The sequence below is a fragment of the Lysobacter sp. Root667 genome (genome assembly GCF_001427715.1).
Lineage (GTDB): Bacteria > Pseudomonadota > Gammaproteobacteria > Xanthomonadales > Xanthomonadaceae > Lysobacter.
Window position 1 is genome coordinate 3,556 of sequence record NZ_LMHF01000015.1, and the last position, 113,943, is coordinate 117,498.

A 113,943-nucleotide genomic window follows, 5' to 3' on the forward strand; every position below is an offset into this window, starting at 1 on the left:
ATCTCGCACGGGAGGGTTGTCTAGGCAAGCCCTTCTCTTTGGTTACTTTCTCTTGGGCTAGCAAGAGAAAGTGACCCGCACGCGCAGCGGGCGGAAGCCTTTGGCTTAAGTAACGAAACCAACGCAGCAAACGGAATTCGCGATCGCGGCTTACGCCGCTCCCACAGAAAACAAAAAAGCAGAAAGCGAAGCCGATCCGCATCGAAACTCGCGCGACAGCCGGAGGTCGCGGTCGCGGCTTACGCCGCTCCTACCCCAAGGCGGGTGGCAAGAGAAAGTGGTCCGCTCGCGCAGCGGGCGGAAGCTGTTGCTTAAGAACGAAACCAACGCAGCAAACGGAATTAGCGATCGCGGCTTACGCCGCTCCCACAGAAAACAAAAAAGCAGAAAGCGAAGCCGATCCGCAGCGAAACTCGCGCGACAGCCGGAGGTCGTGGTCGCGGCTCACGCCGCTCCTACCCCAAGGCGGGTGGCAAGAGAAAGAGACCCGCACGCGCAGCGGCGGAAGCTGTTGCTTAAGAACGAAAGCAGCGCAGCAAACGGAATTCGCGATCGCGGCTCACGCCGCTCCCACAGAAAGCAGAAGGCAGAAGGCAGAAGGCAGAAGGCAGAAGGCAGAAGGCAGAAGGCAGAAGGCAGAAGGCAGAAGGCAGAAGGCAGAAGGCAGAAGGCAGAGGCAGAAGGCAGAAGGCAGAAGGCAGAAGGCAGAGACAATCTCACCCGCCCCCCACCTCCCTCAAACACTCCCCAAACAACCTGGCCGCCTCCCCGATCTCCGCCACCGACATCGCCCCGAACCCCATCAGCAGACCGGCACGATCCGGCGCATGCAGGTAATACGGCGCGATCGAGTACAAGCCCAGCGCGCGCGTCGCCGCATGCGCGATCAGCGCCTCGCCCTGGGCCGCGTCGCGCCCGCGCAGCCATACCAGCAAGTGCATGCCCGCATGCGAATCCTCGATCTCGATGTGCTCGCCGCAATGCGTGCGCAAGCCGTCGAGCAAAGCCGTGCGGCGCTGCTTCAAGGTCTTGCCGGTGCGGCGCAGGTGGCGCTCGAAACTGCCGTCGGCCATGAACTGCGCCAACGCCGCCTGTTCGATCCCGGGCGAGCCGAAATCGTCGACCCATTTGGCCGCGATGAAATCGTCGCGCAGGCTCGGCGGCACCACGATGTAGCCCAGCCGTAACGACGGAAACAGCACCTTGGAGAAGCTGCCGACGTAGACCACCCGCCCGCATTCGTCGAGCGAGCGCAGCGCCGCGTGCGGCTGCGCGTCGTAGCGGAATTCGCCGTCGTAGTCGTCCTCGAAGATCCAGCAGTCGTGGCGGCGGGCGTAGTCCAGCAAGGCCAGCCGTCGCGGCAGCGACATCAGCGCGCCGGTCGGGAACTGATGCGAGGGGGTCGCGCAGATCAGCCGCGGCGGTTCGTCGGGCAGATCGTCGGTGCGCAGGCCTTCGCGATCGATCGCGACCGGGACCAGGCGCGCGCCGTGGGTGTACAGCGCTTCGCGCGTGGCGAAGTATTGCGGCTCCTCGATCACCGCCGCATCGCCCGGATCGAGCAGTACGCGTGCGGTCAGGCTCATCGCCTGCTGGGTGCCGGCGACGATGATCACGTCCTCGGGCGAGCAGATCACGCCGCGCCGGTGCGCGATGTATTCGCTGGCCGCGGCGCGCAGGGCCGGGTTGCCGTGCGCGGTCGGATAGGTCGGCGGCGTATACAGCGCCGAGTGCGCCAGCGCGCGCGACCAGGCCGAAGTCAGCAGCGGATTGGTGAACGGCACGCCGTACTGGAAGCTGTAGCGCGCGCCCTCGACCCGGCGCCCGGGCATGTGCGCGTGATCGTGGCAGGCGCGCAGGCGGCGGATGTAGTCGGTCTGGGCCAGGCCGCGTTCGGCCGGCCGGGCCGCCGGCGCAGCCGGAGTGATCGGCGTGGCGACGTAACTGCCCGAACCGATCCGCCCCTGCATAAAACCCTCGGCGCGCAGCTGCTCATACGCCGCCAGCACGGTGTTGCGCGACACCTCCAGCTGTTGCGCGAGCGCGCGCGTGGGCGGAAAGCGCACGCCCTGGGCGACGCGCCCCGACAGCACGGCGTCCTTGAGCGCGCGCACCAGCTGGCCTTGCAGCGGGCCGCGTCCGTCTAGCTGCAGATGCATGGGAGGTCCCGATTGGCTCCATGGATGCGGGCGCGTCCGATCCGCCCGGCGACCAATCTATCGGGCGGGATGATGCCGGCACAACATGACCAATGGGAGCGTCAACACAAATCGCCACATCCGCGCAGTCACCGCACGAGTCCGGCATAGCTTTTCAGTCGCGGACCGCGCAACGCCGATAGTTAAGGATTCGTAATTTCACTGAGCCGGCCAACGCATGGCCCTTACTCAGCGGAGTTATCGCAATGCCCTCGCATACCCTCAGTCACGCCATCCGACGAGCGCTGTTCGCCAGCGCCGCCGTTTCCAGCGCGGCGCTGCCGCTGGCGGCCCACGCCCAGGCCGCGGAAGAAACCCAGGCGACCACCCTGGACCGGATCGAAGTGACCGGCTCGCGCATCAAGCGCACCGACATCGAAACCTCGCAGCCGATCTTCTCCTTGAGCCGCGAAGACATCAGCTCGCAGGGCCTGACCTCGATCGGCGACGTGATCCAGAACATCACCGCCAACGGATCGGCGATCAACAGCACCGTCAACAACGGCGGCGACGGCCAGACCCAGGTCGATCTGCGCAATCTCGGCGCCAACCGCACCCTGGTCCTGGTCAACGGCAAGCGCTGGGTCGGCGGCGCCGGCCTGGGCGGCGTGGTCGATCTCAACACCATCCCGACCGCCGCGGTCGAACGCATCGAAGTGCTGAAGGACGGCGCTTCGACCATCTACGGTTCCGACGCCATCGCCGGCGTGGTCAACGTGATCCTGCGCCAGAACTACGAAGGCGCCGAAGCCAACGCCTTCATCGGCACCTACGCCGACGGCGACGGTTACCGCGAGTCGTTCGATTTCACCGTCGGCGCCGCCTCCGACCGCTGGACCGCGATGCTCGGCCTGGCCTACGTCAAGGAAGAGCCGGTGCTGGCCGGCGACCGCGAGATTTCCAAGGAGCCGGTCCACGGCACCGGCAACGCCTTCGGCAGTTCGACCACGCCCAACGGCCGCTTCGCCCTGTGCACCGGCACCTTCGATCCGATCTTCGGCACCTGCTCGGTCCCCGAAACCCGTCCCAACGGCACCACCGGCCAGTTCACCTACAACGACGGCCAGTCGGGCACGAACTGGCGCAACCGCACCGGCGACGACCTCTACAACTTCGCGCCCAACAACTACCTGATCACCCCGCAGGAACGGCGCTCGGTGTTCGCCTCGGGTTCGCTCGACATCACCGACAACCTGCGCTTCCTGACCACCGTGACCTACAACAATCGCCGCTCCGAACAATTGCTGGCGGCGATGCCGATCGTGCTCGGCAGCGGCCCGGGTGCGGGCCTGCAGCCGCGGACGGTCACGATCAGCCCGGACAGCCTGTACAACCCGTTCGGCACCACCGTCTCGCGCATCCAGCGCCGCGCGATCGAGACCGGCGGGCGCTCGTTCCGCCAGGACATCGACACCTTCGCCACCAACCTGGGCTTCGAAGGCACGCTCAACTTCGCCGACAAGCCGTTCGACTGGGAGGCCGGCTACTTCTACGGCGAGAACAAGCAGAACACCGTCACCGACGGCCTGTTCAACCTGCTCGCGCTGAAGAACGCGCTGGGTCCGTCGATGATCGACACCGTCGCCGGCCGCGCCACCAGCGGCCGGCCGATCTGCGTCAGCAATCCCGGCGACGCGACCTCGATCATCCTGGGCTGCGTGCCGATGAACCTGCTCGGCGCGGTCGGCTCGATCACGCCCGAGATGCTGGCCTACTCGACCTTCGTCGCCCACGACGCGGTCGGTTTCAAGCAGAAGACCTACTACGCCAACATCGGCGGCGACCTGTTCAACCTGCCCGGCGGCCCGCTGGCGTTCTCGTTCGGCCTGGAGCATCGCGCCGAGAGCGGCTACTTCCAGCCCGACGCCCTGATCGCCTCCGGCAACACCACCGGCAACGCGGCCGCGCCGATCTCCGGCGGCTTCTCGCTGGACGAGGCCTACCTGGAACTGGCGGTACCGGTGCTGGCCGACATGCCGTTCGCCAAGCTCTTGGATTTCTCGATCGCGACCCGCTATTCGGATTACAGCAACGTCGGCGACACGCTCAACAGCAAGTTCGGTTTCCGCTGGAAGCCGACCGACGACCTGCTGATCCGCGGCAATTGGTCCGAGGGCTTCCGCGCTCCGGCGATCGTGGAGCTGTTCGCCGGCACCGCGGACTCGTTCCCGACCATCGCCGATCCCTGCAACCTGGCGCGCTTCCCCAACCTCTCGCCCGCCGCGCAGGCGCGCTGCCTCGCACAAGGCGTGACCCCGGGCGGCTACGACCAGGGCAATCCGCAGATTCGCATCAACGTCAGCGGCAACCCGCTGCTGGAACCGGAAAGCAGCGAATCGACCACCCTGGGCTTCGTCTACAGCCCGAGCTGGCTGGAAGGATTCGACGTCACCCTGGACTGGTGGAAGATCGACATCGACAACGCCCTGGTCGCGCCGACCGGCCAGTTCATCCTGGACGAATGCGTGGTCGGCAACGTCCAGCGCTTCTGCAACTACACCCGCGCGCCCGGCGGCGCGGTCGCCACCTTGCTGTCGCAGCCGGTCAACATCGGCGGCCTGCGCACGGAAGGCTTCGACATGACCGTCAACTACAAGCTGCCGGAAACCCGCTGGGGCAAGTTCAGCTTCAACTGGGACACCACCTATGTCGCCAAGTCCGAGAGCGATCTCGACGACGACGGCATCTTCGGCGAGCGCCTCAACGACGTGCCGCGCATCGGCCAGCGCGTGGAGGACTGGCCGATCGACGAATCCGCCAACGAACCCGGCGAATACATCACCGGCAGCAACAGCTGGCGCATCCGCTCCAACCTGATGGCGCGTTGGGAGAAGGGCGACTTCGGCGCGACCTGGAACGTGCGTTACTTCTCGCACCAGGACGAGCGCTGCCAGGCCATGGTCGACTACGGCTACAGCTTCCTGTGTTCGGACCCCGACCGCATCATTCCCATCCCGGTCGACCTCAACAACAACGGCGTCTGGGACGGCGAAGCCGGCGGCGACGCGATCCGCTCGATGGCCGAGGCCGAGAACAAGATCGGCGCGACCACCTACCACGACGCCAGCGTGTACTGGAACACGCCCTGGAACTCCAAGGTCACCATCGGCGTCAACAACGTGTTCGACAAGGACCCGCCGCGCTCGGTGCAGGCCTTCGCCAACAGTTTCGACGCGGCCTACGAGGTGCCCGGACGCTTCATCTACTTCCGCTACACCCAGAAGTTCTGAGCCCACGCAAAAACCCTGTGACACCGGCGGCCCCGCGAGGGGCCGCTTTTTTTCGCGTCTTCGGCACAGCCGAACGACAGCCCGCGTCGATCCGGGCGGGCGCCCGCGGGACAGCGCCGGGGTCGCGCCGGGACCACCATTTGCGGCGTCCGCGGTGCTCCCTCTCTCTCTCGAAGCAAGGTCGACGCTAGTCCGGCACGCACGAAACCACGGCACAGCGCAGCCACCGTCCGCAGGCATGCCCGGGAATATTTCCCGGGCTCTTTTTCGGATCCCGCAGCGGCTTCCGATTGGCTCCATCGCGTTCGCGACAATTGGTCCTCCAGCCCGCGCGCAACGCTGGGTAGGGTGATCGCAACGGCGCCGGAAGCGCCTTCGAATCGCGAGAGCCCCCCGTGAACCTGCGCTACCACCCCCTCCGCTTCGCCGAAAACCTCGACCTCAGCGCCGCCAGCGGCGACGCCCTGCACCTGCTGCGCGCCTCGGCACGCGGCGCGCAACTGGAACTGCCGGCGCAGTGGATTTCGTTCTGCCTGCCGCTGTCGGGCCGGCTGCGCTGCGAAGCCCAGGACAGCAGCTGGGAGATCGACGCGGGCCATGCCCAGGTCTGGCGCGAAGGCCTCCTGCGCTGCAGCGCGCGCCAGCCCTGCGGCTGGCTGGCCCTGGCCGGCTCGCAGGCGGCCTGGGCGCGCTACCTGCGCACGAATCGCCACGGCGAGGACGGCAATGCGGACAGCGGCGGCGCCGACCTGTTCCCCTGGGAAGGTGCGTCCAGTCGCGACCTGCGGCGCCTGACCGTGCGCCTGGCGCGACGCGCGCGCGACGTCGAGGACGACATCGAGCCCTTGCTCGAAGCCCTGTGCGCGGCCCTGATCGACCAGCAACGCGACCTGCACCAGCGCCTGCAGCGCTGCAGCGGCCGCACCCTGCGGCGGCGCCAGCAGACCCTGCTGCGCCTGTTGCGCGTGCAGCACCTGATCCGCCGTCATCCCGACGCGCGCCTGGACCTGGCACGGCTGGCGCGCAGCGCGAGCTACTCGCCCTGCCACCTGATCCGCATCTACCGCGACGTGTTCGACGAAACCCCGACCGAATACGCCGCGCGCCTGCGCTCCGACCGCGCCTGGCGCATGGTCCGCGAGACCCGCATGCCGGTGTGCGAGATCACCGAGGCCCTGGGCTTCGAAAGCCAGAGCGCGTTCTGCCGTGCCTTCAAGCATTCCTTCGGCCTGACCGCGACCGAAGCGCGGCGGATGGAATGCGCCGAACCGCAGGCCGCCTGAGCCCGCTCCCACGAACCATCGCACCGACCGCCGCAACCCCGACGAGGACCACCGCATGCCCCGCTCCGCTATGCCCACCACCCGCAGCCTGCTGCTGTGCGTGCTCGCCGCCGGCCTGGTCGCCGGCACCCTGGATATCGTCTACGCCACCACCTTCTGGGGACTGAAAGGCGTGCCCGCGCAGCGCATCGGCCAGAGCATCGCCGCCGGCGTGCTCGGCAAGGACGCGTTCGGCGGCGGCAACGCAACTGCCGCGCTGGGTCTGGTCCTGCACTACTTCATCGCCACGATGATGGCCGCGGCCTACGCCCTGGTCGCGCGCCGCTGGCCGGCGCTGGTCGCGCGTCCGGTGCGCTACGGCCTGCTGTACGGCCTGCTGCTGTACGCGTTGATGACCTACGTCGTGGTGCCGCTGTCGGCCCTGCCCGGCCCGGCCGCCGCCAATACCTTGTGGATCGCATGCAGCATCGTCGCCCACGCGCTGCTGGTCGGCCTGCCGATCGCGCTGATCGTGCGCCGCGGTTTCGCCGGCGGCGATCGCGCCCACGGCCAGGAGCTCGCCGCCGATGCGCGCTGATACCGCGGCACCGCGCCGCCGCACGGTGATCGCGCTGGCCTTGGTCGTGGCCGGCGCGCTCGGCTCGGGCCTGGCGATCTCGGCCGGCTACGCCGCGCCCGAACCTACCTCAGCCGACCTCACCTCAGCCGAAGCCGCCGCGCACGCGCCGATCGCCTTCCCGCAGGGCTATACGCGCTGGACCCATATCAAGAGCGGCCTGATCCCCGCCGGCCATCCAGCCTTCGCCAGCTACGGCGGCCTGCACCACATCTATGCCAACGAACTGGCCCTGGCCGGCTACCGCGACGGCCGGTTCGCCGACGGCGCGATGCTGGCCTACGACCTGTTCGAAACCCGCGTCACGCCCGACGGCAGCATCGACCAGGGCCCGCGCCGCCACGTCGACGTCATGGTCAAGGACGCACGCCGCTACGCCGCCACCGGCGGCTGGGGCTACGCCGAGTTCGCCGCCGGCGCGGACGCCGACCGCCTCAACAGCGGCCAGCGCGCCGGCTGCGCCGCCTGTCACGAACACCGCAAGGCCCAGGGCTACGTCTTCAGCGAACTGCAGGGCTGAGCGACCACGCATTCCCCGACGGTGGCCAGGGACGGCCGCCGCCCTTGTAGGACCAGCACTCGCCTCGGATTCGCATCGCCGACCGCCGTTCGACGCGCCCGGCGTCGAATCCAGCGCCCTGTCCGGCCCGAAAAGCCCGTCCCGGACCCGCCCGAAACTCGTCCAAGCCCGCCCGAAACCGGTCCGATACCCATTCCGGACCGATATCGGCGCGCCCGATCGCGCCCGAAATGCGAAAATCCCGTCTCGCGGACGTCCCGGCGCATGCCGGGCGCCGCGATGCACGCGAAGACGCAGCAGCCACCGGCGCCCTGGCCAGCGGGCACCGCAGACTTCATCTCCGGTAGCACCGGCCCGGCTCGGCAGGACAGGCAATGATCAGCAACGACGTACTACGCAGCATCCGTTACATGCTCGACCTCAGCGACAACAAGGTCGTCGAGCTGGTCCAGCTCGCGGACCCCGGCTACGCCATCGACAAGACCCAGGTCCAGGCCTTCCTCAAGAAGGACGAGGACGAAGGCTATGCCGAATGCAACGACGCGGTGCTCGCGCGTTTCCTCGACGGCCTGGTCTATCACTACCGCGGCCGCGACGAGAGCCTGCCGCCGCGCCCGTTCGAAAAGCGCGTCACCAACAACCTGGTGCTGAAAAAGCTGCGGGTCGCGTTCGAGCTGAAGGACATCGACATGCACCAGGCGTTCGCGGACGCCGGTTTCCCGGTCTCCAAGCCGGAGCTGAGCGCGCTGTTCCGCCAGAGCGACCACAAGAACTACCGCGCCTGCGGCGATCAGCTGCTGCGCAATTTCCTCAAGGGCCTGACCCTGCGCGTGCGCGGCGGCCAGTAAGCCCGATCGAGGTGCGCCGCGCTCGCGCCGGCGCAACCTCCAGGCCGGGCGGCTAGTGCCCGCCGTCCAGCGCCTTGAGCTCCGACACCAGCGCGCTGGCCATCTCGGCGCCGTCGCCGAACAGCATGCGGGTGTTGTCGGCGTAAAACAGCGCGTTCTCGATGCCGGCGAAACCGGTGCCCTTGCCGCGCTTGATGACGATGGTGTTCTTGGAATTGACCACGTCCAGGATCGGCATGCCGTAGATCGGCGAGGCCGGGTCGGTCTTGGCGACCGGGTTGACCACGTCGTTGGCGCCGATCACCAACGACACGTCGGTGTTGGGGAATTCCGGGTTGATGTCGTCCATGTCGACGATCATGTCGTAGGGCACGCCGGCCTCGGCTAGCAGCACGTTCATGTGGCCGGGCATGCGTCCGGCGACCGGATGGATCGCGAACTTCACCTTGACCCCGCGCTCGGTGAGCTTCTGGGTCAGCTCCCAGATCTTGTGCTGCGCCTGCGCCACCGCCAGGCCGTAGCCCGGCACGATCACCACGCGCTCGGCGAAGGCCATCATCGCGGCCACGTCGCCGGCCTCGATCGGCTTCTGGCTGCCGCTGATCTCCTGGGCCTGACCGCCGCCGCCGAAGTTGGAGAACAGCACGCCGGTGATCGGCCGGTTCATGGCCTTGGCCATCAGGCGCGTCAGCAGCATGCCGGCCGCGCCGACCATGGTGCCGGCGATGATCAGGGCCTCGTTGCCCAGCACATAACCTTCGAACGCCACCGCCAGACCGGTCAGGGCGTTGTACAGCGAGATCACCACCGGCATGTCGGCGCCGCCGATCGGCAGCGTCATCAGCACGCCCAGCGCCAGCGCCACCACGAAGAAGGCGATGATCGCCGGCACGTTCAGGGTCAGCACCACGACCGCGCCCAGCGCGACCAACACCAGCGCCACCGCGGCGTTGAAGATCTGCTGGCCCGGGAACACCACGCGCCGGTCCAGGCGCCCGTCGAGCTTGGCCCAGGCGATGATCGAACCCGACAGCGAGACCGCGCCGATGGCCGCGCCGATCACCGCCAGCACCAGGGTCGTGGTCGGCAGCTGCATGTCGACGTGGCCGGATTGCAGCTGCGCGATCAGCGGATCGCTGGTCTGCAGGCTGGCGAAGCGCAGCAGCTCGACCGCGCCGATCGCCGCCGCCGAACCGCCGCCCATGCCGTTGTACAGCGCGACCATCTGCGGCATGTCGGTGATCGCGACCTTCTTGCCCGAGATCCAGGCCAGGCCGGTGCCGATCGCCAGCGCCAGCAGGATCAGCACGATGTTGTGCAGCTCGGGCAGCAGGAAGGTGGCCGCGGTCGCGATCACCATGCCCATGCCGGCCCAGCGGATGCCGCTGCGCGCGGTGACCGGCGAGGCCATGCGCTGCAGGCCCAGCAGGAACAGGGTCGCGGCGACGAAATAGCTGGCCGACGCCAGCAGCACTTGCGCGCTCATGCCGCGCCCCCGGACTTGCCGGCCGGCTTCTTGCTGGCCTTGAACATCTCCAGCATGCGTTCGGTCACCACGTAACCGCCGGCGGCGTTGCCCGCGCCCAGCAGCACCGCGACGAAGCCGATCGCTTTTTCCAAAGTGGTGTCGGCGTGGCCCAGCACGACCATCGCGCCGATCAGGACGATGCCGTGGATGAAGTTGGAGCCCGACATCAGCGGGGTATGCAGGATCACTGGTACCCGCGAGATGATCACGTGGCCGGCGATCGCCGCCAACATGAAGATGTACAGCGCCACGAACCCGTCGCCCATCTTTGCCTTCCCCATGCGATGTCTTCCGCATCATAACGTTCCATGAACCGGGCGCCAGCGTTGTCAACCGCAGCGACGGCCGGGCGTTTGCCTCCTCACAGGGGTCGAAACGCATCCGCCGACGAGGAAAACCACATGAAGCGCACACCTTATCTGCTCGCTCTGGTCTGCCTGGGCGCCGCCCTGGGCCTGGCCGGCAATGCCGTCGCCGGCGACCGTGGCGACCGGGTCGAGCACCGCATGGAACGCCATGGCGAGCGCATCGACCGCCGCCTGGACCATCGCGGCGACCGCATCGAGGCCCGCAGCGACCGTCGCGCCCAGGTCCTGGCCGCGCACGGCCATGCGCGCGCCGCCGCCCGCGTCGACCGTCACGGCGAGCGTGCCGAGGCCCGCCTGGACCGTCGCGGCGACCTGGCCGAAGCGCGCTGGGAACGCCGCGGCGAACGTTACGACCGCCGCTGGGACCGCCGGCATTAAGCCTTGAGCCGTATGCTGCAACTCGTGTCCGCCGAAGCCGACGATCTGGCTCTGGTCGCGCCGCCCGCCGGCGCGACCGAGCGCAGCCCCGCGACGCTGGAGGAATTCCTCGCCGGCATCGGCACGCGTGCGTTCCGTTTCGCCGAACTCGGACTGCGCCAGCGCGACGACGCGCTGGACGCGGTCCAGGACGCGATGATGAAGATGCTCGGCTACGGCGAGCGGCCGGCCGCGGAATGGACGCCGCTGTTCTGGAGCATCCTGCGCAGCCGCATCGTCGATGTGCAGCGCCGGCGCACGTTCCGGCTGCGCTGGCTGATGCCGGCCGCGCGCGAGGACGAAACCCCGCTGGACTGGGCCGACGGCGGCCCCGACCCGGCGCGCACCCACGACGGCCGCGAGGCCTACGCAAAACTCGCCGATGCGCTGGGCACCCTGCCGCGCCGGCAACGCGAGGCCTTCAGCCTGCGCGTACTGGAAGAACTCGACGTCGCCACGACCGCGCGGGCGATGGGCTGCAGCGAAGGCGCGGTGAAGACGCATCTGTCGCGCGCGCGCGAAGCGCTGCAGCGACAACTGGAGGACTGGCGATGAACCGCAACGACCCGCGCTACGGCGCCGACCCGGGCACCGGCGACGACGAGCGCCGCTTCGACGAGGCCGCCCGCGCCCTGCATCGGCAGGCGCTGGGCGCCGTGTCCCCGGCCACCCGCGCGCGCCTGCGCACGGCCCGGCACGCCAGCGTCGAACGCGCGCGCGCGCCGCGCCGCGGCCTGGGCTGGGCCCTGGCCAGCGGTTGCGCGGCGGTGTTCGCGCTGGCGATCGGCGTGCAGCTGCAGCGCGCGCCGCAGACCGCCGCCCCGCCGGTGGCGACGCCCCCGGTCGCGATGCTGCCCGCACCCGAGGCCGCCGCCTACGACAACGCCACGGCGTTGGCGTCGCTGGACGAGAATCCCGATTTCTACCTGTGGCTGGCGTCCGCCGACGACCTGCCCGCAACGGAGTAAGCCGCATGTTCCGCCTTCCGTTCCGCCCTGCCCTGACCGTCGCGCTCGCCCTGACTCTGCTGGCCGCGGCCCCCGCGTTCGCCGGCGGCCCGCAGGCGCGCGCGCCCAAGGGCGCTGCGCCGCCGCCGGCCTGGGAACAACTCAGCCCGCAGCAACGCGAGCAGTTGATCGCGCCGGTGCGCGACCGCTGGAACGCCGAGCCCGACGAACGCCAGCGCATGCTCGATCACGCCCGCCGCTGGCAGCAGATGAGCCCGGACGAGCGCAAGCGGGCGCGCCACGGCATGCGCCGCTGGGAAGGCATGAATCCGGAGCAGCGCGAGGAAGCGCGCGCGCTGTTCGGCCGCATGCGCAACCTCAGCGACGCCGAGCGCGAAGCCCTGCGCGAGCGCTGGCGCGCGATGACGCCGGAGCAGCGCCGCGAGTGGATGCAGCGAAACGCGCCCAAGGCGGGCGAACGCTCGCGCCGCGATTCCAGGGACGAGGCCCGGCCGGAGCGCTGAGCGGCGGCGACGCGGCGTCGAAGCCTGTTGCGCCGACGCACGCGGAATGTCCGTGCCCCGCTCGCGGGTTTGGCGCGCCCGCAGCACGGCGCTGAATCACGGGACACGCGCCTGGCAGGGATGAGGAATCGGTCGCTCGTCGCTTAGCGGCGTGCGCACCGCATCGACACCAGAAAACCGCCCGGTCCGGCGATCTGTGAGGCCCGTTGACGAATCTACCTACTAGTTGGTAGATTGACGACACCTCACCAAGGCGGACCGTCACCATGGGCATTTCACCGATCGGCTGGCTGCACACGCTGGGAAGCCTCCCGGCGATTCCGCTCGCGGCCTACATGCTGCTGAAGTACGGACGGATCGCTCCGGAGACGAAACCGGGGCGCGCCTATTTCTGGTTCATGCTGCTGGGCGCGCTGACGGTGTATCCGATCGCGCAGCAGCCGGTCAGCCTGATCCTGGCCACCGTCACGCTGGTGGTACTGCTGACCGGCTACGGTCTGGCCAAGTGGCGGCCCGCACAGCGGCCCTGGATCTACTTCCAGACCGTTTCGCTGAGCCTGAGCGTGTTCCTGCTGATGGTGCCCACGGTGACGGAAAGCTTGCGCAGGCTCCCGGTCGGCAACCCGCTGGTTACCGATCTGAAGGACCCCTTGCTGCTGAGCGTCCAGGGCCTCGTGCTGTTGGCGCTGATCGTGGGCGTCCCCTTGCAGATGCGTGCGCTATACCAGCAACGAACCCGGTGAGCGATCGATGACGGCAGCAACCGAATCGCAGGCGACGTATTCGCCGAAGGCCCAGCAGATCATTCGCCGCACCAATGAGCTGCTGGCCTTGGGCGGGTACAACGGCTTCAGCTACGCGGACATCGCCGAGTCGGTGAACGTCAGGAAAGCCAGCATCCACCATCACTTTCCCGCCAAGGCGGACCTGGTCACCGCGACGGTCGCCCTGCACCGCGCCGCGATGCGTCAGGGCCTGCAGTCGCTGCAGCAATCGATCCCCGATCCGTTCGCGCGGCTGGTCGCCTACAGCCGCTACTGGGCCGAATGCATCCAGGACGCCAACCCGCCCATCTGCATCTGCGCGCTGCTCGCCGCGGAACTACCGGCGATTCCCGCCGAGGTCGCCGATCAAGTCATGGGCCACTTCCACGACCTCCAGGCCTGGCTGGCCGCGACCATGGAAGAAGGCGCGGCGACGGGCACGATGCGTTTGACCGAAACGCCGGCCGCCGAAGCGGACGTTTTCATGGCCTCCATCCACGGCGCGATGCTCTCCGCCCGGGCCGCGGGCGACGCGAGCCTGTTCTGGCGCATCGCAAAACTGTCGACGGATCGCTTGAAGGCCGCGTAGCGGGGCGGATCAAACCCGCGCTCACGCCGTAGGATGCGGTGACAACCGCATGGCCGCCCTCTTCCGGAAACCATCGCACCACCACCACCGCGCGATGCGGTGCGCCTGCGGCTTACCGCATCCTACGTAGCGCCTTGCGGACAAGCGTCCGGCCACGTCGTCGACGACCGTAGGATGCGGTGACAACCGCATCGTCGCCCTCTTCCGCAAACCATCGCACGCGATGCCTGCGCGCAGGCGGCTCACTCGGCTTCGATATCCACCCGCGGCGCGTCCGGCCGCTGCCGGTCCAGCGACTGCCGGTAGCGCACGCAGCCGCGCATGAAGGCCGGCCACTCCGGCACCGCGATCTCAGCCCGAGTAGACTCCGGCAGCAGTTCCCACAGCTGCGGGTGGTGCCAGCACAGTTCGTGCAGGCTGCTGTCGCGGTGGGCGCGGATGCCGGCGCGCAGGCGCCGCACTTCCTCGCGCAATCGCTCGATCGTCATCGTGTCGAGGTCGTCGTCCATGCCGGGGCTCCGCTAGAGGACGCCAGCAGGATGCATACCCCCAGGTTAAGCGCGCGCAGCCGAGGGCCGAACAGCGGCTCGCCGCAGGCGATCAGGCGCCGCGAACGCCGTGCGCGCGGGCCAGGGACAGGATCGGCTCCAGGGCCCCCTGCTGCTGCAACTGTCGAGAGGGCAGGCAATGCGCGCGACCGCGCGAGAAAAACAGCAGCAAGAAGCCACCCTGACGCTTCACCCGCGTGATCGCCTTCCAGGATTGCGTCCATTCCTCGACGTCGCTGCAGGCCCGCAAGCCGAAGTCGCCGAAGTGGTACTGGTAGGTACGATCCTTGTGCATACCGAAGAAGTGCACTGCGATCGCGAAGCAGGCCTGCAACAACAACGGGAAGGACATCGCAGCCGCGATCGAGACCACGAAAAGCCCACTGATCGGCAGGCCTTGGTACCAGTAGAGCGACAGCAGCGCCAACGCAGCCAAGGGGAACGCCAGGAAAGTCAGGGCGCCCCACGGGGTCTGGAACGACATCACCAGGCCGGAGCGGAGCCGGTCCCAGAAGCTGTAGCGGAATCGAACCTCGAACGAGGTCTGGTCCGGAGTCGCGGAATTCACACCGCGGCCGCCCGCTCCGGCCACACCGTCTTGGCCAGCAGCTCGTCGTTCCAGTCGAACTTCAGTTCGCCGCCGTCGACGAACAGGCTGACGAAGTTGAACACGTTGCGCGCGTACATCTCGCTGGCGTGCACGGCGCCGCTGCTGGCCAGATTGAGCGGGCCGGCGATGGTCACGCCGTCGACATCGACGGTTTCGCCGGGACGGGTGAGCTCGCAATTGCCGCCGGTCTCGGCGGCCAGGTCGACCAGCACGCTGCCGGGCTTCATGCCGGCGACCATCGCGGCGCTGATGATCTTCGGCGCCGGACGGCCGGGCACGGCCGCGGTGCAGACGATCACGTCGATGTTCTTCAGGTGTTCGCCGAGGCGGCGCTGCTGTTCGGCGCGCTCCTCCTCGGTGAGCTGGCGCGCGTAGCCGCCCTCGCCCGCGGCGCTGACGCCCAGGTCGAGGAACTTGCCGCCCAGGGATTCGATCTGCTCGCGCGTCTCGGGACGGACGTCGAAACCTTCGACCTGCGCGCCCAGGCGCTTGGCGGTAGCGACCGCCTGCAGGCCGGCAACGCCGGCGCCGACGATCAGCACCTTGGACGGGCGGATGGTGCCGGCGGCGGTGGTCAGCATTGGGAAGAAGCGCGGCGCCAGTTGCGCGGCGATCAGCACCGCCTTGTAACCGGCCATGCCGGCCTGCGAGCTGAGCACGTCCATGGCCTGGGCGCGGGTGGTGCGCGGCAGGCGTTCCAGCGGGAACGCGATCAGTCCGCGCGTGCTGATCGCTTCGCCGCGCGCGGCATCGGCCTGCGGCGCGAGCGAGCCGACCAGCACCGCGCCTTCGCGCAGGCGCCCCAGGGTCGCGGCGTCGGGCGGTTGCACGCACAGCACCAAATCGGCGTCGTTGAGCGCGGCGGCGGCATCGTCGGCGAGTTCGGCGCCGGCCTGGACGTAGGCCTCGTCGCCGAAGCTGGCGGCACGACCGGCCCCGCGTTGCACGCGCACGCGCGCACCGCGCGCGACGAGCTTCTTGCAGGTTTCCGGGGTCAGCGCGACGCGCCGTTCGCCCGCCGCGGTTTCGCTCGCAACGCCTATGCTGATGCCCGCCATGCTTCGCTCCATGCCCGGTAATGGGTGTCTCGCCGCATCGTAGCCGAATAAGGCTAGGAACTAGTGGGGCAGGAACGAGTAAGAGCGGGGTACGGCTGGCGACGGCGGGAGTCCCCCCCTGACGCAGGAACTAGTGGGGGCAGGAACGAGTAAGAGCGGAGTACGGCTGGCGACGGCGGGAGTCCCCCCCCCCCCTGACGCAGGAACTAGTGGGGCAGGAACGAGTAAGAACGGAGTACGGCTGGCGACGGCGGGAGTCCCCTCTTACAGGGACGAGCAGAGGAGGAATCGGAAAGCAGTGAGAGCGCCAGCCAGCCACCAACCGGCCCCGGAAACCNGCAGGAACGAGTAAGAGCGGGGTACGGCTGGCGACGGCGGGAGTCCCCTCTTACAGGGACGAGCAGAGGAGGAATCGGAAAGCAGTGAGAGCGCCAGCCAGCCACCAACCGGCCCCGGAAACCCAGCAGCCGGCATCCCACTCGTTACTACTTCCTGCTTTTACCAGTTCCCAGCCTTTACCCATGGCCGACCGCGCGATCCAGTAGGCGGCGGACCTGACGCAGGAACTAGTGGGCAGGAACGAGTAAGAGCGGGGTCCGGCTGGCGACGGCGGGAGTCCCCTCTTACAGGGACGAGCAGAGGAGGAATCGGAAAGCAGTGAGAGCGCCAGCCAGCCACCAACCGGCCCCGGAAACCCAGCAGCCGGCATCCCACTCGTTACTACTTCCTGCTTTTACCAGTTCCCAGCCTTTACCNCCACCAACCGGCCCCGGAAACCCAGCAGCCGGCATCCCACTCGTTACTACTTCCTGCTTTTACCAGTTCCCAGCCTTTACCGATGGCCGACCGCGCGACCCAGATGGCGGTGGACCTGACGCAGGAACTAGTGGGGGCAGGAACCAGTAAGAACGGAGTACGGCTGGCGACGGCGGGAGTCCCCTCTTACAGGGACGAGCAGAAGAGGAATCGGAAAGCAGTGAGAACGCCAGCCAGCCAGCCACCAACCGGCCCCGGAAACCCAGCAGCCGGCATCCCACTCGTTACTACTTCCTGCTTTTACCAGTTCCCAGCCTTTACCGATGGCCGACCGCGCGANAGTGAGAGCGCCAGCCAGCCACCAACCGGCCCCGGAAACCCAGCAGCCGGCATCCCACTCGTTACTACTTCCTGCTTTTACCAGTTCCCAGCCTTTACCGATGGCCGACCGCGCGATCCAGATGGCGGCGGACCTGACGCATGGCCTCGTCGAAGGCGTTGCGCTCGGCACCAATGCTGAGCCGGCCTTCGCCGGCCAGGATCGCCAGTTCTTCCGGCGAGGCCGCGAACACGCGCAGGCCGCGGCGGTTGACCAGCAGGTAGCGCGAGGTCAGCGGGCTGACCCAGGCCACCTTGGCCGCGATCTGCTCGCCCTGCAGGTCGGTCAGGCGCAGCCAGTCGCCCGGATCCAGGCCGCGCATGCGCTCGGCCAGCACCGGATCGTGCTGGGATACGTCCTTGCCCGGCGGCAGGTAGCGACGGGTTTCCTCGACGGCTTCGTCCTCGGCCGCGGGCAGCGGCGAGGCCGGGCGCGTGCGGCGCGCCGAATCCGGCGTCGCCAGGGCCCGCACCAGCCCGGCCATGCCGTGCTGGGCGGCGCTGTCGTCCAGGCCGGAGCTGGCCAGGCACTGCACGATCAGCGGTTGCAGCGCGATCAGGCGATCGGCCAGTTCGCGGCCGCGCTGCTCGGCGGCCAGGCGGTCGGCTTCGATCAGGGCGTCGCCCAGCGACAGGGCTTCGTCGCGGCGCGCTTCGCCGCCTTCGCGCAGCAGGGTCTGGACCAGATGATGGCGCCAGGGCATGGCCAGGAAATCGGCCACGGCCTGGGTCAGCGGCGGCTCGGCCAGACGCTCGCGCAGGGCGCTGTCTGCCTGGCTGCGCGCCGCGCCGAGGCGCTCGCGGCCATAGGTGGCCTTGGCCGCGCGCTGCTCCTGCAGCTCGACCCGGCGCCGCTGCTGCGACAGCATTGCGTCGAGTTCGGCGTGGGCCATTTCGAACACGGCCACGTCTTCGTTGTAGTCGGCGACGATCCGCTGCGAGATCTCGGTGGCGCGGTCCAACAGCTCGCGGTCCTGCGGGGTCTCGCCGTCGTTGCCTTCGCAGGCTTCGGTGATGGCATCGAGCAGACGGCGCGCCGGGTGTTCGCGCTTCACGAACACTTCGTTGTCGGTCAGTGCGACCTTGACGTAAGGCAGCACCAGGCGCGCATACAAGCGGCGCGCGCGGTCCTGCAGGGCGTGGTTGCGGAACAGCGAATCGAACAGCAGCGCGACCAGGTCGATCGCGTCGTCCTCTTCGGCGCTGAAGCAGGTCTGGTCGGGATTCAGGCCGAGCCGCCGCGCACCGTCGTGCAGATGGTCGCGGATGCTCTCGCCCAGGCGCCCGGACACGGCCAGGGCGCGCGCGAACGCGTCCGGCGGTTCGGCTTGCAGCAGCGAGGCGACGCTGACGACTTCGTCGATGCGCAGCTCGCGGCGCGGGGCCATCGTGCGTTGCGGGGCATGGGCGTGGGGGACGGCGTCGGACCGCATCAGTCCTTCGCGCCAGGCATGCAATTGACTGCGCAAATCGGCGAGCTCACTGGCCATGGCCGCAATATCGCTGGGCGACATCGGCGGACGTTGGGGTTCGTGTTGGGCGGCATGGCCGCCGTTCGGCGCGGAACCGGGGGACGCGCCGCCATACGCGCCGTACGCGTTGGCGCTCGGCGCAGGCTCCCCAAAGCCCGTGCCGTGATTCGGATCGAAGTCGCCGTAGCCGCGTTCGCGGACCGTCTCGCGCGGCGGCTTCGGACTCAGGCTCGGACCCATCCCGACCCCGTAGCCGTTGCTCGACAGCAGGGTGTTGACCCGGCCGTACAGGTCGCCCAGCAGGCGCGCCAGCTCGTATTCGTACTGGCGGAACAGGCGTGCGCGCAGCGGCTCGGGCAGCTGCGCGTCGACGAAGGTCTCGACGAAGGCCGCGACCAGGCGCTGCGGGCCGATCGGATTCGGGCCGGGTGCCAGGTGCATGGCCTCGGAGACCGCGAGCAGGCGGCCCTGCACCATGTCCAGCGGGCGCGCGTAGCGGCCGCACAGGGACTCGGTCAGGCGCTCGCCGGCCAGGTCGAACTCGAGCTGGTTCTCGTCCACCAGCCGCATCGGCACTTCGCCGCCGCTGCGGATGCGCAGGGCGCGGAATTCGTCGAAGCCCTTGGCCACCTGCTGGCGGAACGCCATCACATGGGTAGCCTGATGCTGCCGCAGTACCCACAATGCGGCTTGTTCTTCGTATTGATGGTTCTTGCCGTCGCCCTTCAGCGAGTCCACCTTCATGGCGTCCTCGATCGGGCCGTACAGGGTTCCGGGCAGGCCGCCCAGATGCTCCAACGCCAGGCGCTTGATCTCCTCGAGCATGCGCAAGGGATCGGTACGCGTGCCTTGAGCTACGCCGTGCAGGTGACCGGACACTGCGTGTTCCCCTGTTCCCGGATGGGCTTGAATCGTGCTTTGGACGCTTTGGACCGTGTGGACCGAACCTGCCGTTTTTAGGCAGTTGGCAACAGCATAGTGGCAAGATACGACAGCGAATGCACACACAAAATAGGCTTTTGTGACTAATGTCCCGAATCGATCCCAACTTCCTCCCTGAAACCGAAAAAGCGTTAGCGGCTTTGGACACTCGCCGCTCGGTGCCGGCCAAGCAGCTGACCGAACCGGGCCCGGATGAGCGCCAGCTGGAGCGCATGCTGCGTTCGGCGGTACGGGTGCCGGACCACGGCAAGCGCGTGCCGTTCCGCTTTCTCAGCATCCGCGGCGACGCCCGCCATGCGCTCGGCGAGCGCCTGGCCGCGCGCGGCCAGGAACGCGACCCCGACGCCGGCGACGCCGCGGTCGAGAAGGACCGCGGCCGCTTTTCGCACGCTCCTTTAATAGTGGTGGTGGTCGCGCGCCTGGGCCCGGACGAGAAGATCCCCGAGCAGGAGCGCCTGCTCACCGCCGGCTGCGTCTGCTTCGCCCTGCTCCAGGCCGCGCAGGCGCTGGGCTTCGGCGCGGTCTGGCTGACCGGCTGGCCGGCCTACGATCCGCAGGTCGCGGACTGGTTCGGCCTGGGCGCGGACGAGCGCGTGGCCGGCTTCATCCATATCGGCACCCCCAAGCTCGACGTGCCCGAGCGCGAACGCCCCGACCCGCTCGCCCTGCTCTCTGCCTGGACTCCGGCATGAGCGCCGCGCGCCCGCCGCTGTACCTGGTCGACGCCAGCCTCTACGTGTTCCGCGCCTGGCACTCGATGCCCAACGAATTCGAGGACGCCGAAGGCTGGCCGACCAACGCGGTACACGGCTTCGCCCGCTTCCTGGCCGAACTGATCGAACGCGAACGCCCGCGCCACATCGCGATCGCCTTCGACGAAGCCCTGGACTCGTGCTTCCGCAACGCCATCTACCCGGCCTACAAGGCCAACCGCGATCCTGCGCCGCAGGAACTCAAGCGCCAGTTCGAGCACTGCAAGTCGCTGTGCCGCGCGCTCGGCCTGCCGGTGCTCGCCCACAGCGAGTACGAGGCCGACGACCTGATCGGCACCGCCCTGGCGACGATGCGTCTGCAGGGCTACCGCGGCGTGATCGTCTCGGCCGACAAGGACCTGTCGCAGTTGCTGGACGAGGCCGACGAACAGTGGGACTACGCCCGCGGCCAGCGCTGGAACGCGGCCGGAGTGCCGGCGCGGCACGGCGTGGAAGCGCGCCAGATCGCCGACTACCTGGCCCTGACCGGCGATGCGGTCGACAACATCCCCGGTGTGCCCGGCATCGGCGCAAAAACCGCGGCCGCGCTGTTGAACCACTTCGGCACCCTGGACGCCTTGCTGGCGCGGGTCGAGGAAGTGCCGTTCCTGCGCGTGCGCGGCGCCGCCAGCGCGGCCGCGCGCCTGCGCGAACACCGCGAACAGGCGCTGTTGTGCCGGCGCCTGACCACCATCGCCCTGGACGCGCCGCTGGGCGACGGCATCGCCGCGTTCCAGCGCGGCCGCGGTCTGGCGCCGGAGCTGCTGGCCCTGTGCGAATCCTTGCGTTTCGGCCCCATGACCCGGCGCCGCCTGCACGAAGCCGCCGGCCTGGACTTCGCGACGTCATCGCTTCCGTCGTAGCATCGGACGAACGAACGCCCGGACGCGCCATGATCGAAGCCGCGATGAACGAAACAGTCGAAACCCTGTACGACGGCCAGTGGCTGCGGATGATGCGCCGCGGCCGTTGGGAATACGCCGAGCGCACCCACGGCAACGGCATGGCGGTGATCATCGTCGCGGTCACGCCGGAAGACAAAGTGCTGTTCGTCGAGCAGTTCCGGGTGCCCTTGAACGCACGCACCATCGAAATGCCGGCCGGCCTGGTCGGCGACGATCACGCCGCCGACACCCTGGAAAGCGCCGCGCGCCGCGAGCTGATCGAGGAAACCGGCTGGCAGGCCGGACGCGTCGACGTGCTGCTGACCGGCCCGACCTCGTCGGGCATGAGCAGCGAACGCATCGCCTTCGTGCGCGCCCGCCAGCTGAGCCGGGTCGGCGACGGCGGCGGCGTCGACGGCGAGGACATCGTGGTCCACGAAGTCGAGCGCAGCGACGCCCCGGCGTGGCTGATGCGCAAGCACGCCGAAGGCTACGAGCTCGATCTCAAGCTCTGGGCCGGGCTGTGGATGATCGAGCACAACCCGGACGGCTCGCGCGCGGATTGAGGCGGGGCCGCCGGCCGTTTGCGCTGGCGGGCCGTTCGAGTTCACGCCGCACTCCGGCGCCGCAGCACGTTGGACGCATGCAGCGCCGACGCCGGCGTCTGCAAGCACACCGCACACGCCATTCGCATGGAAAACCTGCCGACGTGAGCACGCCGCCGAGGCCGCGCTCGCCGCACTTGCGGCGATACGGAAACGAAAACAAAAACGGCCGGCAGCTGCGAGCTGCCGGCCGTCGTGCGGCGCGGTCGCCGCAGCCGCGTCAGGCGACGGCGTAACGATCGGTCGCGCGCACCAGTGCGTCGACGTTCTCGGGCTCGAAGGCGGAGTGGCCGGAAGCCGGGGTGATGCTCAGTTCGGCCGCGGGCCAGACCTGCTTGAGGTCCCAGGCGTTCTGCAGCGGGCAGACCACGTCGTAGCGGCCGTGGACGATGGTGCCCGGGATGCCGGCCAGGCGGTGGGCGTCGCGCAGCAGCTGGTCCTCGACCTCGAAGAAGCCGCCGTTGACGAAGTAATGGTTCTCGATGCGCGCGAACGCCAGCGCGAACGCGGCGTCCTCGTGGCCGCTGACGAAATCCTCGTCCACGTGCAGGAAGCTGGTCGCGCCCTCCCAGACGCTCCAGGCGCGCGCGGCGGCCAGGCGCACGGACTCGTCGTCGCTGGTGAGGCGGCGGTGGTAGGCGCTGATCAGGTCGTGGCGTTCGACCGGTGGGATCGCCGCCAGGTAGTGCTGCCACGCATCCGGGAACAGGCGCGAGGCGCCTTCCTGGTAGAACCATTCCAGCTCCCAGCGCCGCAGCATGAAGATGCCGCGCAGCACCAGCTCGGTCACGCGCTGCGGGTGGGTCTGGGCGTAGGCCAGGGCCAGGGTCGAACCCCAGGAACCGCCGAACACCTGCCAGCGTTCGATGCCCAACTGCGTGCGCAGGCGCTCGATGTCGGCGACCAGTTCCCAGGTGCCGTTGTCGACCAGGTCCGCGTGCGGCGTCGAACGGCCGCTGCCGCGCTGGTCGAACAGGACGATGCGGTACTTGGCCGGGTCGTGGAAGCGGCGCATCTTCGGGCTGCAGCCGGCGCCGGGGCCGCCGTGCAGCAGCACCACCGGCTTGCCCTTGGGGTTGCCGCACTGTTCGTAATAGAGAATGTGGCGGTCGTCGACCCGGAGCGTGCCGGTCTCGTAGGGTTCGATCTCGGGATAGAGCGTGCGCATCGCGGAATCTCGCTGACGGAATGCGCCGAGTCTACCGAGGCGCGGCGCGCGGGCGAAGCCGCGGCTGCGGCCGTGCGGCACGTCGGCGCCGAAACGAACGGGGAACGCCGCCGCGATGCGATGCGGCGGACGCGAACGCGGCCGCTAGTCGGCCGGCGCGCGCCCCAGGGTCACGCGATCACGGCCTTCGAGGTCGCGCTCGGTCGCCACTTCGACCAGGCCGGCGTCGCGCAGCAGGCCGCGCACCGCCATGCCTTGCTGCCAGCCGTGCTCGATCAGCAACCAACCGCCGCGCTGCAGGTGCGCGAGCGCGCCGGCGGCGAGCGCGCGGATCGCGTCCAGGCCGTCGGCGCCCGAGGCCAGGGCGGTGCGCGGCTCGTGGCGCAGGTCGCCCTGCTCGAGGTGGGCGTCGTCTTCGGAGATGTAGGGCGGGTTGCTGACGATCAGGTCGTAGCGCTCGCCTTCCAGCGGCGCGTACCAGTCGCCGTTGCGGAACTCGACGTTGCCCAGCGCCAGCGCCAGCGCGTTGTCGGCGGCCACGCCGAGCGCCGCGTCGCTGGCGTCGGTGGCGATCACGCGCGCGGCCGGGCGTTCGCGCGCCAGCGCCAGCGCGATCGCGCCGCTGCCGGTGCCGAGGTCGGCGATGCGCGCGACCCGGCCCGCGGACAGCCGCGCCAGGGCCAGTTCGACCAGCAATTCGGTTTCCGGGCGCGGGATCAGGGTCGCGGGGGTGACGCGCAGGTCGAAGCTCCAGAAGCCGCGCTGGCCCAGCAGATACGCGACCGGCTCGCCGTCGGCGCGGCGCGCGATCAAGGTGCGGTAGCGGCGCGCCAGGTCTTCGGCGATCACGTCGTCGCCGTGCGCGAACAGCCAGCTGCGCGGCTGCCCCAGCGCATGCGCGAGCAGCAGCTCGGCCTCGGCGCCGTCGTCGAGACGGGTCCTGGCTTCGCGCAGCAGCAGATCGATGCGGTTCATCGGCGGTGTCCTTTCCGGGCGGCCCTGCGCCAGGCGCTCCGCGCCCGGCGAATTCAGCCGCACATCCTACGCGAGCGCGGGCCGCCGCCCGCATCCGCCGGCACAAAAACGACGTGCCGGCGCAGGGCCGGCCGTCGGGAGTATCACCACGCGCGCGACCGTTCGGGGCCGTACGCGCCGGCGCCGATCAGGCCGCGCTCTGCTCCAGAGTCACCGCCACGGCGTGGACCACGGCACTGATCTTCAACGAACTTTGCACAGCTTGCGCGCTGATTTCGTGCTTACGCAGCACGCGCTCGTGCGAGTCCATGCAGGCGCCGCAGCCGTTGATCGCCGACACCGCCAGCGACGCCAGTTCGAACGACATCTTGTCGATGCCCGGGTTGGCCATGACGTTCATGCGCAGACCGGCGCGCAACTGGCCGTACTCCTCGTTCTGGATCAGGTGGGTGGCGCGGTAGTAGATGTTGTTCATGGCCATGATCGCGGCCGCGGCGCGGGCGCCGTCGAGCTCTTCGGCCGACAGCTGCTCGGCGGCGAAGGTTTCGATCGCGGCGACCAGCGGCTTGTAGCGCGAGGCGATCGCCGAAGCCAGGGCGATGGCGCGGATCTGCTTGCCGTCCAGGCCCTGCGCACCGGGCTCGCTCAACACGCTGTCGAGATTGAGCTTGAGGTCCTTGGCGTAGTCGGGCAGCGAGTTGCGAAGATCGGAAAGGCTCATCGGGGTGCTCCTGGGTACTGCATGGACGAGGGAAACCGTCGCGCGGCGGCGGCGCTGGCTGGCGTGCGGCGCGGGGCCTGCGGCTGGCGGACGCCTTGCGGCGGCGTAACGGTCGTGGCGCCGCGAAACGCGGCCTGCGCGCTGCGGCGCTGCGATAAAAACAGCCGGGGCGAACCCCGGCTGCGGGCATCCCGCACGGGAGGGAGGGGAGAGCCGGGGATGAAGCCGGCCCACGTGCGGGGCGTGCCTGAAAAGATCTGCGCCGACCGCGTGGCGGGCGGCGCAGGTGAAACCGGACGTAGACGCTGGGTTCGCAGCCGGCCGCGACCCACGGAGATCCGCGGCCTGGCTTACCGATCCGACTGACGGATCAGGCGACCTTCAGCGTGTTGTCGCCCGAGTTCCAGTTGCAGGGGCACAGTTCGTCGGTCTGCAGCGCGTCGAGCACGCGCAGGACTTCCTGCGGGTTGCGGCCGACCGAACCGTCGGTGACGTAGACGAAGCGGATGATGCCTTCCGGATCGACCAGGAAGGTTGCGCGCTGGGCCACGCCGTCTTCGCTGAGGATGCCCAGCGCCGAGGTCAGGTCCTTCTTGATGTCGGCCAGCATGGGGAACGGCAGGTCGCGCAGGTCCTTGTGGTCCTTGCGCCACGCCAGGTGCACGAACTCGCTGTCGGTGGAAGCGGCCAGCACCTGGCAATCGCGGTCCAGGAACTGCTGGTTCAGGTCGCCGAAGCCCTTGATCTCGGTCGGGCAGACGAAGGTGAAGTCCTTCGGATAGAAGAACACCAGCAGCCACTTGCCCTTGTAGGTGTCGTTGTCGATGTCGGCAAAGGCGCTGTCGAGGCTCTCGATGCCGACGGTGGCCTTGACCTTGAATTTCGGGAACTTTTCGCCGATGGAAAGCATGCGGACAACTCCTTGATTAACGGATGGGAAGGGGTAGCAAAGGGGGTTGGATGCCGCGGACCGCATCCGATGACGCTATGTTGCAGGACAGCATTTGATTACAGAAATGAATTGTTCCTATGATGGCGATAGCCTACCTCAATGAACATTCGTTCTGAACCTTTAAGCCCGGTGTCGCGCCATGAACCTCCGTGATCTCAAATATCTGGTCGCGCTCGCCGATCACAAGCACTTCGGCCGCGCCGCCGCCGCCAGCTTCGTCAGCCAGCCGACCCTGTCGACCCAGATCAAGAAGCTCGAAGACGAGCTGGGCGTGTCCCTGGTCGAGCGCGCGCCGCGGCGGGTGATGCTGACCCCGGTCGGCCGCGACATCGCCGATCGCGCGCGCAAGGTCATCGCCGACGTCGAGCAGATGAGCGAGATCGCGCGCCGCAGCCAGGACCCGGAAGCCGGTACCGTGCGCCTGGGCCTGTTCCCGACCCTGGGCCCGTACCTGCTGCCGCACGTGGTGCCGGGCCTGCGCAAGCGCTTCCCGCGCCTGGAACTGCTGCTGGTAGAGGAAAAGACCGATCAGATCCTGGCGCGCCTGCGCGACGGTCGCCTCGACGCCGGCCTGCTCGCGCTGCCGATCCACGACGACCAGCTGCACGTCGAGCCGCTGTTCGACGAACCTTTCCTGTTGGCCGTGCCGCAGCAGCACGCGATGGCCGGGCGCGATTCGCTCGACCTGCACGATCTCGACGACCAGCACCTGCTGTTGCTCGAAGAAGGCCATTGCCTGCGCGAACAGGCGCTCGACGTCTGTCGCCTGTCCGGCGCGGACGAGCGCGACGGTTTCCGCGCGACCAGCCTGGAAACGCTGCGCCAGATGGTCGCCGCGGGCGTCGGCATCACCTTGCTGCCGATGCTGGCGGTGCAGCCGCCGGTGCCGCCCTCGCCCGACATCCACCTGCTGCGTTTCAACGGCGAAGCGCCGCACCGCCAGATCGGCATGCTGTGGCGGCGCAGCTCGGCGATGTCGGACTTCCTCAGCGAACTGGCGGTGGAACTGCGCAAGCTGCCGCAGGCGCTGCTGCAACCGCCCAGACCGCCGGCGCCGCCGAAGCCGCGCCGGCGCGGAGAACGCGCATGAGCTTGCGTGGATGGCTGGTGCTGCTGGCCGTCGTGGGCGCGATCGGCTGGTGGACCGCGTCGCCGCACGGCGCCGCGCCGGCCGCCGCCGAGGGCGCGAGCAACCGTTGCCAATTGCCGCCGTCGGTATCGTCCGGAAACGAACCGCTGCAGACCTCCGCGCCTTCGTCGCTGGCGCCGTTCCGCTTGCAGGCCGCGACCCTGACGCCGCTGGCGGGCTTCAGCGTCGACGCGCGCGTGCTGGGGCGCGAGGACTACCGCAGCGGCCGCGAGGCCGAGCTGTCGCCGACCGACCTGGCCTTGGGCTGGGGTCGCATGCGCGACGACGCGGTGCTGTCGCGGCTGTCGATCAGCCAGAGCGGCCGCTTCTATCGCTATCGCTGGGAGAACGCGCCGCCGCTGCCGCCCGAGGAGATCGTGCGCTCCAGCGCCAACATGCACATGATTCCTGCCGACGATACGGTCGCCGCAGCGCTGAAGTCGGTGCATGAAGGCGAGCGCGTGCGCATCGACGGTTGGCTGGTCGAGGCGCAGGCGCCGGACGGCTGGAAATGGCGCAGCTCGACCACGCGCAGCGACAGCGGCGGCGGCGCCTGCGAAGTGGTTTACGTGTGCTCGATCAAGCGCATGTGAGCGCGGCGCCGAGCCTGCGCCGCATCGGCGCAAGCGCGCGCAGACGGGCGCTCAGGCGCCCACGCCGATCGGGCAGCTGACCCCGGTGCCGCCCAGCCCGCAGTAACCCATCGGGTTCTTCGCCAGGTACTGCTGGTGCTCGTCCTCGGCGTAGTAGAAGGTCGGCGCCGGAAACACGATCTCGGTGCTGATCTCGCCGTAGCCGGCCTCGCCCAGGCGCGCCTGGAACGCATCGCGGCTGGCCAGGGCGGCGCGGTACTGGGCCTCGTCGCTGCAATAGATCGCCGAACGGTACTGGGTGCCGACGTCGTTGCCCTGGCGCATGCCCTGGGTCGGGTCGTGGCTTTCCCAGAAGGTCTGCAGCAGCGCATCGAACGACACCACGGCCGGGTCGTAGACCACCAGCACCGCTTCGGTGTGGCCGGTCTGGCCGCTGCAGACTTCGCGGTAGCTCGGGTTGGGCGTGTAGCCGCCGGAATAGCCCACCGCGGTGGTGACCACGCCCGGCAGCGACCAGAACTTGCGCTCCGCGCCCCAGAAGCAGCCCATGCCGAACTGGACCTGGGCCAGGCCGGCGAACGCGTCGGGACCGCCGCGCAGCGGACGGCCGTGGACAAAGTGGACGTCGTGCAGCGGCATCGGGTCCGCGCGACCCGGCAGCGCGTCCTGCGGTTGCGGCAGACGTTGTTTGTTGGCGCCGATACCCAGCATGTCCGACTCCTGTTCGTGACGGGGGAGATCCGTGCCACAGAAATGCGGCGCGCAGCCCGCTGTTTCAAGGGTTCGGCAGGGCTGCGGCGGCCGTGCGCGAAGGCGGTTTCCGCCGACCACCGCACGCAAGCCGGCCGGCCCGGCGCAGGAACCGCGACCGCGTTCGCTGTCCTTGCGACGCGATAGCAGGATGCTCGCAAGGCACCGCCCGGTCCGCAGGGGGATGCCGCATCGCGGCATCGCGACCGCAGCGCGGACACCCCGCCACCGAAGGAACCGAACCGATATGCACGCGAACGCGAGCCTGCGCGCCTGGTGCGCCTCCACCCTGTTTTCGACCGGCCTGCTGCTGAGCGCCGCGCCGGCCCTGGCCGCCGACGAATTCGGCAGCGACTGGGACGACCCGCGCACCGCCGACCCCGCGGTCGCGCGTCCGCCGACCGCCAGCTGCACGGTCGAGATCCTCGACACCAGCTTCGCCGACTTCGACTGGCATTACGGCCGGATCGCAGCGCCGGCCGCCTGCCCCGGGCCCTGGAACAAGGTCGTGCTGGAGATGGACGGCGCGGTCAAGGGCGTGCAGTACGATCGCCTGGGCTACCTGCAGATCGGCGGCATGACGGTGTTCTCGACCAGCACGCCGGAGCCCTCGCGCGAGGGCATCCAGTGGCATGTCGAGAAAGACCTCAGCGCTTACGCCAGCCTGCTCAAGTCGCCGCAGGAAGTGCGCATGTACCTGGGCAACGTGGTCAACGAGACCTACACCGGCGTGATCCACATCAAGGCGCGGCTGACCTTCTACAACGCCGACCGCCGCCATCCGCCGACCCCCGCCGCCGACAGCGTCGCAGCGCTGGCCGGCGAACGCCGCGACGGCGCCGACCTGGTCGGCGACACCACCCTGCCCGCGAACGCGCAGCGCTGGATCGCCGAGGTCTACGCCACCGGTTCCGGCGGGGGCTGCGAGGAGTTCTGGTACTTCACCGCGCCGCCGCAGGCCAACTACTCCTGCCCAGCGCAGAACGGCCCCTATCGCGAAGTGCAGGTGCTGATCGACGGCCGCGTCGCCGGCATCGCCATGCCCTATCCGCACATCTACACCGGCGGCTGGTCCAACCCCTTCCTGTGGTACGTGATGCCGGCGCCGCGCGCGTTCAACATCGAACCGATCCGCTACGACCTCACGCCCTACATCGGCCTGGTCAACGACGGCCGCCCGCACGAGGTGCGCTTCCGCGTCGCCAACCTGCCCGACGGCGCCTCGGGCTGGACCCTGCAACCGAACCTGCAGTTCTGGCGCGATCCGCATCGCGCCAGCACCCGCGGCGGCCTGCTCAGCTACGAGCTCGGCACGCTGGCCAACGATCCGGCCTACAGCAGTCCGTCCGCAGGCAGCTTCCAGGTCGACACCCGCGGCGGCCATCGCCTGCGCGCGAGCGGCTGGCTGGAGACCTCGCAGGGCCGCGTGATCACCCACGTCGACCGCATCGTCGGCAACCGCAATCTGCACCACTGGGACGAAGGCGAGTTCCACGACGGCGTCAAGGGCGATTGGGACGACACCGAGACCGTGACCCGCATCGGCGGCGGCCTGCCCTCGGTGGCGGTGAACTCGCAGAGTTTCGGCTTCGACGGCCTGCTCAGCTTCGAACCGGTCGAGGATCACTATCGGGTGACCACCCGGCTCAACATCTACGACGACGCCAACGCCCTGCAGACGCCGGCGCCGGGCGCGGCGCCGCTCGCCCAGGTCAAGCGCAATCGCTTCGACGGCGAGGCCGGCTGGAACTACGGCGTGCCGCGCGATCAGCGCCACGCGGTGGGTCATTCCACGCAGCGTCACCAGCGTTTCGGCAGCCAGGGCTGCTACGACCACGAGATCGGCCAGAGCAACGGTTTCGTGAGCGTGGACAAGTACCGCTGCGGGCAGCCTTGAGGGTTGCGGGCGCTCCTGCCATCGGTGCGGCCCTCACCCTAGCCCTCTCCCGCTAGCGGGAGAGGGAGCCGCGCGGATATCGGGGCATCGCCTGATAGGCGTTGCCCCGGTTGATGCGAACTCAATAACTCAGCAAAGCATGCAGGCGCGCCGGCCCCTGCCAGCGCGCGCGACCGCCCAGGCCCGCCAGTTCGATCAACACGCTCGCACCCACCAGTTCCCCGCCCAGACGCTCGACCAGGGTCCGCGCCGCTTCCAGGGTCCCACCCGTCGCCAGCACGTCGTCGACGATCAACGTGCGTTCGCCGGGCTTGAGTGCGTCGCTGCGCGCCTGCAGGCGGTCGCTGCCGTATTCGAGCTGGTAGTCCACCGACACCAGCGGCGGCGGCAGCTTGCCCGGCTTGCGCAGCGGCACGAAGCCGGCGTGCAGCTTCTGCGCCAGCGCCGCGCCGAAGATGAAGCCGCGCGACTCGATCCCGCACACCGCCTGCACCTGACTGCCCTGCCAGGGCTCGGCCAGCGCGTCGATGCAACGCGCGAAGCCGCCGGCGTCGGCGAGCAGCGGGGTGACGTCGCGGAACACGATCCCGGGCTTGGGGAAATCGGCGACATCGCGGATCAGGGCTTGAATCGATTGCATGCGGGTCCTGCTGAACAAGAACGAAGGGAAGCCGGCGCCGCGCGGCGCGTGCCCGGGCGACATCGGGAAACTTAGGGGAGAACCCGTGCCTGTCGGCTCAGGCCGGCAGCCAGCCGATCGCGTCGGGGCCGGGCTCGCCAGAACCGGTCCCATCAAGATCAGGCTCGTCGTCCTGCGCGGCCTGCAAGGGCTCGCCCAGGGACAACTGCTCGACGATGTCGCGCGCCTGCGGCCAGGCCGCCTCGGGGACGCAGACCTGGACCATGCCGAACAAGGGCAACTCGCCCATGCCGCCCAGCAGGGCCTCGCCCTTGAGGAAGACCGGGATTTCGTCGGCTTCCAGGGCGTGCCGCACCAGGTGGGCGTCGATCAGATTGGCGGCTTCGTAGACGACCTTCATCGTCGCGATCCTTCGGCCTCGGTGGGCCAGTCGGGTCCGTCCTCAGCATACGCCGGCCGACCCCGCTCTGGGGTAGGAGCGGCGTAAGCCGCGACCGCGCGGTAGCCGTAGCCACGGGTCGCGGCTTACGCCGCTCCTACCCCAAAGCGGTGTCGCTTTGCCTGCGGCGCCAGCTCCGACAGGGCACGGAAACCCGGCAGCGGCTAAACTGCTCGTTCTCTCCTCCCCGTAAGTGCCGCATGTCCGTCGAGTCCGCACCCGCCACCGATCCCACCACCGACGCCGCGCCGGCCAGGAACGACTTCATCCGGCAAATCGTTCGCGAGGACGTGGCCTCGGGCAAGCACGCGGCCATCCGCACCCGCTTCCCGCCCGAACCCAACGGCTACCTGCACATCGGCCACGCCAAGGCGATCTGCCTGGACTTCGGCATCGCCGGCGAGTTCGGCGGCCGTTGCAACCTGCGCTTCGACGACACCAACCCGGCCAAGGAAGACCCCGAGTACGTCGAAGCGATCATGCAGGACGTGCGCTGGCTGGGCTTCGAGTGGGCCGAACTGCGCCACGCCTCGGACTATTTCGAACTGTTCTACCTGGCCGGCGAGAAGCTGATCCGCCAGGGCGACGCCTTCGTCTGCGATCTCAGCGCCGAGGAAGTGCGCGCGTATCGCGGCAGCCTGAACGAGCCGGGCCGCAACTCGCCCTATCGCGACCGCAGCGTCGAAGAGAACCTGGACCTGTTCCGGCGCATGCGCGCGGGCGAGTTCGCCGACGGCGCGCGCACCCTGCGCGCCAAGATCGACATGGCCTCGGGCAACATCAACCTGCGCGACCCGGCCCTGTACCGGATCAAGAAGGTCGCCCACCAGAACACCGGCGACGCCTGGCCGATCTACCCGATGTACGACTTCGCGCATTCGCTCAGCGACTCCTGCGAAGGCATCACCCATTCGCTGTGCACCCTGGAGTTCGAGGACCACCGTCCGCTGTACGACTGGTGCGTGGCCCGGGTCGATCTGCCCAATTCGCCGGATCTGCTGGCGCCGCTGCTGGCCAAGGGCCTGCCGAACGAAGCCGCGATCCCGCGCCAGATCGAGTTCTCGCGCGCCAACCTCACCTACACCGTGATGAGCAAGCGCAAGCTCATGGTGCTGGTGCAGGAAAAACTGGTCGACGGCTGGGACGACCCGCGCATGCCGACCCTGCAGGGCATCCGCCGCCGCGGCTACACCCCGGCCTCGCTGCGCCTGTGGGCCGAGCGCCTGGGCGTGAGCAAGCAGAATTCGGTGATCGACTACTCGGTGCTGGAAGGCTGCCTGCGCGAGGACCTCGACGCGGCCGCGGCGCGGCGCATGGCGGTGATCGATCCCCTGAAGCTGGTCATCACCAACCTGGGCGACGACCACGAAGAGTCGCTGCACTTCGGCAACCACCCCAAGGACGAGAGCTTCGGCGCACGCCGGGTGCCGTTCTCGAACCAGCTGTGGATCGAGCGCGAGGACTTCGAGGAAGTCCCGCCCAGGGGCTACAAGCGCCTGATCCCGGGCGGCGAAGTGCGCCTGCGCGGCGCCGGCATCCTGCGCTGCGACGAAGTGATCAAGAACGAGGCCGGCGAGATCGTCGAGCTGCGCGGCACGCTAGATCCCGAGTCGCGTCCCGGCATGGCCGGCGCCGACCGCAAGATCAAGGGCACCATCCACTGGGTCAGCGCGCGCCACGCCGTCGCGGCCGAAGTGCGCCTGTACGACCGCCTGTTCGACGTCGCCGCGCCGGACGACGACAGCGACGGCAAGACCTATCAGGACCACCTCAACCCGAACTCGCGCCGCACCGTCACCGGCTACGTCGAACCGGCCGCCGCCCAGGCCGCGCCCGAGACCGCGTTCCAGTTCGAGCGCGTCGGCTATTTCGTCGCCGACCGCTACGACCACCGCGCCGACCGCCCGGTGTTCAACCGCAGCGTGACCTTGCGCGACACCTGGGCCAGCAAGGCCTGAGACCGATGACGATGCGCCGACTCGCCCTCCTGCTGCTGACCACCCTGCTGTCGACGCTGCTGGCCGCCTGTTCCTCGCCGGCACCGGCACCGGCACCGGCGGCCGATGCCGCCGCGCCGGCCGCTGCGCCCGCCTCGCCCGCGACCGCCGCCGAAACGCCCGCACCGGCGCCGGCCCCGCAGTTTCCGACGCCCGGCGTGCACTCCGAAGCGCTGGAGCCGGTCGCTATCGCGATGGACTTGAGCTGCGCCAGCGACAGCGACTGCGTGGTCAAGAACGTCGGCAACTGCTGCGGCCAGTTCAACGCCTGCGTCAATCGCGGCAGCCCGGCCGATCCGTCGGCGGTGATGGCGCAGTGCGCGAAGGAAGGCAAGATGTCGATGTGCGGCTCGCCGGTGATCGCCGGCTGCGCCTGCGTCCAGGGCGAGTGCCGCGGCGTCGCCGGCCAGCACGGGGAACCGATGTGAGCGCGTCCGCCGCTCCGCTGCAGGCGCGGGTCGAATTGCTGCTGCCGGACTGGATCGACGGCGCCGTCGACCGCGAGCGCCTGTACGCCAGCGACGAGGACAAGGTCGCGCTGGCGGTGGAGCTGTCGCGACGCAATATCGAGCTCGGCAGCGGCGGCCCGTTCGGCGCGGCGGTGTTCGATCAGCAGGGCCGGGTGATCGGCGTGGGCGTGAACCGGGTGGTGCCGCAGACCTGTTCGGTCGCGCACGCCGAGATGATGGCCTTCATGACCGCGCAGACCGCGACCGGCCGTTACCGCCTCAACGAAACCGGGGCGACCACCCTGGCGACTTCGGCCCAGCCCTGCTGCATGTGCTACGGCGCCAGCTTCTGGGCCGGTATCGACACCTTGCTGATCGGCGCGCGCTCGGAAGACGTGATGGCGCTGACCGAGTTCGACGAAGGTCCGCTGCCCGCGGACTGGATCGGCGAACTCGAGCGCCGCGGCATCGCGGTGCGCCGCGATCTGCACCGCGACGCGGCGCGCGACGTGCTGCGCCGCTACGGCGAGAGCGGCGTGGCTTACTGACGGCGACGCTCCGCTTTGGGCAGAGGCGGCGCAAGCTGCGACCGTCCCGCGTCGAACTCGCGTCAGCTTCGCGCCGGCGCGGTCGCGGCTCACGCCGCTGCTACCTCTTCACACCACAACGAGTTCAAACGATGACCGAGCAAGCGCTGTTCTGCTGGTGCCGCGCCGGCTTCGAGCCCGAACTCGCGGCCGAACTGGGCGAGCGCGCGGCCGTCGCCGGCCACCCGGGATACGCCCGGACCGAACGCGGCAGCGGCTATGTCGAGTTCCTGTGCGAGGACCCGGCGGCGCTGGCGCGCGCACTGCCGTTGGACAAGCTGATCTTCGCGCGACAGAAGCTGCTGCGCCTGGCCGACCTGCGCGGGCTGGATCCGCGCGACCGCATCACCCCGATCCTGGCCGCGCTCGACGCCGCCGCGGCCGACGGCGCACCGGCGCTCTACGGCGAGCTGTGGGTCGAACACCCCGATTCCGATGCCGGCAAGCCGCTGGCCGGCCTGGCGCGCAGTTTCGGCAATGCGCTGCGCCCGGCGCTGCGCAAGGCCGGCCGGCTCAGCGCCAGCGACGACAGCCAACGTCCACGCCTGCATATCGTCTTCCTCGACGGCGACCATGCCGTGGTCGCCGTCGCCGACACCCGCGACGCCTCGCCGTGGCCGCTGGGCATCCCGCGCCTGCGCATGCATCCGGATGCGCCCAGCCGCTCGGCGCTGAAGCTGGAAGAAGCGCTGCTGACCCTGCTCGACGACGAGGAACGCGAACGCCTGGTGCGCGACAACATGCAGGCGGCCGACCTGGGCGCCGCGCCCGGCGGCTGGACCTGGGTGCTGATGCGCAACGGCATGAAGGTCACGTCGGTCGACAACGGTCCGCTGCGCCAGGCCCTGCTCGACAGCGGACGCGTCGATCATCTGCGCGCCGACGGTTTCCAGTGGCAGCCGCGACGGACGATGGACTGGATGGTCTGCGACATGGTCGAACAACCCAGCCGCGTCGCCGAGCGCATGGCGACCTGGCTGCGCGAAGGCTGGTGCCGGCAGACGATCTTCAACCTCAAGCTGCCGATGAAGAAGCGCTGGGAAGAAACGCGGGTGTGCCTGGAACTGTTCGAACACCAGACCCACCGACCGCTGATCGTGCGCGCGCGCCAGCTGTATCACGATCGCGAAGAGATCACCGTGTACGCGCGTCCGCGCTGAAGGCCGCATTCGCCGTCGTTCATGCTGCGACGGCGCCGTTCAGCCGGCGTTTCGCTCGTTTACATCGGATTGACCGCGGGGGGTCTAGGGTCGCCACTCCCCCACCCGCACGAAGGTCACGATGAACAGGCATGCCCGCAAACACGCCACATCCCTGAGTCGGATCACTCTGCTGGCCCTGGCGCTCGCCGCCACCGGCCTGAGCACGCAGGCGCTGGCGCAGGCCAAGTCCAAGGTCGGCGCGCAGATCAACGCCACCACCGACGCCAAGATCGCAGTCGACGATGCCCGCACCGCACGCGACGACGCCGAGGCCGCGCAGGCCGCGGCGCGCGACGCCGCGCTGACGCACAAGGCCGGTGCGGCCACCGAACACGGCGCCGCGACCGCGGCCGCCACGTCCTATCAGGCCAAGCAGTCCTCGATCGCCGCGCAGACCGCGGCGCATCGCGCGACCAGCGCAGCGCAGGAAGCGCAGGCCGCGCAAACCGCGGCCCAGACCGGCGCCAATCCGGTCGCCGCCGCCGCCGAGGCCGGCCAGGCCGCCGCTGCGGCGCGCGACGCCAGCAGCGCGGCCACCGACGCCAGCATGCGCGCGCAGGCCGCAGCCGCGGCCACCACCCAGGCAACCACCGCACCGCCGATGTCGGCACGCGCCAGCGTCGGCTACCGGATCGACTTCGGTGCCCTCGACAGCGACCGCGACGGCCGCATCAATCGCACCGAGGCCGGCGGCCACGCCGCACTGACCGCGGACTTCCTGCTGCTCGACGCCGACAGCGACGGGTATCTGAGCCCGAGCGAACTCGAAGGCCGCATGTAAACCAATACGTTCCACACGCAACACCGCGACGCCCCGGTCCGCCGGGGCGTCGCCACATAGGCCATTCGTAGGATGCGGTGAGCGCAGCGAACCGCATCGTCGTGCGAGCCGGCCGAGCCGGCGGCGCGGTCACCGCCGCGCCACCAAACAGATCGCCTGCGCCATCCCCGCCCCGCGAAACGCAAACCCACGCGCACTCGCCGCTGAGCCTTTGTCGTACATTGCCGCTTCCATCCTCCGCCGCCGACGCCCGATGACCGATGTCTCCGCGACGATCTCCGCGCCCGTCGCGCGCGCCCTGGATCGCAAGGACCTGCGCACGCTTTCCCTGGCTGCGCTGGGCGGCGCGCTGGAGTTCTACGACTTCGTCATCTTCGTATTCCTGACCGAAAGCCTGCGCCAGCTGTTCTTCCCGCCGGACATGCCGGGCTGGTTGTCGACGCTGCAGGTCTACGGCATCTTCGCCGCCGGTTACCTGGTGCGGCCGATCGGCGGCATCGTCATGGCCCACTTCGGCGACCGCTCCGGGCGCAAGCGCATGTTCACCCTGAGCGTATTCCTGATGGCGCTGCCGACTCTGGGCATCGGCCTGTTGCCGGTGTATGCGCAGATCGGCGTCGCGGCTCCGCTGTTGCTGCTGGCGCTGCGCATCGTCCAGGGCATCGCCATCGGCGGCGAAGTGCCGGGCGCCTGGACCTTCGTCGCCGAGCACGTGCCGTCCAAGCGGGTCGGCTTCGCCTGCGCCAGCCTGTCGGCCGGACTCACCGCCGGCATCCTGATCGGCTCGCTGATCTCGGCCGCGGTCAACACCTGGTTCGCCCCGGCCGAAGTGCTGGACGGGGCCTGGCGCCTGCCGTTCCTGATCGGCGGCGTGTTCGGCTTCTTCGCCGTCTACCTGCGGCGCTGGCTCAGCGAGACGCCGGTGTTCGCGGCGATGCGCGAGAGCCGCCAGCTGGTTCAGGAATTGCCCTTGAAACGGGTGCTGCGCGAGCACGCGGGCGGCGTGGCGCTGTCGATGCTGGTGACCTGGCTGCTGACCGCGGCGATCGTGGTGATCATCCTGATGACGCCGACCATCGTCCAGCAACGCTTCGGCATCGCGCCGTCGCAGGCCTTCCTCGGCAACAGCCTGGCCGCATTCTGTCTGACCCTGAGCGCGGTCGGCGCCGGTCTGCTGGCCGACAGGATCGGACGTGTGCAGGCATTGCTGATCGGCGCGGTCGGGGTGCTGCTGAGCAGTTACGCGCTGTACTACGACCTCAACCACGGCGCCCGGCACTTCCTGCTGATGTACGCGCTGGCCGGCACCTTCGTCGGCGTGGTCGGAGTGATACCGGCGGTGATGGTGGCCGCATTCCCGGCGCCGGTGCGCTTCTCCGGCCTGTCGTTCTCGTACAACGTCGCCTACGCCGTGTTCGGCGCGCTCACCCCGCCGCTGCTGTCTTCGCCGTGGATGCGCGGCCTGGGCGGGATGGCGCCCGCCTACTACGTGATGGCGGTGGCGCTGGTCGGCGTGGCGGTGGCGCTGTATCTGCTGATCCGGCGGCCGCAGTCTTACCTCGACTGAGGCCGTCGCGAGCGGCGACGCTAGAAGGTCGCGCAGGTCAACACGAAGGCGAAGAAGAAGACCCACAGTCCCAGCAGCCACACGGCCAGCATGCCCAACAGCGCTAGCAGCAGGAGCAACGCCCGCCGCAGCCGGTGCGTACCGGCGGTGGCGCGGAAACTCGCGACCGGTACCATCGCGCCGGCCAAGCCGAACCCCAGCAAGACCAGCGCTGCCAGCGCGGTCATCGTCCAGGATCGCCCGTCCTGGCTCGGCGGGCATTGCGTCATCGCCCAGGCCAGCATCGGCCAGGCGTAGGCGAGCCCAGCGAAGTGGAGCGCGATGCGCGTGCGCCTGATCGTCGCCATAGTGACGGCCCCCGAGAAAATCGGAGCCACCCTAGCGCAACGCGCCGCTACACGCCGGCCGCGCGCCGCCAGAACGCGTGCGTGACCGGCGGCAACTTGCCGGCCAGGCCCAGCAGCGGACCGCGCAGCAGGGTCGCGGCGACGGCGTCGTTGGAGAACAGTCGATTGAGGCCGTCGAAGCCGTAGGCGGCGAGCGCGTTTTCGCTGCGGCGCTCGCGCTCCCAGCGCTGCAGTCGCGACGTGCCGCCGAGGTCGGCGCCGCGTCGCTGCGCGTCGGCGAGCACTTTGCGCAGCGCGGCGACATCGCGCAGCCCCAGGTTCACGCCCTGCCCCGCCAGCGGATGCACCACGTGCGCGGCGTCGCCGGCGATGGCGACGCGGCCGCTCACGTACTTCTGCGCCAGCTGCCGGCGTAGCGGAAACGCCACCCGGCGCGACACTGCGGTGGCGGCGCCGAGGCGGCCGCCGAAGGCATGGCCGAGCTCGCGCAGGAACTCCGCGTCTTCGACCTGCAGCAAGCGTTCGGCCTGCGCGTCGGGCAGGGTCCAGACGATGGAACTGCGGCGGCCGCCGTGACCGGCATACGGCAGGAACGCCAGCGGCCCGGTCGGCAGGAAGCGCTGCCAGCAGGTCGCCTGGTGCGGCAGTTCGTGATCGACGAACGCCACCAGGCCGCGCTGACCGTAGTCGTGCGCGGGCGCCTCGATGCCGGCCAGGCTGCGCAGTTGCGATTCGGCGCCGTCGGCGGCCAGCACCAGCCGGGCGCGCAGGCGCGTGCCGCCGGCTAACAGCAGTTCGGCGCTGTCGCCGTCGGGCGCCTGTTCCAGGCCGGTCACCTGCTCCGGGCAGTACAGGCGCACGCCGGCCGCGGGCAAGGCCGCCCACAGGCGGTCGACCAGCAGGCCGTGCTCGACGATCCAACCCAGTTCGCGGCGGCCGAAGGCGTCGGCCTCGAAGCTCAGTTCGCCGCCACCGGCCGCATCCCAGACCCGCATCGCGCGATACGGCTGCGCGCGCGCATCGGTCACGCCCTTCCAGACGCCCAGGCCGTCGAGCAGCGCGGCGTTGTCGGGCGCGAACGCGTACACGCGCAGGTCCGGCGCGTCCTCGCGCCAGTGCGGCGGTTCGCGGCTTTCGACCAGGGCGACCTCCAGGCCGTCGCGCGCGAACGCGAGCGCGGCCGCGGCGCCGACCACGCCGGCGCCGACCACCAGCACATCCAGCGGACCGCGCCGGCTCATGCGCGTTCTCCGCGGCACAGCGCCGGCACGTCGCCGCGATAGCCCATCGCGCCGCCGACCAGGTAAGCCTGCGCCGACGGCAGGCGGTCGGCCGCGAACAGGCCCAGGCTGCGCAGCGGCCGCAGCAGCGGCGATTCGTTGGCGGTGATCCGGGCCAGGCCGTCGGAGAACGCCACGGTGCGTTCGCAGTCCTCGCGCCGGCGGCGTTCGTAATCGTCCAGCAGCGCCGCGGCGCCGCAATCGACTTCGCCGTGCGCGGCCAACGCGGTTTCGATCAGTTCGGCCAGGGTCAGCGCATCGCGCAGGCCGAGGTTGAAGCCCTGGGCACCGATCGGATGGATGGTCTGGGCGGCGTTGCCGACCAGCAGCGCGCGCGCCGCGCTGCGGCGCTGCGCCAGCACCCGGATCGCCGGATAGGCGCTGCGCGTGCCGCAGGCCAGGAAACGGCCGATGCGCCAGCCGAACGCTTCCTGGACATGGGCCAGGAAGCCGGCCTCGTCCAGCGCCGCCACCGCGTCGGCCTGCTCCCGGCGCACGCCGTGGACCAGGCCGTAGTGGCCATCGCCGCGCGGCAGCAGCGCGGTCGGGCCGCCCTCGCTCAGACGTTCGTAGGCGGTGCCGTCGGGCGCGCGTTCGGCACGCAATCGGGTCACGAACAGGGTCTGCTCGTAGTCGTATTCGTCCACGCCGATGCCCAGCGCCTCGCGCACGCCGCTGCGGGTGCCGTCGGCGGCGACCAGCAGGCGCGTGCGCAGGATGCGTTCGCCGGCGCCGTCGGCGACCCGGACCGCGCGGCTGCGGCCGTCGTCCTCGGCCAGGCCGACGAAGCGCACCGGGCGATAGCGCTGCAGGCGCGGCAGTTCGGCCAGGCGCGCTTCCAGGGCGGCGCCGAAATCGCGCGCGGTCACCACCCGGCCGAACTCGTCGCGGCCGTAGCGCTGGGCGTCGAGCAGGCTGCGGCCGAAATCGCCGCGCCGGCTGATGTGGATGCGCCGGATCGCACCGCTGGGCGCGCGCAGCTTCTGCAGCACGCCCAGTGCGCCCAAGGCGTTGACGGTGGCTTCGGCGAAACTGAGGTTGCGCTCGTCGAACACCGCCGGCAGGGCGCCGGGCGGCGCCGCCTCGACCAGGCCGACATCCAGGCCGCTGCGGTCCAGGGCGATCGCCAGGCTGGCGCCGACCAGGCCGCCGCCGACGATCAGCACATCGTGAAGGGTCTGCGCCGGATCGGTGGGCGCATGGGCATCTTGGGTCATGCGTTCATGATACGACCGCGTCCGTGCCGAATCCGTGGCCGGCGCGCGCATTCGCGGTTTCGCGCCCCGCCGGCGCCCTCGGATCAGGCGCTTGCCGGGCGAAAGCGGCACTTTCGCCGCAGGTTCCTTAGAATGGGCGGATTGGCGCGCCAGTCCGGCGTCGGGAGCCTTAGCCATGAAGCCCACCACCCAACGCAGTCTGATCCTCGCCCTGCTGGCCCTGTTGATGGTCGCCACGCGCGTCAACCACTGGGCGCCGATCCCCGATGCCTCCTGGGCCGTGTTCTTCATCGGCGGCTTCTACCTGCGCCAGTGGACGCGCTGGGCGTTCCCGGCGCTGATGGCGCTGGCGGTGGCGGTGGACTACGCGGTGATCACCGGCCAGGGCCAGAGCTTCTGGCAGCACTACTGCGTCTCGGCCGCGTACTGGTTCCTGGTGCCGGCGTACTTCGCGATGTGGGCCGGCGGCCTGTTCGTCGCGCGCCGCTACTCGCGCAGCTGGCGCACGCTGGCGCTGACCGCGGCGGCGCTGGTCGCCTCGACCATGGTCTGCCAGCTGCTCAGCCAGGGCAGCTTCTACTGGCTGTCGGCCTCGGTGGCCGAGAAGACCGTCGCCGGCTGGGCCGCGAACTACTTCCAGTGGCTGCTGCCCTACATGCAGACCGCCGCGACCTATGTCGGCATCGCCGTGGTGGTGCACGCGATCGTCGCCTCGGCCGGCAAGGCCACAGCCGGCGCCGGCGATCTGGCCGACAAGCGCTGATCCGCAGCGCGCGATGGGCAACCGCCTTTCCAAGATCTACACCCGCACCGGCGACGACGGCAGCACCGGTCTGGGCGACGGCAACCGCGTCGGCAAGGATTCGGCGCGGGTCGATGCCTACGGCACGGTCGACGAGGCCAACTCCTGCATCGGCCTGGTCCTGGCCAGCGAGCTGCCCACGGCGATCCGCGATCAGCTGGTCGCGATCCAGCACCAGATGTTCGACCTCGGCGGCGAGCTGTGCATCCCCGGCCACGCCGCGATCTTCGACGCCGACATCGACCGTCTCGAACAGTGGCTCGACGCTCATAACGACGGCTTGCCGGCGCTGAAGGATTTCATCCTGCCCGGCGGCGGCGAAGCCGCGGCGCGCTGCCACATCGCGCGCACCGTGGTGCGTCGCGCCGAACGCGAGACCGTGGCGCTGTCGCGCCTGGAAGCGGTGCGGCCCGAGGCCGTGCGCTACCTCAATCGCCTCTCCGACCTGCTGTTCGTGCTGGCCCGGGTGCTGGCGCGCGCCAGCGGCCACGGCGAGGTGATCTGGAACCACGAGCGCCGCAAGGGCTAGCGATGCGCGTCTACACGCACCCGGCCTGCACGCGCCACGACCCGGGTCCGGGCCATGCCGAGCGGCCGCTGCGCCTGGTTGCGGTCACCGAGGCGCTGCGCGAATCCTTCGCCGCGCTGGACTGGCACGAGGCGCCCAGCGCCAGCCGCGGCCAGTTGCTGCGTGCCCACGACGACGCCCTGCTGGCGCTGGTGCTGGACACCGTCGTCGACGGACCGATGCAGCTGGATCCCGACACCGTGCTCGCGCCGGGCTCGGCCGAAGCCGCGCTGCGCGCCGCCGGCGCCGGCGTGGCCGCGGTCGATGCGGTGCTCAAAGGCGAGGAAACCCGGGTGTTCTGCGCGGTGCGCCCGCCCGGCCATCACGCCACCGGCTCGGCCGCGATGGGCTTCTGCCTGTTCAACAACATCGCCGTCGCCGCCGCCCACGCCTGCGACAAGCACGGCCTGGCGCGGGTCGCGGTGATCGATTTCGACGTCCACCACGGCAACGGCACCCAGGCGATCTTCGACACCGATCCGCGCGTGCTGTACGTGAGTTCGCACCAGATGCCGCTGTACCCCGACACCGGCTACGCCGACGAACGCGGGGTCGGCAACGTCATCAACGCACCGCTGCCGCCGGGCGCGGGCAGCGCGACCTTCCGCCAGGTCTGGCGCGAACGCCTGCTGCCGGCGATCGACTCGTTCCGGCCGCAACTGCTGCTGATCTCGGCCGGCTTCGACGCCCATCGCCGCGATCCGCTCGCGCAACTGGAACTGGACGGCGACGACTACCGGTGGATCACCGCCGAACTGGTCGCGATCGCCGACAAACATGCGCGCGGCCGGGTGATCTCGATGCTCGAAGGCGGCTACGACCTGGCGGCCTTGCGCGAATGCGCGGTCGCGCACGTGGGCGCGATGCTCGGCGCTTCCGCGCCGGCCTGATCCGCGCCGGCCTGATCCGCGCCGGCCTGAGCGGCGCCGGCCTGAGCGGCGAATTCTCGCGGCCGGGCTACCGGCGCCGCGCCCGCCCGGCCTATATTCGGATCAGCACCGGGCAGCTCTGGCTGCCGGGCCCCGTCGCACGGCCGCCCACGCGCCTGCGTAGCGATCGTCATCACAAGGAACGTCCCATGACCCGCTCCGGTTTCGTCCGTACGCCGCTGTCCCTCGCCCTGGCGCTGGCCGCGCTGCCGCTGGCCGCCATCGCCGGCACGCGCGCGCCCTCTCCCGCGATGTCCGCGCCCGCCGTTGCCGCCAGCGCCGCGGCGGCACTGCCCAGCAAGCAGTACGGCATCCAGGACTTCATCGATTCGATCGGCGTGTCCGGCGCCTCGTTCTCGGCCGACGAAAGCCGGCTGCTGTTCTCGTCCAACAAGTCCGGCATCTGGAATGCCTATTCGATGCCGGTCGGCGGCGGCGAATGGACACCGGTGACGCGCTCGACCGTCGACAGCACCTACGCGGTGTCCTACTTCCCCGACGACGACCGCGTGCTGGTCACCCGCGACCAGGGCGGCAACGAACTCAACCATCTCTACGCGATCGGCAGCGACGGCAAGGAGCGCGACCTGACCCCGGGCGACAAGCTCAAGGCCAGCTTCGCCGGCTTCAGCCACGACGGCCGCCATTTCTACGTCAGCAGCAACGAACGCGACCCTAAGGTGTTCGACCTGTACCGCTACGACAGCGGCGACTACACGCGCGAGCTGGTGTATCGCAATGCCGACGCCTACGAGATCGGCCCGATCTCCGCCGACGAGCGCTGGATCGCCTTGTCCAAGACCCACACCACCAACGACTCCGACCTGTTCGTGGCCGAGCTGTCCAGCGGCAAGGCCACCAAGGTCTCCGTGCACAGCGGCCAGGCCCAGTTCTCGGGCCAGGACTTCAGCCCCGACTCGAAGTGGCTGTACTACACCGCCAACGACCAGGGCGAGTTCGCCCAGCTGCGCCGGGTCGAGCTGGCGAGCGGCAAGCACGAGCCGGTGCAGCAGGCCGACTGGGACATCACCGACGCCTACTTCTCCCACGACGGCAAATACCGCGTGGTCGCGATCAACGAAGACGGCAGCACCGCGATCCAGGTCTTCGACCACGCCAGCGGGCGCCAGGTCGCGCTGCCGAAACTGCCGTCGGGCGAAATCCGCAACCTGCGCATCTCGCGTTCGGAAAAGCGCCTGGCGTTCTATCTCAACGGCGACCGCCAGCCCAACGATCTGTACGTGCTGGATTTCGGCGGCGAACCCAGGCAGCTCACCCATTCGCTCAATCCGGCGATCGCCGCCAGCGACCTGGTCGATTCGCAGGTGGTGCGCTTCAAGAGCTTCGACGGCCTGTCGGTCCCCAACATCCTGTGGAAGCCGCACCAGGCTTCGCCGGCCGCCAAGGCGCCGGCGCTGGTGTGGGTGCACGGCGGCCCCGGCGGCCAGACCACGCGCGCCCACAGCGCCGTGATCCAGTTCCTGGCCAACCACGGCTACGTGGTGCTGGGCATCAACAACCGCGGCAGCTCCGGCTACGGCAAGACCTTCTTCGCCGCCGACGACGGCAAGCACGGCCGCGAACCGCTGCAGGACACGATCTCGGCGAAGCAGTACCTGCAGTCGCTGGACTACGTCGACCCGGACCGCATCGGCATCATCGGCGGCAGCTACGGCGGCTACATGACCGTGGCGGCGCTGGCCTTCCATCCCGACGAGTTCAAGGTCGGCGTCGACATCTTCGGCGTCACCAACTGGCTGCGCACGCTGGAGAGCATCCCGCCGTACTGGGAGAACATCCGCCTGGCGCTGTACAAGGAGGTCGGCGACCCGGCCACCCAGCGCGATTTCCTGATCGCGACCTCGCCGCTGTTCCACGCCGACAAGATCAACAAGCCGCTGATGGTGCTGCAGGGCGCCAACGACCCCCGCGTGATCAAGCCCGAGTCCGACGAGATCGTGGCCGCGGTGCGCAAGAACGGTGTGCCGGTGGAGTACGTCGTGTTCGACGATGAAGGCCACGGCTTCAGCAAGAAGAAGAACCAGATCGAGGGCTACGGCAAGATCCTGGTCTTCCTCGACACCTATCTGAAGGGCGACGGCAAGGCCAAGGGCCAGCCCTGAGGCCAGGCCAGCGGCCCGCGCGCTCTTGGGGGCTTGCGGGCCGCGGGCTTTCGACAGGGCGCGGACGCCTTGGCCGCCCGACCCCGGCGCAGCCTCCGGCACCGTCGGGCACGGCCTTGCCGGGGGCCGATCGCCGCGTCCGCACGACAAGATGAACGAGGCGGGCCGGAAACCCGTGTTTCGCGTTGCCCCCCTGGATGGGATGCGGCAAGCTAACGGCCGATTTCTGTCCACCGGATGGCCGCGTGCGCAAACCCCTACGCCTGCTCCCGTTGTCGCTGTGCATCGCCATCGCGCTGCCTTCCCAGGCCACCGCCGGCGAAGACGACGAGAACTGGGGCCTGTGCCCGATCCAGGACGTGGTGCCTGCGTTCACCGACGCCCCGGCCCCGGTCGGCACCGCCGACCAGCGCACCGACAAGCCCACCGACATCGCCGGCGGCACCCTGGCGCGCGCCAGCAACGAGCAGGACATCGTCGTCCAGGACAACGTCAAGCTCAGCCGCGGCGACCAGTTCCTGGGCACCGACAAGCTGTCCTACAACGAAGAAACCAGCAAATACGTCGCCGAGGGCAACGTCCGCTACCAGGACGCCGGCATGCGCATGACCGCGCAACGCGCCGAAGGCGACCAGAACGCCGACACCCACCGCATCGAAGACGTGCAGTACCAGCTGACCCAGCGTCGCGGCAACGGCGGCGCCGAGCGCATCGACCTGACCGGCGCCAAAGGCAAGCTGACCGGCTCGACCTATTCGACCTGCCCGCCCGACCAGCGGGTGTGGGAGCTGCGCGCGAGCCAGATCAACCTCGACACCGACGACGGTTTCGGCGTGGCCCACAACGCGACCCTGCACATCGGCAAGGTGCCGGTGCTGTACGTGCCGTGGTTCAAGTTCCCGATCGACGAGCGCCGCCAGACCGGCCTGCTGTATCCGGGGATTTCGCTGTCGGGCAAGAACGGCTTCGACTACAAGCAGCCGATCTACCTCAACCTGGCGCCGAACTACGACGCCACCTTGTACCCGCGCATCATGGCCAAGCGCGGCGGCGTGCTCGGCGGCGAGTTCCGCTGGCTGTACCCGGAGGGCAAGGGCGAGGTCTACGCCAACTTCATGCCCAGCGACAATCTGCCGGGCGACCGGCCGTCGCGCTATTTCGACTACCGCAACGTGCAGCTGCCGGAAAGCGAGCTGCCGGACAAGAACCGCGGCCAGTTCGCGCTCAAGGCCAGCCACAGCCTGGACGCCAGCTGGTACGCCAGCACCAACCTGTCCTGGGTCAGCGACAAGTACTACCTGCAGGACTTCAGCAACAGCCTGTACGGCGTGTCGGCCTATTCGATCCGCAGCGACATCGGCCTGTTCGGCCGTGGCCGCCACTGGGAGGCCGGCTTCATGGCCGACCACTACCAGCTCGCCGACTACACCCTGACCGAACGCAGCCTGCCCTACGACCGTCTGCCGCGCGCCTACTTCCGCTGGTCGCAGCCGTTCGGCAAGTGGTTCGAAGCCGGCCTGGACACCGAAGCAGTGCGCTTCCAGCACAGCGACGAGAAACTGTTCGACCGCGACGTCGCCCTGCCCGGCGGCAGCCGCTTCGACTTCAAGCCCTACGTATCCCTGCCGCTGGAAGGCGCGAGCTGGTTCATCCGGCCCAAGCTGGCCTGGCGCTACACCGCCTACGAGCTGGAAGCGGCCAAGGCGCGCCAACTGGCGACCACCAACGCCCTCGCCTACGCCGCCGCCCAGGGCATCGCCTACACCCCGGACCTGGACGCGCGCTTCTACGACAAGTCGCCCACGCGCAGCCTGCCGATCACCTCGGTCGACGCCGGCCTGTACTTCGACCGCGACACCACCATCCGCGGCGACCGCTACCTGCACACCCTGGAACCGCGCGTGTTCTACCTGCGCGCGCCCTATCGCAACCAGGACAGCCTGCCGATCTTCGACACCGACCCCATGACCTTCAGCTGGGGCCAGCTGTTCCGCGACAACCGCTACACCGGCGCCGACCGCCAGACCGACGCCAACCAGCTCACCGTGGCCCTGACCACGCGCCTGATCAGCGAGGACGACGGCCGCGAACGCCTGTCGGCCAGCATCGGCCAGATCCAGTACTTCGACGACAGCCGGGTCACCGTGCCGGGCGAAAGCCCGATCGAACAGGGCAAGTCGGCCTGGGTCGCCGACGTCAGCGTGTCGCCCAGCGACCGCTGGACCATCAACGGCACCTACCAGTACAACCCCAAGTTCCGCGGCCAGGACCTAGCCAGCCTGCGCGCACGCTACCTGTTCGGCGACGCCGGCATCGTCAACCTCGGCTACCGCTACCGCCGCAACCCGGTCGACCGCAAGGACCTGCTGAAGCAGGCCGACCTCTCGTTCCTGTATCCGCTCAACGAGAACTGGTCCGTGGTCGGCCGCTATTACTACTCGCTGCTGGACAAGAAGCCGCTCGAACAGATCGCCGGCCTGCAGTGGGAAAGCTGCTGCCTGGCGGTGCGCGTGGTCGCCCGCCGCTATCTGCGCGACCGCTCCGGCGACCTCAATAATTCGCTTCAGGTCGAGTTCGAACTGAAGGGCCTAGGCTCCGCCGGACAGAACACGGAGCGGGTATTGCGCCGTGCTATCCTCGGTTACGATCGCGACGATCTCTATCTCGTGCCGCCCTCGTCCGTGACCCGCGGCCAGAACGACCCCACCCCCGACCCGACCCTATGAAGAAACTATTCGCGTGTGTCCTGGCCGCCGGCGTGCTGTCCGGCGGGGCGCTCCTGCCCGTCGGCGCGGTATTCGCCCAGGAAGTGCAGCCGATCGACCGTATCGCCGCGGTGGTGGACGAGGACGTGGTCCTCAAGACCGAACTCGACCGCGCCGTGACCAACATCCTGGCCCAGTACGCCGGCCGCGAAGGCCAGCTGCCGCCGCGCGACGTGCTGGAACGGCAGGTGCTCGAACGCCTGATCCTGCTCAAGATCCAGGTCGCCTACGCGCAGAACAGCGGCGTGCGCGTGACCGACCAGGAAATCGACCAGGCCATCGCCGGCATCGCCCAGCAGAACCGCATCAGCCTGGAGCAATTGCGCCAGCAGCTGGCCCGCGACGGCGGCACCTACAGCGAATTCCGCACCTCGATCCGCGACGAACTGCTGACCCAGCGCCTGCGCCAGCGTTTCGCCCAGACCCGGGTCTCGGTAAGCGACGCCGAAATCGACGCCGCCCTGGCCGCCCAGGCCAATTCCGGCACCCAGTACCACCTCGCCCACATCCTGGTCGGCCTGCCCGAGGGCGCCACCGCCGAGCAGATCGCCACCGCGCAGAAGAAGATCGAGGGCGTGAAGGCCCTGATCGACAAGGGCGAGATGGACTTCGCCGCGGCCGCGGTGCGCTACTCCGACAGCCCCAATGCGCTGGAAGGCGGCGACCTGGGCTGGCGCAGCACCGACGAAATCCCGAACGCGTTCGCCGAGCTGATGCGCGGCATGAGCGCCGGCCAGGTGACCGCGCCGATCCGCGGCCCCAGCGGCTTCCAGCTGCTGAAGCTGGTCGAGACCCGCGACGCCTCGCAGAGCGCGCCGAGCATGGTCACCCAGTACAAGGCCCGCCACATCCTGGTGCGCACCAGCGACACCGTCACCGACGCGCAGGCCAAGGCCAAGGCCGACACCCTGCGCGCGCGCCTGGCCGGCGGCGCCGACTTCGCCGAAGTGGTCAAGGACAGCGAAGACCTGAATTCGCGCGGCAAGGGCGGCGATCTGGGCTGGTTCTCCCAGGACGAGTTCGGCCCCGAATTCGGCACCGCGGTCGCCGCGCTGCAGGACAACCAGATCTCGCAACCGGTCCGCACCCCGGCCGGCTGGCACATCATCGAGCGCACCGGCAGCCGTCAGACCGACGTCGGCGACCGCAACCGCCGCGCCCAGGTCCAGGAGACCATCGGCCGGCGCAAGCTCGAAGACGAGTGGAACCGCTTCCTGCGCGAGCGTCGCGGCGAAGCGTTCGTCGACATCCGCGTCGGCAAGGGTGCCGCTGCCGATGCCCCCGCGGCGCCTGCCAGCGGCGGCTGAGTGACCCCGCCCCGGCTCGCGCTGGTGCCGGGCGAGCCGGCCGGCGTCGGGCCGGAGCTGTGCCTGCGGCTGATCCAACGGCCGCGCGACTACGCCCTGACCGCCTACGCCGACCCGCGCAGCCTGCGCGCCGCGGCCGAGGCCCTGAACCTGCCTCTGAAGCTGCTGCGGCCCGACCAGGCGGCCCTGCGGCCCGGTGAGCTGTCGCTGGTCGAGATTCCCCAGGCCACCGTGCCGGCGTTCGGAGAACCCGATCCCGGCAATGCCGCGGCCGTGATCCAGGCCCTGCGCGAGGCCGCCCAGGCCTGCCTGAGCGGCGCCTGCGACGGCCTGGTCACCGGCCCCGTGCACAAGGCCGCGATCAACGAAGGCGGCATCCCCTACACCGGCACCACCGAACTGCTGGCCGCGCAGGCCGGCCGCGAGGTGGTGATGATGCTGGCCAACGACATCGTCCGGGTCGCCCTGGCGACCACCCACCTGCCGCTGCGCGAGGTCGCCGACGCGATCGTGCCGGACGCACTGACCCGCACCCTGCGCATCGTCGACGCCGCCCTGCGCAGCGACTTCGGCATCGCCGCGCCGACCATCGCCGTGCTCGGGCTCAACCCGCACGCGGGCGAGGCCGGGCACCTGGGGCACGAGGAAATCGAAGTGATCGAACCGGTGCTGGCCGCGCTGCGCGCCGAAGGCATGCGCCTGATCGGCCCGCTGCCCGCCGACACCGCCTTCCTGCCGGCCAAGCTGCGCGGTTTCGACGCGGTGCTGGCCATGTATCACGACCAGGGCCTGCCGGTGCTCAAGTACAGCGGTTTCGAGCGCGCGGTGAATCTGACCCTGGGCCTGCCCTACCCGCGCGTCGCCGTCGACCACGGCACCGCGCTCGACCTGGCCGGCCGCGGCCTGGCCGACCCGTCCAGCCTGATCGCCGCGGCCGAGACCTGCGCCCGGATCGTGCGCAGCCGCGCTCATGGCGGCGGCACTCATAGCGGCGGCGCCCACAACAGCAGCGCCCACACCGGAGCGACGCCATGAGCGGCACCGCCAAGTCCCACGCCAAGGGCTTCACCGCCGACGCCAAGAAGCATCTCGGCCAGCACTTCCTGCACGACCGCGGCATCATCGAGATGATCGTGCAGGCGGTGGACCCGCAGCCCGGCGAGCGCCTGGTCGAGATCGGCCCTGGCCAGGGCGCGATCACCTACCCGCTGCTGGACCGCCACGGCGAACTGACCGTGATCGAGTTCGACCGCGACCTGATCTTCCCGCTCACCGAGGGCGCGCGCGCCCACGGCACGCTCGAGATCATCCACCGCGACGTGCTCACCGTCGACTTCGGCGCGCTCGCCCACAACGGCGGCCCGATCCGCCTGGTCGGCAACCTGCCTTACAACCTGTCCTCGCCGATCCTGTTCCATGCCCTGGAGCACGCCGAGGCGATCGTCGACATGCATTTCATGCTGCAGAAGGAAGTGGTCGACCGCATGGCCGCCGGCCCCGGCAGCAAGGTCTACGGCCGGCTCGGGGTGATGCTGCAGGCCTACTGCCACGTCACCGCGCTGTTCGACGTGCCGCCGCACGCGTTCCGGCCGCCGCCGAAGGTGGACTCGGCCGTGGTCCGGCTGGTGCCGCGCGCGCCCGACAGCATCGGCATCGACGACCACGCGCGTTTCGCGCGGGTGGTGCGCGACGCCTTCGGCCAGCGCCGCAAGACCCTGCGCAACGCGCTCTCGCAGATCTGCGACGCGGCCGCGATCGAAGCCGCCGGCGTGCGTCCCGAGGCACGCGCCGAGCAGATCGAGGTCGCGGATTTCGTGCGCCTGGCCAATTCGCTCAAGGACCTGGCGCCGGAAAACTGACGCGCGCCGCGACGCCGCCGAGCCGCGCCGGCGCGCCCGCGCGGCGGCCGGGCGCGCGATCGCGGCAATGCTCATTCCCGCTTCATGCCCGCTTTGCTTACACTGCCGGCATGGAACACCGCCACGACTACGCTTTCGACATCGCCGTCGCGACCCGCTACCTCGACGATCAGTCCGAGCCGGAGCAGGACCGCTACGTCTTCGCCTACACCATCAACATCCGCAATGCCGGGCGCGTGCCCGCGCGCCTGCTCTCGCGCCACTGGGTCATCACCGACGCCAACGGCAAGGTCCAGGAGGTCGAGGGCGAAGGCGTGGTCGGCGAGCAACCGTGGCTGCGGCCGGGCGAGGACTTCGAGTACACCTCCGGCGCCGTGCTGGAAACCAGCCTGGGCACGATGGAGGGGAGTTATGCGATGGTCGCCGACGACGGCACCCGCTTCGAAGCGCCGATACCGGCCTTCACCCTGACCGTGCCGCGCACCCTGCACTGACGCACGGAACGATTCGGATATGAGCGTCTGGGCCATCGGCGACCTGCAAGGCTGCTACGACCCCACTCAGCGTTTGCTGGAGCGGATCAATTTCGATCCCGCCCGCGACCAGCTGTGGTTCTGCGGCGACCTGGTCAACCGCGGCGGCCAGTCGCTGGAGACCCTGCGCCTGGTGCATTCCCTGCGCGCCAACAGCGTGGTCGTACTGGGCAACCACGACCTGTCGCTGCTGGCCATCGGCGAACGCCGCGAGGAGGAGCAGCGCAAGGTCAATCCCGACCTGCAGCGCATCGTCCTGGCCGAAGACCGCGACGAACTGCTGGGCTGGCTGCGCGGCCAGAAGCTGGTCCACTCCGACCGCAAGCTGGGTTGGATGATGGTGCACGCCGGCCTGGCGCCGAAGTGGACCACCCAGCTCGCCGAGCGCCACGCCCGCGAGATCGAGGAACGTCTGCGCAGCGATCAGTACCCGCGCCTGCTCAAGAACATGTACGGCGACCGCCCGGCCTGGAACCCCAAGCTGGCCGGCATCGACCGCCACCGCGCGATCATCAACATCTTCACCCGCCTACGTTATTGCACGCCGCGCGGCCGCATCGCGTTCGAGGACAAGGGCAGCCCGGGCACCCAGCCGGTCGGCCTGTACCCCTGGTACGAAGTGCCGGGCCGGGCCGAACGCGACCTCAAGATCGTCTGCGGCCACTGGTCGACGCTGGGGCTGTTCATCGGCCACGGCGTGCATGCGATCGATACCGGCGCGGTCTGGGGCGGCAAGCTCACCGCACTGCAGTTGGACACCGACGAGCTGCGCATCGTCCAGGTGCCGGGCCGCGACGTGCCGGCGAACCCGCCCAAACCACGGCCGCCTCGCCCGCCGCGACCGGCCGCGTGAGCCCCGCAGCGGCAACCGCGTTGCGCAGTGCAGCCGCCGCCTTGCTGGCCGCGGGCCTGTGCGCGGGCTGCGCCGATCCGCAACCTTCCGCGCCGCCGCCGGCCGCGTCGGCGAGCGCCGCTGCCGAACGGCCCCAACCGACGCGGGCCGCACCCGCGCACCCGCTGGTGCGCGCGGCGCGCGCCCAGGTCGGCGTGGTCCGCTACTACGACCCGACCTATGTGCGCCTGGACTACCCAGGCGGCGACGTCGCCGCCGACCGCGGCGTCTGCACCGACGTGGTGATTCGCGCCCTGCGCACCCAGGGCCTGGACCTGCAGCGCGCCTTGCACGAAGACATGCGCGCCAACTTCGCCCGCTACCCGCAAAGCTGGGGCGCGCGCGGCACCGACCGCAGCATCGACCATCGCCGCGTGCCCAACCTGCGGCGCTGGTTCGAACGCCAGGGCTGGCAGCAGCCGATCAGCGAGCGCGGCGCCGACTACCGTCCGGGCGACTTCGTCACCTGGGACCTGGGCGGCGGCACCCCGCACATCGGCATCGTCTCCGACCGCAAGTCCTGGGACGGCGACCCGCTGATCCTGCACAACATCGCGCGCGGCACCGAAGAGGGCGACTTGCTGTTCGCTTACGAAATCACCGGGCATTACCGGCCGGTGCTGGATCGCGCGATCGCGAGCACACCCTAGGCTGCGGCGGCGAGCGCAGGGTCGTCGTTTCCGGATTCGCGCGACGATGCGGTTCGCCTGCGGCTCACCGCATCCTACGATTCGACCGTTGCGGCGCGGCGATACGCCTCAGGCATCCATGCCCAGGCGCACGTAGTCGACGAACTCGAACCCGAACGCATGGCGCTCGTCGGCGCCGTGGCGTTCGCGCGCGGTCACCCGCCACTCCTCGGCGTCGAAACGCGGGAAGTGCGCATCGGCGTCCGCGACCGCGGTGTCGACGTAGGTCAGGTGCATGTGGGTCGCGGCAGGCAGGCACAGCGCGTAGATCTCGCCGCCGCCGATCACGCACAGCTCCGGCGCCGCGTCTTCGGCGGCGACCGCGAGCGCGGCCTCGACGGAGGCCACCGCCTGCATGCCCGCGTACGGCACCTCGCCCGAGCGCGTCAGCACCAGGTTGCGCCGGCCCGGCAGGGCGCGGCCCAGCGACTGCGCGGTCTTGCGCCCCATCAGCACCGGCTTGCCCAGGGTCAGCGCCTTGAAGCGCTTGAGGTCGTCCGGCAAGCGCCACGGCAGTTCGTTGCCGCGGCCGATGCCGCGGTCGCGGTCCAAGGCCGCGATCAGGGACAGCCGCGTCATGGCCGCTTGCGCCAAACGCGGTCCAGCGAGTCATGCCCGGCGCCGCTGAACATCGGGCACGGCCCGACCGCGGCCGGCGCCGGGAACATGCCGGGATACGTATGCCAACTCGCTATCGGATTCATCCAACTACCTCGTCCGCGAACGCTTGCGCATCCTACGCTGGAACGGGCTGCCGCTTGCCCTCACCCAGACCCCTCTCCCGCAGGCGGGAGAGGGGCTTAGACGGAGAGCCTGCTTTAGGCTAGTGCCCTATCGACGGCGGCGCTCGACGCTTCGTGGCGCCGGCTTACTTCTTGCTGCAGGTCATCATCACCGGCACCACCTTGCTCACCATGTCGGTCATCATGGTCTTGAACGCCGGCGACTGGTCCATCTTGTCGGTCATGTCGTTGATCGCCTTCTCGACTTCGACATTCGACGCCTGGCTGTGCTCCAGGTAGAGCTTGCCGGCCGGCGCGTCGACGAAGGCCAGAAACGCGTCCAAGTCGGCCTCGGTCAGGCGCTTGCGCATCGCGGCGATGATCTCGGCCTTGAGCTCCGGCGAATGGAAGTAGTCGGTGATGGCCTTGCGGAACTCGTTCTTGGAGAATTCGTCGATGGCCTTGCCCAGCGCCGGGCAGCTCTTGGCCTCGGGCTTGGACATGGCGCCTTCGCGGAACTTCTCCGACAGCTCTTCGATGCTGAGCTGGTCGATCTGATGGCCGTAGGTCATCGAGTAATAGCGTTCCAGCGCGGCCTCGTATTTCGTCGGCGCCGCCGCTTGCGCACTGCCCATACCCAGCACGATGGTCAGCGCCAGCGCGCCGGCAGACAGAATTCCCTTGTTCGACACGTCCCTTCCCCTTGTGGTGATTGCGATCTATCGCGGCGGCGCGGCCTCAGGCCTGCCCGCGGTACTCTTTGCTCAACCGCCCTGCTCGGCGCGGCATTGTTCCACCCGCGCGGTCGCGTTCTGTATCGCCTTGGCGAGCGCGGCGGTGATGCGGCTGTCCTGGGCCAGGCGCTGCTGGAAATCCACGCTGAGTTCCTGAAACGAGCTGGCGAGCTTGGCCGACTGCTCCGGACGGGTCGGCGGGTCGCCGCCGGCGGCGGTGATGCGCAGCTGATCGGCGTCGTAGACGTCGACCATGATGTTCTCCAGGCGTTGCCGCATCTCGGCGCTGAAGAACAGTTCCAGCACCACCGGCAGGGTGTCGCGCTCGAGTTCGGCGCGCAGTTGCGTGGACGCGGCCTTGCAGCCCTCGAACGCGCTCGCCTCGCCGCTGGCCAGGCCTTCCACGTAGGCCTTCTTGGCCATCTCGCGCAGCATCGGCTTGACCCGGTCGTAGGCGCTCGCGGCCAGGGCGCGTTCGTCGGCACCGTCGGCGGCGCGCAGGATCGGCGACGGCAGCCACAGGGCCGCCGCCAGCAGGGTCGCGAACGCGGGCCGGGTCAGGGAGTTGAGCCGCATCGGAAATCGATCCTCTCGATCGCTTCGATCATGTCGTCGTCCAGCGCGAAGCCGACCGGGCGCTCGTAGCGCAGCACGGCCATCTTCTCGCCCATGGGTACCATCCACATCGTAGTGGCCTGGCTGGCGTCGCGGACCGAATCCATGCGATAGCCGCGCCGCGCGCCCAGCGTCACCCAGCCGTTGACCTTGCCCAAGGTCTGGCGCTGCATCACCGCCAGCCCGCTCATCAGGATTTCCAGGTTCTTTTCCGAGCGCAGGTCCGGCGGTGCGGCCACGCAGGATTGCAGCAGCATCGCCTTGGCGGTCTTGCCGTTGCGGGTGTGGCTCAGCGGATGCGCGCTGCGCTGGCCGTTGCCGGTGGTCTCGGGTATCGCCGCCTCGGCCTCGATGTCGGCGGGCAGCCGGATCGAGCCGGCCGGCCCGACCGCGATCGCGGATACCGGGTCGGCCGCGATCAGCGCGGTCGCGCACATCGCGCAGGCCAGGCCCAGCGCCAACGCGGTGGTCACACGTCCCCTTCGCCTCATCGTCCGTCCCCCCCGGGCGGTTCGCTCAGACCGCGACCGGCGCCTTGATCGCCGGCAGCGGATCGTAGTGTTCGATCGCGATGTCGTCGTAGCGGAAGCCGAAGATGTCGTTCACCTGCGGATTGAGCTTCAGCGTCGGCAGCGCGCGCGGTTCGCGCGACAACTGCTCGCGTGCCTGCTCGTAGTGATTGGAATACAGGTGGGCGTCCCCCAGGGTGTGGACGAAGTCGCCCACGCCCAGCCCGCAGACCTGCGCGACCATATGGGTCAGCAGGGCGTAGCTGGCGATGTTGAACGGCACGCCCAGGAAGATGTCGCCGCTGCGCTGGTACAGCTGGCAGCTGAGCTTTCCGTCGGCGACGTAGAACTGGAACATGGTGTGGCAGGGCATCAGCGCCATGCGCGGCAGGTCGGTGACGTTCCAGGCGCTGACGATCAGCCGGCGCGAATCGGGATTGCGCTTGATCTCGTCGACGACCCAGCGGATCTGGTCGATCTCGACCCCGTCCGCTCCGGCCCAGCGCCGCCACTGCTTGCCGTAGACCGGGCCCAGCTCGCCGTCGGCGTCGGCCCATTCGTCCCAGATGCCGACCTTGTTTTCCTTCAGGTAGGCGATGTTGGTGTCGCCCTGCAGGAACCACAGCAGCTCGTGCACGATCGAGCGCAGGTGCAGCTTCTTGGTCGTGACCAGCGGGAAACCCTGGTTCAGATCGAAGCGCAGCTGCCAGCCGAACACGCTGCGCGTGCCGGTGCCGGTACGGTCGGACTTTTCGCTGCCGTGTTCGAGTACGTGGCGCAACAGATCGAGATACTGACGCATGGCTCAGTCCTTCGCGGCTGCGGCGGGTTGCGGTTGCAGGGTCGGCGAGCTGTGCGAGCGCCACAGCCAGTACAGGCCGAGCAGGATCAGCGGCACGCTCAGCAGCTGGCCCATGGTCAGCCAGCCGAAGGCGATATAGCCGGGCTTGGCGTCGGGCACGCGCACGAACTCGACCAGGAAACGGAAGCAGCCGTACAGCAGCGCGAACAGGCCCGACACCGCGTAACGCGGACGCGGCTTGCTGGAATACCACCACAGCAGCGCGAACATGGTCAGGCCTTCGAGCGCGGCCTGGTACAGCTGCGAAGGATGGCGGGCGAAATGATTGAGGGCGCCGCTCGCGTACTGGCTCTGGATCTGTTGCGTGGTCCAGTTGGCGAACTCCGGCGCGCGCGGGAAGATCACGCCCCAGCCGGCCTCGGTGAACTTGCCCCAGAGCTCGCCGCCGATGTAGTTGCCGATGCGGCCGAAGCCCAGGCCCGGCGGCACCAGCGGGGCGACGAAATCCATCACGTCGAAGAAATGCAGGCGGTGCTTGCGCGCCCACCACAGCGATGCGGCCATCACGCCGATCAGGCCGCCGTGGAAGCTCATGCCGCCTTCCCAGATGCGGAACAGCATCAGCGGGTCCTGCAGCAGGTCGCCGAAGGCGTAGAACAGCACGTAGCCGAAGCGGCCGCCCAGCACCACGCCGAGCATGGCGTAGAACAGCAGATCGCCGTAGGCCTGTTCGTTCACGCCCGGCAGGCGCCCGGCGCGCACCCGGCGCTGCCCCAGCCACCAGGCCAGGCCGAAGCCGATGAGGTACATGATCCCGTACCAATGCACTTGCAGCGGGCCGAGATGGACGGCGATCGGATCGATCTGGTGCAGGTAGATCATGCGGTGCAGCGGCCCGGCGGTTGGGGATGCCGGTATTGTGCCCGAGGGAAATGAAGCGTGCCTCGCCCGATACCGACCGGCCCGCGATTGCGACGGAACGATGCGTCGCGGCCGGCCCGACGACCACCGCCCGCGCGACCAGGCCTTGGGGTAGGAGCGGCGTCAGCCGCGACCAAGCCAGCCCATCGCCCTGCGCAAGCCGCCACCGCCCGATCGCGACTCACTTCGCGCCCGCAGCAAGCCAAGGCGACCGCCGAGACCGGCTCAGAGGATCCGCGGCAGGTCCGGCAGCTCGTTGCTGTCCTGATCGCCCTCGGCGCGCGGGTAGTGCTCGGCCAGCAGCGCCGACATCGCCTCGATCCCGCCCAGTACCGCCGCCTCCGGGTCGCCGGCGCGCAGCCGATCCTCGACCAGCTGGCAGACGCCGCGCCACTGCTCGGCGCTGACCAGGCCGTCGAAGCCGCGGTCGGCGACGATCTCGATGCGGTGATCGGCCAGCAGCAGGTACAGCAGCACGCCGTTGTTGGCGCGCGTATCCCAGACCCGCAGCTGGGCGAACGCGTCCATCGCCGCGGCGCGGGCCTGGCGCCCGGCCCAGACGGCGCGCGGGTGCAGGCCGGGCTCGACCGCGAAGCAGATTTCGCCGGTATGGCGCAGTTCGCTGGCGGCGATCGCCGCGGCGATGCGGCGCAGGCGCTCTTCCGGGAACAAGCGTTGCGCGGACGGCGCGAACAGGTGCTTGAGCAGTCGCATCAGTGCGGGCCTCCGTTCACCAGCTGCCTCCCGCTCCGCCGCCGCCGGTCATGCCGCCACCGCCTGACCAGCCACCGCCACCACCGCCGCCACCACCGAAACCTCCGCCTCCCCAACCGCCGCCGCCTCCACCCCAGCCGCCCCAGCCCGCGTCGCGGGCGAAACGGCCGCTGGGTGCGCTGATCAGGCCCATCACCAGGCCGATCAGCGCGCCGATGCCGCCGACCAGCAACAGGGACGAGATCAACCAGGCCACTCCGCCGGCCGCGCCGGCGCCGAGCACGGCGCGCAGCGGCCGCGGCGCGCGGCCGAAGATGCCGCGAGCGACCTGGGCGACGATGAAGGCCGCAAACAGGGCGAACAGGAAGCCGCCACCGCCGTCGTCCTGGACGCGGTGGTCGGCCATCGGCGGCGGCAGGTCTTCGCCGTCGATCAGCTTGACCAGCGCCGCGCTGGCGTCGGTGACGCCGCCGGCATAGTCGCCGGCGCGGAATTTCGGCAGCAGGTATTCCTGGATCACGCGGAACGCGGTCGCGTCCGGGATCGCCCCCTCCAGGCCGTAACCGGTGGTGATCCAGGCGCGCCGGTCGCCCTTGGCGACCACCAGCAGCGCGCCGTCGTTGGTACCGCTACGGCCGAGCTTGTACTGGTCGTAGGCGCGCACCGAGTACTGCGAAATCTCTTCCGGCTGGGTGCTCGGAACGATCAGGATCTGAAGTTGGCTGCCCTTGCGCTGCTGCAGCGCGCGCGCCTGCGCTTCCAGGCTCTGGCGGGTCGCGGCGTCGAGGGTGCCGGTGGTGTCGATCACCGGCGAATCCAAGGGCGGGATCGGCGCCAGCGTCTGCGCCTGTGCGACCGCGCAGACCAGCCACAGAGTCAGCAGCAAGGCCCAGCCGCGCCAGGAGGCGCGGCCTGCCATCGCGAGTCGCCGCATCATCGCCCGGCGTCCGCCGCCGCGCCGCTCAGCCCGCCGGGGCCGGCTGCTGCTGAGGAGCAGGCTGCTGAGGAGCCGGCTGCTGCTGCGGCGCCGGCTGCGCGGCCGGCTGACCGAATTCGACCTTGGGCGCTTCCTGGATCTGCTGCTCGTTCTCGACCGAGAAGTTGGGCTTGGCCTTGTAGCCGAAGATCATCGCGGTCAGGTTCTGCGGGAACGAACGCACGTAGGTGTTGTAGTCCTGCACCGACTGGATGTAGCGCTGGCGCTCCACGGTGATGCGGTTCTCGGTGCCTTCCAGCTGCGCCTGCAGCTGCAGGAAGTTCTGGTCGGCCTTGAGCTGCGGATAGTTTTCGCTGACCACCAGCAGGCGGCCGATCGCGCTCTTGAGTTCGCCCTGCGCCTGCTCGAACTGCTGCACCGAGGCCGGATCGTCGGCATTGACGTTGATGCTGCCGACCTTGGAGCGCGCTTCGGTGACCTGGGTCAGCACCTGCTGCTCGTGACTGGCATATCCCTTCACGGTCGCGACCAGGTTTGGCACCAGATCGGCACGTCGCTTGTAGACGTTGAGCACCTGCGACCAGGACGCCTTCACCGCTTCGTCCTTCTGCTGGATCGTGTTGTAGCCGCAACCGCTGAGCAGCGCGGCCGCCGAGACCAACAGCAGCGACATCATGAGCTTACGCATGGCGCAACTCCTTCGTGAGGATGGAGCATTCCAACACCCGCGTCCGCGCCTTGCAATGGACGGCGCGTGAGGGTCGCGCGCAGGCTGCGGCGTCGCCGGACCGGCGACGCCGCGGGCCGGAGCGGCTCAGTCGGCCTGGACCCGGGCCTGGGCGCGGCGCTTGGCCCACAGGTTGAGGCACTCGACCAGGGCGGAGAAGCCCATCGCGCCGTAGATGTAGCCCTTCGGAATGTGCAGCTCGAAGCCGTCGGCGATCAGATACACGCCGACCAGGACGATGAAGGCCAGCGCCAGCATCTTGATGGTCGGGTTGCGGTCGATGAACTCGCCCAGCGGCTTGGACGCCAGCAGCATCACCGCTACCGCTAGCAGGATCGCCGCGACCATCACCGGGGTGTGGCTGGCCATGCCGACCGCGGCGATCACCGAGTCCAGCGAGAACACGATGTCGATCACCGCGATCTGCGCGATCACCGCCATGAACGACACCGCCGGCTTGGTGTGGATGTCCTCGGACTCGTCTTCGCCGGCGACCAGGTCGCGGATTTCCATCGAGCCCTTCACCAGCAGGAACGCGCCGCCCAGGATCAGGACCAGATCGCGCACCGAGATGCCCTGGCCGAACACCGAGAACAGGTCGCTGGTCAGGCCCGCCAGCCAGGCCAGGGTCAACAGCAGGGCGATACGCGTGATGCAGGCCACGGCGATACCGAACTTGCGCGCCTTCTCGCGCTGCGCGTACGGCAGCTTGCTGACCGCGATCGAGATGAAGACGAGGTTGTCGATGCCGAGCACGATCTCGATCGCGCTCAGGGTGACCAGGGTGATCCAGACTTGCGGATCGGAGAGCATCTCAATCACTTGCGGATTTCCTAGGCTTTGCAAAACGTTTCGGGCGCGCACGCGGCGCGCGGCGGGTGTGGGGCGGCGGCGCTCAGAACAGGCGCGGCACGACGATCGCGCCCCAGATCAGCAACACATTCATCATCAGCACGAACACCGCCGCCGAGCCCATGTCCTTGGCGCGGCCGGCGAGTTCGTGGAATTCCGGGCCGTAGCGTTCGATCACGGCTTCGACCGCGGAGTTCAACAGTTCGATGCTCAGCACCAGCAGCATCGAGCCGATCAGCAGCACGCGCTCGACCGGGGTCTGGCCCAGCCACCAGCCCAGCGGCGCAAGCACCACGAACAGGCAGACTTCGAGCCTGAACGAGGATTCGTGCAGCCAGGCCGCGCGCAGGCCCTGCATGGACCACTTCGCCGCTTTGAGAACGCGCACAGGACCGCGCGGCATGTGGCCGAATTCGTCTGCCATGGCGGCCTCAGGCAGCGGGAAGCAAGGGAGCGACCGGGCACGGGCTCGGCAGGGAGGGCGACGCGGCGGCGCGGCCGCGGCGGGACTGCTCGGTCATGGGCATGAGGGGTCGGGCTCTCTCCGGACGGGCCGGTGGGCGCAGCCGGCGGCCGCTACAGGGCATGGATTTTGCCACAAGCCCCGCCCGGTCGCCCCGGCGGGACCGTGCTGGATGCGGCGGTCACGGGGCCGACACGGGGTTTTCGCGTCCGCTTAGCGCCGCCGGCGCTACCCTCGCCGCCCCGGACCACTCGGGAGCAGGGCCATGTCCCGCTGTGTACGGCTCGCCGGTCTGGAGACCCGGCGCGGCACGCGGGCCGAGGTCGCGGCCGGCGATGAGCGCGCGGCCGCTGGCTCGGGCCGAGGACGACGCGGCCGGCATGCGCTGGGGCTCGATCCGGGAGGTCTCGGCATCGACGACCGCATTCGGCCGTGCGTCCGATCCCAGGACCGATCTGAATACCCCTAACGCCGCGGCGCCGATGGCCCGCGCCGAGCCGCCGCCGTCTCAGCCTCCGAGAATCGAACCGTTCAGCATCCTCGCCGCCGAGCAGCTCATCGGACCGCGGTCGATCCGATACTCGCGGACCGACCGGCCGCTGGCGATTTGGCCGATTCCGCCCAACCGATTCCGCCCAACCGATTTCAGCCAACCGATTCCAACCCATTTCGCCCACCCAGGAGACACCGACATGGCAGTACAGCCCCGCCCCGACGGCTACCACAGCGTCACGCCCTACGTGATCGTCCACGATGCCGCCGCCGCGATCGACTTTTACGTGCGCGCGCTCGACGCGACCGAAATCTATCGCCTGCCGATGGGCGACAAGATCGGCCACGCCGAGATCCGCATCGGCGACTCGGTGATCATGATGTCCGACGAGTGGCCGGAGATGAACGCGCTCAGCCCCAAGACCCGCGGCGGCGCGACCACCGCTTTCATGATCTACGTCGCCGACGCCGACGCCGCGTTCGACAAGGCGGTCAAGGCCGGCGGCAAGGTCGACAAGCCGCTGCAGAACCAGTTCTGGGGCGACCGCACCGGCACCATCGTCGATCCCTTCGGCCACAAATGGACTCTGGCCACGCATGTCGAGGACGTGTCGGAGGAGGAGATGCAGAGCCGCATGCAGGAGTGGTCGCAGCAGCAGGGGGCGTAACCTGGTAAGGCCGCGCCGCCGACCGCGGCGCCGCTTTTGCATTTCCCTTCTCCCGCCTGCGGGAGAAGGTGCCCGCAGGGCGGATGAGGGCGGAGGGCGGCGGGTGGAGTTCGACGCTCGTGACGCACCCTCACCCCAACCCCTCTCCCGCAGGCGGGAGAGGGGCTCGATGCACAGCGTCCGACTTCCGTTCCGGGATGCGGCACCGCTTCTGCATTTCCCTTCTCCCGCCTGCGGGAGAAGGTGCCCGCAGGGCGGATGAGGGCCGAGGGCGGCGGGTGAAGTTCGACGCTCGCGACGCACCCTCACCCCAACCCCTCTCCCGCACGCGGGAGAGGAGCTCGATGCACGGCGTCAGATTTTTCCGGAACGAGGTTGAAGTTCAGCGCTAGCGCCGAGCCTCACTCCTCTTCGTGTATCGCCGTCCCACGGCTGCCATCGGGCTTGATCCAGCCGCGGAACATGCTGCCGCTGTTGAACGGCATCGCGATATGGCCTTCGCGGTCCAGCGCGATCGCGCCACCGTCGCCGCCGGCCGCGGGCACCAGCTTATTGACCACCTCGTCCGCGGCCGCCTGCAAACTGTCGCCGCGATAAGCCACGCGCGCGCAGATGTCGTGGGCGACGTTGTAGCGGATGTAGAACTCGCCCCAACCCGTGCCCGACACGCCGCAGCGATCGTCGGCCCAGGTGCCGGCGCCGATCACCGGCGAATCGCCGACGCGGCCGTAGCGCTTGTTGGTCATGCCGCCGGTGCTGGTGGCCGCGGCGATGTGGCCCTGGCGATCCAGCGCGACCGCGCCCACGGTGCCGAAGTATTTGGGCGCTTCGCCGGCAGCGTTGGCTTCGCGCTTGCCCTTGGCCGCCTCCTCGCGCTGCGCCTTCTCCAACTGCTCGCGGCGCTTGGAGGTGTCGAAATAACTGTTGGGTACGCGCTTGATCTCCGGCCGCGTATCGGCGAACGCCTCGGCGCCGGCACCGGCCATCATCACGTGTGGGCTGTGCTCCATCACTGCGCGCGCCAGCTTGATCGGGTTCTTGACCGTGGTGACGCCGGCAACCGCGCCGGCGCGGCGGGTGTGGCCTTCCATGATCGACGCGTCCAGCTCGTGACCACCGCGCGCATTGAACACCGCGCCCTTGCCGGCGTTGAAGATCGGCGAATCCTCCAGCACCACGATCGTCGCCGAGACCGCGTCCAGCGCGCTGCCGCCGCCCTTGAGCACGTCGTAGCCGGCGTCCAGGGCGCGATTGAGATCGGCGTGCGCGGCCTTGCGGTCGGCTTCGCTGAGCGAATCGCGCGGCACGAAGCCGGCGCCGCCGTGGATCACCAGGGCGATCGGGCGTTCGCCGGCAGGCGGGGTTTGGGCGTGGGCGGCAGTGCTGGACATGGCGGCGAGGCTCAACAGCAGGATCGGCAGGCGCATGGCGGTCTCCTTCGACTAAGGCGAGGATAGCCGCCGGCGCGACGCTTGGGGATGCTAGGGCCGCTTGGCCGCCGTAGTCGCCACGTCGCGCTCCCAGTAAGCCCGCAGCTGATTGCGCTGGCGCGGGCTCAGTCCGTCGGCGCAAGCGTCGAGCAAGGCGTTCGCAGCGGCGCCGTCGCCCATGGCCCAGGTCTCCCGCGCGGCTTCCAACCAGGCACGCCGGCGCACATCGAGATTGCCGAACGGATCGAAGTAGGAATCCACGCGCGCGGCGTCCTTGACCCCGTTCCAGGAGAACTTCGCATCGCCGGCCTCGGCAGCGATGGCGCGATAGCGCTCGACGGCTTCCTCGCGCCGGATCCGTCCCTGCAGCAGATCCAGGCGGGTCCGGAACAGCCGCGTCTGCGCGGTGGCGCCGTTCGCTTCCAGCGCTTCCACGGCGCGCGCGACGTAACCGTAGTCCACCGCACCCGACAGCGATTGCAGGCCCAGCAAGTTGAAGCTGGCGATGGCGGCGCGGTATTCGGTCCGGTCGTGCGCGGCGATGTCGCCCGCGCTGGGGCGCCCGAAGCTCGAGGGCTGGACCAGGCGCAGGCCCGGCTCGTCCTTCAGGATCGCCTCGATGTCGTGCTTGTGGAACTCGCCGACGACCACCGCCACCGTGCCGCCCGGATGCGCGCGCGCGGCCGCGGCGATGCGGCGCGCCTGCATATAGGTCCGGTACAAATACAGCCGGCGCGGCAGATCGTCCTTGCCGCGCGCGGCCGGGGTCGACGCCCAATTCGTAACCTTCTGCAGATTGGCCGGATCGTCGGCACGGAAGAAATCCCGCTTCAGCGCCTCCGGCCCGAAGCTGAGAAAGCTGGGGAAGCCCTTGAGCAGGCGCAGCTCCGGCGGCACGTCCAAGCTCATGCCGAAACCCAGGCGCTGGTCTTCGATCGGCGGCTCCCAGTCGATCGGGCACAGCTCGATCCCGCTGCGGCGCGCGAACGGCACCACCACGTCCTGGACCTCGTAGGTGAACTCGTAGTAGTCGTTGCGCGCGTACGATTCGGGCGCGCGCTCGATGCAGACCGCATCGGGTTCGACGCGATCCAGGAACGCCTCCAGCAGCGCCGGCTGGTCGCGCTCGGAGACCAGTTGCGCGGCATGATCGACGCCGAGGATGGTCACCGTCGTCGGCGACGCCGCCAGGTCCGCGGCCTGCGCGCCGAACGCCTGCAACAACAACAGCGCCAATAGCCGCCACTTGCTCATGTCCACTCCGCTCCGGGTCGTCCGGCGCACGATGCCAGGCCGCTGCGGCGCCCGCCCGTGCCGGTGGTCGTGGCCGGCGCGGCACGCCGCGAGGATGAACCGCTACTGCTGCCGCAGCGCCTCGATCGGGTCCAGCAGCGAAGCCTTGCGCGCCGGGTAGTAGCCGAAGAACAGGCCGGTCGCGATCGAGAACGCCGCGGCCAGCCCGACCACCTGCGCGTTCAGCGCCACCGGCAGCGCGCCGAGTTTTCCGACCAGCAGCGCGCCGACCACGCCGATCGCGATGCCGATCACGCCGCCTATCATCGCGATCACCATCGCCTCCGCCAGGAACTGGCGGCGGATGTCGCCGGGACCGGCGCCGACCGCCATGCGCAGGCCGATCTCGCGGATACGCTCGGTCACCGACACCAGCATGATGTTCATGATGCCGATGCCGCCGATGATCAGGCAGATCGTCGCCACCGCGCCCAGCAATTTGGACATCAGGTTGGTGGTGGCGGTGCGCGTGGCCACGACTTCGGCGATGTTGCGCACGTTGAAATCGTCATCGGCACCGGGCTGTATCTTGTGGCGCTGGCGCAGCAGGGCCTCGATCTCGCCCTGCGCGTAGTCCACGTCTTCGGCGCGGCCGACCCCGACAGCGATCTGCATGACCGCGCCGGGCGGCAGGCCCATCGCGCCGAGCAGGCGGCGGCGGCCGGTTTCCAGCGGCACCAGCAGCACGTCGTCCTGGTCCTGGCCGAAACCGCCCTGGCCTTTGGGCTTGAGCGTGCCGACCACGGTGAACGGCACCCGCCCCAGACGGATGGTCTGGCCGACCGCGTCCTCGTCGCCGAACAGTTCGCGGCGCACGGTCTCGCCCAGGATCACCGATTTGCCGCCGCCGCTGTAGTCGCGCGACTCGAAGCCGTTGCCCGCGGCGATGGTCCAGCCGTTGATCTCGAAGAAATCCGGCTGCACGCCCTGCCACTGTGTCGACCAGTTGTTCTCGGCGTAGACGACCTGCGTGCCGCCGCGCAGCGAACCGGCGGCGTACTGCACTTCCGGCACTTCTTCGCGGATCGCCTCGACGTCGCCTTCGTTCAAGGTGAAGAAACTCGATGCGCTCTGGCGCGCGCCGCCGGCGCCGCGGCCGGCGCCGGAGCTGATGTCGAGCCGGTTCGAGCCCAGGCCCGAGACCAGCTTGTCGATCTCGGCCTGGGTGCCCTGCCCGACCGAGACCATCACGATCACCGCGGCGATGCCGATGATCACGCCCAGCGAGGTCAAGGCGCTGCGCAGCCAGTTGCCGCGCAGGGCGAACACCGCGGTGCGCAGGACTTCGAGGAAGTTCATGCCGACGCCTCGCGCTGCTCGTGCAGTTCGCCGTCGCGCATCGCGAACACGCGGTCGCAGTGGGCGGCGACGTCGGGGTCGTGGGTGATCAGCACGACGGTGTGGTCTTCGGCTTGCAGACGTTTGAACAGGGCCAGGATCTCTTCGCCGGTTTTGGTGTCCAGCGCCCCGGTGGGTTCGTCGGCGAGCAGGATCGGCGGCCGGTTGATCAGCGCGCGCGCGATCGCCACGCGCTGCTGCTGACCACCGGACAGCTCGCTGGGCCGGTGTCCGGCGCGTTCGGCCAGGCCGACCGCCGCCAGGGCCTCGCGCGCGCGCTGCATGCGCTCCTCGCGCGGCACGTTGGCGTACCCCATCGGCATCGCCACGTTCTCCAGCGCGCTCATGCGCGGCAGCAGATTGAAGCCCTGGAACACGAAACCGATCTTCTCCAACCGCAGCACCGCGCGTTCCTCGGCGTCGAGCGTGGCCACATCGACGCCGTCGCACAGGTATTGGCCGCTGCTGGGCGTGTCCAGGCAGCCGATCAGATTCATCAGGGTCGACTTGCCCGAACCCGACGGGCCCATGATCGCGACGAAATCGCCGCGCGCGATGCGCAGGTCGACGCCGTGCAGCGCGACCACTTCGGCCTCGGTGCCGGGCGAATAGACCTTGCCCAGCGCGCGCGTTTCGATCACCGCGCCGGCGGCGGTGGCGGCCGCCTCGCTCATTTCGCGCTGCGCCCGCTGCCGACGACGACTTCGTCGCCCTGCTGGATGTTGCCCGAAACCTCGGTCCAGCTGCCGTCGCTGGCGCCGACCCGGACCATGACCTGCTCGGGCTTGCCGTTCACCAGCTTGTACAACGGCGCACGGCGCGCATTGAGCAGGGCCGCGATTTCGCTGTCCCAGCGCGCCTGCTGCTGCGGATCGAGGGCGGCGCGGAATTCGGCGAACTGCTGGTTGAAACGTTCCTGCATGCGCTGGCGCAGCGCGCCCATCGCCGCGCCGGCACTGCCGCCGCCACCGCGGATCACGATGCCGCCACCGGGGCCGCCGGGACCCCGACCGCCGCCGAACAGCGCGCTGCCGCCTCCATTCGCGGCAGGCGTGGCCTGTCGCGCGGCCGAGCGCTGCTTCATCGCCTCCAGCGCGGCGTCGAACACGACCTGCTGCTGTGGCGAGAGCTTGAGCTGCTGCGCCACGCGCGGCAGGTCGGTAGCCATACCGCCGCGCGCCCCGCCGCCCTGGCCACCGGGACCGCCCGGACCGGCCTGGGTCTGCGCGCCCGCGTCCTCTTCGGCCGGCTTGTAGCGCAGCGCGGCGTTGCTGACCCGCAGCACGTCGTCGCGACGGCTGACTTCGATCTCGGCGTTGGCGGTCATGCCCGGCAGCAGGCTTTGCTCGGCGTTGTCCACCGACACCACCACCGGATAGGTGATGACGTTGCTGGTGTTGGTCGCCGATATGCGCACCTGCTGGACCTTGCCGCGGAACTGCCGGTCGGGGAAGGAATCGACGGTGAAGCTGACGCTCTGCCCGGCCTTGACCTGGCCGATGTCGGCTTCGTCGATGGCCAGCACGATCTCCATCTTCGACAGGTCTTCGGCGATCTGGAACAGCACCGGCGACTGCAGGCTGGCGGCGACGGTCTGGCCCGGCTCGACCGTGCGGGTGAGCACCACGCCGTCGACCGGCGCACGGATCACGGTGCGCTCCAGGTTCAGGCGCGAGGTCTGGGTCGAGGCGATCTGCTGGTTGATCTGCGCCTGCGCCGCAGCGACCTGCGCGCGCGCCTGATCGCGCGCGGCGCGGGCCAGGTCGGCGTCGCTGCGCGCGACCAGCTGGCGTTCGACCAGGGCCGACTTGCGCTGGAAATCGAGCTCGGCGTTGCGCAGCGTCGCCTGCGCGGTGGCAAGGCCGGCGCGAGCGCTGTTGACCTGGGCCGAACCCTGCGCGATCTGCGCCTGATAGGTGCTGGGATCGATCTTGGCGATCACCTGGCCCTTGGTCACGCGGTCGTTGAAGTCCACGAGCACGTCGGTGACCTGGCCGGAAATCTGGCTGCCGACGTCGACGGTCGAGATCGCGGCGAGCGCGCCGGTGGCCGAGATCGCGACCCGGATGTCGCCGCGCTCGACCTTGGCCGTGCGGTAGGCCGCGGCCTCGGCCTCGGCGTTGCGCTGGCGGTAGTAGTAATAGCCGCCGCCGGCGAGGGCCAGCAGCACCGCGGCGACGACGGCGCGGCGGATCCAGGGCGAGGATTTGCGAACGGACGACTGCGGCTTGCGGGCTGCGCTCATGAGGTTCTGGCTGGAAGGTATGGAGGCGGCAACGCGCGTGGCCGCTTTCGGTTGACAGGCCGGGAACTGGATTCGTTCCCGGGCGGGGCCGCAGTCACGGCGCGCTCAGCTTAGCGGCAAGCCGGGCGCGCTCGATACCGACCCGCACCGGTGCTGCGACCGTTCGGGCATTCCATGGATGCTGGGAGATGCGATTGCGTCGCAGCGCGGCCCGGGCCGGATCGCGCCCGTGCCGATGCCGGCGTGCGGCCTGTGGATTCAGCGGTTGAAGCGAATGACGGCCACCGTGCCCTGTCCCGGCACGCTGCTGAGCTGGACCGGCCAGCCGAAGCGTTCGCCAAGCCGGCGCACGATCGACAGCCCCATGCCCTTACCGTCCACACCGGAGAAATCCGCGCGGTAGAACGGATCGAAGGCGCGGTTGAGGGTTTCTGCCGACATGCCGATGCCGGTGTCGCGGATCTCGATGCGGTCGCGGGCCAGACGCACTTCGATGCGGCCGGAATCGGTGAAGCGCACCGCATTGCTCAGCAGGTTTCCGACCATCACGCTGAGCACATGCGGCGGCGCCAGCAGCCTCGGTGCGCCGTCGTCGGTCACGCTGAGCTCGACCTCTTTGCCGGTCAGCATCGGCCGCACGCGTTCGACCTCGTGGTCGACGATCTCGCGAACCGGGAATTCCTCGCTCTGCGGCGCGACTTCCGCCTCGCGGGCCAGGATCAGGAAGGCGTCGATCACCGCTTCCATGTCGCGCCCGGCGCGTTGCACCCGCGCCAGCGAGCGTTGCGCGCGCACCGGCGTTTCCGGGTCGCCCAGCATCAGGTCCGTGGCGACCCGGATCACGGTCAACGGGGTGCGCAGCTCGTGGCTGGCGTCGCGGGTGAAATCGCGCTCGCGCTGGACGAAGTCGCCGAGGCGCTGGGCCAGGCCGCGCAGCGCGGCCGACAGCTGCAGCACTTCGCTGCCGATCTCGCCGGGCAGGTCCTCCAGGGACACGGCGGCGGCGCGCGGATCGCGCGGGTCCCAGTGCGCGACCGCGGCGGCGAGACGGTTGACCGGCGTCACCAGGCGCTTGGTGTTGCGGTAGGTCAGCCAGGAGATGAAGTACATGGTCAACAACGACAGCAGCAACGAGCCCAGCCCGGTGAACACGATCGCCTCGTCGATCAGCTCCGACGAGTACAACAGGTAGAACGTGCCCGCCTTGCGCCGGTCGACCAGCATCACGCGCTCGTCGCCCGGCAGTTCGTTCATCCCCTGTCGGACGACGCCGCGCGCGGCCGCGGGCAGGGCCTCTTCGCTGGCGCCGGCGGCGACGAAGTAGCCGACCGTGGTCGAGGTGATGGGCAGGGGGTGTTGCGGGTTGCGCGCATACCCGGCCCAGAACGCATCGGCTTCGCGCTGCATGCGCTGTTCGAGCACCAGGTTGCGCACCGCGAATCCCGCCAGGCCGATGCCCAGCGTGATCACGATGCTGCCGATCAAAGCCTGCGCGATGAAGGCAAGCTTGATCTTGCGCGGCAACCCCTGCGGCATGGCGACAGGCTCAGTCCGGCGGTTGCGAGATGTCCGCGACCCGGTAGCCGGCGCTCTGCACGGTGTGCAGCAGTTGCTTGCCGAACGGCTTGTCGATGGTCTTGCGCAGGTTGTAGAGATGGCTGCGCAAGGTGTCCGAGTCCGGCAGGCCGTTGCCCCAGATCTCGCGCTCGATCTCCTGCCGGCTGACCACGCGCGGCGATTCGCGCATCAGGATGGTCAGCAAACGCAGGCCGATGGGCGAGAGCTGCAGCTCGCTGCCGCCGCGGGTCACGCGCAGGCTGGCCGGGTCCAGCACCAGATCGGCGACCTTGAGCACCTCGCCGCCGACCTGGCGGCGCTCGCGCCGGATCAGGGCGCGCAGGCGCGCCTCGAGTTCCTGGATCGCGAAAGGCTTGGTCAGATAGTCGTCGGCGCCGGCGCTCAGGCCGGTCAGCTTCTCGTCCAGGGTGTCGCGCGCGGTCAACATCAGCACCGGCGTCGACTTGCGCGCTTCTTCGCGCAGGCGCTTGCACACTTCGATGCCGTCCAGGCGCGGCAGCATCAGGTCCAAGACGACCACGTCGTAACTGTTTTCGGCGGCCAGGCGGTAGCCGTCCAGGCCGTCCGCGGCGTAGTCGACCTCGAAACCACGGCCTTCCAGGTATTCGCCCACCATTTCGGAGATATTGCGGTTGTCCTCCACGATCAGGACCAAGCCCCCGTCTCTAGTGCCCTGCATGCAGATCTCCAGTTCCCTTCAGTTTTGTGAAGATTGCCGCGACCAGGGTGGACGCACCGTGAAGGCGTGGGGTTTAAGCTGCCCCACTTTCCCGTACGAACCGCACCCATGCTCGCCGACCGCCTGTACCCGATCCTGCTGCTACTGGGCTCCAATCTGTTCATGACCTTCGCCTGGTACGGCCACCTCAAGTACAAGTCGGCGCCGCTGACCGCCGCGATCCTGGTCAGCTGGGGCATCGCCTTCTTCGAGTACTGCCTGATGGTCCCGGCCAACCGCATCGGCAGCGCGGTCTACTCGGCGCCGCAGCTCAAGGGCCTGCAGGAGGTCATCACCCTGCTGGTGTTCGCCGGCTTCTCGGCCTGGTACCTGGAGCAGCCGCTGAAGTGGAACCACTGGGCCGGCTTCGGCCTGATCGTGGTCGCGGCCTGGCTGATCTTCCTGGAGTGAGCCTCCTCGGACGAGCCGCTCCGACCGATCCGGCGCGGCATTTCGCATAGCGTCGGCCAGAGGGGGACCTACAAACGCCCCCGTCGCCGTGTCCGGCCGCACCGCGGAGTTCGCGCATGGTTACGCCACACAAGTAGCGCATTCAATGATGCCTTGCGTGCAGTTCGTTCGGAAGTCCACGAGGTGGCAAAAGTGGCAGCGCACACCTTTGCATGGAACGCCGCACGTGCGGAATGGAGCCTGCGCCCCCTTCACGCATCTAGGATTCTGTCAGCCCTGCTTGAATAGCGTTCGTTTGCTTATTGAACTGCTCTTGCGTGCGATTGGTCTTCCTAGGCCGGCAATCAGGATGTCTGTGACGCTCCGGCCATACTTCATCTTCTGAGCCAGCCACAGCGGCATCCGCCCATGGCCCGACCAGGCGTTACGCGGACACACAGTCCATGCCCAGCTCAGCCACGCATTCTGTTTGCGCTTCGCACTAATTTCCGGGTATATGAACGAGGCTCAATGCCATTTCCCAGTCGCCATGTCCCACTTTCGATTCCTACAGTCCCTCGCCCTGCCGCGGGCCGGACTGGCAGCCGTCCCCAAAGCCTATGCTGCCGATGAAGAGCGCGCGCGCCGCCCTCGGGGCGCCTTAGCGCCCGCCCATTCCCACATCGCGCGCCCCCGGTTCGGGTGTCGCCACGTTCGGCGAGAGTGGCCGGTCCAGCCGCGCGAGACTGTCGTCTAGCGGCGTCCCCGCGCCCAGTCCGATGGTGGCCGACACCATCTGGCGCGCCGGGGAGGTGGGATCTCCCTGCACGGCGATGAGGTTGCCCTTGGTGCCGGGCGTCACCGTGTCGATTTGCGTCATCCGGCTTGCGTGCGCGGAGGCGGCCAGCGACGCGGCCATGCACGCACGGTCGTAGTCGCTGTCCAGGCCCTTCACCGTGCCAAGCCTGTTGATCGCTGTCATGGCGTCGTTGAACAACTTCGGACGCTCCGGCGCCGCGAGCTGCGGCGCGGCCGTCGGCTCTAGCCGGTGACCGGCGTCCTGCACGTAGGCGATGCGCTCGCCGAACTGTTCGCCGCCGCGTTTGGTGAAGGTGCCCAACGGTACCCGCGTGGACTCCCAGTACGGATGAGTCGGCGCGCCGTCGGCACCGCGGTCGACGTGGTTGGACGGGAACAGTTCGCTGCGGCCGCCGGCGTCGTGGCAGCCCATGCGCGCGTACAGGCTGCCGTCGGTACTGGCGTATTTCAGCGTGTCCGGGCCGGCCATGGACACCGTGCCGTTGCCGCCATGGCGCAGCGACGCGCCAACGGCCTCCACCATCAGCTGGGTGCCCACGCCCGCATCGTGCGCGGGCTTGGCATCGGTGCAGATCTTGTCGATCCGCGCGCCGGCGCTGGTGTCCAGCGTCATCCAGCCGACCGGCACGTCGTTCTTGTAGGCGACGTACTGCTCGGTGCCGGGCGTGTTGTCGCCCTCCTTGGAATGCCTCCAGCGCGCGATGGCGCCGGGCTCGTCGGTCTTGCCCATGCGCAGCTCGAACTTCTCGATCTCCGCAAGGAATGCGCTGCGATCGTCGATCTTGCGCACCATCACCGGCGTGTCCGCGGCGATGCCCAGCTCGGGGCTCGGCAGGACCAGTTCGCTGCGGCCGCCGACGTCGTTGATGCCCATGCGCGCGTACAGGCCGCCATCGGTACTGGCGTACTTCAGCGTGTCCGAGCCGGCCATGGACACCGTGCCGCCGCCGCCATGGCGCCGCGACGCGCCGACGGCCTCCACCAACAGCTTGGTGCCCACGCCCTCGTCGTGCGCGGGCTTGGCATCGGTGCAGATCTTGTCGATGCGCACGCCGGCGCTGGTGTCCAGCGTCATCCAGCCGACCGGCACATCGTTCTTGTAGGCGACGTATTGCTCGGCGCCGGGCGCGTGCTCGCCCTCGTCGAAATGCTTCTTGCGCGCGATGGCGCTGCGCTCGTCGGTCTTGCCCATGCGCAGCTCGAACTTCTCGATCTCCGCAAGGAACGCGCTGCGATCGTCGATCTTGCGCACCGTCACCGGCGTGTCCGCGGCGATGCCCTGCTCGGGGTTGGAGACGCCGCGCTTCCAGGTGTTCCAGACCTCGACCTGTGCGGCGCGCGTGGTGCGTACCGCCTCCTGTGCGCGCGCCTGCGACTCGCTGATGGGGCCGGACACCGTGGGACCCAGCACCGGGTCGGGCGCCTCGGCGGCAACGTTGCCATCTTTTACGTATCGCGCCACCAGCCTGGTGGTGCTCCCCGGCACATCCGCCTTCAACGCCAGGTTGCCGGCGGTATGGGCGGGATAGGCGCGGCGCAGGGCCTCTTGCTTGTCGGTGTGCGCGAGGGCGCCTGGATTGGGCGTGTAGTCGGTCACCTCAAAGGTGCCGCCGGCCAGATAGTCCCGCCCCGCCCACGTGCGCCTGACGGTGAACGCGCCGATGACATCCTCCGGCGCGATACGCGGCGCGGCGCGCTCAAGGCCGAACAGGTTGTCCGCCGCCATGGTCAGCTGTTCGGCGCCTTGGTCGCGAACCACGCGCGCCGCGAAGCGAGCCTGAATGTCGTGGGTGTTGAACAGTGCTTTCGGCGCGATGACGTAGACGCGCGTTTCCTCCGGCGCCTCCTTCTGGGATGGGTCGAAGTCCGCGCGCGTGCGGTCCACCTTGATCGGGAACAGCGACGCGGCCTCCATCGTGCCCGTCATGCAGACCGCGGTGTGCGGGTGGATGTCCTGCTTCATCAGGCGGTAGACGATGCCTTGGCCGTCGCGCGGAGCGAAGCCGTCGCGGAAAATCTCGGCTGTCGGCCGATCGTCGGAGCGGAAGAAGGTCGCGGTATTGGCGCGCAGCAGGTCCATTGGCACGGCGGTCAGCGCCTTGGTGCCGCTGCCGACCTGGTCGTAGAACTGGGTGGCGTCCCTGGGCTTACGCGCGGCTTCCCACGGCGTCTGATGATTATCGGGATTGAGCGGGTTTTCGTAGTCCTTGGGCATGTCCAATCTCCTTGTCGTAGCGTCTCGAGGCCGCGCGCGCATCCCGGTGGGAAATTGGCGAAGCGGCGACTATAGGGTGGCCCGATGGGATTAGCTTGACCGTGGGGACACATTAAAGAGAGCGATACAGATCCACGAACGATCATGGCCTCGCCCGCCGGCTCAGCCTACCGCAGACCCGGCTGTCGCAACTACGGAACGACGACCACCAGACCTCGTTCAACCAGGTCCTGGCCCACCTGTAAAGCGAATTTAAACTCCATCGCGCGATCAAGCAGTGTTCAGGCGCCGCCAACATTAGCCGCCGCACATCAGTGTCCTGCTCGGGCATGGGGTACCACAGGCGCAGTCGCCTTGATTCAGTTGTCGAGAATAATGCCCGCCTGCCGCAGGCTCGGCCCTGGAGCTAACAGCTCAGGCGGCGGCCAGCAGCAGGCGCTGGCGCTTGCGTGACTTGGTCGTCTTGCGCGCATGTATGCAGCGCTGCAGCAGGTGGAACGGCCTCATTAGACCACCACAGAACGCATGGTGCGCTCGACCGTGGCCGGGCACAGCAGCAGTCGGTGTCCATCCAGACCAAACAGCAGGATGGCCCGGCCGCTCCGGCACCGCGTCAGGTATAGCGAACTGCGCTTGGCGACATAATCCGGCTACGTCGCGCCCGGTCGTCCGGGCGCTGGCAATGGGCAGTCGCCGAAGCGCGTAACGACGGGGGGCCAGCCCCGAGTCGGATCCGAGCGCCTTCGCAGCCGGTTAGAAGCGGATCTTGCCGGTCAGGATGTCCTTGAACATCACCCAGTCGCCCACGAACGAATAGAACGGGTGCTTGAAGGTCGCAGGCCGGTTCTTCTCGAAGAAGAAATGCCCGACCCAGGCGAAGCCGTAACCGCAGAACAAGGCCGCCAGCAGCAGCCAGGGGCGGCCCTGGACGAGGGCCAGTGCCAGCAACGCCAATACTCCGCAGCTGCCGATGAAATGCAGGCGGCGGCTGGTGCGGTTGCTGTGTTCGCTTAGATAGAAGGGGTAGAACTCGCGGAAACTGGCGAACCGAGTGGGCATGTCCCTGTCCTCCTATGGTTACGGCTCGGCGTCCGTCCCAGGGTCGGAGCGGTGTCGCCGCCGACCCGACGAACAAGCTTCGCGCCTACTGTACGCCGCTGGCATTCGTACCCGGCCCATCCGTCCGGCGCTCGAACCGCCGCTTCAGGCTCCGCCGTGGGCTTCGCGCTTGATGCGCTCCCAGTAATTTTCCTGCTCTTCGAGCGTACGCTGCGCCAGCGACGTGCCCTCCGCTGCCGCCAGGGCCTCCATCGCCCGGAACCTGCGCTCGAACTTGAGGTTCGCGCGACGCAGCGCGGCGCCGACGTCGACTTTGCCGTGCCGGGCCAGGTTGGCGGCGACGAACAGCAGGTCGCCGATCTCGTCTTCAAGGCGGTCGCGCGCGGCCGCGTCCTCGGGCGCGGCGGCGACGGCAGCGAATTCGGCGCGGACTTCGTCGATTTCCTCGTGCAGCTTGGCGATCACCGGCGTCACCTCGGGCCAGTCGAAACCGACCGAGGCCGCGCGCTTTTGCAGTTTCACCGCGCGCTGCCATTCCGGCAGGCCGCGGGCGATGCCGGCCAGCGCGGAGGTGTCGGCCTCGCCGGCTGCCGCGCGCTCGCGCCGTTTCTGCTCTTCCCAGGCCACGGTCTGCGCTTCGGCGTCCTCGACGCTGGCACCGGCGAACACGTGCGGGTGGCGGCGCACCATCTTGTCGCTGATCGCGGCGACCACGTCGGCGAACGCGAACGCGCCCTGCTCTTCGGCCATGCGCGCGTGGAACACAACCTGCAGCAGCAGGTCGCCGAGTTCGTCCTTCAGTGCCGGCAGGTCGTTGCGGTCGATCGCGTCGGCGACTTCGTAGGCTTCCTCGACCGTGTACGGTGCGATGGTGGCGAAGGTCTGCTCGACGTCCCAGGGGCAGCCGCCGACCGGGGCGCGCAGGCGCGCCATGATCGCGATCAGGCCGGCGATGCCGTCGGGCAGTTCGGTACCGTCAGCCATCGAGGCATTCCCGCCAGGGCAGCGCCGGATCGCCGACGGCGATGAAGTCGCCGTTGAGGATGCGCGCGCGCTGGTTGTAGCGGAACGGCCGGCCGCTGGGATCCAGCACCTGCCCGCCCGCGGCTTCGAGCACGCATTGGCCGGCGGCGGTATCCCATTCGCTGGTCGGGCCGAAGCGCGGGTAGATGTCCATGCCGCCCTCGGCGATCCGGCAGAACTTCAGCGACGAGCCCAGCCCGATCGGCTCGACCTGGCCGCCGGCGAGATCGGACAGCCGCGCCATGAACGCCTCGGTGCGGGCGTCGCGGTGCGAACGGCTCGCGGCCACGCGCAGCGGCGCGGTCGCGGGGATACGCACCTGCAACTGCCGCTGCTGATCGCCATCGCGGCGGAATGCGCGGCCGCCGCGCACGCCGTACCAGAGCCCGCCGCCGACCGGCGCCTGGACCACGCCGAACATCGGCACGCCGTCGTCGATCAGGGCCAGGTTGACGGTGAATTCGCCGTTGCGCTTGACGAACTCGCGGGTGCCGTCGAGCGGATCGACCAGCCACAGCCGGCGCCATTGCCGGCGCTGCTCGAACGACACCTCGTGCGCGGATTCCTCCGACAGCACCGGAATGTCGGGGGTGAGCCTGGCCAAACCGTCGACGATGCAGTGGTGCGCGGCCAGGTCGGCCGCGGTCAGCGGCGAGGCGTCGGCCTTGTGTTCGACGTCGAAGTCCTGTTCGTAGATCGCCAGGATCGCGGCGGCAGCGTCGCGCGCGATCGCGATCGCGCCTTCGATCAAGGCGGTGTCTACATAGTCGGGGGCGGTGTCGGTCATGCTTGGGTACGCAACCATTCGCGGGCGATGAACAGCGCCGCGATGCTGCGGCCTTCGGAAAAGTCCTCGCACAGGATCAACTCGTGCAGGCGATCGAGCTTCCAGGGCACGACTTCGAGCTCTTCGGGTTCGTCGCCGGGCAGGCGCTCGGGGTAGAGATCGCGCGCGACCACCAACTGCGCCTGGTGGCTCATGTAGGTCGGCGCCAGCGACAGCGAACGCAGCAGGGTCAACGAACGCGCGCCGTAACCGGCTTCTTCCTTGAGTTCGCGGTCGGCGGCCTGGATCGCGCTCTCGCCCTCGTCGATCCGGCCCTTGACCAGGCCCAGCTCGTAGCGATGCACGCCGGCGGCGTACTCGCGCACCAGCAGCACGGTCTCGGCGTCGAGCATCGGCACCACCACCACGGCGCCGTGGCCGCGCCCGAGCAGGCGCTCGTAGCGGCGGCGCTCGCCGTTGGAGAACTCCAGGTCCAGCCGTTCCAGCTTGTAGGGGCCGGCATCGTGCTCGGTGACCGCATGAATAATGGGCAGACGCCGGCTCACGAGACCGCTCCTGCGATAGGTGTGCGGGGCGCAAAAGGCGGGATAATGCCCGGATGCAGGAAACGAATCAGCATGCCGCGATGCTAGCAGAGGGCGGCGTCTCCGAGGCCGAAGCCTGGCGCAAACGCGACCTCGCCGTGCTCTGGCACCCGTGCACGCAAATGCGCGAGCACCCCGACACGCTGCCGCTGCTGCCGGTCGCCAGCGGCCAGGGGCCGTGGCTGATCGGCCGCGACGGGCGCCGCTACCTGGACGCGATCTCGAGCTGGTGGACCAACCTGTTCGGCCATGCCGAGCCGCGCATCGCCGAGGCCATCGCGACCCAGGCGCGCACCCTGGAGCACGTGATCCTGGCCGGCTGCTCGCACGCGCCGGCGGTGGAGCTGGCCGAGCGCCTGCTCCGGATCGCCCCGCGCGAGCCCGGCCGCGCGCCGCTGAGCAAGGTGTTCTACGCCGACAACGGCTCGGCCGGGGTCGAGGTCGCGCTGAAGATGGCCTTCCACTGGTTCCGCAACCGCGGCGTGACCGGGCGCACCAAGTTCATCGCCCTGGACAACGGCTACCACGGCGAAACCCTGGGCGCGCTCGCGGTCGGCGACATCCCGCTGTACCGCCGCGTCTACGCGCCGCTGCTGGCCGAGGCGCTGTTCGCGCCCTCGCCGGACACCTACCTGTGCGAGCCCGGCGAAACCCCGGCACAGCGCGCGCTGCAGGCCGCCGACGGCCTGCGCGCCCTGCTCGAACGCCATGCCGGCGAGGTCTGCGCGCTGATCCTGGAGCCGCGCGTGCAGTGCGCCGGCGGCATGCGCATGCACGACGCTTCTTATCTGCGGCACGTGCGCGCGCTGTGCGACGAGTTCGGCGTATTCCTGATCGCCGACGAGATCGCGGTCGGCTTCGGCCGCACCGGCACGATGTTCGCGTCCGAACAGGCCGGCATCGCCCCCGACCTGCTGTGCCTGTCCAAGGGGTTGACCGGCGGCGCGCTGCCGCTGGCCGCGGTGCTGACCACGCAGGCCATCTACGACGGCTTCCTCGACGATTCGCGCGAACGCGCCTTCCTGCATTCGCACAGCTACACCGGCAACCCCTTGGCCTGCGCCGCGGCGCTGGCTTCGCTGGGCATCTTCGCCAGCGACGACATCGTCGCGCGCAACCGCGCCACCGCCGCGCGCATGGCCGCGCTGGCCGAACCGCTGGCCGCGCATGCCCATGTCGCCGACGCGCGCCAGGCCGGCATGATCGTCGCCTTCGAACTCAGCCGCGGCGGCGACAAGCGCACGCCGTTCGACCCGGCCGCGCGGATCGGCCTGCGCGCCTATCGCGCGGCGCTGGAGCGGGGCGTGCTGCTGCGGCCGTTGGGCGACGTGCTGTACTGGATGCCGCCCTACTGCATCGACGACGATGCGCTGGAACTGCTCGCGCGCACCACGCGCGAGGCCATCGATCACGCGGTCGCGGAGGCGCAGGCATGAGGCTGACCCGGGTCCACATCGACCAGACCCTGCATGCCGGCAGCGAGATCGCCCTGCCCGAGGGACCGGCCACGCATCTGGCGCGGGTGCTGCGGCTGGGCGTCGGCGATGCCTGCGTGCTGTTCAACGGCGACGGCCACGACTACCCGGCGCGCATCGTCGCCCTGGGCAAGCGCGAGCTGCGGGTGGCGATCGGCGAGGCTTCCGCGGTCGACCGCGAATCGCCGCTGCGACTGATCCTGCTGCAGGGCATCGCGCGCGGCGAGAAGATGGACCTGATCCTGCAGAAGGCGACCGAACTCGGCGTGGCCGCGCTGCATCCGCTGTGGTCGCAGCGCAGCGAGGTCAAGCTGGACGAGGCGCGCGCCGAGAAGCGGCGCGCGCACTGGCGCAGCGTGGTCGCCTCGGCCTGCGAACAAAGCGGCCGCGCGCAGGTACCCGAAGTGGCCGCGCCGCTGTCGCTCACCGCGGCGCTGGCCGCGCTGCCGGCCGGAGGCTTGCGCCTGATCCTGGATCCGGAAGGCGAACTCGCGTTCTCGACCCTGGCCGTGGACGAGGGCGCGCCGGTCTATCTCGCCATCGGCCCCGAGGGCGGCTGGTCGCCCCTGGACCGCGAGCAGTTGCGCACCGCCGGCTTCGCCGGCCTCAAGCTCGGGCCGCGCATCCTGCGCACCGAAACCGCGGGTCTGGCTGCGATCGCGGCCTTGCAGGCGCGGTTCGGCGATCTGGCCTGAGAACGACGCCCGGATATTGAAGACCTCGATCTGGAAGACCTAGATCTTGAAGTAGATCCGCCGCGCATCCAGCAGCCGCACGACGCCCCACCACAGCGCCACGAACGCGAGCGCATAGGCCAACGACGGCAGAGTCGGGCCGAAACGCGGCGTCATCCAAGCCGCGAAAGCGTGCCGATACAGCGGCTCCAGCCAGCCGGCAGCGACCAGCGCATACAGCAGGAAAGCCGAGCCGGCGTAGGCCGCAATCGCGTTGACGCCGAGGGCGCGGCCGAGCGCAGGCCAGCCGTGCCGGTCGATCGCGAGGTGTAACGCCGCCAGCGTCCAGCAGGCGATACCACCGGTCCACAACACGTAACTGGACGTCCACAGGTTCTTGTTGAGCGGCTGGACGTAGGACGCGGCATAGCCCAGCGCCATGCACACGGCGCCGGCGAGCCACAGAGCGCGCACGCGTCCGGCACGCAGCCAGCCGCCCGCGCGCAGCCCGAGCAGGGTCGTCGCCAACGCGCCCAAGGTGCTGAGCAAGCCTTCGGGATCGTGGCCGCGGCCGAGGCCGGGCTCCAGTTGGTAAACGTGGACGCCCAGCCATTGCGTATCGAAACGGCTGGCGAGGTTGGCGTAGGGCTCGTAGCTGCCGCCCGCGGCCAGCAACAGGCCGTAGCCGCCCAACAGCGCGATCAGCAGCGGCCACTGCGCACGCGCCGGCAGCCAGATCGCGCACAGCCCGGCCGCGCCGAAACATAGGCCGATGCGTTGCAGCACGCCCATCACGCGGTAGTGCGCCAGGTCGAACGCCCACCACGCGCACAGATGCAGCAGCAGGCCCAGGCCGAGGATGCGCGCGGCGCGGGTCAGCACGGTGCGGCTCAGCGCGCCCCGCGCGTCGCCGCGCTCCAGGCGCGGGTTCAGGGCCAGCGCGATCGACACGCCGACGATGAACAGGAACGTCGGAAAGATCAGGTCGGTCGGCGTACAGCCATGCCAGGGCGCGTGCAGCAGCGGCGCGTAGACGTGGCTCCAGTCGCCGGGATTGTTGACCAGCAGCATCGCCGCGACGGTCAGGCCGCGCAGCGCGTCGACAGAGGAGTAACGCGGCGGGGCAGCGGAGGTCGCGGTGACGCCCACGCTGCGTGCGGGGGTACCGCTCAGGCGGCCTGCGCGAGCGCGCCGCCGATCAGGGCTTCGACCGCGACCAGGTCGGGCACGTAGGCCACGTCCTCGTTGAGCACGACGCGCGCATGCACGCCCTGCGGGATGCCTTCCTGATTCGCGTCCAGCTGCAGGCCGTCCTGCGACACCGTGACCAGGCGCGGGAAGCCCTGGGTCAGGATCGCGAAGTACGGCGCGCGCGGATCGCCACCCAGCGCCTTCAGCACGATGACCTTGCTGCCCAGCGCGGCATTCTCGTTGGCGAAGCCGGCCATCTCGGCGAACGCGATCAGCGGCAGCTGCCAGCCGCGCCAGCGCAGGCGGCCGAGCAGCCAATGCGGCGCCTCGGCGATCGGCTCCGGCGGCGCATAGGACAGCACTTCGGCGATGGTGGCGTTGGGCAGCAGCAGGCGGGCGCCGGACACCTGGATCAGCACGCCTCGGATGTCGCTCTGCACGGTGGTGTTCTGCTCGGACATGTCGTTCGGTTTCCTCAGGACCAGCGCGCGGCGAGGCGCGCGGCCAGTTCGGCCGGTTGGCCCGCTTCGCCGCCGCGCGCGATCAGCGCGTTGGGCGCAGCCGCGTCGAAGCAGCCGTCGGGCGCCTGGCCGGCGACCAGCGCGCCGGCCCCGGCATGGTTCATCGCCGCGTCGACCAGGTTCGGATCGCTGCCGCTGAGCATCAGCACCGCGCTGTCGGCCGGCGGCAAGGCCGCGAGCACGTCGCCGCCGTCGTCGTTGAACTGGATGCCGGAGTCGGTGACGTTGATGCCGACGCCCGCGGGCAGGATGTAGATCACCCCGCCGATCGCGCGCGAACCCGGCTCGGCCAGCTTCACCAGCACCGAGGTCGCGCGCTGCATCTGCGCGACCAGCTTGTCGTAGCGGCCGCCGTCGAGGCGCTGTTGCACCAGCAGCGGACGCGGGAAGTCTTCGGGCATGGCGCCCAGCAGTTGCCGCACCGCGTCGGGCCCGCCGATACCGGCCAGGACCAGCACGGCGCCGCCGACGGCCTGGCTCGGGCGGTCGTCGACCAGCTCCATCGAGGAGATACGCTCTTCGATAGCGCCGAGATCGTGACGCAGGCGGCCGTCGGCGTTCGCGGCCTGTTCGGTCTGACGCAGGGCCGGCGCTTCGTCGTCGAAGCCCCAGTCCGGCGCGATCACCGGCGCCTTCTCGGCCTCGGCGCGCGGCGCGGGCTCGGTCGCTTCGGCGTCGGCCGACATGGCTTCCGGCGGCAGCGGCGGCGGCACGCGTTCGGAAACGAACTCGAACTTGGTCTCGTACATCATCACCGGCGCCGCGGCGGCCGGCGCCGGCGCGGCGATGCGCTCGGGCTCGGCTTCCGGCTCGGCTTCGAAATCGAAGCTGGACTCGAACGGCGCCAGTTCCACCGCCGCCTCGGTCACGGGCGCGGCGTCGGGATCGGCGTCGATATCGAACGTCGATTCGAACGGCTTCAGTTCGGTCGGGGCGTCGTCGAACGCGCCTTCGAGCTCGATCTGCGGCAGCTCGGGCATTTCCGGCGGCAATTCCGGCGGCAGCTCCGCGACGTGGTCGTTGGCGACGAAAGACAGGCCGCCGCTGGGAATCTCGGCGGCCACCGGGTCGAAGCCGGCGTAGGCCTCTTCGCGCATCGGCGGAACATAGGGACGATCGGCCTCGGGCGCGAACAGCGCCTGCTCCGCTTCCGGCTCGCGGCCCGGCGGCAGCACGTCGTTATGGCGGTGCAGCTTGGCGCTGAGGTGGCGCACCCATCGCGCCGCGTCCCAGCCTTCGCGGGTGGCGGCGAGCTCGGCTTCCTCGAACAGCACCTCGATCGAGGGATCGACCAGCACGCTTTCGAAACGGTCCAGCGCGTCCTCGGTGACCTGGTCGAGTGCGACCACGACCACCTCCGGAGCGACCGCACTGAGCTCGGCCGGCTGCAACCGGGTCGGATCGGCTTCCAGTACCAATTGCGCGCCGGCGTCGTTGAGGGCGCCGCGCAGGCGGTCGCGGGCCGCGCCTTCGCGCGCCAGCAACGCCACTCGTCTGCTCGAATCACTCATGGTGTCGCGCGATTCCCAACAATTCGAACACGTTGCGCATCAGTTCCGGCTCCTGGTAAGGCTTGCCCAGGTAGCGTGCCACGCCGATCTCGAGCGCGCGTTGACGATGCTTGTCGCCGGTACGCGAGGTGATCATCACGATGGGCACGTCGCGCAGGCGCGCGTCCGACTTCATCTGCGTGGCCAGCTCGTAACCGTCCATGCGCGGCATTTCGATGTCGAGCAGCATCAGGTCAGGCACGACGTCGGTCATGCGCTCCAGCGCGTCGAGGCCGTCCTTCGCGGTCACGACCTCGAAGTTGTGGCGCTCCAGCACGCGGCCGGTGACCTTGCGCATGGTGACCGAGTCGTCGACCACCATCACCAGCGGCACGCGGCGGGTCTCGATCGGAACCACCGGCGCCGGCACGTGATCGCGCGGCAGCAGCGCGTGACGACGCACCAGCGGAGCGACGTCGAGGATCACGACCACGCGGCCGTCGCCCATGATGGTGCCGCCGAAGATGCCCGGCACCGAGGCGACCTGCGGACCGACCGGCTTGACCACGATTTCGCGGTTGCCGACGACCTGGTCGACGGTGACCGCGGCGCGCAGATCGCCGGAGCGGATCAGCAGCAGCGGCATCTGCAACTGGCCTTCGGCCCTGGCCGGAGCGTGGCCGAGCAGCAGGCCGAGATCGTGCACGGCGTAGTCTTCGCCGCCGTAACGGTAGTTCGCGCCTTCGGCTTCGAGGCCCTCGCGCGCGATCCGGCCGACGCCGCGCACCGAGGCGATCGGCACCGCGAACGTGGTGTCGCCGATGCGCACGAACACCGCCTGGGTGACCGCGAGCGTCTGCGGCAGGCGCAGGGTGAAGGTGACGCCGTGGCCCGGACGCGACTGGATATCGAGCGTGCCGCCGAGCTGACGTACTTCGCTGGCGACCACGTCCATACCGACGCCGCGGCCGGCCAATCGGCTGACCTCGTCGGCGGTGGAGAAGCCCGGTTCCAGAATCAGCGCGTCGAGATCGCTGTCGGCCAGCACCGCTTCGCTGCGAACCAGGCCGCGTTCTTCGCCGCGGCGACGGATCGCGGCGCGGTTCAGGCCGGCGCCGTCGTCTGCCACTTCCAGCACGACTTCGGAACCTTCGCGGCGTACCGCGATACGGACCGTGCCCTCTTCCGGCTTGCCGGCCTTCTTGCGTTGCGCGGGCGTTTCCAGACCGTGCGCGACGGCGTTGCGGAGCATGTGCTCCAGCGGCGCGGTCATGCGCTCGAGCACGTTGCGATCGAGTTCGCCCTGAGTGCCGTCGAGCTTGAGCTGGACCTGCTTGCCCAGTTCGCCCGAGGCCTGGCGCACGACGCGGCGCAAGCGCGGCAGCAACGCATCGAACGGCACCATGCGCGTGCGCATGAGGCCTTCCTGCAGGTCCGAGCTGACTCGCGACTGTTGCAGCAGCAGGGTTTCGTACTGGCGCGTGAGGTCGTCGAGCGTGGTCTGCAGGCTGCCCTGGTCGGCCGCGGACTCCGACAGCGCTCGCGAGAGCTGCTGCAGGTTGGAGAAGCGGTCGAGTTCGAGCGGATCGAAGGACTGGTCGCTGACGTCGCCCTCGCGCTGGTAGCGCGCGATGATCTGGGCTTCGGTTTCGATTTCCAGACGACGCAGCTGGTCGCGCATACGCGTGTTGGTCTGCGCCATTTCCGCGATCGCGCCGCGGAACGCACCCAGCTGCTGCTCCAGGCGGGCGCGGTAGATCGCGACTTCGCCGGCGTAGTTGACCAGGCGGTCGAGCAGGTCGGCGCGGATACGCACCTGTTCCTGCGGCGCGCGCACGCCGATATCCTCGTCGTCGCCAGCGTCCATTTCGACCAATGGCGCCGACAGCGGCTTGAGTTCGACCTTGGGCGCGGTCGCCGGGACGATGGTGCCGTCGTCGGTGACGGTCGGGGCGGTGTAGATCTCGCCGCGAGCGCGGGCATCGAATTCGGAGATCAGCGCCTCGGGCATGGCGATCGCACGGCGTGCGCCGACCCGGGTGATCATCGCGTGCAGACGGTCGAAACCGCGCTCGAGCAAGGGCACGCCGTCGCGGCCGAGCTCGCTGCGCTGGTCGACCACCGCTTCGAGCAGCGACTCCATGGCGTGACCGAGTTCGCCCACGGCCATGATGCCGGCCATGCGCGCACTGCCCTTGAGCGTGTGCAGATTGCGCTGCAGGCCCACGAGCGGTTCGCGCTCGTTCGGCATCTCGCGCAGGCGGACCACGTGACCGTCGGACTCGTCGAGCAGGTCGCCGGCTTCTTCGACGAAGATGTCGACCAGTTCCGGATCGAGCTCGCTGAGGTCCAGCGCTTCGTCCGGATCGGGGTTGGCGTCGAGAATGCGTGCCAGGGTTTCCGGCAGCGGCTCGGCCTCGGCCGTTTCGACGGTTTCGGCGACTGCCGGCTCGGCAGCCTCGTCGTTCGCGGCGGGCTGAGGCGCCAGGGCATCGGCACCCGGCGCGACGGCAGCGGCGATCGCGGCTTCGGCGGCCGCCTGCTGTTCGCGGGCGGCGCGTTCGGCTTCGGCGTATTCGGCTTCCAGGCGCGCGTACTCGCGCTCCTCTTCGGCGATGCGCTCGGCTTCCGCCTGTTCCGCAGCGAGGCGCTCGGCTTCGAGACGTTCGGCTTCGGCCTGTTCGGCAGCGATGCGTTCGGCTTCGAGACGTTCGCCTTCGGCCTGTTCGGCAGCGATGCGTTCGGCTTCGAGACGTTCGGCTTCGGCCTGCTCGGCGGCGAGGCGTTCGGCTTCGAGACGTTCGGCTTCGGCCTGCTCAGCGGCAAGACGCTCGGCTTCGGCGCGTTCGGCTTCTGCCTGCTCAGCGGCAAGACGCTCGGCTTCGGCGCGCTCGGCTTCTGCCTGCTCGGCGGCAAGACGCTCGGCTTCGGCGCGTTCGGCTTCGGCCTGCTCGGCGGCAAGGCGCTCGGCTTCGGCGCGTTCGGCTTCGGCCTGTTCCGCGGCAAGACGCTCGGCTTCGACGCGCTCGGCTTCGGCCTGCTCCGCAGCGATGCGCTCGGCTTCGACGCGCTCGGCTTCGGCCTGCTCCGCAGCGATGCGCTCGGCTTCGATGCGTTCTGCTTCGGCGCGCTCCGCGGCGATGCGTTCGGCTTCGATACGCTCGGCTTCGGCCTGTTCGGCGGCGGCGCGTTCGGCTTCAGCGGCTGCAGCCAGGGCATCGTCGTCCGAGCTGACCGACGCGATGGCGCCGGCGATCACGCCGACGAACTCGGCGCCCACGGACGCTTCCTGCTCCGGCGCATCCAGATCGACCGCGCTTTGGCCGCGTACCAGGCCGGCTGGAGCGACGTCGTCGTCGAGCTGGCCGTACTCGCTCAGGTCGAGCGCGGTGAGTTCGCTGTCCAGGCTGGCGTCGGCGAACGGCGACTCGACCGATTCCACCGTTTCCAGATGCGGCTCTTCGAACTGCTGGTTCGAGCGCGCATCGGGCAGGCTGTCGCGCAGCGCGAGCATGCGCTCGGCCAAACCGGGGAACACCGGCACGCTCTGCGGTTCGGACTTGAGGCTGGCCAGGGTGCGTTCGATCGCGACCGCGACCGCGCCGATGGCGGCGACGCCTTCGTCGCTGGCCGGGCTGCCCGCAGCCAGCAGACGCTTGACGTAAACCTCGGTCGGGGCGATCACGTCGGTGATGACCGGTACTTCGGTCATCGCGAACGCGCCGTTGAGAGTATGGATCGCGCGCTGCAGACCATCGTCTGCTGGCGACGGCGCGGCCTGGGCGGCGGCGAGCCAACGCTGGATCGTGACCAGATGGCCGGTGACCTCGGTGTCGAGGATCTCCAGCAGCACCGCATCGACCGAAGCGGGCACGCCGCCCGGCTCGGCAGCGGCGACCGGGGTCGCGGCTTCGACGATCTCCGCTTCCACAGCGGGTGCCGCTTCGGGCTCGATGTCGAGCACGAAGCTTTCGGGTTCGACCGCAACCGGAACTTCGACGACGGCTTCCGGCGCGGGCTCGGCCGGAATTTCCACGGCAGGCACGACCGGCGCGACCAGGTGCATCGGCCGGTAGAAGGCTTCCTCGCCGGTGGCGAGCAGATCGGCGTGGGCCTCGATGCCGGCCAGATCGGCGGTGATCGGGCCTTCGTTGCGCAGTGCCGAATACAGCTGCGGCAAGGCGCGGTGAGCGTGACCCACCAGGTCGATCAGCTCGGGGCTGACCGTACGGCCGTGGTCGCGCACGCGGTTGAGCAGGCTTTCGATCTTCCAGCTGAACTCGCCCAGGGTCTTGGCGCCGACCAGGCGGCCGCTGCCCTTGAGGGTGTGGAAGACGCGGCGGATCGGATACAGGCGCTCCAGGTCCTCGGGCGCTTCGCGCCAGGCCGGGAGCAACTCGTCGAGGTTGCCGATCTCTTCCTGGAACTCTTCCAGGAAGATGTCGCGGATTTCATCGTCGATGTCGTCGCTGTGCGCGAAACCGCCGGTGGCCGCGGACTGGCGCGGAAGTTCGGCGACCGCGGGCACGGGCTCCGCTTGCGGCGCGGGCGCGACCGGCGCGGCGGCCTGGATCTCCGGTGCGACGTATTCCAGGTGCGAGCGACCGGCGACCATGGCGTCGATCTCGGACGCTTCCGGCAGTTCGATACGGCCCGCGGCGGGCGTGGCTTCGACCGTGGCGACGGAGGGATCGGGCTCGCGCACGATCTCCGGCAGCGGCCAGTAACGCAGCGCTTCCAGGCTCTGGCGCGCGATGTCGAGTATGTCGTCGCGGTTCGGTCGCTGCTCGCGCAGCGCTTCGAGGTAGTACTCCAGGCTCGCGAGCGCGTCGGCGAGCGTGTCGAGCTGCTGGCCGTTGGGCACACGGTGGCGGCCGATCAGCTCGACCTCGGTGTAGCGCTTGACGCCGGTCAGGTAATCGGCCGGCAGCGGCAGTTCCAGCATGCGCAACGCGCCGGCGACTTCGTCCAGCACGCGCGGCACTTCGACCAGCTCGGCGTGATCCCAGTTGGTTTCGACGAAGGCGACGAAGGATTGGCGCGCGTCGCCGAAGTTGGCGATGGCTTCGCGCACGACCACGTCCAGCACTTTGCGCGATTCGCCGGCCAGCAGGTCTTCGTCGGCCTTGGCCTCGGGCAGGCCCAGGCGCGAAACCTGGTCGTCCAGGGAGGCGTCGACGTAGAGCAGCGCGCCGGCGACATCGAGCAGCGCGCCCTCGTCGGCCGGGCGCTTGCCTTCGGCGATTTCGATCATCGCGTCGCGCTGCTGCAGCACCACGGTGCGGGCGACGCCCAGCCCCATCATGCCCAGCGTGTCGCTGACGCGGGCCAGCGCTTCGACCTGCGGTCGCAGCTGGCCGGCATCGGTCTGGTTGGTGCGCAGGTGCAGGTCGAGCGCGTCCTTGACCCGCAGCAGGTCTTCCTTGATCGCCGCCGACACGGTGTCCAGCAGCGCGCGGTTGCGGCCGCTGAGGCTGCCGCGGGCGTGTTCGAGTTCGGATTCGCTGGGCAGGTGCGAGTCGAGCTCGAAGGTCTGACGCAGGTCGTCCAGGGCCGGATGGCGGCCGTCGCTGTGGGCGACGTGATACAGCAGCTGACGGGTCGGCTCGGCCGCGGGTTCGCCGCGCGGAGCGGCGAAGCCGTCGTCGGCGAGCATCTGCCGGGCTTCGCGTTCGACGCCGCCGAAGGCCTGGCGCAGCGCGCGCGTGGCCGGCAGGGCGCCGTCGCGCAGCGCGCCGGCGACCGAGGAGGCCACCCACAGCATGCGCCGCACCGGTTCCAGCACGACATCGGCGAGCAGGCCGTCGACGGCCTGGGCGAGCTTGCCGGCATCGGCCGGCGCGCCGTCTTCCGGCCACGTCGCGAGGGCGTCGCGCAGGGCCGACAGATGCAGATTGGTGTTGCCGCGCGCGGCCGAGCTCGGCGGCGGCGGCGCGAGGTGCGCAGGCAGCGGACGGTCGAGGTCGGGCGCGAACAGCACGCTTTCGTTGAGGCCGGGCTCGCCGCGCGAGGCGCGCAGTTCGTTGAGCAGCGGCAGCAGCACGATCGGAATGTCGCGGTGACCGCCCTGCAGGCGTTCCAGGTAGTCGGGCAGCAGCACGACGCCGCGCATCAGCGCCGCGCAGGCTTCGTCGCGATCGCCGACCTGGCCCTGCTGCAGCGCCAGCGCCAGGCGCTCCATTTCCTCGGCGACCATGGCCGGAGCGTACAGCTCGACCATGCGCAGGGTGCCGTGCACCTGGTGCAGGTGGCTGGCGCAGAAACGCATGCGGCTGGTGTCGGTGGGATCTTCGGCGTAGGCCTCGATCTCCTGACGCGCCTGGCGCAGGGTTTCGTCCAGCTCCGGCTTGATCCAGCCCAGCGTGGTGGTATCGATCGCTTCTCGCAGTGCGGTCATGCCGCACCCCGCCCGTAAGCGAGGCCTCGGCGCGTTCGCCGGTCCTGGAGAAGCCTTGCGGCTGGGATCTTCATCCTGATTGCGACCTCGTCGTCCTGGGCTTAGGCCGGCAGCTTGAAGTCGGCGACCGAGCGGCGCAGGTCGGCGGCCAACTGCGCCAGGTTACCGATCGACTCGGCGGTCTGGTTGGCGCCCTGAGAGGTCTGCGAGGTGATTTGCTGAATCGTGTTCATGGTTTGAGTGATGTTCGAGGCCGCGCTGGACTGCTGCTGCGCCGCGCTGGAAATGCCTTGAATGAGGTTGGACAAGTCGGACGACACCTTTTCGATCTCGCCCAGCGCGGTACCCGCGTCCTCGGCCAGTCGGGCGCCGGCGACCACTTCCGAGGTCGTCTGCTCCATGGAGCTCACAGCTTCGTTGGTGTCGGACTGAATTGTCTGGACCAGCGTCTCGATTCGCTTCGTCGCGTTGGACGCGCGTTCTGCGAGTCGCTGCACTTCGTCGGCCACGACCGCGAACCCGCGGCCCGCTTCACCGGCCGAGGCGGCCTGAATTGCGGCGTTCAGCGCCAGGATGTTGGTCTGTTCCGAGATGTCGTTGATCAGTTCGACGATCGAGCCGATTTCCTGCGAGCTTTCGCCCAGGCGCTTGATTCGCTTCGAGGTTTCCTGGATCTGGTCGCGGATCGAGTCCATGCCCTGAATCGTCTGCCGCACCACGCCCGCGCCCTTGGTCGCGATCTGCACCGAGCGCTGCGCCACGTCCGCCGATTCGGCCGAGTTCTTCGAGACCTGGTCGATCGAGGCCGCGATTTCGCTGATGCGGTCGGAGGCCGAGTTGATTTCCTGCGCCTGGTGTTCCGCGGCTTCGGCCAGATGCATGGCGGTGGCCTGTGTTTCCTGGGCCGAGGACGCCACCTGCACCGAGGTGTCGGTAATCGTCTGCACCAGGCTGCGCAGCTGTTCGACGGCGAAGTTGATCGAGTCCGCGATCGCGCCGGTCATGTCTTCGGTGACCGTGGCTTTAACCGTGAGATCGCCTTCTGCCAGCGAACCCATTTCGTCCAGCAGGCGCATGATCGCCTCTTGGTTACGGTCGTTGAGTTCCTTGGTGGTCTGGTAGCGCTTCTGCTGGGCGCGGTTCAAGGAGAACAGCAAGCCGGCGATCGCGATCAGCGCGACGATACCGGAGATGATCGAGACCAGGATGTGGCCGAGCGGATTGGTGCTGCGCACCGAGCCGAACGAGGTGAAGGCGCTGAACAGGTTTTCGCTGTCGCTCAGCAGCTTTTCCGAACCGCTGGTGATCGACTCGGCCGCGGTCTGCGCGGCGAACAGCTTGGGCGAGCTGGCCGAGATCGCGTCGAGGTCCTTCTTCATCTCCGTCCACAGCGCTTCGGCCTGGCCGAGCGCGGCCAGGGCGCCGCCGTTGCTCAGCGGCAAGACGCCGCTGGAGGTGTCGCCGCCCTTGCGCAGGCCGTTGAGGACGTTGCCGAACACCGCCGCGTCGCGGCCCAGCGCTTCACCGGCGAGCGAGGCGCCGCTGCCGCCGGCGCGGATTTCGGTGATGCGGCGGGCCATGTTGCCAGCCAGCAGGACCTGGCGCAGGGCGATGTAGACCTGCGAGGACGGCGAGCCGGAGGCCGACATCGCGCGGACCAGTTCGTCCAGGCGTGCCTGCAGCTGCGGCACGCGGCCGGAGAAGCTGTCGAAGTTACCGGCCAGGTCGAGGACCTGCTTTTCCGAGGTCAACACCTGGTCTGCGTTCTTGCCGAGCAGGCCCCAGGTGTTGCTGACGGTCTCGATCGGTCCGGACACCTCGAAGGTGCCGCCGTAGTTGCTGTTGAGCTCTTGGATGTCGGTGTCGATCTGGGTCTTGGTCGCCTTGAACGCCGCGAAGGCTTCCCTGGCGCCGCCGACCGCTTCTCGCCCCTGCACCGCGAGCTTCTGCGAGTTCACCTGCAGCTTGGAGGCCGCGGTGCTCGCGCCGCCCAGGCGCGCCGCCTTCCAGGTCGCATAGCCTGTGTTCAAACCGAACACCGTCACCGAGATGCCCAGGATGATCAGCCAGGTGTTGACGCCCAGGTTGCGGCCCTTGCCGGCCACGTTGTCCATCACAGTGCTCATGTTCGACCTCAGAAAGTGTTGCTTATGCGGATTTGATGGTTGGGCGGGGGATGGTTTTGCGGTGCTTCAGTGGTGCAAGGGCGTTGCGGCGTTGCGTAGCGACAGCTAATAGCGGACCGGACCGAGGCCCGTCAGGCGGCGGCCTGACGGAATTCGGGCGTGCGGGCCAGCCGTTCCAGGCTGAAGATCCCCCACGGGTGATCGGCCAGGCGGTAGGCCCGGTCGATGAAATTGGCGTAGCGGCCCTCGGACATGCGCTCCAGCGCGATCTCGTCGTCGGCGACCAGCTGCTGGTCGTTGAAGCTGCGCTGGCCGTAAAGCTCGTCGATCAGCACCGCGACGTCGCCGCCGGGCTGGCGCACCAGCAGCACGCGCTGGCTTTCGTGCAGCACGGTGCGGGTGCCTTCGAGAAACTGCTTGAGATCGACCACCGGCAACAGGTTGCCGCGCACGTTGGCCAGACCGAGCATCCACGGCTGCGAGCCGGGCACCGCGGTGACCTGGGGCAGCGGCAGGATTTCCACCACCTCGTCGAAACCCGAGGCCAGGCGGCGATCGCCGATGCGGTAACCGACGCCGCGCCAGAGGCCCGGGGCATCGAGCTGCTCGGGCAAGCCGACCACATGCGCCAAGCTGCGGCGCTCGTAATCGGCCAGCACATCGAACGGCGACTGCGTGTTCATAGACCGTACCTGATGGCGTCAGCCGCCGAGCAACGCGCTGATGCGCGCGATGAGCTCGTCTTCGCGCGGCGGCTTGACGATGTAGTCCTTGGCGCCCTGGCGCATGCCCCAGGCCTTGTCTGTGTCCATGCCCTTGGTGCTCACGATGAGTACCGGGATGGCGCTGGTCGCAGCGTCGCGCGACAACGCGCGGGTCGCCTGGAACCCGTTCATGCCCGGCAGTACCACGTCCATCAGCACCAGATCCGGCAACTCGCGCTTGCACGCTTCGATGCCGTCCTCGGCGCTGCCGGACGTGAACACCTGGTGTCCGTTACGTTCCAGCAGCTGGGTCAGGACCGCCGTATCGGTCGGCGAGTCCTCGATCAGAAGAATGCGTGCCATTGAATGCCTTACCCCCCGGTCAGGCGTGTACGTGCTTGCGGATCGCGTCGAGGAGTTCCTCGCGCGTGAACGGCTTGGTGAGGTACTGCTCCGAACCGACGATGCGTCCTCTCGCCTTGTCGAACAGACCGTCCTTCGAGGACAGCATGATCACCGGCGTGCTCTTGAACAACTGGTTGTTCTTGATGAGCGCGCAGGTCTGATAGCCGTCCAATCGCGGCATCATGATATCCACGAAGATGATTTGTGGATGCTGGTCGGCGATCTTCGCCAGTGCTTCGAATCCGTCCGTGGCCGTGACCACCTCACAACCTTCGCGTTTTAACAGCGTCTCGGCGGTTCGACGGATGGTCTTGGAATCATCGATCACCATGACCTTCAGACCGTCGAGGCTGCCGTTACGAGCCTCATCGAGCATTCTTTGTATCCCCCGGAGCGAAACGCCGCGCAATCCCCGGCGCGTCGCGAAGATGCCTTTATTCCAAGCCGCACGCATGCTGTCAAGCACACTTTTTCCAGCAGCAAGCTGAACGCGTGAACCACAGCGCCCACCGACCCTGTTGCGGGTTGCAGTTGGCATCGCGGTCCGTTCGCGTTCGGGCATGCGCACGAATTGGGTCGGTCCCGTCGGAATCCGGCAAAGGCGACCCGACGGGTCAGAAATGGGCCCGGCAGGGACCATAGCTGACGCTACATGATGGCAGATATCGATGACCCGCCTGCTACCATCGCGCACATTTCCAGGTACGAACCGCCAATGCCGCTCGACATCGTCGTCGTCATGGACCCGATCGGGTCGATCAAGATCGCCAAGGACTCCACCTTCGCGATGCTGCTGGAAGCGCAGCGCCGCGGCCATCGGCTGCACTATGTGCGGCCCGGTGCGCTGAATTTGCGCGACGGCCGGGCCCAGGCCACGGTCGCCGCGCTGAGCGTGCGCGAGGACGCCAAGGGCTGGTACGAACTGGGCCCCTGGTCACAACTCGTGCTGGGGGCCGGCCACGTGATCCTGATGCGCAAGGACCCGCCGGTCGACGCCAACTACCTGCACGACACCCAGATCCTGAGCATGGCCCAGAACGCCGGCGCCCTGGTCGTGAACGACCCCCAGGGCCTGCGCGACTACAACGAGAAGCTGGCGGCGCTGCTGTTCCCGCAGTGCTGCCCGCCGACCGTGGTCAGCCGCGACCCAGCCGAACTCAAGGCCTTCGTGCAGGAGCACGGCGAGGCGGTGCTCAAGCCGCTGGACGGCATGGGCGGGCGCTCGATCTTCCGCGCCCGCGCCGGCGAGGCCAACCTCAACGTGATCCTGGAGACGCTGACCGGCGACCACGGCCTGGCCCTGGCCCAGCGCTACCTGCCGGAGATCGCCCAGGGCGACAAGCGCATCCTGCTGGTCGACGGCGTGGCGGTGGACTACTGCCTGGCGCGGATCCCCCAGGGCGACGAATTCCGCGGCAACCTGGCCGCCGGCGGCCGCGGCGAAGGCCGCCCGCTGAGCGAGCGCGACCGCTGGATCGCCGCCCAGATCGGCCCGGAGATGAAGCGCCGCGGCATGCTGTTCGTGGGCCTGGACGTGATCGGCGACTACCTGACCGAGGTCAACGTCACCAGCCCGACCTGCATCCGCGAGCTCGACGCCCAGTTCGGCCTGAACATCGCCGCCGGCCTGTTCGACGCCATCGAAGCCCGGGCGGCGAGCGCCGCATGAGCGCGGCCGCGGCTCCCGCACCCGGCGCCGCCGGCCTGAACGGCGAAGGCCGTTTCAGCGCGACCATGGTGCTGTCGCTGCTGGTGCACGGGGTGTTCCTGCTCGGCGTCGGCTACGCCCTGGAGAGCGCCGCGCCGGTGATGCCGACCCTGGACGTGATCCTGACCCAGACCCAGACCGCGCTGACGCCCAAGCAGGCCGATTTCATGGCCCAGGCCAGCAACCAGGGCGGCGGCGAGCACGACAAGAGCAGCCGTCCGCGCGAAAACCAGTCCGGCCCGGCCCCGCAGCCGGAGCCCGGGGTCGCCGCGCGCGCCCTGCAGGCGCAGTCGCCCGCCCCCGCCCCGCCGCCGCAGGCACGGGTGATCAGTTCCAGCCGCGGCGAGACCGTGACCGCGCGCGCCCTGGCCACCACTCCGCCCGCCGAACGACCGCTGCCGGTAGGGCCGGAGAAGATCGAGCGCGACATCCGCATGGCGCGCCTGGCGGCCGAGATCCACCTGCGCTCGGAGCGCTACGCCAAGCGCCCCAAGCGCAAGTTCGTTTCCGCCAGCACCCAGGAATACGCCTGGGCCGGCTACCTGCGCAGCTGGGTCGACCGGGTCGAGCGGGTCGGCAACCTCAACTACCCCGACGAGGCGCGCCGGCGCCGGCTGCAGGGCCAGGTCGTGATCAGCGTGGCGGTGCGCCGCGACGGCAGCGTCGAGCGCGCCGACATCGTCCAATCCAGCGGCATTCCGCTGCTCGACGCCTCGGCCCTGCGCATCGCCCGCCTGGCCGAGCCTTACCCGCCGCTGCCGCGCACCGACGAGAACCCCGACATCCTGCACGTGACGCGGACCTGGCAGTTCCTGCCGGACGGGGCGCTGGTCGACGAGTAAGCCGGCCCGAAAACGGCCCGCCGCGGCGGCCGGAAGCGCCCGACCCGATCCGGCGCCATGGACAGCCGGCCGAACGTCAGGCCCTGGAAGGGTTCGCCGGGGAACAGGTCCAGCTCCAGCCACGCCTGCGGCGGCCGGATCCCGTTCGCGGTATCGGATGCAAGCGCCGTCGCGCCGCCGATTCGATCAACGACCGGCGCGCAGCGCCTGCTGTTCGGCGATGGTCAGGGCGACGTTGTTGCGCAGGTAAGCTGGCTCGACGCGTTCCGGCGCCAGGGCTTCGCCGCGTGCGTAGGCCGCGACCGCGAGCTTGGCCAGATCGGCGGCATGCGGAAGAGCGCTCGCGTCGATGGCGGCGAAACGGGCGCCGCAACGCCGCGCCAGGGCGCCGTCTGCGGCGCCGAAGCCGGTGCCCACGCCGAGCCAGCCGTCGCGTTGGTCGGGCAAGGCCACGGCGTCGGGCGCGCGCACGGCCTCGTGGTCGAGCGCGAACGCGTCGCCGTCGCGCAGTTCGAACGCGCCGCTGTAGACCTCGCCCATGCGAGCGTCGATGCAGGCGAGCACGCGGGAAGCCGCCCTGTCGTCGGCAGCGGCATCGCGGCTCGCGCCGCTCCCACCGGAAGCGGCGGACGCCAGGGCATGGGCGCGCATCGCCAAGGTCGCCAGCGTCGACACCGCCACGATCGGCCGGTCCAGCGCCAGCGCGATGCCCTGCCCCAGCGCGATCGCCAGGCGCACGCCGGTGAACGCACCCGGGCCGCGGCCCAGGGCGATCGCGTCCAGCTGCGACTTGCGGATGCCGGCCTCGGCGAGCAACTGCTCGGCCCAAGGCAAGGAAAGCTCGGCGTGGCGGCGCGGCGCGAGTTCGTGGCGCTCGCGCACTTCGCCGTCGATCCACAGCGCGACCGAACAAGCTTCGGTCGCGGTTTCGAAGGCGAGCAGTTTCATGCGGCGAAGGATTTTGCGTGGTTCATGCGGGATCAGGCGGGCGGCGCGGTCGACGCATCGTCGGGCGCCGGTTGCCACAGTTCGATCAGGGCGCCTTCCGGGTCGACCACGTAGCCGAACTTGCCCTGCTCGCTTTCCTCGTAACGGTCCAGCACCTGGCAGCCTTCGGCGCGCAGCGCGGCCAGGGTGCCGGCGAGGTCGTCGACGCGGTAGTTGAGCATGTAGGGCTTGTCGCTGGGCTTGAAGTACTCGGTATCGGCCTTGAACGGCGACCACACCGTGCAGGCGCTTTCGCCGGTGTCGGCACGGTTCCAGAACATCAGCGCGCCGCCCCAGTCCTGGGCGTCGATGCCGAGGTGGCGCGCGTACCACTGCGACAGCGCGGCCGGGTCCCGGGCCTTGAAGAACACGCCGCCCAGTCCGTGCACGCGCGGTTTGCGGCCTTGATCGGTGTCAGTCACGGTCCTGCTCCTCGCTGCGGTCCGAACCGGATTCTAGCGATTCGGACCGCGCGGCATCGGCGCCCGGGGCGAAGAACCCCGCCACGTCGGCGATCTCGCGGGTCCGCGGCAGCGGCGGCAGCGAATCCAGGAACACCCGGCCGTAGCTTTTGGACAGCAGGCGCGGGTCGCACAGCACCAGCACGCCGCGGTCGGTCTCGGTGCGGATCAAACGGCCGGCCCCCTGCTTGAGCGCGATCACCGCCTGCGGCAGCTGTTCGTCGCGGAACGGATTGCCGCCGCCGCGGCGGATCGCGTCCAGGCGCGCCTCGAACACCGGATCGTCGGGCGCGGCGAACGGCAGCTTGTCGATCACCACCACGCTCAGCGCCTCGCCGGCCACGTCCACGCCCTCGCGGAAACTCGCCGCGCCCAGCAGCACGCCGTTGCCGGAGGCGCGGAAGCGCTCCAGCAGCACCGGTCGCGGCGCTTCGCCCTGCACGAACAGCGGCCAGGGCCCGCCGCGCAGCAGTTCGGCGGCCTCGCGCAGGGCGCGGTGCGAGGCGAACAGGACGAAGGCGCGGCCGCCAGAGGCCTCCAGCACCGGCCGCAGCTTGTCGACCAGACTCTCGTTGTAGTGACGCACCATCGGATCGGGCAGGCCGCGGGGCAGGTAGCACAGCGCCTGGCGCGGCCAGTCGAACGGGCTCGGCGCGAGCAGGGTCTTGGGTTCGACCAGGCCGAGCTTGTGCGCGTAATGCTGGAACTGGCCGCCGACCGCGAGCGTGGCCGAGGTGAACACCCAGGCCGCGCGCGAACGTTCGCGGTGCTCGGCCAGGGGTCCGGCGACGTCCAGCGGCGTGCGGCTGAGGCGGAAGCCGCGCGCGGTCAGTTCGTACCAGAGCACGCTGGCGTCGGCCTGCGGCGGCGGCGGTTCCTTGCCGGCATCTTCCTCGCCGAAGCCGTCGGCGTCGCCGCTCGGCAGCGGCACGCGCACTTCGAAGGGGTCGCCTTCCTGGTCGACGATGTCGTCGGCGTCGCCGTGGCTGCGCGGTTCGCCGCGCCAGCGGCGCAGGCGCGCTTCGAATTCCTTGGCCCGCGCGTGGCAGCCGTCGAAGCCGGGCGCGGCCTCGCGCAGCGGCGCCAGCGCGGTCTGGATCTGCTGCAGCGCCGCGGCCAGCACGTCGAAGGCGTACTCGACCTCGGGCAGCTCGGCCGCGCGCTTGCGGGTCGCGCGCACCGGCAACTCGTCCATGGCCGCGCGCAGTCCGCGCACCGCCTGTTCGAGATCGCGCGCCGGCCCCTGCATCACCGCCAGCGAACCCGGCGAGTTCTTGCATTCGGCCAGGGCATCGCGCGCCAGCTCGACCAGCGGCCGCGCGCTCAGGGCCTCGCCGAAGAACTGCGCGGCCAGGTCGGGCAACTGGTGCGCCTCGTCGACCACGAAGGCCTGCGCGCCGGGCAGGATTTCGCCGAAGCCTTCCTGCTTCAGGGCCAGGTCGGCCAGCAGCAGGTGGTGGTTGACCACCACCACGTCGGCGGCCTGGGCGCGCTGGCGCGCCTGGACCACGAAGCAGTCGCCGAAGAACGGGCATTCGCTGCCCAGGCAGTTCTCGGCGGTCGAGGTCACCATCGGCAGCAGCGGCGAATCCTCGGGCAGCGCCTCCAGCTCGGCCAGGTCGCCCATGCGGGTGCGCCCGGACCAGGACACGATGCGTTGGAACTGCGCCGCCAGTTCGCGGCTGCCGAAGCGCGGCTCGCCTTGGGCCTGCTTCAGGCGGTAGTGGCACAGATAGTTCGCGCGCCCCTTCAGCAGGGCGGTCTTGAGGCCGATCCCGAGCGCATCGCGGACCCGCGGCAGATCGCGGTGGTAGAGCTGGTCCTGGAGCGCGCGGGTGCCGGTGGAAACGATGGTCTTCAGGCCCGACAGCAGCGCCGGCACCAGATAGGCATAGGTCTTGCCGGTGCCGGTGCCGGCCTCGGCCAGCAGGGTGCCGCGCGCCTCGAAGGCGTCGGCGATCGCGACCGAGAGGTCCTGCTGCGCCGGCCGCGGCGCGAACGCGGACAGGCTGCGCGCGAGATCGCCGCCCTCGCTCAATGCGGCGCGGCTGGCTACGCCGAGGCGGCCAGGCTCCATTACAGCGACCTCATCGACGTCAGTACCGCGGCGGCGCGGTAACGGTGCAGGCGTCGACCTGGGCGCGCGCGGCGGCCACGTCCTTGCCGGTCTGGGCGATGTTCGCGCTGGCGGCGGCCATGTCTTCCTTGTAGACCGGCGTGGTCTTCAGCACGTCCAGGCGGTGCTGGCGCACGGCCGCGATCGTCGACCAGTGCCGGCGGCACAGCGGGCCGACCTTGGAACCGCCGTCGAAGGCCTGCTTGGCGTAGCGCTCGGCGTCGTCGAGCTTGCGCAGCAGCAGCGCCGCCTCGGCGCGCTCCTGCAGCAGCGCCGGATCGCCGGCGTTGATCGCCAGGGCCTGGTCGAGCGCGGCGGCGGACTCGGCGTACTTGCGCTGTTTTTCCAGCGCCGTCGCGCTCTGGCGCAGGTCCTCGACGCGGTTGTCGCGCAGCGGCTGCACGTCGAGCTCGCGCACGCCGGCCGCAGAACGGCGGATCGCCACGACCGCGGTCTCGGCGTCGTAGGCCGGCTCCGGCGCGGGCGGCGCGGTGACGCAGGCCGCGCACAGGGCGCTCAGCGCCAGCGGCGCGGCGAAACGGAACCTCATACGCACTTCACTGCTCCTGCTGCGGCGGCGGGGTTTCGGCCGGAGCCTGCTGCTCGTCGTCGTCACGTTTGCCGATACCGAACCAGTCGCGCCAGCCGCCGCTTTCCTGCTCCGGCTCGGCCTGCGGCATCGGGCACGGCGCGTAGTCGGGGGCGAAACCGGCGACGAAGGCGAAGCGGCGCGCGCTGGCGCAGCCCGGGTCGGTGGTGTTCTGGTTGACGATGAACTGCCAGTCGATGCCCTTGTCGCCGACCTGCAGCGGCGCGCTGGGCAGGCGCGAGAAGATCGCCGACCACACCCGCATCGCACCGGTGGCGCCGTACAGGCCGGTGGTCTGGTTCTGGTCGTTGCCGACCCAGATCACCGCGAGGTGGTCGCCGGTCCAGCCTGCGAACCAGCTGTCGCGGCCGTCGTTGCTGGTGCCGGTCTTGCCGGCCGGCGACAGGCGGCCGAGGCCGTCGTTGACCAGCTGGCGGCCGGTGCCGCTGGACACCGCCTGCTGCAGGGCGATGGTGATCAGGCGCGCCGCGATCGCGTCGCCTTCCTGGGCCGGCGCCGGTTCCTTGTCGTAACGGTTGACCGCCTTGCCGTTGGCGTCGAGCACGCCGCGCACCGCGTGCAGCGGCTGGATCTCGCCGCCGGAGGCGAGGAACTGGTACAGCTGCGCCATCGCGTACGGGCTCTGGTCGACCGCGCCCAGGATCAGCGAGGGATTCGGGTCGGTCTCGATGCCGGCCAGGGTCTTGATCAGACCGGCCACGCGCTCGGGCGCGACCTGCATGCCGACCCGCACCGTGGCCTGGTTGTAGGACTGCGCCAGGGCATCGACGAGGCGCACCGTGCCGTGGCTGCGCCCGTCGGAGTTGCCGGGACTCCAGCGCCTGCCCTTGCCCAGGGTCACGGTGACCGGCGAATCGTCGACGTAGCTGGCCAGCGAGTACTTGCCCGGCTGCGCCAGCGCGAGCAGATACACGAAGGGTTTGAGCAGCGAACCCACCGGCCGCTGCGCTTCGACCGCGCGATTGAAACCGTGCTGGGCGGCCTCGCGGCTGCCGACCACGGCCACCACTTCGCCGTTGTGCACGTCGGTGACCACCAGGCCGGCCTGCAGCGGCGGGCGACGCTTGTTGTCCAGGCTCTTGAGGGTGCGCGCGACCGCGCCCTCGGCCTGGGCCTGGGCCGACGGCGCCATGCCGCTCATCACGCTTAGGCCGGCGCCGGCCAGCGCATCGGCCGGATAGTCGCGCGCCAGCTGGCGGCGGACCAGATCGACGTACGCCGGGAACCGGTTGGCGGAGGTGCTGCCCGGCGTCTTGGTGATGCCCAGCGGCGTCTTCAGCGCGCGCTGGTATTCGGCATCGTCGATCAGCTGGGTCTCGTGCATTTCGCCGAGCACGAAGTTGCGCCGTTCCAGCGCGCGTTCGGGATTGCGGCGCGGGTCGTAGTACGACGGCCCCTTGACGATGCCGATCAGCAGCGCGAGCTGCTCGGTGCTGAGGTCGCGCAGGTCGCGGCCGAACCAGAACTCGGCGCCGGCGGCGACGCCGTGGATCGCCTGCGAACCGCGCTGGCCCAGGTAGACCTGGTTGAAATAGGCCTCGAGGATGGTGCGCTTGTCGTAGCGCGCCTCGATCAGCAGCGCGTACAGGATTTCCTTGGCCTTGCGGGTCGGGGTCTGCTCCTGGCCGATGCCGAGCAGGCCGCTGCGCGCGAGCTGCTGGGTCAGGGTGCTGGCGCCCTGGCGGGAGCCGGTCGCGGTCTTGAACGCCGCGCGGATCATGCCGGAGATATCGATGCCGAAATGGCTGTTGAAGTCCCGATCCTCGACCGCCTGCAGGCCGGTGACCAGCAGTTCGGGCACGTCCTCGATCCGCACCAGCCGACGCTCTTCCTGCTTCTGCCCGTACAGGGTGGCGATGCGCGCCGGGTCCAGGCGCGCGACCTTGAGCGATTTCTTGGTGCCGGCTTCGCGCAGGCTGGCGACGCGGCTGCCGGACAGCACCACTTCGATCCGGCGCGCGGCGACCGCGCCGTCGACGTCGTTGTAGCCGCGGCTGGAGATGATCCAGCGACCGCCCTCGCGGGCATAGGTGCCGGTGCGCGCGCCGCTGCCGTCGTCGCGGTAGGCCGAAGCGTCGAGCTCGGTCTTGAGCGTGCCCGCGTCCAGGGTTAAGCCGGGAGTCAGTTCCAGCGGCCGCGCGTAGACACGCGTGGGGATCTGCCAGCGCAACTGGCCGAAGCGTTGTCCGACTTCGTGATTGAGGTAGAGCGTATACGGGATCAGGAAACCCAGCCCCAGGCCGATCGCGGCCAGGATCCAGGTGACCAGGCGCCGTTTCCAGGTCGGGGCGCCGCCGTCGTGCGACCGGGAGTCGTCGGAGGTGTCGTCTTCGTCGTAATCGATTCGGGCCACGGCATGGGACAATGACAGGGCTGCGCCCTCGTAGCCTTCGAGTCTAACGCAGCCGGCCGGCGCCGCCGCGCGGCGGGCCCGGCCCCCGACCCCGTAGTAAGGATTCCCTTCAGCATGACGAGCGATCGATGGCGATGAGTTGGACCGATCTTCGGTTTTTGCTGGACCGGGGAACGGGCCTGGCGCGGCGCGGCCTGATCAGCCTGCGGACCCGCGGTCTGAGCGCCTCCTGGCAGCGCGTCCTGCGCCAGTTCCATCGCCTGCCCGACGCTCAGCGTGCGGCCCTGTGGCTGCCGCAGGCCGAACCGTTCGCGCCGTTCGCGCTGCCGACCTCGGACACGCCGCGCGCCAGCATCGTGATCCCGGTCTACAACCAGTTCGCCCATACCCTGACCTGCCTGCGCGCGCTCGCCGCGCGCCCCGCCGAGGCCGCGTTCGAAGTGATCGTGGTCGACGACGGCAGCTCCGACGCCACCGAAGCCTCGCTGCGCCAGATCGAGGGCCTGCGCTACCACCGCCGCAGCCAGAACGGCGGATTCATCGCCGCCTGCAACGACGGCGCGGCGCTGGCGCGCGGCGAATACGTGGTCTTCCTCAACAACGACACCATCCCGCAGCCGGGCTGGCTGGACGTGCTGCTGGCGACGTTCGGCGAGCACGCCGATGTCGGCCTGGTCGGCGCGCAGCTGGTCTATCCCGACGGCCGCCTGCAGGAAGCCGGCGGCATCGTGTTCGCCGATGCCAGCGGCTGGAACTACGGCCGCTTCGACGCGCCCGATCATCCGCGCTACGCGTTCCTGCGCGACGCCGACTACTGCTCGGGCGCGGCGATCGCGCTGCCGACCGCGCTGTTCGAGCGCCTCGGCCGTTTCGACACGCGCTACGCGCCGGCTTACTACGAAGACACCGATCTCGCCTTCGCGGTGCGCGCGGCCGGGCTGCGCGTGGTCTATCAGCCCAAGTCGCGGGTCGTGCATTGCGAGGGCATCACCGCCGGCACCGATACCGGTTCGGGCGTCAAGGCCTATCAGGTGCGCAACCGCGGCGTGTTCGCCGACAAATGGCGCGATGCCTTGACCGCGCAGTGGACGCCGGATACGCCGGCCGATCGCGCCGCGTTCGCGCGCGGTCGCCGCAGCGTGCTGATCGTCGACGCGCTGGTGCCGCAGCCGGACCGCGATTCCGGCTCGCTGCGCCTGGTCAATCTGATGCGGCTGTTGCTGGAGGAAGGCGCGCACGTGGTGTTCGTGCCGGCCTACCTCGCCCACACCGATGCCTCGGTCGAGGCGATGCAGCGCATGGGCGTGGAAGTGTGGACCGCACCGCAACTAGGTCGCCTGCCGGCCTGGCTGCACGAGCACGGCCAGCGCTTCGACACCGTCATGGTCTGCCGCCACTACGTGCTGCGCGAACTGCTGCCGCTGCTGCGCAAATACGCGCCGCAGGCGCGGTTGGTGTTCGACACCGTCGACCTGCATTACCTGCGCGAACGCCGCGGCGCCGAAGTCGCCGGCGACGCTGCCCTGGCGCGCGCGGCCGAAGCCACGCGCAAGCTGGAGCTGGACATCATCGCGCGCGCCGACGCGACCTTCGTGGTCAGCGAGGTGGAGCGCAGCCTGCTCGCACAGGACGCGCCGCAGGCGCAGGTCGACATCCTGTCCAATCTGCATCGCGTCGCCGGACCGGGGCGCGCGTTCGAACAGCGCCGCGACCTGGTCTTCGTCGGCGGCTTCCGCCATCCGCCGAACGTGGATGCGGTGCGCTGGTTCGCCACCGAGGTGTTCCCGCTGATCCGCGCCGAACTGCCGGAGCTGCGCTTCCACTGCATCGGCGCCGACGCGCCGCCGGAGATCGCCGCGCTCGCCGAACAGCCCGGCATCGAGATCCACGGTCACGTGCCCGATCTCGATCCGTACATGGACGGCGCGCGCATCGCCGTGGCCCCGCTGCGCTACGGCGCCGGCGTCAAGGGTAAGGTCAACCTGAGCATGGCTCACGGCCAACCGGTCGTGGCCACGGCCTGCGCGGTCGAGGGCATGCACCTGCGCGACGGCGAAGACGCGTTGGTGGCGGACAACGCCGCCGACTATGCGCAGGCCGTGCTGCGGCTGTACCGCGATCCGGCGCTGTGGCAGCGCTTGGCGGAGAACGGTTTGCGCAATGTGGAGACGCACTTCTCTTTGGATGCGGCTCGCGAGGTGGTACGGCGGGTGTTGTTGCATGGGAAGGCTTGAAGCCGATCCTTCCATGAGGACGTAACCGCAGACTGCGGCGACGAGCGCAGCATTCAGCCACTGCCGAAGAGCTGCCGGGCTCCGGCCTCAGTTCACCCCGGCCGTCGCCACCCGTACCCGGTTGGCGAAATCCTCCAGGCCCGCCGCGCCCGCGTCCAAGGCGCGCGCCGCATTCAGCGCCGCCTGCGCCGCGCGCAATTCCCCGGCTCCCAGGCGCTCATCGCCGACCGCGATCCAACGCTGCGCCAGACGCCGGCGCGCATCCACCAGCGCCGCGCCCTCGCCTTCCAAGGCACGCCGCGCATCCAGGCATTCGCCGGCGCGGCTGAGCCGATTGCCGCGCAGCTCGTTTTCGAAACAGCGCCGCGCCGCCGGCAACAGGCGGGCGGCGGCGGCGCGCACTTTGGGGTCCTGCGGCGCGATCGCCTGCGCCGCGCGCAGCTTGTCGTAGGCGCTGTCGCCGGGCGGCGCCAGCAGTTCGCCGCGCGCTTCGGCGGCGGCGGCTTCGGCCAGCAGCGTGCGCAGGCGCTGCTGGCGCTGGGCGATCGGCAGTTCGCCGCCCAGACGCTTGCGCGACTGGCGCGCGCGTTCCAGGTGCTGGCGCGCTTCGACCACGGCCGCGGTGGCGGGCGCGATCGCGTCGGCCGCGCGCAAGGCCGCGGCGGCCTCGTCGAAGCGGAAATCGGCGGCCAGGCGTTCGCTGCGCTGCGCGTAGGCGCTCGCAACCGCGCCCAGGCCGCGCTGCGCTGCCGGGTCCTCGGGCAACGCCGCCAGGATGTCGCGATAGCCCTCGGCGGCTTCGGACAGGCGGCCGCGACGCAATTCGCGCTCGGCCTCGCCGCGACGGGCGTCGGCGCGGCGTGCGAGTTCGGCCAAAGCATCAGGCAGTTCGCCATGGCCGGCATCGGCGGCCTGGACACGGCGGATGCGCGCGGCGCCCGCGAGCAGATCGCCATGGGCCAGGGCCTGGCGCGCCTGCTGCAACAGATCGGCGAGGGTGTCCTCGCGGCCCTCCAGGGCTTCGACGCGGTCGGGCTGCAAGGCCAGTACCCGCTGGTACAGGGGCAGCGCCGCGTTCTCGCCGTCGTCGAGATGACCGGCCGCACGCGCTTGCGCGGCCTGCTTCAGCACCCGGTCGAGGCCGGCGTCGGCGGCTTCGCGCGCGCGCAAGCGCCGCTCCAAGGCGTCGGCCTGGGCGCGCGGCACCGCCAGTTCGGCGGCCAGAGCGAGGGCGGCATGGGCGTCGGCATAACGGCGTTGCACGATCGCCTGCTCGGCCCGGACCAGCGCGGCCTGGCCGACCCGGGTCAGGCCGCTGCGGGCTTCGTCGCGGTCCGGATCCAGGGCCAGCGCGGCCTCGTAGAGTTCACGCGCGCCGCGCCCGTCGGGCGACGTCAGCCGGCCCTCGCGCAGGGCCGCAGCGGCATCGCTGCGCAACTGCTGCAGACGCGAATCGGGCCACAGGCGGTCCGCCAGCGGCTGGCGCAGCAGCACCAGCGCCAGCAGCACCAGCATTACCGCAGCGGCCGCGCCCCAGCCGAACCAGTGCGGCGTCGGCTCCCGCCGCGGCGGTCGGCTACGTTGGTCGAAACGAAGGCTGGTCCAGCGCCCGAATTCGGGTTCGATGCGGGTCGGCGCGGTGGTCGGCGCCGTGGCCGGCGTGCGGCCGCCGGGCGGTTCCTTGCGATCGTGGCTGGGCGGCGGTTCGGACGTCACCGCGAAAGCATAGCCCCGTAAGCACCGCACCAGAGTGACGGCGCGGATCGCGGCTCAGCAGCGCTGCGCCTGCTCCACGCCGGGCAGCGAGGACAGCTTGCCGAGCAGGGTCGACAACTGGCCGTAGTCGGCCACGCGCAAGCGCAGGCGCAGGCGCACGCGCGCGCCAGCGCGCTCGACGTCGCTGCGGATGCTGACCACGTGGGCGTTGCCCTGGGCGATCAGGTTGGTGACTTCCTTGAGCAGCCACTTGCGGTCCAGCGCCAGCACTTCGATGTCGGTTTCGTAGCCGCTGCCCTTGCGCCCCCATTCCACCGGCAATACGCGCTGCGGCTGGGTCGCGGCGAGCCGTTCGAACGCCGCGCAGCCGGGACGGTGCACGCTGACGCCGCGGCCGCGGGTGAGATAGCCGACGATGGGCTCGCCCGGCAGCGGCTGGCAGCAGCGCGCCAGCTGCACCAGCAGGTTGCCGACGCCTTCGACGGTGAAATCGGCGCTCTTGCTCGGGCGCCGCCGCGGCACCGGCGCCAGGGTGGTGGTGCCGGTCGTGGGCGGCGGCGGCGCGGCGGCGGCGCGCTCGTGTTCGAGCAGGGCGCGTCCGACCTGATGCGGGCCGAGGTCGCCGAGCGCGACCTGCACGTACAGGTCGCCGTCGTTGGCCAGATTGAAGCGCTCGCGCGCCGGCGCCAGATCGGCGCCGAGCAGGCCGAGCCGGCGCAGTTCCTTGTCCAGCAGCTCGCGCCCGGCCTGTTCGTTGCGGGCGCGGTCGAGCTTATGGAACCAGGCCCGGACCTTGTCGCGCGAACGCCCGCTGGCGAGGAAGCCGTTGGCCGCGACCAGCCAGTCGCGGCGCGGTTCGCCGGTCTTGGCGGTGAGGATCTCGACCCGGTCGCCGCTGCGCAGCTTGTGGTCCAGCGGGACGATGCGACCGTCGATCTTGGCGCCGCGGCAGCGGTGTCCGACTTCGGTGTGGACGTGGTACGCGAAGTCCAGCGGCGTCGCCCCGGTCGGCAGGTCGATCACCTCGCCCTTGGGCGTGAGCACGTAGACCCGGTCCTCGACCAGCTCGGTGTCGAGCTCGCCGGCCAGGGTCGCGTCGCCGCCGTCGCGGCCGCTCTCGCCGTGGGCGTCGAGCAGTTTGCGCATCCAGGCGATCTTGCGGTCGAACGAGGCGTCGGCGGCCTGGCTGCCGGCTTCCTTGTACTTCCAATGTGCGGCCACGCCGAGTTCGGCCTGGCTGTGCATCTCGTAAGTGCGGATCTGCACTTCCAGGGTCTTGCCTTCCGGCCCGACCACGGCGGTGTGCAGCGAGCGGTAATCGTTGCGCTTGGGCCGGGCGATGTAGTCGTCGAACTCGCTCGGAATCGGCGTCCACTGCGCATGGACCACGCCCAGCGCGGCGTAGCACGCCGCCAGGTCCTCGACCATGACCCGCACCGCGCGCAGGTCGTAAAGCTCGCCGATCGGCACGTCCTTGCGCTGCATCTTCTTCCAGATGCTGTAGATGTGCTTGGGCCGGCCGGCGACGTCGGCGCCCTGCAGCCCCGCCGCGGCCAAGGCCCCGCGCAGGGTGCGCTTGACCTGCTCGATATAGCGCTCGCGGTCGCCGCGCTTCTCGTCGAGCAGGCGCGCGATCTTCTGATAGGTCTGCGGTTCCAGGTAACGGAACGCCAGGTCCTCCAACTCCCACTTCAGCTGCCAGATGCCGAGCCGGTTGGCGAGCGGCGCGTGGATGTCGCGGGTCAGCGCGGCCAGTTCGCGGCGCGCGTCCGGCGCCAGCGCCTCGGCGTTGCGCATGCGCGCGAGCTGGCGCGCGAGCAGGATCGGCACCACCCGCAGATCGCGCACGATCGCCAGCAGCAACCGCCGCAGCCCTTCATGGCCGGAGCGCGCGCCGTGCTCGGCATGCAGGGTCCAGACCTGGGCCGCGGCGCGCTGACCGTCGAGCAAGGCCGCGACCGCCGGGAACTGCTTGTCCAGGACCGGGCCCAGCGCCGCCGCCAGGCCCGGATAGGCATGCAGCAATGCGGCCGCGACGGTGTCGCCGTCGGCGCCGAGCAGGCCCAGCGCGTCCAGGGTGGCCGCGACCACCGGCGGCGCGTCCAGGGCGTCGCGCGCGGCGGCCGGGTCGGCCGCGGCCTCGTCCAGGCGCTGCCGCAACGGACCGGCGATCGCCGCCGCCGAAGCGTGCGCGAGCGCGGTCTGGACCGGAGCGGGGGTGGCGGGCGATGCGTTCATCGCGGATTGCGTATCGGGATCGAAGCGCTATGGGGGAGCGTCTACACTAGCGGCCAACCGACCCGAGGAACAGCACATGCTCCGCACCCGCCCGCTGATCGTCGCCACCCTGCTCGCGCTGGCTCCACTGACGGTGTTCGCGCAGTCGCAGCCGCCGATCGAACAGCAGATGACGCCCGAACAGTTCAAGGCCGCCGGCCTGGACAAGCTCGACGCGGCGGAGCTGGGCCGTCTCAACGACTGGCTCAACCGCAAGATCGGCGACGAGAGCGCCAAGGCCGCCAAGAGCACCAAGGAGCTGATCGAAACCGAGCATCGCGGCTTCTTCAACTTCGGCGGCTCCAGCGACCCGATCGTCGCGCACATCAGCGGCGAGTTCCGCGGCTTCGGTCGCGGCCGCCAGTACGTGCTCGACAACGGCCAGGTCTGGCAGCAGTCCGACGACGCCTCGCTGGCGGGCGTCAAGCTCAGCAACCCGGAAGTGAAGATCAACCCGGGCCTGATCGGCAATGTCTGGTATCTGTCGGTGCAGGGCTACAACGCCCGCGCCAAGGTGCAGCGCACCAAGTAAGTACCCGGGTCGCGTCCGCGCACGGACGCGGTCGTCTTGGAACGCCGTCCCCGCACAGGCGGGGATGCGCGAACGCATTCTCCCCAGCCAGTCCGGCCAGCAGGCGTGCCCTGCCGGCATTCGGCCGCGCATGAACCCACGGTTCGTCAGCGCGCGGCTCATCCTTTGCGGGAGCTAGCGCGCAACGCGGGCCCGGCGCGCGGAAACGCAGGAGCGGAGTCTTGCGATCAGCGGTTGCTATGCACGGCGCTGCGCCGCCCTGCGCCGCCCTGGCGACGTCAAGAAAATGTCATACCTCCGCAATATTCTGGGCGAACCAGCGAGCGCCGCCTGCGATCCGTGCCGGAATCCGGCGTCGGCGCCCGCCCTCCGATCCCGTCGCCAGGCTCCCCCATGCATCGATTCCACCGCACCGTCCTGCTGCTCGCGCTCGCCCTGCTGCCTAGTCTGGCCGGCGCGCAGACGCCCTACCGCGAAGTCGAGCGCCGCCTGACGCCCGAGCAGTTGCGCGAGACCGGCCTGGATGCGCTGAGCCCGGCGCAGCTGGCCCTGCTCAATCGCCTGTTGCGCGAGGACGACGAACGCGAAGCCGCGGCCGCTCCGCAGGCTCCGGCCGCCGCTACCGCCACCGCTATGGCGCCGGGCCGCGACGACGCCGGCCTGCTGGAAGGCGCCAGCGACGGTCCGATCCGCAGCCGCCTGGTCGGCGATGTCGCCGAATGGGCGCCGGGCACAGTGTTCGCGCTCGAGAACGGCCAACAGTGGCGCGTACTCAAGGGCAGCCTGAAGCTGCACAAGCCGATGCAGGCGCCAGCGATCGTGGTGGTGCCGGGCGTCAGCGGACGCTGGTTCCTGCAGGTCGATGAGGATCTGCCCAAGGCGCGGGTGCAGCGGATCAAGTGAGGTTTCGGCCCATGCGCGCAGCGCGTGGCTTTGCCGATCGACGAAAAAGCCGTCTAGTTAACGCCACGCTCTAATTCCGCAGCTGCGCCAACCTGTTGGCCAACTTCTTCGGCGACACCCCGCCGCGCACGCCCAGTTCCTGCGCAAACAACGACACGCGCAGTTCTTCCAGATCCCAGCGCAGGGCCTGCCAGCCCGGCGTGGCGGCGTCGCCGGCCGCGGTCGCGGCGGCGAGCGCGTCCGCGAACGGTTTGAGTTCGAGCATGCGCGCCTGATCGCGCACCGGGTCGCGCAAGGCGCGCTCCCCGCGCAGGGCCAGCGCCTTGAGGTAGCGCGGGTACTCGCGCAAGGCCTCGGCCGGCACCTCGCGCAGGAAACCCGGCGGGGTCAACGTCGCCAGTTGCGCGCGCATGTCGTCGAGGTTGCCGCTGGCCCAGCCCATCAGCGGCGATTCCAGCTTGGCGCGCGCCTCGGCGACCGCGGTCAGGATGGTTTCGGCCTGGCGCAAACGCTCCATCGCCTCCGGGAACAGCTTGCGCGCGGCCTCTTCGCGCCGCGCTTCGAACGCGGCCGCGTCCCGCACCTGCTGCAAGGCGTCGTCGTCGCCCAGCAGCGAGCGCAGGGCGCCGCCGACCAGGTCGTCGCGCAGTCGATCGCTGTCGCGCGGGCCGTCGGGGCGCGGCGCCGCCGATTCGATCGCCGCGTACAGCAGCCCGGTCTTGGGCGACACCGGCAGTTGCTTGCGCGCCTGCTTGAGTTTGTCCGCCAGCGCGATCGCCAGCAGCCGGCGCACGCCGCCCGGATGCGCGCGCAGCGCGGCCTCGCGCTCGGCGTGCACGCGCAGCGACACCGTGTCGCCGTCGTCGTGCAGGGCCGGGAACGCCGGCACGCCGGCGGCGCCGGGCACCGAGGTCGGAATCGGCTGCTCGGGGAACGCGGTCAGGCCGCGCTGGCCCAGACCGTCGGCGGCGCGGGCCGCGAACGCGCGCGCGGCGAGCTCACCGTAGCGCGCGCGCAGTTGTTCGAGGTCGCGCGATTCGGCCAGCACCGCCGGCTCGGCCTTGCGGCCGCCCTTGTCTTCGCCGGCATCGAGCAGGCGCAGGTTCATGCGCAGATGCGGCTCGATCGAAGCCGCATCGAAATCGGTCGCCGCGACCTCCACGCCGGTCAGCTTGCGCAGGAAGCGCGCAAGCGCGCCGACCAGATCGTCGGCCTCGGGCTTGGCGTGCGCTTCCTGGAACGCTTTGGCGAAATCCGGCGCCGGAACGAAGTTGCGGCGCAGAGTCTTGGGCAGCGACCTGATCAGCGCGGTGGCCTTGTCGGCGACGAAACCCGGCGCCAGCCACGACAGCTGCGCCGGATCCAGCGCGTTGAGCAGGTGCAGGGGCACCGCCAGGGTCATGCCGTCGTCGATCGCGCCGGGCTCGAAGCGGTAACGCACGGCCAGGCGCGCGTTGCCCAGTTGCAGATAGGGCGGGAAACGCGCGGCCTCGCTTTCGCCGCCGACCATCAGATCGGCGCTGGACCATTCCAGCGCGGCCTTCTCGTTGGCCGGCAATTTGGCGTACCACGCGTCCAGCGCCTGGACGTTGTGCACCTGCGGCGGCAATCGGTCCAGGTACCACTGCGCCATCCATTCCTCGTCGACCACCAGGCCGGCGCGGCGCTGCTTGGCTTCCTCGTCGCGCGCCTTGGCCAGGCTGGCGAGGTTGCGCTGCAGGAACGCGGCGCGGGTGTTGATCTCGCCGGTGACCAGGGCGTCGCGGGCGAAGATCGCGCGGCTTTCCTCCGGGTACAGCGCGCCGTAGTGCACCGGCCGCTTCGGCGCCAGCACCAGGCCGAACAGGCTGATCTGCTCGCTGCCGACCACCCGCCCCTGCGAACGCGCCCAGCGCGGATCGTGATGACGGCGCGCGAGCAGATGCGGCAGCTCCTGGATCGCCCAATCCGGCTCTATCGTGGCATTGGTCATCGACCACACCCGCTCGGTGTCGAGCAGGGTCGCGGCCAGCACCCACGGCGGCGGCTTCCTGGCCAGCGGCGAGCCGGGGAACAGCTGGAACTTGCGTCCGCGCGGACCGTCGTAGAAGCCCTTGTCCCCGCGCAGGCCGATCTGGGTCGGCAGGCCGGCCAGCAGGGCGCGATGCAGGGTGGCGTAGGCGCCGGAATCGATCTCGCCGGGCAGGGTCTTGATCGCCCAACCCAACTCCTCGCACAGCAGTTTCAGCTGGCGATGCAGCTCGCGCCATTCGCGCATGCGCAGGAAGCCGAGGAAGTGCTTCTCGCACCAGCCGCGCAACTTGGACTGGGTCAGCTCCTCGTGCGCGTTCTGGTAGGCGTCCCACAGCTTGAGGATGCCGACGAATTCCGAGCGCGGATCGGCGAACTCGGCGTGGGCGTTGTCGGCCGCGGCGCGCTGATCGGCCGGGCGCTCGCGCGGGTCCTGGATGCCGAGGAAGGCCGCGATCGCGACCATTTCGCGCAGGCAGCCGTGGTCGTTGGCGGCCACCAGCATGCGCGCCAGTTTCACGTCGACCGGCAACCGCGCCATGCTGCGGCCGATCGCGGTGAGCTTGCGCTGCTCGTCCACCGCACCCAGTTCGGTCAGCTGCTGCCAGCCGTCGGCGATCGCACGGCCGTCGGGCGGCTCCAGAAACGGGAAGGCCTCTATGTCGCCCAGGCCCAGCGACAGCATGCGCAGGATCACCCCGGCCAAGGCGGCGCGGCGGATCTCCGGATCGGTGTAGCGCGGCCGCGATTCGAAATCGGCCTCGCTGTAGAGCCGGTAACAAGTGCCTTCGCTGATGCGGCCGCAGCGGCCCTTGCGCTGATCGGCGCTGGCCTGCGACACCGGTTCGATGTGCAGCCGGTCGAGTTTGCCGCGCGGGCTGTAGCGCTTCACCCGGGCCAGGCCCGGGTCGACCACGTAGCGGATGCGCGGCACGGTCAGCGAGGTCTCGGCGACGTTGGTGGCCAGCACGATGCGGCGCTTGGGGCCGGGATTGAACACCCGGTCCTGGTCGCGCACCGACAATCGCGCGTACAGCGGCAGCACTTCGGTCTCGCGGTACTTGCGCCGTTCCAGCGACTGGTGGGCGTCGCGGATCTCGCGCTCGCCGGACAGGAAGATCAGCACGTCGCCGCGCGGATCCTCGCGGGTGATCTCGTCGCAGGCGGCGACGATGCCGTCGTTGACGCTGCGCTCGCCCTGGCGCGCCTCGCGCATGCGGCCGTCGCTTTCGGATTCGCCCTCGCCTTCCAGCGGCCGATAGCGCACGTTGACCGGATAGCCGCGGCCCTCGACGCTGACCACCGGCGCGCCGTCGAAATGCGCGGCGAAACGTTCGGTGTCGATGGTCGCCGAGGTCACGATGACCTTGAGGTCGTGACGCTTCTTCAGCAGCTGCTTCAGATAGCCGAGCAGGAAGTCGATGTTGAGGCTGCGTTCGTGGGCCTCGTCGATCAGGATGGTGTCGTAGGCCGACAGCCAGCGGTCGGACTGGATCTCCGCCAGCAGGATGCCGTCGGTCATGAACTTGATCGCGGTGCGCTCGCCGACGTTCTCGTTGAAGCGCACCTGGTAGCCGACCGCGCCGCCCAGCGGGGTATTCAGCTCTTCGGCCACGCGCCGCGCCACCGCGCGCGCCGCGATCCGGCGCGGCTGGGTGCAGCCGATCATGCCGGCGGCGCCGCGCCCGGCGGCCAGGCACAGCTTGGGCAGCTGGGTGGTCTTGCCCGAGCCGGTTTCGCCGGCGATCACCACCACCGGGTGTTCACGGATCAAGGCCACAATGCGCTCGGCCTCGCCCGCGATCGGCAGCGAGGCTTCGACCGGGGCCTGAGGCAACGCCGCCGCGCGCGACTCGCGCTGCGAAACCGATGCCGCCAGCGCCTGCGCGAACGCATCGCGCGCGGCCGTGTCGCCGGGCTTGCCGCTCCAGCGCGACCACAAGCCGTGCAGGCGGCCGCGGTCGCGGCTCAGCGCGCCGTCGATGGCGCGCCGGGCCTGGCGTAACGCATTGCTAGCAGGAGCGTCTATAGACTTCATCATTCGATAGCTTTTGCGGATCGCTCCGCAAGAAACAAAATATTTCACTTCGCGGGCGGCAGCGCCTATTGTCGCCGCAACACTCGAAAAGGGAGCAACACGTGGCCAAGACCAAACCCAGCAAGCCCAACAAGGGCAAGACCGGCAAGACCGCCTCGCTCAGTCCGGCCGCATCGCCGGCGGCGTCCAACAAGGCGCCTTCGATCGATATCGGGATCGGCACCGGCGATCGCAAGAAGATCGCCGAGGGCCTGTCGCGCTTCCTGGCCGACAGCTACACCCTGTACCTGAAGACCCACAACTTCCATTGGAACGTGACCGGGCCGATGTTCAACGCCCTGCACACCATGTTCGAGACCCAGTACACCGAGCAGTGGACCGCGCTGGACGATATCGCCGAGCGCATCCGCGCCCTGGGCTTCAACGCCCCCGGTTCCTACGCCGAGTTCGTGCGCCTGACCTCGATCCCCGAGGAGCCGGGCCTGACCGAAGCCGCGGACTGGCGCGAGATGGTACGCCAGCTGGTGGTCGGCAACGAAGCCG

98 protein-coding genes and 2 pseudogenes (1 of these 100 only partly in view) are annotated in these 113,943 nt (G+C 69.6%); 44 read left to right on the forward strand and 56 right to left on the reverse strand.

Annotated elements, in window-relative coordinates:
• Positions 1-716 precede the first annotated feature (716 nt).
• Positions 717-2,159, reverse strand: coding sequence for a PLP-dependent aminotransferase family protein (locus ASD78_RS17710; protein ID WP_056103906.1), 1,443 nt, complete (start codon positions 2,157-2,159; stop codon positions 717-719).
• 245 nt (positions 2,160-2,404) lie between these two features.
• Here ASD78_RS17710 and ASD78_RS17715 point away from each other — a divergent pair, with 245 nt between their 5' ends.
• The 5 genes from ASD78_RS17715 (at position 2,405) to ASD78_RS17735 (ending at position 8,695) form a co-directional block, all read left to right on the forward strand.
• On the forward strand, positions 2,405-5,428 hold the full coding sequence (locus ASD78_RS17715) for a TonB-dependent receptor (protein ID WP_056103909.1): 3,024 nt from the start codon (positions 2,405-2,407) through the stop codon (positions 5,426-5,428).
• A gap of 395 nt (positions 5,429-5,823) precedes the next feature.
• Complete coding sequence (locus tag ASD78_RS17720) at positions 5,824-6,711, forward strand: AraC family transcriptional regulator (RefSeq protein WP_056103912.1); 888 nt, start codon at positions 5,824-5,826, stop codon at positions 6,709-6,711.
• A 55-nt stretch (positions 6,712-6,766) separates the two neighbouring features.
• Entirely contained in the window at positions 6,767-7,288 is a 522-nt protein-coding gene (locus ASD78_RS17725; RefSeq protein WP_156087863.1) for a hypothetical protein, read from the forward strand.
• Entirely contained in the window at positions 7,278-7,847 is a 570-nt protein-coding gene (locus ASD78_RS17730) for a cytochrome P460 family protein (RefSeq protein WP_056103918.1), read from the forward strand. The genes ASD78_RS17725 and ASD78_RS17730 overlap by 11 nt, the downstream gene beginning before the upstream one ends.
• A gap of 374 nt (positions 7,848-8,221) precedes the next feature.
• Positions 8,222-8,695, forward strand: coding sequence for a DUF1456 family protein (locus ASD78_RS17735; RefSeq protein ID WP_055900741.1), 474 nt, complete (start codon positions 8,222-8,224; stop codon positions 8,693-8,695).
• 52 nt (positions 8,696-8,747) lie between these two features.
• On the opposite strand, the gene ASD78_RS17740 is transcribed toward ASD78_RS17735, so the two are convergent.
• Together ASD78_RS17740 and ASD78_RS17745 are read right to left on the reverse strand one after the other, a co-directional pair.
• Entirely contained in the window at positions 8,748-10,181 is a 1,434-nt protein-coding gene (locus ASD78_RS17740; RefSeq protein ID WP_056103921.1) for an NAD(P)(+) transhydrogenase (Re/Si-specific) subunit beta, read from the reverse strand.
• Positions 10,178-10,489 carry an NAD(P) transhydrogenase subunit alpha gene (locus ASD78_RS17745; RefSeq protein ID WP_055900736.1) on the reverse strand — a complete coding sequence of 104 codons (312 nt, stop codon included), beginning with the start codon at positions 10,487-10,489 and terminating at the stop codon, positions 10,178-10,180. Before ASD78_RS17745 ends, ASD78_RS17740 begins: the two co-directional genes overlap by 4 nt.
• Before the next feature lie 135 nt (positions 10,490-10,624).
• Here ASD78_RS17745 and ASD78_RS17750 point away from each other — a divergent pair, with 135 nt between their 5' ends.
• From ASD78_RS17750 to ASD78_RS17775, 6 genes are all read left to right on the forward strand, one after another.
• Positions 10,625-10,969, forward strand: a complete 345-nt coding sequence (locus tag ASD78_RS17750; RefSeq protein WP_056103924.1) for a hypothetical protein — start codon at positions 10,625-10,627, stop codon at positions 10,967-10,969.
• Between the two features lie 3 nt (positions 10,970-10,972).
• Positions 10,973-11,563 (forward strand): RNA polymerase sigma factor, encoded by a 591-nt coding sequence (locus ASD78_RS17755; RefSeq protein WP_235566538.1) that lies wholly within the window; start codon positions 10,973-10,975, stop codon positions 11,561-11,563.
• Complete coding sequence (locus ASD78_RS17760) at positions 11,560-11,976, forward strand: hypothetical protein (RefSeq protein ID WP_056103931.1); 417 nt, start codon at positions 11,560-11,562, stop codon at positions 11,974-11,976. Before ASD78_RS17755 ends, ASD78_RS17760 begins: the two co-directional genes overlap by 4 nt.
• A 5-nt stretch (positions 11,977-11,981) precedes the next feature.
• Positions 11,982-12,479 (forward strand): DUF3106 domain-containing protein, encoded by a 498-nt coding sequence (locus tag ASD78_RS17765; RefSeq protein WP_056103934.1) that lies wholly within the window; start codon positions 11,982-11,984, stop codon positions 12,477-12,479.
• Between the two features lie 266 nt (positions 12,480-12,745).
• The gene (locus ASD78_RS17770) at positions 12,746-13,222 is read left to right on the forward strand and encodes a hypothetical protein (RefSeq protein WP_056103937.1); all 477 of its coding nucleotides are present in this window, start codon (positions 12,746-12,748) and stop codon (positions 13,220-13,222) included.
• Positions 13,194-13,832 carry a TetR/AcrR family transcriptional regulator gene (locus tag ASD78_RS17775; protein WP_343123540.1) on the forward strand — a complete coding sequence of 213 codons (639 nt, stop codon included), beginning with the start codon at positions 13,194-13,196 and terminating at the stop codon, positions 13,830-13,832. The genes ASD78_RS17770 and ASD78_RS17775 overlap by 29 nt, the downstream gene beginning before the upstream one ends.
• Positions 13,833-14,074: 242 nt before the next feature.
• Here the strand turns inward: ASD78_RS17775 and ASD78_RS17780 are convergent, their stop codons facing one another.
• The 4 genes from ASD78_RS17780 to ASD78_RS17795 form a co-directional block, all read right to left on the reverse strand.
• Positions 14,075-14,341: a hypothetical protein gene (locus ASD78_RS17780; protein WP_056103942.1), complete on the reverse strand. Its 267-nt coding sequence runs from the start codon at positions 14,339-14,341 to the stop codon at positions 14,075-14,077.
• Positions 14,342-14,432: 91 nt separating this feature from the next.
• A complete protein-coding gene (locus ASD78_RS17785) occupies positions 14,433-14,864 on the reverse strand; it encodes a YcxB family protein (protein WP_156087864.1) in 432 nt (143 codons plus the stop codon).
• Positions 14,865-14,944: 80 nt separating this feature from the next.
• Positions 14,945-16,048 carry an NAD(P) transhydrogenase subunit alpha gene (locus tag ASD78_RS17790; RefSeq protein ID WP_056103949.1) on the reverse strand — a complete coding sequence of 368 codons (1,104 nt, stop codon included), beginning with the start codon at positions 16,046-16,048 and terminating at the stop codon, positions 14,945-14,947.
• A 1,190-nt stretch (positions 16,049-17,238) separates the two neighbouring features.
• Complete coding sequence (locus ASD78_RS17795) at positions 17,239-19,533, reverse strand: DUF1631 family protein (RefSeq protein WP_156087865.1); 2,295 nt, start codon at positions 19,531-19,533, stop codon at positions 17,239-17,241.
• A 149-nt stretch (positions 19,534-19,682) separates the two neighbouring features.
• Here ASD78_RS17795 and ASD78_RS17800 point away from each other — a divergent pair, with 149 nt between their 5' ends.
• The 3 genes from ASD78_RS17800 to ASD78_RS17810 are packed head-to-tail and all read left to right on the forward strand — an operon-like array spanning position 19,683 to position 21,798.
• Positions 19,683-20,288 carry a nitroreductase gene (locus tag ASD78_RS17800; protein ID WP_056103955.1) on the forward strand — a complete coding sequence of 202 codons (606 nt, stop codon included), beginning with the start codon at positions 19,683-19,685 and terminating at the stop codon, positions 20,286-20,288.
• The gene (locus ASD78_RS17805) at positions 20,285-21,211 is read left to right on the forward strand and encodes a 5'-3' exonuclease H3TH domain-containing protein (RefSeq protein ID WP_056103958.1); all 927 of its coding nucleotides are present in this window, start codon (positions 20,285-20,287) and stop codon (positions 21,209-21,211) included. The genes ASD78_RS17800 and ASD78_RS17805 overlap by 4 nt, the downstream gene beginning before the upstream one ends.
• 44 nt (positions 21,212-21,255) lie before the next feature.
• The gene (locus ASD78_RS17810) at positions 21,256-21,798 is read left to right on the forward strand and encodes an NUDIX hydrolase (protein WP_056104252.1); all 543 of its coding nucleotides are present in this window, start codon (positions 21,256-21,258) and stop codon (positions 21,796-21,798) included.
• Between the two features lie 259 nt (positions 21,799-22,057).
• Here ASD78_RS17810 and pip read toward each other — a convergent pair whose 3' ends face one another.
• The 4 genes from pip to ASD78_RS17830 form a co-directional block, all read right to left on the reverse strand.
• On the reverse strand, positions 22,058-23,005 hold the full coding sequence (pip, locus tag ASD78_RS17815; RefSeq protein ID WP_056103961.1) for a prolyl aminopeptidase: 948 nt from the start codon (positions 23,003-23,005) through the stop codon (positions 22,058-22,060).
• Between the two features lie 144 nt (positions 23,006-23,149).
• On the reverse strand, positions 23,150-23,980 hold the full coding sequence (gene prmC, locus ASD78_RS17820) for a peptide chain release factor N(5)-glutamine methyltransferase (protein ID WP_055900695.1): 831 nt from the start codon (positions 23,978-23,980) through the stop codon (positions 23,150-23,152).
• A 187-nt stretch (positions 23,981-24,167) separates the two neighbouring features.
• The gene (locus ASD78_RS17825; protein WP_055900692.1) at positions 24,168-24,701 is read right to left on the reverse strand and encodes a carboxymuconolactone decarboxylase family protein; all 534 of its coding nucleotides are present in this window, start codon (positions 24,699-24,701) and stop codon (positions 24,168-24,170) included.
• A 370-nt stretch (positions 24,702-25,071) separates the two neighbouring features.
• Entirely contained in the window at positions 25,072-25,611 is a 540-nt protein-coding gene (locus ASD78_RS17830) for a peroxiredoxin (RefSeq protein WP_055900689.1), read from the reverse strand.
• 181 nt (positions 25,612-25,792) lie between these two features.
• Here ASD78_RS17830 and ASD78_RS17835 point away from each other — a divergent pair, with 181 nt between their 5' ends.
• Together ASD78_RS17835 and ASD78_RS17840 are read left to right on the forward strand one after the other, a co-directional pair.
• Complete coding sequence (locus ASD78_RS17835) at positions 25,793-26,743, forward strand: LysR substrate-binding domain-containing protein (protein WP_055900679.1); 951 nt, start codon at positions 25,793-25,795, stop codon at positions 26,741-26,743.
• Positions 26,740-27,375: a hypothetical protein gene (locus tag ASD78_RS17840; RefSeq protein WP_056103964.1), complete on the forward strand. Its 636-nt coding sequence runs from the start codon at positions 26,740-26,742 to the stop codon at positions 27,373-27,375. Before ASD78_RS17835 ends, ASD78_RS17840 begins: the two co-directional genes overlap by 4 nt.
• Positions 27,376-27,426: 51 nt before the next feature.
• Here ASD78_RS17840 and msrA read toward each other — a convergent pair whose 3' ends face one another.
• On the reverse strand, positions 27,427-28,086 hold the full coding sequence (gene msrA / locus ASD78_RS17845; RefSeq protein WP_056103967.1) for a peptide-methionine (S)-S-oxide reductase MsrA: 660 nt from the start codon (positions 28,084-28,086) through the stop codon (positions 27,427-27,429).
• Positions 28,087-28,372: 286 nt separating this feature from the next.
• Between msrA and ASD78_RS17850 the strand changes: the two genes are divergently transcribed.
• Positions 28,373-30,022: a peptide-N4-asparagine amidase gene (locus ASD78_RS17850; RefSeq protein ID WP_056103970.1), complete on the forward strand. Its 1,650-nt coding sequence runs from the start codon at positions 28,373-28,375 to the stop codon at positions 30,020-30,022.
• A gap of 121 nt (positions 30,023-30,143) precedes the next feature.
• On the opposite strand, the gene ASD78_RS17855 is transcribed toward ASD78_RS17850, so the two are convergent.
• Entirely contained in the window at positions 30,144-30,662 is a 519-nt protein-coding gene (locus ASD78_RS17855) for an adenine phosphoribosyltransferase (RefSeq protein ID WP_055900910.1), read from the reverse strand.
• Positions 30,663-30,759: 97 nt separating this feature from the next.
• Entirely contained in the window at positions 30,760-31,062 is a 303-nt protein-coding gene (locus ASD78_RS17860) for a DUF2007 domain-containing protein (RefSeq protein WP_082559548.1), read from the reverse strand.
• Positions 31,063-31,301: 239 nt separating this feature from the next.
• On the opposite strand from ASD78_RS17860, the gene ASD78_RS17865 reads away from it, so the two are divergent.
• From ASD78_RS17865 to ASD78_RS17890, 6 genes are all read left to right on the forward strand, one after another.
• Complete coding sequence (locus tag ASD78_RS17865; RefSeq protein WP_056103973.1) at positions 31,302-33,059, forward strand: glutamine--tRNA ligase/YqeY domain fusion protein; 1,758 nt, start codon at positions 31,302-31,304, stop codon at positions 33,057-33,059.
• 11 nt (positions 33,060-33,070) lie between these two features.
• Positions 33,071-33,526 (forward strand): hypothetical protein, encoded by a 456-nt coding sequence (locus tag ASD78_RS17870; protein WP_156087866.1) that lies wholly within the window; start codon positions 33,071-33,073, stop codon positions 33,524-33,526.
• Complete coding sequence (locus ASD78_RS17875; RefSeq protein ID WP_200944261.1) at positions 33,523-34,095, forward strand: nucleoside deaminase; 573 nt, start codon at positions 33,523-33,525, stop codon at positions 34,093-34,095. Before ASD78_RS17870 ends, ASD78_RS17875 begins: the two co-directional genes overlap by 4 nt.
• Before the next feature lie 131 nt (positions 34,096-34,226).
• On the forward strand, positions 34,227-35,294 hold the full coding sequence (gene rlmM / locus ASD78_RS17880) for a 23S rRNA (cytidine(2498)-2'-O)-methyltransferase RlmM (protein ID WP_056103979.1): 1,068 nt from the start codon (positions 34,227-34,229) through the stop codon (positions 35,292-35,294).
• Between the two features lie 121 nt (positions 35,295-35,415).
• Positions 35,416-36,117 (forward strand): hypothetical protein, encoded by a 702-nt coding sequence (locus ASD78_RS17885; RefSeq protein WP_055900649.1) that lies wholly within the window; start codon positions 35,416-35,418, stop codon positions 36,115-36,117.
• Between the two features lie 253 nt (positions 36,118-36,370).
• A complete protein-coding gene (locus ASD78_RS17890; protein ID WP_056103982.1) occupies positions 36,371-37,684 on the forward strand; it encodes an MFS transporter in 1,314 nt (437 codons plus the stop codon).
• Between the two features lie 20 nt (positions 37,685-37,704).
• Here the strand turns inward: ASD78_RS17890 and ASD78_RS17895 are convergent, their stop codons facing one another.
• The 3 genes from ASD78_RS17895 to ubiH are packed head-to-tail and all read right to left on the reverse strand — an operon-like array spanning position 37,705 to position 40,528.
• Positions 37,705-38,031, reverse strand: coding sequence for a hypothetical protein (locus ASD78_RS17895; RefSeq protein ID WP_056103985.1), 327 nt, complete (start codon positions 38,029-38,031; stop codon positions 37,705-37,707).
• A gap of 47 nt (positions 38,032-38,078) precedes the next feature.
• Positions 38,079-39,272, reverse strand: coding sequence for an FAD-dependent oxidoreductase (locus ASD78_RS17900; RefSeq protein ID WP_055900641.1), 1,194 nt, complete (start codon positions 39,270-39,272; stop codon positions 38,079-38,081).
• Complete coding sequence (ubiH, locus tag ASD78_RS17905; RefSeq protein ID WP_056103988.1) at positions 39,269-40,528, reverse strand: 2-octaprenyl-6-methoxyphenyl hydroxylase; 1,260 nt, start codon at positions 40,526-40,528, stop codon at positions 39,269-39,271. Before ubiH ends, ASD78_RS17900 begins: the two co-directional genes overlap by 4 nt.
• Before the next feature lie 175 nt (positions 40,529-40,703).
• Here ubiH and ASD78_RS17910 point away from each other — a divergent pair, with 175 nt between their 5' ends.
• The 11 genes and pseudogenes from ASD78_RS17910 to ASD78_RS17960 all read left to right on the forward strand — a co-directional run bounded on the left by ASD78_RS17910 (position 40,704) and on the right by ASD78_RS17960 (position 52,956).
• A complete protein-coding gene (locus tag ASD78_RS17910; protein WP_055900633.1) occupies positions 40,704-41,291 on the forward strand; it encodes a hypothetical protein in 588 nt (195 codons plus the stop codon).
• A 13-nt stretch (positions 41,292-41,304) separates the two neighbouring features.
• Positions 41,305-41,859, forward strand: coding sequence for a cob(I)yrinic acid a,c-diamide adenosyltransferase (locus ASD78_RS17915; RefSeq protein WP_056103989.1), 555 nt, complete (start codon positions 41,305-41,307; stop codon positions 41,857-41,859).
• A gap of 2 nt (positions 41,860-41,861) precedes the next feature.
• Entirely contained in the window at positions 41,862-42,788 is a 927-nt protein-coding gene (locus ASD78_RS17920) for a histone deacetylase family protein (RefSeq protein ID WP_055900627.1), read from the forward strand.
• Positions 42,737-44,950 (forward strand): S9 family peptidase, encoded by a 2,214-nt coding sequence (locus tag ASD78_RS17925; RefSeq protein ID WP_235566539.1) that lies wholly within the window; start codon positions 42,737-42,739, stop codon positions 44,948-44,950. The genes ASD78_RS17920 and ASD78_RS17925 overlap by 52 nt, the downstream gene beginning before the upstream one ends.
• Positions 44,951-45,195: 245 nt before the next feature.
• Positions 45,196-47,676 carry an LPS assembly protein LptD gene (gene lptD / locus ASD78_RS17930; protein WP_055900623.1) on the forward strand — a complete coding sequence of 827 codons (2,481 nt, stop codon included), beginning with the start codon at positions 45,196-45,198 and terminating at the stop codon, positions 47,674-47,676.
• A complete protein-coding gene (locus ASD78_RS17935) occupies positions 47,673-49,022 on the forward strand; it encodes a peptidylprolyl isomerase (protein ID WP_056103991.1) in 1,350 nt (449 codons plus the stop codon). Before lptD ends, ASD78_RS17935 begins: the two co-directional genes overlap by 4 nt.
• Positions 49,023-50,057, forward strand: coding sequence for a 4-hydroxythreonine-4-phosphate dehydrogenase PdxA (gene pdxA / locus ASD78_RS17940; RefSeq protein WP_082575706.1), 1,035 nt, complete (start codon positions 49,023-49,025; stop codon positions 50,055-50,057).
• Positions 50,054-50,881: a 16S rRNA (adenine(1518)-N(6)/adenine(1519)-N(6))-dimethyltransferase RsmA gene (gene rsmA, locus ASD78_RS17945; RefSeq protein ID WP_055900617.1), complete on the forward strand. Its 828-nt coding sequence runs from the start codon at positions 50,054-50,056 to the stop codon at positions 50,879-50,881. The genes pdxA and rsmA overlap by 4 nt, the downstream gene beginning before the upstream one ends.
• A gap of 110 nt (positions 50,882-50,991) precedes the next feature.
• Positions 50,992-51,375, forward strand: a complete 384-nt coding sequence (gene apaG / locus ASD78_RS17950; RefSeq protein WP_055900614.1) for a Co2+/Mg2+ efflux protein ApaG — start codon at positions 50,992-50,994, stop codon at positions 51,373-51,375.
• Positions 51,376-51,394: 19 nt separating this feature from the next.
• Positions 51,395-52,213 (forward strand): annotated as a pseudogene (locus ASD78_RS17955) (symmetrical bis(5'-nucleosyl)-tetraphosphatase); the annotation flags it as partial.
• Positions 52,214-52,263: 50 nt separating this feature from the next.
• Positions 52,264-52,956, forward strand: coding sequence for a DUF1287 domain-containing protein (locus ASD78_RS17960; RefSeq protein ID WP_235566540.1), 693 nt, complete (start codon positions 52,264-52,266; stop codon positions 52,954-52,956).
• A gap of 108 nt (positions 52,957-53,064) precedes the next feature.
• Here ASD78_RS17960 and ASD78_RS17965 read toward each other — a convergent pair whose 3' ends face one another.
• From ASD78_RS17965 to ASD78_RS18015, 11 genes are all read right to left on the reverse strand, one after another.
• On the reverse strand, positions 53,065-53,574 hold the full coding sequence (locus ASD78_RS17965) for a dihydrofolate reductase (RefSeq protein ID WP_200944263.1): 510 nt from the start codon (positions 53,572-53,574) through the stop codon (positions 53,065-53,067).
• A 289-nt stretch (positions 53,575-53,863) separates the two neighbouring features.
• Positions 53,864-54,409 carry a hypothetical protein gene (locus ASD78_RS17970; protein ID WP_056103997.1) on the reverse strand — a complete coding sequence of 182 codons (546 nt, stop codon included), beginning with the start codon at positions 54,407-54,409 and terminating at the stop codon, positions 53,864-53,866.
• 72 nt (positions 54,410-54,481) lie between these two features.
• Positions 54,482-55,027 carry a hypothetical protein gene (locus tag ASD78_RS17975; protein ID WP_056104000.1) on the reverse strand — a complete coding sequence of 182 codons (546 nt, stop codon included), beginning with the start codon at positions 55,025-55,027 and terminating at the stop codon, positions 54,482-54,484.
• Positions 55,009-55,539 (reverse strand): hypothetical protein, encoded by a 531-nt coding sequence (locus tag ASD78_RS17980; protein WP_056104003.1) that lies wholly within the window; start codon positions 55,537-55,539, stop codon positions 55,009-55,011. The genes ASD78_RS17975 and ASD78_RS17980 overlap by 19 nt, the downstream gene beginning before the upstream one ends.
• Before the next feature lie 43 nt (positions 55,540-55,582).
• Complete coding sequence (locus ASD78_RS17985; RefSeq protein ID WP_056104008.1) at positions 55,583-56,377, reverse strand: thymidylate synthase; 795 nt, start codon at positions 56,375-56,377, stop codon at positions 55,583-55,585.
• A 3-nt stretch (positions 56,378-56,380) separates the two neighbouring features.
• Positions 56,381-57,259: a prolipoprotein diacylglyceryl transferase gene (gene lgt, locus ASD78_RS17990; protein WP_056104011.1), complete on the reverse strand. Its 879-nt coding sequence runs from the start codon at positions 57,257-57,259 to the stop codon at positions 56,381-56,383.
• 264 nt (positions 57,260-57,523) lie between these two features.
• Positions 57,524-58,012, reverse strand: coding sequence for a TPM domain-containing protein (locus ASD78_RS17995; RefSeq protein WP_056104013.1), 489 nt, complete (start codon positions 58,010-58,012; stop codon positions 57,524-57,526).
• 16 nt (positions 58,013-58,028) lie between these two features.
• A complete protein-coding gene (locus tag ASD78_RS18000) occupies positions 58,029-58,931 on the reverse strand; it encodes a TPM domain-containing protein (protein WP_056104015.1) in 903 nt (300 codons plus the stop codon).
• A 43-nt stretch (positions 58,932-58,974) separates the two neighbouring features.
• Positions 58,975-59,637 (reverse strand): LemA family protein, encoded by a 663-nt coding sequence (locus ASD78_RS18005; protein WP_055900592.1) that lies wholly within the window; start codon positions 59,635-59,637, stop codon positions 58,975-58,977.
• A gap of 126 nt (positions 59,638-59,763) precedes the next feature.
• Positions 59,764-60,489: a TerC family protein gene (locus ASD78_RS18010; RefSeq protein ID WP_055900589.1), complete on the reverse strand. Its 726-nt coding sequence runs from the start codon at positions 60,487-60,489 to the stop codon at positions 59,764-59,766.
• A gap of 82 nt (positions 60,490-60,571) precedes the next feature.
• Complete coding sequence (locus ASD78_RS18015) at positions 60,572-60,952, reverse strand: diacylglycerol kinase (protein WP_055900586.1); 381 nt, start codon at positions 60,950-60,952, stop codon at positions 60,572-60,574.
• Positions 60,953-61,683: 731 nt separating this feature from the next.
• On the opposite strand from ASD78_RS18015, the gene ASD78_RS18020 reads away from it, so the two are divergent.
• Positions 61,684-62,151, forward strand: coding sequence for a VOC family protein (locus ASD78_RS18020; RefSeq protein ID WP_055900583.1), 468 nt, complete (start codon positions 61,684-61,686; stop codon positions 62,149-62,151).
• 401 nt (positions 62,152-62,552) lie between these two features.
• Here the strand turns inward: ASD78_RS18020 and ASD78_RS18025 are convergent, their stop codons facing one another.
• The 7 genes from ASD78_RS18025 to ASD78_RS18055 all read right to left on the reverse strand — a co-directional run bounded on the left by ASD78_RS18025 (position 62,553) and on the right by ASD78_RS18055 (position 70,714).
• Positions 62,553-63,578, reverse strand: coding sequence for an isoaspartyl peptidase/L-asparaginase (locus tag ASD78_RS18025; RefSeq protein ID WP_082575707.1), 1,026 nt, complete (start codon positions 63,576-63,578; stop codon positions 62,553-62,555).
• 54 nt (positions 63,579-63,632) lie between these two features.
• Complete coding sequence (locus ASD78_RS18030) at positions 63,633-64,835, reverse strand: hypothetical protein (RefSeq protein ID WP_056104017.1); 1,203 nt, start codon at positions 64,833-64,835, stop codon at positions 63,633-63,635.
• A gap of 102 nt (positions 64,836-64,937) precedes the next feature.
• Positions 64,938-66,173, reverse strand: coding sequence for an ABC transporter permease (locus ASD78_RS18035; RefSeq protein ID WP_055900577.1), 1,236 nt, complete (start codon positions 66,171-66,173; stop codon positions 64,938-64,940).
• Positions 66,170-66,886 (reverse strand): ABC transporter ATP-binding protein, encoded by a 717-nt coding sequence (locus tag ASD78_RS18040; protein ID WP_055900575.1) that lies wholly within the window; start codon positions 66,884-66,886, stop codon positions 66,170-66,172. The genes ASD78_RS18035 and ASD78_RS18040 overlap by 4 nt, the downstream gene beginning before the upstream one ends.
• Complete coding sequence (locus ASD78_RS18045) at positions 66,883-68,457, reverse strand: efflux RND transporter periplasmic adaptor subunit (RefSeq protein WP_056104020.1); 1,575 nt, start codon at positions 68,455-68,457, stop codon at positions 66,883-66,885. Before ASD78_RS18045 ends, ASD78_RS18040 begins: the two co-directional genes overlap by 4 nt.
• Before the next feature lie 258 nt (positions 68,458-68,715).
• Entirely contained in the window at positions 68,716-69,993 is a 1,278-nt protein-coding gene (locus ASD78_RS18050; protein ID WP_056104022.1) for a HAMP domain-containing sensor histidine kinase, read from the reverse strand.
• Between the two features lie 10 nt (positions 69,994-70,003).
• Positions 70,004-70,714, reverse strand: coding sequence for a response regulator transcription factor (locus ASD78_RS18055; RefSeq protein WP_055900565.1), 711 nt, complete (start codon positions 70,712-70,714; stop codon positions 70,004-70,006).
• Between the two features lie 108 nt (positions 70,715-70,822).
• Between ASD78_RS18055 and ASD78_RS18060 the strand changes: the two genes are divergently transcribed.
• The gene (locus tag ASD78_RS18060; RefSeq protein WP_056104024.1) at positions 70,823-71,164 is read left to right on the forward strand and encodes a DMT family protein; all 342 of its coding nucleotides are present in this window, start codon (positions 70,823-70,825) and stop codon (positions 71,162-71,164) included.
• 640 nt (positions 71,165-71,804) lie between these two features.
• Here ASD78_RS18060 and ASD78_RS18065 read toward each other — a convergent pair.
• The 5 genes from ASD78_RS18065 to nudE form a co-directional block, all read right to left on the reverse strand.
• On the reverse strand, positions 71,805-74,177 hold the full coding sequence (locus ASD78_RS18065) for an XVIPCD domain-containing protein (protein WP_056104026.1): 2,373 nt from the start codon (positions 74,175-74,177) through the stop codon (positions 71,805-71,807).
• A gap of 753 nt (positions 74,178-74,930) precedes the next feature.
• Positions 74,931-75,236, reverse strand: a complete 306-nt coding sequence (locus ASD78_RS18070) for a DUF962 domain-containing protein (protein WP_056104029.1) — start codon at positions 75,234-75,236, stop codon at positions 74,931-74,933.
• A gap of 144 nt (positions 75,237-75,380) precedes the next feature.
• Positions 75,381-76,220, reverse strand: a complete 840-nt coding sequence (mazG, locus tag ASD78_RS18075; protein ID WP_055900555.1) for a nucleoside triphosphate pyrophosphohydrolase — start codon at positions 76,218-76,220, stop codon at positions 75,381-75,383.
• Positions 76,213-77,046, reverse strand: a complete 834-nt coding sequence (cysQ, locus tag ASD78_RS18080) for a 3'(2'),5'-bisphosphate nucleotidase CysQ (protein WP_056104031.1) — start codon at positions 77,044-77,046, stop codon at positions 76,213-76,215. Before cysQ ends, mazG begins: the two co-directional genes overlap by 8 nt.
• The gene (nudE, locus tag ASD78_RS18085) at positions 77,043-77,591 is read right to left on the reverse strand and encodes an ADP compounds hydrolase NudE (protein ID WP_055900549.1); all 549 of its coding nucleotides are present in this window, start codon (positions 77,589-77,591) and stop codon (positions 77,043-77,045) included. The genes cysQ and nudE overlap by 4 nt, the downstream gene beginning before the upstream one ends.
• A gap of 80 nt (positions 77,592-77,671) precedes the next feature.
• On the opposite strand from nudE, the gene bioA reads away from it, so the two are divergent.
• Positions 77,672-79,066 (forward strand): adenosylmethionine--8-amino-7-oxononanoate transaminase, encoded by a 1,395-nt coding sequence (gene bioA / locus ASD78_RS18090; protein WP_056104270.1) that lies wholly within the window; start codon positions 77,672-77,674, stop codon positions 79,064-79,066.
• Positions 79,063-79,800 (forward strand): 16S rRNA (uracil(1498)-N(3))-methyltransferase, encoded by a 738-nt coding sequence (locus ASD78_RS18095; protein WP_056104034.1) that lies wholly within the window; start codon positions 79,063-79,065, stop codon positions 79,798-79,800. Before bioA ends, ASD78_RS18095 begins: the two co-directional genes overlap by 4 nt.
• 39 nt (positions 79,801-79,839) lie before the next feature.
• On the opposite strand, the gene ASD78_RS18100 is transcribed toward ASD78_RS18095, so the two are convergent.
• The 8 genes from ASD78_RS18100 to pilG all read right to left on the reverse strand — a co-directional run bounded on the left by ASD78_RS18100 (position 79,840) and on the right by pilG (position 92,989).
• Complete coding sequence (locus ASD78_RS18100) at positions 79,840-80,928, reverse strand: heparan-alpha-glucosaminide N-acetyltransferase domain-containing protein (RefSeq protein WP_255355406.1); 1,089 nt, start codon at positions 80,926-80,928, stop codon at positions 79,840-79,842.
• Positions 80,929-80,948: 20 nt separating this feature from the next.
• Complete coding sequence (locus ASD78_RS18105; RefSeq protein WP_055900543.1) at positions 80,949-81,431, reverse strand: chemotaxis protein CheW; 483 nt, start codon at positions 81,429-81,431, stop codon at positions 80,949-80,951.
• Positions 81,432-81,445: 14 nt separating this feature from the next.
• Positions 81,446-83,002 (reverse strand): chemotaxis protein CheB, encoded by a 1,557-nt coding sequence (locus tag ASD78_RS18110; RefSeq protein ID WP_156087868.1) that lies wholly within the window; start codon positions 83,000-83,002, stop codon positions 81,446-81,448.
• A complete protein-coding gene (locus ASD78_RS18115) occupies positions 82,995-89,378 on the reverse strand; it encodes an Hpt domain-containing protein (RefSeq protein ID WP_056104044.1) in 6,384 nt (2,127 codons plus the stop codon). The genes ASD78_RS18110 and ASD78_RS18115 overlap by 8 nt, the downstream gene beginning before the upstream one ends.
• A 101-nt stretch (positions 89,379-89,479) precedes the next feature.
• Positions 89,480-91,504 (reverse strand): methyl-accepting chemotaxis protein, encoded by a 2,025-nt coding sequence (locus ASD78_RS18120; protein WP_055900534.1) that lies wholly within the window; start codon positions 91,502-91,504, stop codon positions 89,480-89,482.
• 131 nt (positions 91,505-91,635) lie between these two features.
• A complete protein-coding gene (locus ASD78_RS18125) occupies positions 91,636-92,187 on the reverse strand; it encodes a chemotaxis protein CheW (RefSeq protein ID WP_055900531.1) in 552 nt (183 codons plus the stop codon).
• Between the two features lie 18 nt (positions 92,188-92,205).
• Positions 92,206-92,571: a response regulator gene (locus ASD78_RS18130; RefSeq protein ID WP_055900528.1), complete on the reverse strand. Its 366-nt coding sequence runs from the start codon at positions 92,569-92,571 to the stop codon at positions 92,206-92,208.
• A gap of 19 nt (positions 92,572-92,590) precedes the next feature.
• Positions 92,591-92,989: a twitching motility response regulator PilG gene (pilG, locus tag ASD78_RS18135; protein WP_055900524.1), complete on the reverse strand. Its 399-nt coding sequence runs from the start codon at positions 92,987-92,989 to the stop codon at positions 92,591-92,593.
• Positions 92,990-93,328: 339 nt separating this feature from the next.
• Here pilG and gshB point away from each other — a divergent pair, with 339 nt between their 5' ends.
• Positions 93,329-94,282 (forward strand): glutathione synthase, encoded by a 954-nt coding sequence (gene gshB / locus ASD78_RS18140; protein ID WP_056104045.1) that lies wholly within the window; start codon positions 93,329-93,331, stop codon positions 94,280-94,282.
• Between the two features lie 65 nt (positions 94,283-94,347).
• Positions 94,348-95,163, forward strand: coding sequence for an energy transducer TonB (locus ASD78_RS18145; RefSeq protein WP_235565776.1), 816 nt, complete (start codon positions 94,348-94,350; stop codon positions 95,161-95,163).
• A 186-nt stretch (positions 95,164-95,349) separates the two neighbouring features.
• Here the strand turns inward: ASD78_RS18145 and tsaB are convergent, their stop codons facing one another.
• The 5 genes from tsaB to mrcB are packed head-to-tail and all read right to left on the reverse strand — an operon-like array spanning position 95,350 to position 101,681.
• Positions 95,350-96,111, reverse strand: coding sequence for a tRNA (adenosine(37)-N6)-threonylcarbamoyltransferase complex dimerization subunit type 1 TsaB (gene tsaB, locus ASD78_RS18150; protein ID WP_056104048.1), 762 nt, complete (start codon positions 96,109-96,111; stop codon positions 95,350-95,352).
• Positions 96,112-96,143: 32 nt separating this feature from the next.
• Positions 96,144-96,572 (reverse strand): VOC family protein, encoded by a 429-nt coding sequence (locus tag ASD78_RS18155; protein ID WP_055900513.1) that lies wholly within the window; start codon positions 96,570-96,572, stop codon positions 96,144-96,146.
• Positions 96,565-98,688, reverse strand: coding sequence for an ATP-dependent DNA helicase (locus ASD78_RS18160; protein ID WP_056104049.1), 2,124 nt, complete (start codon positions 98,686-98,688; stop codon positions 96,565-96,567). Before ASD78_RS18160 ends, ASD78_RS18155 begins: the two co-directional genes overlap by 8 nt.
• A 19-nt stretch (positions 98,689-98,707) precedes the next feature.
• Positions 98,708-99,277: a hypothetical protein gene (locus ASD78_RS18165; RefSeq protein WP_056104052.1), complete on the reverse strand. Its 570-nt coding sequence runs from the start codon at positions 99,275-99,277 to the stop codon at positions 98,708-98,710.
• 7 nt (positions 99,278-99,284) lie between these two features.
• Positions 99,285-101,681, reverse strand: coding sequence for a penicillin-binding protein 1B (gene mrcB / locus ASD78_RS18170; RefSeq protein ID WP_156087879.1), 2,397 nt, complete (start codon positions 101,679-101,681; stop codon positions 99,285-99,287).
• 137 nt (positions 101,682-101,818) lie between these two features.
• Here mrcB and ASD78_RS18175 point away from each other — a divergent pair, with 137 nt between their 5' ends.
• Positions 101,819-103,924: a glycosyltransferase gene (locus tag ASD78_RS18175; protein ID WP_056104056.1), complete on the forward strand. Its 2,106-nt coding sequence runs from the start codon at positions 101,819-101,821 to the stop codon at positions 103,922-103,924.
• An 87-nt stretch (positions 103,925-104,011) separates the two neighbouring features.
• On the opposite strand, the gene ASD78_RS18180 is transcribed toward ASD78_RS18175, so the two are convergent.
• On the reverse strand, positions 104,012-105,439 hold the full coding sequence (locus ASD78_RS18180; RefSeq protein WP_056104275.1) for a hypothetical protein: 1,428 nt from the start codon (positions 105,437-105,439) through the stop codon (positions 104,012-104,014).
• 255 nt (positions 105,440-105,694) lie between these two features.
• Positions 105,695-107,878: a bifunctional (p)ppGpp synthetase/guanosine-3',5'-bis(diphosphate) 3'-pyrophosphohydrolase gene (locus tag ASD78_RS18185; protein WP_056104058.1), complete on the reverse strand. Its 2,184-nt coding sequence runs from the start codon at positions 107,876-107,878 to the stop codon at positions 105,695-105,697.
• Positions 107,879-107,954: 76 nt separating this feature from the next.
• Between ASD78_RS18185 and ASD78_RS18190 the strand changes: the two genes are divergently transcribed.
• Together ASD78_RS18190 and ASD78_RS18195 are read left to right on the forward strand one after the other, a co-directional pair.
• Positions 107,955-108,449, forward strand: coding sequence for a hypothetical protein (locus ASD78_RS18190; protein WP_055900495.1), 495 nt, complete (start codon positions 107,955-107,957; stop codon positions 108,447-108,449).
• 393 nt (positions 108,450-108,842) lie between these two features.
• Complete coding sequence (locus ASD78_RS18195) at positions 108,843-109,352, forward strand: hypothetical protein (protein WP_055900492.1); 510 nt, start codon at positions 108,843-108,845, stop codon at positions 109,350-109,352.
• A gap of 70 nt (positions 109,353-109,422) precedes the next feature.
• Here the strand turns inward: ASD78_RS18195 and hrpA are convergent, their stop codons facing one another.
• Positions 109,423-113,400: an ATP-dependent RNA helicase HrpA gene (hrpA, locus tag ASD78_RS18200; RefSeq protein ID WP_200944270.1), complete on the reverse strand. Its 3,978-nt coding sequence runs from the start codon at positions 113,398-113,400 to the stop codon at positions 109,423-109,425.
• 194 nt (positions 113,401-113,594) lie between these two features.
• On the opposite strand from hrpA, the pseudogene ASD78_RS18205 reads away from it, so the two are divergent.
• A pseudogene (locus ASD78_RS18205) lies at positions 113,595-113,943 on the forward strand (Dps family protein); its annotated part runs 131 nt beyond the window's last position; the annotation flags it as partial.

Excerpts from the sequence above, each read along its gene's own strand:
- ASD78_RS17800 (WP_056103955.1), top strand. The coding sequence starts at position 19,683 with ATGTCCCGAATCGATCCCAACTTCCTCCCTGAAACCGAAAAAGCGTTA.
- ASD78_RS17995 (WP_056104013.1), bottom strand. The coding sequence starts at position 58,012 with ATGCGACTGCTCAAGCACCTGTTCGCGCCGTCCGCGCAACGCTTGTTC.
- ASD78_RS17915 (WP_056103989.1), top strand. The coding sequence starts at position 41,305 with ATGGGCAACCGCCTTTCCAAGATCTACACCCGCACCGGCGACGACGGC.
- ASD78_RS17810 (WP_056104252.1), top strand. The coding sequence starts at position 21,256 with ATGAACGAAACAGTCGAAACCCTGTACGACGGCCAGTGGCTGCGGATG.
- ASD78_RS18045 (WP_056104020.1), bottom strand. The coding sequence starts at position 68,457 with ATGAGCGCAGCCCGCAAGCCGCAGTCGTCCGTTCGCAAATCCTCGCCC.
- ASD78_RS18120 (WP_055900534.1), bottom strand. The coding sequence starts at position 91,504 with ATGAGCACTGTGATGGACAACGTGGCCGGCAAGGGCCGCAACCTGGGC.
- ASD78_RS17920 (WP_055900627.1), top strand. The coding sequence starts at position 41,862 with ATGCGCGTCTACACGCACCCGGCCTGCACGCGCCACGACCCGGGTCCG.
- ASD78_RS17900 (WP_055900641.1), bottom strand. The coding sequence starts at position 39,272 with ATGAGCCGGCGCGGTCCGCTGGATGTGCTGGTGGTCGGCGCCGGCGTG.
- msrA (WP_056103967.1), bottom strand. The coding sequence starts at position 28,086 with ATGCTGGGTATCGGCGCCAACAAACAACGTCTGCCGCAACCGCAGGAC.
- ASD78_RS18025 (WP_082575707.1), bottom strand. The coding sequence starts at position 63,578 with ATGCGCCTGCCGATCCTGCTGTTGAGCCTCGCCGCCATGTCCAGCACT.
- mazG (WP_055900555.1), bottom strand. The coding sequence starts at position 76,220 with ATGGCTGACGGTACCGAACTGCCCGACGGCATCGCCGGCCTGATCGCG.
- ASD78_RS17965 (WP_200944263.1), bottom strand. The coding sequence starts at position 53,574 with ATGACGCGGCTGTCCCTGATCGCGGCCTTGGACCGCGACCGCGGCATC.
- prmC (WP_055900695.1), bottom strand. The coding sequence starts at position 23,980 with ATGAACCGCATCGATCTGCTGCTGCGCGAAGCCAGGACCCGTCTCGAC.
- ASD78_RS17850 (WP_056103970.1), top strand. The coding sequence starts at position 28,373 with ATGCACGCGAACGCGAGCCTGCGCGCCTGGTGCGCCTCCACCCTGTTT.
- ASD78_RS17865 (WP_056103973.1), top strand. The coding sequence starts at position 31,302 with ATGTCCGTCGAGTCCGCACCCGCCACCGATCCCACCACCGACGCCGCG.
- ASD78_RS18165 (WP_056104052.1), bottom strand. The coding sequence starts at position 99,277 with ATGAGGTTCCGTTTCGCCGCGCCGCTGGCGCTGAGCGCCCTGTGCGCG.
- ASD78_RS17910 (WP_055900633.1), top strand. The coding sequence starts at position 40,704 with ATGAAGCCCACCACCCAACGCAGTCTGATCCTCGCCCTGCTGGCCCTG.
- ASD78_RS18110 (WP_156087868.1), bottom strand. The coding sequence starts at position 83,002 with ATGAGTGATTCGAGCAGACGAGTGGCGTTGCTGGCGCGCGAAGGCGCG.
- ASD78_RS17790 (WP_056103949.1), bottom strand. The coding sequence starts at position 16,048 with ATGGCGGGCATCAGCATAGGCGTTGCGAGCGAAACCGCGGCGGGCGAA.
- ASD78_RS18040 (WP_055900575.1), bottom strand. The coding sequence starts at position 66,886 with ATGAGCGAGGCGGCCGCCACCGCCGCCGGCGCGGTGATCGAAACGCGC.
- ASD78_RS17860 (WP_082559548.1), bottom strand. The coding sequence starts at position 31,062 with ATGAAGGTCGTCTACGAAGCCGCCAATCTGATCGACGCCCACCTGGTG.
- pilG (WP_055900524.1), bottom strand. The coding sequence starts at position 92,989 with ATGCTCGATGAGGCTCGTAACGGCAGCCTCGACGGTCTGAAGGTCATG.
- ASD78_RS18195 (WP_055900492.1), top strand. The coding sequence starts at position 108,843 with ATGCATCGATTCCACCGCACCGTCCTGCTGCTCGCGCTCGCCCTGCTG.
- ASD78_RS18070 (WP_056104029.1), bottom strand. The coding sequence starts at position 75,236 with ATGCCCACTCGGTTCGCCAGTTTCCGCGAGTTCTACCCCTTCTATCTA.
- bioA (WP_056104270.1), top strand. The coding sequence starts at position 77,672 with ATGCTAGCAGAGGGCGGCGTCTCCGAGGCCGAAGCCTGGCGCAAACGC.
- ubiH (WP_056103988.1), bottom strand. The coding sequence starts at position 40,528 with ATGACCCAAGATGCCCATGCGCCCACCGATCCGGCGCAGACCCTTCAC.
- ASD78_RS17765 (WP_056103934.1), top strand. The coding sequence starts at position 11,982 with ATGTTCCGCCTTCCGTTCCGCCCTGCCCTGACCGTCGCGCTCGCCCTG.
- ASD78_RS17835 (WP_055900679.1), top strand. The coding sequence starts at position 25,793 with ATGAACCTCCGTGATCTCAAATATCTGGTCGCGCTCGCCGATCACAAG.
- ASD78_RS18020 (WP_055900583.1), top strand. The coding sequence starts at position 61,684 with ATGGCAGTACAGCCCCGCCCCGACGGCTACCACAGCGTCACGCCCTAC.
- ASD78_RS18095 (WP_056104034.1), top strand. The coding sequence starts at position 79,063 with ATGAGGCTGACCCGGGTCCACATCGACCAGACCCTGCATGCCGGCAGC.
- ASD78_RS18190 (WP_055900495.1), top strand. The coding sequence starts at position 107,955 with ATGCTCCGCACCCGCCCGCTGATCGTCGCCACCCTGCTCGCGCTGGCT.
- ASD78_RS17870 (WP_156087866.1), top strand. The coding sequence starts at position 33,071 with ATGCGCCGACTCGCCCTCCTGCTGCTGACCACCCTGCTGTCGACGCTG.
- ASD78_RS18175 (WP_056104056.1), top strand. The coding sequence starts at position 101,819 with ATGGCGATGAGTTGGACCGATCTTCGGTTTTTGCTGGACCGGGGAACG.
- ASD78_RS18010 (WP_055900589.1), bottom strand. The coding sequence starts at position 60,489 with ATGCTCTCCGATCCGCAAGTCTGGATCACCCTGGTCACCCTGAGCGCG.
- tsaB (WP_056104048.1), bottom strand. The coding sequence starts at position 96,111 with ATGAAACTGCTCGCCTTCGAAACCGCGACCGAAGCTTGTTCGGTCGCG.
- ASD78_RS18005 (WP_055900592.1), bottom strand. The coding sequence starts at position 59,637 with ATGCGTAAGCTCATGATGTCGCTGCTGTTGGTCTCGGCGGCCGCGCTG.
- ASD78_RS18130 (WP_055900528.1), bottom strand. The coding sequence starts at position 92,571 with ATGGCACGCATTCTTCTGATCGAGGACTCGCCGACCGATACGGCGGTC.
- ASD78_RS17715 (WP_056103909.1), top strand. The coding sequence starts at position 2,405 with ATGCCCTCGCATACCCTCAGTCACGCCATCCGACGAGCGCTGTTCGCC.
- ASD78_RS17925 (WP_235566539.1), top strand. The coding sequence starts at position 42,737 with ATGCGCGGTCGCGCACGTGGGCGCGATGCTCGGCGCTTCCGCGCCGGC.
- ASD78_RS18185 (WP_056104058.1), bottom strand. The coding sequence starts at position 107,878 with ATGAACGCATCGCCCGCCACCCCCGCTCCGGTCCAGACCGCGCTCGCG.
- ASD78_RS17855 (WP_055900910.1), bottom strand. The coding sequence starts at position 30,662 with ATGCAATCGATTCAAGCCCTGATCCGCGATGTCGCCGATTTCCCCAAG.
- ASD78_RS18145 (WP_235565776.1), top strand. The coding sequence starts at position 94,348 with ATGGTGCTGTCGCTGCTGGTGCACGGGGTGTTCCTGCTCGGCGTCGGC.
- ASD78_RS18105 (WP_055900543.1), bottom strand. The coding sequence starts at position 81,431 with ATGTCCGAGCAGAACACCACCGTGCAGAGCGACATCCGAGGCGTGCTG.
- ASD78_RS17760 (WP_056103931.1), top strand. The coding sequence starts at position 11,560 with ATGAACCGCAACGACCCGCGCTACGGCGCCGACCCGGGCACCGGCGAC.
- ASD78_RS18050 (WP_056104022.1), bottom strand. The coding sequence starts at position 69,993 with ATGCCGCAGGGGTTGCCGCGCAAGATCAAGCTTGCCTTCATCGCGCAG.
- ASD78_RS17890 (WP_056103982.1), top strand. The coding sequence starts at position 36,371 with ATGACCGATGTCTCCGCGACGATCTCCGCGCCCGTCGCGCGCGCCCTG.
- ASD78_RS18065 (WP_056104026.1), bottom strand. The coding sequence starts at position 74,177 with ATGCCCAAGGACTACGAAAACCCGCTCAATCCCGATAATCATCAGACG.
- ASD78_RS18125 (WP_055900531.1), bottom strand. The coding sequence starts at position 92,187 with ATGAACACGCAGTCGCCGTTCGATGTGCTGGCCGATTACGAGCGCCGC.
- ASD78_RS17825 (WP_055900692.1), bottom strand. The coding sequence starts at position 24,701 with ATGAGCCTTTCCGATCTTCGCAACTCGCTGCCCGACTACGCCAAGGAC.
- ASD78_RS17735 (WP_055900741.1), top strand. The coding sequence starts at position 8,222 with ATGATCAGCAACGACGTACTACGCAGCATCCGTTACATGCTCGACCTC.
- ASD78_RS17985 (WP_056104008.1), bottom strand. The coding sequence starts at position 56,377 with ATGCGTCAGTATCTCGATCTGTTGCGCCACGTACTCGAACACGGCAGC.
- ASD78_RS18035 (WP_055900577.1), bottom strand. The coding sequence starts at position 66,173 with ATGAACTTCCTCGAAGTCCTGCGCACCGCGGTGTTCGCCCTGCGCGGC.
- ASD78_RS17745 (WP_055900736.1), bottom strand. The coding sequence starts at position 10,489 with ATGGGCGACGGGTTCGTGGCGCTGTACATCTTCATGTTGGCGGCGATC.
- ASD78_RS18055 (WP_055900565.1), bottom strand. The coding sequence starts at position 70,714 with ATGCAGGGCACTAGAGACGGGGGCTTGGTCCTGATCGTGGAGGACAAC.
- ASD78_RS17830 (WP_055900689.1), bottom strand. The coding sequence starts at position 25,611 with ATGCTTTCCATCGGCGAAAAGTTCCCGAAATTCAAGGTCAAGGCCACC.
- rsmA (WP_055900617.1), top strand. The coding sequence starts at position 50,054 with ATGAGCGGCACCGCCAAGTCCCACGCCAAGGGCTTCACCGCCGACGCC.
- pip (WP_056103961.1), bottom strand. The coding sequence starts at position 23,005 with ATGCGCACGCTCTATCCCGAGATCGAACCCTACGAGACCGGCACGCTC.
- ASD78_RS18160 (WP_056104049.1), bottom strand. The coding sequence starts at position 98,688 with ATGGAGCCTGGCCGCCTCGGCGTAGCCAGCCGCGCCGCATTGAGCGAG.
- lgt (WP_056104011.1), bottom strand. The coding sequence starts at position 57,259 with ATGATCTACCTGCACCAGATCGATCCGATCGCCGTCCATCTCGGCCCG.
- apaG (WP_055900614.1), top strand. The coding sequence starts at position 50,992 with ATGGAACACCGCCACGACTACGCTTTCGACATCGCCGTCGCGACCCGC.
- ASD78_RS17885 (WP_055900649.1), top strand. The coding sequence starts at position 35,416 with ATGAACAGGCATGCCCGCAAACACGCCACATCCCTGAGTCGGATCACT.
- ASD78_RS18060 (WP_056104024.1), top strand. The coding sequence starts at position 70,823 with ATGCTCGCCGACCGCCTGTACCCGATCCTGCTGCTACTGGGCTCCAAT.
- ASD78_RS18000 (WP_056104015.1), bottom strand. The coding sequence starts at position 58,931 with ATGGCAGGCCGCGCCTCCTGGCGCGGCTGGGCCTTGCTGCTGACTCTG.
- ASD78_RS17725 (WP_156087863.1), top strand. The coding sequence starts at position 6,767 with ATGCCCCGCTCCGCTATGCCCACCACCCGCAGCCTGCTGCTGTGCGTG.
- ASD78_RS17895 (WP_056103985.1), bottom strand. The coding sequence starts at position 38,031 with ATGGCGACGATCAGGCGCACGCGCATCGCGCTCCACTTCGCTGGGCTC.
- ASD78_RS17935 (WP_056103991.1), top strand. The coding sequence starts at position 47,673 with ATGAAGAAACTATTCGCGTGTGTCCTGGCCGCCGGCGTGCTGTCCGGC.
- ASD78_RS17975 (WP_056104000.1), bottom strand. The coding sequence starts at position 55,027 with ATGCGGCTCAACTCCCTGACCCGGCCCGCGTTCGCGACCCTGCTGGCG.
- ASD78_RS18115 (WP_056104044.1), bottom strand. The coding sequence starts at position 89,378 with ATGACCGCACTGCGAGAAGCGATCGATACCACCACGCTGGGCTGGATC.
- hrpA (WP_200944270.1), bottom strand. The coding sequence starts at position 113,400 with ATGAAGTCTATAGACGCTCCTGCTAGCAATGCGTTACGCCAGGCCCGG.
- ASD78_RS17770 (WP_056103937.1), top strand. The coding sequence starts at position 12,746 with ATGGGCATTTCACCGATCGGCTGGCTGCACACGCTGGGAAGCCTCCCG.
- ASD78_RS18180 (WP_056104275.1), bottom strand. The coding sequence starts at position 105,439 with ATGCTGGTGCTGCTGGCGCTGGTGCTGCTGCGCCAGCCGCTGGCGGAC.
- ASD78_RS17710 (WP_056103906.1), bottom strand. The coding sequence starts at position 2,159 with ATGCATCTGCAGCTAGACGGACGCGGCCCGCTGCAAGGCCAGCTGGTG.
- ASD78_RS17730 (WP_056103918.1), top strand. The coding sequence starts at position 7,278 with ATGCGCGCTGATACCGCGGCACCGCGCCGCCGCACGGTGATCGCGCTG.
- ASD78_RS17805 (WP_056103958.1), top strand. The coding sequence starts at position 20,285 with ATGAGCGCCGCGCGCCCGCCGCTGTACCTGGTCGACGCCAGCCTCTAC.
- ASD78_RS17750 (WP_056103924.1), top strand. The coding sequence starts at position 10,625 with ATGAAGCGCACACCTTATCTGCTCGCTCTGGTCTGCCTGGGCGCCGCC.
- ASD78_RS18015 (WP_055900586.1), bottom strand. The coding sequence starts at position 60,952 with ATGGCAGACGAATTCGGCCACATGCCGCGCGGTCCTGTGCGCGTTCTC.
- gshB (WP_056104045.1), top strand. The coding sequence starts at position 93,329 with ATGCCGCTCGACATCGTCGTCGTCATGGACCCGATCGGGTCGATCAAG.
- ASD78_RS18030 (WP_056104017.1), bottom strand. The coding sequence starts at position 64,835 with ATGAGCAAGTGGCGGCTATTGGCGCTGTTGTTGTTGCAGGCGTTCGGC.
- cysQ (WP_056104031.1), bottom strand. The coding sequence starts at position 77,046 with ATGACCGACACCGCCCCCGACTATGTAGACACCGCCTTGATCGAAGGC.
- ASD78_RS17840 (WP_056103964.1), top strand. The coding sequence starts at position 26,740 with ATGAGCTTGCGTGGATGGCTGGTGCTGCTGGCCGTCGTGGGCGCGATC.
- ASD78_RS17785 (WP_156087864.1), bottom strand. The coding sequence starts at position 14,864 with ATGTCGTTCCAGACCCCGTGGGGCGCCCTGACTTTCCTGGCGTTCCCC.
- ASD78_RS17740 (WP_056103921.1), bottom strand. The coding sequence starts at position 10,181 with ATGAGCGCGCAAGTGCTGCTGGCGTCGGCCAGCTATTTCGTCGCCGCG.
- ASD78_RS17780 (WP_056103942.1), bottom strand. The coding sequence starts at position 14,341 with ATGGACGACGACCTCGACACGATGACGATCGAGCGATTGCGCGAGGAA.
- rlmM (WP_056103979.1), top strand. The coding sequence starts at position 34,227 with ATGACCGAGCAAGCGCTGTTCTGCTGGTGCCGCGCCGGCTTCGAGCCC.